Source organism: Herbaspirillum lusitanum (assembly GCF_046025995.1).
Taxonomy (GTDB): domain Bacteria; phylum Pseudomonadota; class Gammaproteobacteria; order Burkholderiales; family Burkholderiaceae_D; genus Herbaspirillum; species Herbaspirillum lusitanum_A.
On sequence record NZ_JAQQFM010000012.1, the window covers coordinates 1 to 114,028 of the forward strand.

The following is a 114,028-nucleotide window of genomic DNA, read 5'->3' on the forward strand; positions in this document are numbered from 1 at the left end:
CAACCCCTGCAAAACCACCACCTTCCCACCCTGCTTTTGCTCGCCACTCCGCTTCGTTTTTCACTCCGCTTTCTGCGTTGCGTCAGCAGGGGGCGGACTATAGCAACCACATCAACACCGCGCAAGTACTTTTTGCAAAATAGTTTAATTATTTTATCAATCAACTCCCCCACCTCCACACACAACTCCACGGCAAACCCCATCAAAGCCACGCCCACTCTGCCTCACAGATGAATTCAACACCAACAAACCCAACAACCAAAACAAAAAGCCCATCCCTGCCGGGATGGGCTTTTTGCACTTCGCAGATGAAGCAACTACGTTGTTTCACTAAAGCTACTGAGCAAATTCAACTACAGATTAAGCAGACTTGACGATCAGTTCACTCTTCACGTCCTTCACGCCGTCGATACCCGCTGCGACCTGCAATGCATGCTGGCCCGCCTCAGCAGTCGGCACATTACCCTTGAGCGTTACGACACCTTGCTTGGTGACAACCTTGATCTTCAATGCCGATACCTGGTTGTCTTCAACGAAGGCAGATTTGACCTTGGCGGTGATGACCGAGTCATCTACATAAGCGCCAGCCTTCTGTGCGGTCTTGGAACTGGTGCCGCCGGTGGCCGCAGTATCAGCGGCGTGAGCCATCGGCGCAAATACGGTGGCAGAGATGAATGCAGCGCTAGCCAGCTTGGTAATCATTTTGGTTTTTTCCATGATGATCTCCTTTACATATATAGAAGGTGGTGACAGCACCGGATCGGCGCTCCCTGCCCTTTTATTCGCAAGGCCCGTGCCAGCAAGGGTAATCCTCTTTGTTTTCAAAGACTTAGAGTATCAATAGGCAAAATGCTTGGCCCGGCTCAGGGAAAATATGGCCCAAATAGGCGAAATCCGTCGCCCCTCGGCGACACCTTCCCTGTGCGAATCCATAAACCCTTGATTTATAAGAACTTAATCTTGTCGCTCTATGACGACAGGATCCTCATCGCCTCTGAACATGCGGGGATCCAGTCCGTTCTTCTGCAGCAGACGATAGAACTCGGTGCGATTGCGATCGGCCAGGCGTGCAGCGTCCGATACATTGCCGTCAGTCAACTTAAGGATGCGGATCAGATAGTCACGTTCGAACTTTTGCTTGGCATCGGCGTAACGCAGCATATCCAGAGCCGGCACCCGCAAGGCGCGCTGCACCAGGGATGCGGGAATCAGCGGCGCGGTCGACAAGGCGCATACCTGTTCCACCACGTTATAGAGCTGCCGCACATTACCGGGCCAGTCGGCCATGCTGAGCAACTCCAGCGCGTCCGGCGCAAAGCCGTTCAGACGCTTGCCGTAGCGCGTCGCAATCGCTTGCAGAAAATGATTGGCCAGCAATGAAATGTCTTCGCGGCGCTCAGCCAGCGGCGGCAGGTTCAGCGTGACCACATTGAGGCGGTAATACAGATCTTCGCGAAACGAGCCTTCGGCCATCGCCGCTTCCAGGTCGCGGTGGGTCGCCGAAATCACCCGCACGTCCACCGCCTGCGCATGATTGGCGCCAACCTGGCGCACGGTGCGCTCCTGCAGCACGCGCAGCAGTTTCACCTGCAACGGTAAAGGCATGTCGCCGATTTCATCGAGGAACAAGCTGCCGCCATCCGCCGCCTGAAACAGGCCATCGCGCTGCTCGACGGCGCCGGTGAAAGCGCCTTTGACGTGGCCAAACAGCTCGGACTCCAATAACTGCTCGGGAATCGCGCCGCAATTGACCGCAATGAAAGGCGCCTGCGCGCGCGGGCTGGCACGGTGAATCGCGCGCGCCAGCAATTCCTTGCCGGTGCCGCTGTCGCCGCGCAGCAGGATGCTGGCGTCCGAGGCGGCGACCAGCTTGGCCTCGGCCAGCAACTCGGCCACCTTTTGACTGCGGCTGATCAGATCGGCACGCCAGGCTTCGTCTTCGCCCAGCAGCGGCGGCGCGCTCAGATTCAGGGCCTGAGCGATCTTGTCCAGAAAGAGTGTGCTGTCGTAGGGCTTGGTGAGATAGGCGAACGCGCCGCGCGTGGTAGCTTCAACCGCATCGGGGATGGTGCCGTGGGCGGTCAGCAGGATCACCGGCAAGGTGGCGTGACGCAGGCGGATCTGATCAAACAGCGCCAGCCCGTCCTGCCCCGGCAAGCGCACATCGGTGATCACCAGCGCCGGCAGTGCGATGTCCATCTGCGCCAGCGCGGCTTCAGCGCTGCCGACCGTCGCCACGCGGTAACCATTGGCCTGCAGGCGCAGGCTCAGCAGCCGCAACAGGTCGGGATCGTCGTCTACCAGTAATAATTGCGGCGCATTGCTCATCGTCATGCTCTCCGCAGAAGTTGATGATGTCTTTATTCGGTAATCATTTGCCCGGTGTCAGCGGCATGCTGCGCTCAATGTTTTTCAGCGCTTCCAGCTTCTCGCTCAACTGATCCAGCTTGCGCTGGTTCTCGCGCGCCTGCTGCCCGGAACGCTCTGCGTTGTCGGCCTGCCGCCGGATTTCGGCTAGATTGAAGGCCAGCAAATTCGCCAGCGGCTTGACGCTGTCAGCCTGCGCACCCGTGTCGGCCAGGACATTCGACAGCAGCGTTTGCGCTCGCGCCAGATCAGCCATATCGCGGGTCAGGCACAGGGCCATGGCCTTTTGCACCGACACCAGGGCGCCGGGTGTGCGGCCATTCAGACTCTGCAGTTCGCGCCCAAGTTCCGGCGGCGACATTTTGCGCAGTGCCTGATGGTAGGCCAGCAAGTCATCGATGCTGCTTCCGGTGTGCACCAGCTTGACGGTGGAGGTCGGCGCCGTCGTCACTTCTTCCTGCGGCGTAGCGCATGCGGCCAGCAGCAGACACAAGACCAGCGGCACGGCTTGAATCAGTTTATTTCTCATGCGGCAACTCTATTCTGAAATGCGCGCCACGATCATGTGGCACCAGTTGAATCCGGCCATCGTGGGCCTGCACGTATTCGCGCACCACCGACAGGCCGATGCCATTGCCGCGGCGAGCGCCGGACGGTTGATTCAGTCCCTGATAGAAGGGCTCGAAAATCCGCGCCGAATCGGTATGCGCCACACCCGGCCCCTGATCGATGCAATCGATGCGCACCACGCCCGAACCTTCCGAGATCACGAACAGTATCAGACCATCAACGGGGCTGAAGCGCACGGCATTCGACAACAGATTGGCCAGCGCGATCGCCATTTTTTCCGGATCCAGCGCCAGGGTGCGCGTGACGCCTTCAATCTCCACCTTCAGATTGCGCGCCAGCCATTGCAGGCGCTGGTCGGCCACTACCTTGTGCAGCAAAGCCCGCACATCGACCGGCACCGGGTGAATACGCTGGGCGTCGAAGGAGACTTCGTTGTAGCGCAACAGGTCTTCAATCTGGGTCTGCAGCGACAAAGTGTTCTGACGCAGGATGCGGGCTATCTCGCGCTGATTATCGGAGAGCTTGCCGGCGACTTCGTCGTCGAGCAAGGCCGCACCTTCGCACAAGGCGGCCAGCGGCGTTTTCAGTTCATGCGAGACATGACGCAGAAAGCGCGACTTCTCCGCCTCCAGCTCGGCCAGACGCTGACGCAGCCAATCGAGCTGCTGACCGAGGCGGCAGATGTCGGCCGGGCCGCGCACTTCGATGGGCTGGTCGAAGCGATTTTCCCCGAGCCGGCTGATGGCATGCTCCAGCCGCGCCAGCGGACGCGACAGCCAGAGCCCGAACCAGAACGCCAGCAACACCGCCAGCAGAATCGAGCCGATCACCTGAAAGGTCAGCATCTGGCGTTGCTGCTCCAGCGTGACGGACAAGGCATTGTTGCGATGCTCGACTTCGCGCCGGCTTTCCTGCGCCAGCTTTTCATTGAGGGCCGGCAGATGGGCGAAGGCCTGGAACAGCTCGCCCTGCTGCGCCTTGAGCTTGCGATCGTCGGAATCGATGATGCCGGCTGCGGTATCGGCATAGGTCTTCCATTCGCTGAACAGATCGGGCGCAGCTTCCGGCAGGGCCTGCGACAACTCATCCAGCGCACGGCGCGCCTGATCGCGCGCTTCTATATAGCGATCACGAAAAGCCGCATCCTCCAGCACCAGATACTGGCGCGCGCTGCGTTCCATGGCGACGCTGCGCTCGGCCAGACGTTGTGCCTCTTCGGTCAGTTGCACCGCCTGGCGCGCGGTCTCGCGGCTGTGGGTGGCCATGCGATCCAGCGTAAACAAGGCGTGCACCGAGGTGCCGCTGAGCAGCGCGGCAATCAGCAGAAATGCCGCCAGCAATAATTGACGGAAAGAAAGGCCTTGAAAGGCGGGCTTGCGGACGGGCCGTTCCGCCGCATGGGGGAGCTGCTCGATGGCGTTCAGCATGGTTTGAATCTCATTTTCGAACCGCCATTGTAATCAAGATGAGCTGGTCGGAGAAAGTCGACAGACGATATCAGACTGATAACAATTTCAAGAAAACAGAAACGACAAAGGCCGGAGACGCTTGCCCCTGGCATGTCTCCGGCCTTTGCTGCGCACCCGCAGCGGATCAGGTTTACTTGATCTGCCGCAGTTTTTGCGCGGTCCACGCCATTTGCGACGATTACGCTTCCGCTCCGAGGAAATCCAGCAACGTCAGCGCCACTACCTTGGTGGCCTTGCGCAAATCGTCCAGCGCAACATTTTCATCGGCCTGCTTGGCATTCGACTCCATCAGCGTGCGCGGTCCGGCGCCGAACAGGGCAACCGGAATCCCGTACTCGCCGTACAGACGCGCATCGGTGTACAGCGCCGAGCCATTGGTGCTCAATTGCTCGCCCATCACGCTTTGGGCATTGCGCAGCAGACTGTCGACCAGCTTTTCGTGGCCCGGCAGCGGACGCAGCGCGCGCGCCAGCAACAGGCGACGAATCTCGACCGTGATGCCTGGCAGACCCGCCACCGCATCCTGGATAAGCCGGCGTACGCCGGCTTCGACCGCCACCGGATCTTCTTCCGGAATCATGCGGCGATCCATCTTCAGCACCACCTTGCCCGGCACCACATTGGTGTTGGTGCCGCCGTCGATGCGGCCGACGATCATGGTCGGATGGCTAATGCCGGGAATCTCCGAACAAATATTCTTCAAACCCGGCACGGCGGCGTAGATCGCTTGCAGGATTGCGGTGGCCGCTTGCAGGGCATCATGTCCGGTTTCAGGCATGGAACCATGCGTGGCCTTGCCGTTGACCGTGACTTCGAATTGCAGGCAGGCGTTGTGCGCCGTCACCACGTTGTAGCTGAAGCCGGGGCCGAGCAGGAAATCCGGCTTGGTCAGCTTTTGCTCCAGCAGCCAGCCCGGGCCAAGCAGACCGCCGAACTCTTCGTCATAGGTGAAGTGCAGTTCCAGCGCGCCCTTCAATTTGATGCCCAGCGACTCCAGCGCGCGCACCGCATAGATATAGGTCGCGAAATCGCTTTTGGAGACCGCTGTCGCGCGGCCATACATGCGGCCATCCACCACTTCGCCGCCGTAGGGATCCTTGCTCCAGCCTTCGCCCGGCGGCACCACGTCGCCGTGGGCATTGAGGGCGATGGTCGGGCCGGCTTCCGAATACGGGCGGCGCACGATCAGGTTGGTGATGCTCTGCATGCCGTAATCGCTGACCAGTTGCTGCGGCACCGGATGCTTCTCGGCCTGCCAGCCCCAGGCCTGCATCAGCTCGGCCACCGCATCGGCGTGCGGCGCATTATTGCCGGGCGGCGTGTCGGTAGGAATACGGACGATCTGCTGCAGAAAATCAATTTCTTCATCGAAGTGCTGATCGATCCAACTGCACACGCGATCCGACAACTGCTGATTAGACATGCTTACGACTCCCAGGCATTACGTGAATGAATGAACAAGCGGCCGGCGAGGCCGGCGCAGACCGCCATCATAGCGCACCGCTCGCCCGGCGCCACCGCCGCTTGCAATCGATTGCAGCGGGCGCCGGAGCGGCAACGGTACCGGCAAAACTCGCCGCCACAGCAATGGAAGGCGTTCCCGGCTATCATTGGCGGCTAACCACCGGCTTGCCTCGACCTTCAGGGCCGTCCAGACTGATTGCTCTTACAGCCATTGTCCGGCACATAAATCACCCGCGCCTCCGCCATTCATGTCCACCACATCTGACCGCCCCAGCGAACCCGCCCCCCATCACATTGTCATTGCGGGCGAAGGCCTGCCGCCGGATCAACGCGGGCGCGCCATCCTGACCCTGCTGATCGCCGTCGGACTGGCCACGCTGGATACCGCCATCGCCAACACCGCCCTGCCGGCCATGGCGCTCGATCTGAATACCACGCCGGCCTCCTCGGTCTGGATCGTCACCGCCTACCAGCTGGCGATGATGGTGTCGCTGCTGCCGCTGGCGGCACTGGGCGAAATCGTCGGCTACCGCCGCATCTATATCTGGGGTCTGGTGCTGTTCACCGCCGCGTCGCTGCTGTGCGCGGTGGCCTGGTCGCTGCCCTCGCTGGTGGTGGCGCGCTTTCTGCAAGGCTTGGGCGGAGCCGGCATCATGAGCGTCAACACGGCGCTGATCCGCTTCATCTATCCGACCCGCTCGCTCGGGCGCGGGGTTGGCCTCAATACCCTGATCGTGGCGATTGCCTTCACCGTCGGCCCGTCGGTGGCCTCGGCCATTCTGGCAATCGCGCCTTGGCCCTGGCTGTTTGCGGTGAACGTGCCGCTGGGTGTGCTGGCGATTGCACTGGCGATCCCGGCGCTGCCGCATACGCCGCTGTCGAGCCACCATTTCGATCTGCGCAGCGCGCTGCTCAATGCCGCCGCCTTCGGCATGCTGATTCTGGCGATCGGTGAAGGCGCGCATCAGGCCGAAACCAGCGTGGTGCTGGCCGAGCTGCTGTCGGCATTGGTCTGCGGCCTGTTCCTGCTGCGGCGTCAGGCTTCGCATCCGGCGCCGATGCTGCCGGTCGATCTGTTTCGCCACCCCATGTTCACCCTGTCCACCATCACTGCGGTCTGCTCGTTCGCGGCGCAAGGTCTGGCCTTCGTCTCGCTGCCGTTTTTCTTCCACCACGATCTGGGACGCACGCAGGTGGAAATCGGCCTGTTGATGACGCCCTGGCCGGTGGCGGTGGCGATCATGGCGCCGATCGCAGGACGGCTGTCGGACCGCTACCCGGTCGGCATTCTGGGCGGCGTCGGTCTGGCCATGCTGTGTTTCGGCCTGTTCTCGATGACCTTCATGCCGGAGCGGCCGGATGCCTGGGAAATCAGCTGGCGCATGCTGATCTGCGGCATGGGCTTCGGTTTCTTCCAGTCGCCCAATCTGAAAGCGCTGATGACCAGCGCGCCGCCGGAACGCAGCGGCGGCGCCAGCGGCATCGTCGCCACCGCGCGTCTGCTCGGCCAGAGTATTGGCGCGGCGCTGGTGGCCTTGTGTTTCAATTTGTCAGAGTTGCACGGTTCGCGGTTCGCGCTCGGCGCAGGCGCCGCCTTCGCCGGCGTTGCCTGTCTGGCCAGCTTCTTGCGACTGCTGACTAAAAATCCTTACGCACCGGCGCCCGGAAAATAAGATCCGGATGGCGAGCAGTGCCCAAAACGGCGTTCCCTGTGAACGCCGTTTTCAATTCCGGCCAACCTGCTCCGCTGCTCGCCTGACGCTCCGAAGATTGACGCATGACATCTTTTTGTCGCACGAGCCCGGCAAAAAATTTCCCCTCATCAAGATGTGTGGGGTACATGCAAATTTAGTTCAAGACGGCGCCCCCGCAAGCAGCCGAAATTAAAAACATTCTGCTAGGATGAAGCTGCACGCGCTAAGACGTGCGCACTGCCAAAAAAGTTAATCGGGGTTTTCATGTTTCGGCACCGTAAGCACGCCATCATTAACGGCCGTTCCGGCAATATCGGAAATACGCAATGCTGAAATCCATTACAACAGAGCAATTGCGGCTCGGCATGTATGTCCACTCCATCCCTGGCTCGTGGATCAATCACCCGTTCTGGCGCAACTCCTTCCTGCTGGAAAAACCCGAAGACCTGCAAGCCCTGTTCGCCGCCAAAATCAGCGAACTGCTGATCGACACCAGCAAAGGCCTCGACGTCCTGAGCGAAGAAGAGTTGGCGGAAGCGGAGCAAGTCGAAGAAGCGCAAGACGAGGGCGACCCGCAGCTCATCGCCGCTGCCGCAGCCATCACAGCCGCGCCGGCGCGCGTCACTCGCGTGAGCACCGACGTTGAACGCCTGCGCGCGCAGAAGATCATTTCATCCTCGCGCGATACCGTGATGTCGATGTTTGCAGAAGCGCGCATGGGCAAAGCGATCGACATCAAGGATGCGATCGGCCTGGTGACCGAAATCACGTCCTCGGTCTCGCGCAACGCCGACGCTCTGATCAGCCTGGCGCGCTTGAAGAACGCCGACGATTACACCTACATGCACTCGGTCGCCGTCTGCGCGCTGATGATTTCGCTGTCCAACCAGCTCGGCCTGTCGGCCGACGCCACGCGCCAGGCCGGTATGGCCGGCTTGTTGCACGACGTCGGCAAGATGGCGGTGCCGCTGGATATTCTGAACAAACCCGCCAAACTGACCGAAGAGGAATTCGCATCGGTGCGTTCGCATACCGTCGCCGGCCACGCCATGTTGCGCGGCATTGATGGCATCGGCAGCGACGCGCTCGACGTTGCCCTGCATCATCACGAAAAGATAGACGGCAGCGGTTATCCGTTCAACCTCAAGGGCGATCAGATTTCACTGGTGGCAAAAATGGGGGCGGTGTGCGACGTCTATGACGCTGTGACCTCGAATCGCCCATATAAGGCAGGCTGGGATCCGGCGCGTTCGATCAAGCACATGGCCGGCAATCAGGGCCATTTCGACCCCATGGTGCTGGAAGCCTTCGTCAAGGCGATCGGGATTTATCCCACCGGCTCCTGTGTGCTGATGCATTCGGGCAAGCTGGCGCTGGTGGTGGATCAGCGCATGAACAATCTGCTCACGCCCAAGGTAAAGGTGTTTTATTCAACGCAGAATCACGCCTATCTGAAGCCGGAGATCATCGACCTCGGTCACGCCAGCGACAAGATCATCGCCTATGCCGATCCCGGCAAATGGGGCAATCTGCAATTACCCAACGCCGATCTGTAAGCCTCTCGGCTGTTCACGCGCGTTGCGCTGGGCCCTCAGTACTGCATTCTCAGTCACGCGTCGAAAACGCCGCCGTCTCCGCCAGCTCATTGAGCAGCGCCACGGTGGCGCAGCTCGACACCGCGTAAGGATTGAGTTCGCCGGTCTCGGAATACTTCAGCAGCAGCGAGCGGTTGACCTTGTCCAGCCGGATCTTGCCCATGGTCCATGAAGGATACTGGCGCACGTCGATCTGCTCGTAAGCCAGCAGAATCAGATCCCGATGGCGAGCGTCTTTCTGCAGCGTCGCATACAGGCGATTGACCTGATCGCGACCGCCTTCCAGCGCCTGCACGAAAATGCTCTCGCTGTAGCACAGCACGCCGGTGATCCCCTGCTCCGGATTGTGCTTGCGCGCACTGGCCAGAATGGCGTCGACCAACTCGTGCTTCAAGGGTTGGAGAGAACGGCTTGCATAGATCAGACGCACCAGCATGCTTAACCCCGCTTGGAAATGAGCGCGAGAAATTCGCGCCGCAGATTGGCGTCGCGCAAGAAAGAACCGCGCATGACGCTGTTGATCATTTTAGACTCGGTATCCTTCACGCCGCGCCAGTGCATGCAGAAGTGATCGGCTTCCATCACGATCGCCAGGCCGTCCGGCTGCAGCTTCTTCATCAGCAGATCGGCCGCTTGCGAGACTGCCTCTTCCTGAATCTGCGGACGGCTCATCACCCATTCCAGCAGCCGCGCATATTTGGACAAGCCGATCAGATTCGAATGCTCATTGGGCATCACGCCGACCCAGACCTTGCCCATGATAGGGCACAGGTGGTGGGAGCAGGCGCTGCGCACTGTGATCGGGCCCACAATCATCAACTGATTGAGACGCTCGATGTTGGGAAACTCGGTCACCGGCGGCGCCGGCTGGTAGCGGCCGCGGAACACTTCCTGAAAATACATCTTGGCCACGCGCTTGGCAGTGTCCTGGGTATTGTGGTCGCTCTCCACGTCAATCACCAGGCTTTCCAGCACAGCCGCCAGCTTGCTCTGCACTTCCGCCTGCAACTGTTCCAGCTCGCCCTCTTCAATGAAGGCGGCGATATTGTCGTTGGCGTGAAACCGAACCCCGGCCGCCTTGATGCGCGCACGAATGCGGGTGGACACCAGTTGGTCGTGCACGCTTGTTTGTGTTTTTTCTGTTGCCATGTCGGATTGGCATGCCCTGGGCATGCAGCAATGAAATTGCCGCCATTATGCCCGGAAACCATGGCCGCGATGCGTGCGACGGCGTTTGAGCACCGCGCCGGAAGGATGGACGCAGGCCAGGTCGCATGTGAAATTGCATGACCCCCGCATGCGTTACGGCAGCTTGCATGCTGCCCTGAATGGCACTTAACGCGCATTTATTTTTGTTTGCCCGCATTTACAAACTATTAACGGCTGCTTACATCATCCCCAAGCATCATGAACAAACGAGCCGCTACGTCTCAGCCACGGTCCCTTCATGGATCAGAGGCTGCCGCACAGAACGGCGCCAGGCCCCACTCGTGGCGGGCCGCTTATTCCGGGGGGTGTAAAAACATGAAACTAGATTACCGACTGATAGCCGGCCTGTCGCTGGCGGGCCTGATGTGTGCGTGCACCAGCCCGGCGCCGCTGGTGAGCGGGCCGACCAGCGTGCGCTCGGCGTATCCGGTCGCCAATGTGGAAAACAATGGCTCGATCTTTCGCGTCAGCAGCGCGCAGTTGTTCGAAGAGCCGACCACCCACAACGTCGGCGACATTCTGAAAATCCAGATTTCCGAAACCCTCACCGGCAGCAACAAGTCCACCACCACCAACAGCCGCGACAGCAGCATGTCGCAAACCGGGCTGACCGGCGGCAACTCGCTGAGCACCATGCTGTCGTCGCTGTTCAATGCACGCGCCGACTATACCGCCGCCGGCGCCAACTCATTCAAGGGTTCCGGCCAGACGGACAATGCCAACAGCATGTCGGGCACGCTGATGGTGTCCATCATCGAAGTGCTGCCTAACAGCAACCTGGTGGTCGCCGGCGAAAAGCGCATCGGCATGAACGGCAGCGTCAACACGCTGCGCTTCTCCGGCGTGATTCGCAATCGCGACATCCGCAACGGCGTGGTGGAGTCCGCCAACGTCGCCGATGCGCGCCTGGAACAAGTCGGCGGCGGCTCAGTGGCCGATGCCAACTCGCAAAGCTGGATGCAGCAGTTCTTCCGCAATGTGCTGAGCTTCTGGTAATCCGCTACGCGCAGCGTGATTCAGACAGGACGAAACGGCAGCTGCGGCTGCCATTTTTTTGCGGCCTGGCGCAGGTCACACAGGCATCGCACATAAAAAAAACTGGAAATCACTCAGAGAGATTTCCAGTTTTTTCATGTGCTTTCGATTGGGTGATGCCGGCGGTGTGAAGCACGCCTCGGACAAGTGTCCGCGACGGCTTAGAAACCGCTCGCCACGTTCTGCACCGGCCCCGTCTTTTCAACCAGCGGCGCCGGATTTCCCGGCAACAGCGCATCGACCAGCGGCGCCAGTTTTTCCGAAGTGTTGGACCATTTATCCTGCCCCATCGAACCGATGCGATATTGCGCGCTGCCCATGACGCGACCTTCGCGACGCAGCGTCAGCGTGGCATACGTCAGGTAAGGCTGATAGGCATTATTGAAGACCTTGGTATCCCATTTCACATAGCCCATGTACGACAGCGTCACCGGGCAGGCAATCGCCTGCGTGCCGGCGTCGTACACCCGGCTCTGCACGCCGTGGCGCATCAGCTCGCTCTGCAGGCTAGGCACGAAATCGCTGAGCGCAACCGCACCGTTCCACTCGATGCAGATGTCGCGAATGGCAGCCTTGCTGTAGACGATGGGATTTTGCGGCGGGTTGGGTGTCATCGAAGCCACGCCCGAAATGGTCGTGCCGAGGACGTTCGCAGCGTCAATGATAGGACTGGACGACAGCACGAGACAACCCGACAGCGACGTAGCAGCCAACGAAGCAAGAATCAAGGTACGCATGACGACATCCAGATGAAGAACCGGATTTGATCATAGCTGCCGAAGTTCAATTGTTACTTTCCATTTACCTTGATTTACGCTGCGTACGCGGCTGCTTTACAAGGTGTTGCACGGCGATATTTCGATGCGTGCGCCACTGCTTTTTATCGGATGAAGCAGCGCGGATCAGACAGTGGTTACGCCCTCGACGGCCATCACTTCAGGCCTTCGGAAACAGCGTCGCCGAAGCTGGCACAATAGCCGTTCTGTGCATTGAAAGCTCAGCCATTCATCAGGAGGACATCATGTCATTACGAAATTTTCTGCCGGCTGCACTGCTGGCGATCGCCGGCGTCGCCAGCGCGCACGCCGACACCTTGAAATCCGAAACCGAAGTCCGTGCCCTGACCGACAAGGTCATGGCGCAAGCCGGCGCCGGCCGCACCGATGACGCTTACGGGGTGATGGCGCCGTATGCCTTGATCGATGTGCGCGCACTCGACGCTGCGCGCGTCACGGCTCGTTCATCGCGCATGGCAATCGAGGCGCAGGTCGGCAGCTCGGTGGGCTATGAGTTCATTCGTGCGGAAAAAGTCGGCGAGTCGCTGCTCAAGCTCAGCTATATCGAGAAGACGCAGAAGCAGGCCATTCCCTGGCAGTTCATCTTCTACAAGACGCCAACCGGCTGGGGCGTAAGCGCATTCAACAACGGCGATAATGTGGATAGCCTGTTTGATCGCTGAGCAGACCATTGTCAATGCGCCCTGAGGCGCATTCGGATCAAATCAAAACGTCAGATCACCCGCTGCGGACTCAGATCGCCACTCTCGATTTCACTGGCGACGCCGGCAATCTTGTCGGCGATCAGACGGCTGGAACCGCAGGCGGTGGTCCAGCCGTTGGAACCATGCCCGGCGTTCAGATACAGATTGGCGAAACGGGTATGGCCGATCAGCGGCGCGCCGTCCGGCGTCATCGGGCGCAGGCCGGCCCAGTATTCAATACGCGCCAGATCGGCGCCTTGCGGATACAGACTCTTGAGCGACTTGATCGCGGTGGCGCAGTCGCGCGGCGTAACTGTGGTGTCCCAGCTGCCGATCTCGGCGGTGCCGGCGGCGCGGATGTTGTCGCCCATGCGCGTGATCGCCACCTTGTAATACTCATCCATCACACCGCTGCGCGGCGCACTGCCGGCATCGGCCACCGGCACCGTGATCGCGTAACCCTTGACCGGATAGATCGGCAGACTCAGACCGAGCGGCTGCAGCATCGGCACCGAAGCGCTGGCGCAAGCCACCACGTAAGCGTCGGCCTTGAGCGTGCCGCCTGCGGTGCGCAGGCCGGTGATGCTGCCGCCGGCGAATTCGATGGCATCCACCGTGGTCGACATCTTGAATTCCACGCCCTGAGTCTGCAGCCATGCCGCCAGCGCCCGCGCAAACAGCGGGCAGTTGCCGGTTTCGTCCATCGGCAACAGCAGCCCGCCTTTCAGCTCGCCGCGCGCGGCATGCAGACCGGGATCGAAGGCCACGCAGCCATCCGCATCCAGCAGCTCGAAAGCGACGCCGGCCTCGGCCAGCACCTTGGTCGACAGACTGGCATTGTCCAGCCCTTCCTGGGTGCGAAACAGTTGCAGATTGCCGCCGGTGGTCTGTTCGTACTGAATGTTCAGACGTTCGCGGATCTGCTTGAGCTGAGTATGGCTATAACGCGCGAGGCGGCCCATGCGCGCCTTGTTGACGGCGTAACGCTCGGGCGTGCATTGCGCCAGGAATTGCTTGAGCCAGCCCCATTGATGACTGTCCATGCGGGGCGTGAAACGCAGCGCCGACTCGATGCCGAACCAGCTCTGCAGCGACCACTTGAGCGACTTGCCCGGCATGCCGGGCGCCGCCCACGGGGTGGCGTAAGAAGGGCAGACATGGCCGGCGTTGCCGACGCTGGTTTCGGCCGCGACTTGCGGCTGGCGCTCGACCACGGTGACTTCATAGCCCTTTTGTTGCAGGAAATAAGCAGTGGTCACGCCGACAATGCCGGCGCCGAGAACGATGATGCGCATGGATGAAATGGGTTCGCTGAAAGAGGAAGGATCGTAGCCGATCCGAATACGGTCGGACCAAGGCCGACCGATAATAATTTATAAAGTAAGTTACAAAGTCAGCCCGCCGTCGGCATGCCAGACCTGCCCGGTCACGTACGAAGCCGCCGGGCTCAGCAGGAAGGCGATGACGGCGGCGATTTCCTGCGGCTGGCCGAGCCGGCGCAGCGGGATGCGATCCAGCGCAGCCTGCCAGGCCGCCGGGTCGATGGCCGATTTGGCCGGGTCGGATTTTTGTACATAGCCAGGCGCCACGGCATTGACGGTGCCGCCGGTGGCCGCCAGTTGCACCGCCAGCGATTTGACCAGCGCCTCGATGCCGGCCTTGGCCGCAGCCGAGGCCGGGAAGCCCGAATCGCCCAGCTTGTAGACGTGCGCCACGAAAGAACTGACCGCCACCACGCGCGCCGCCGGCGCATTCGACAAAGCCTCCTTGCAGGCGCTGACCAGATGGAAGAAGCCGCCCAGCAGCGCATCGATGGAACGCGACCAGTCGGCCGCCGTCAGTTCGCCGATGCGTTTGCGGTCGGCAAAACCGGCGTTGGCCACTACCGCATCCAGCCGGCCGTAGGCGTCCAGCGCCGTATCGCGCAGCAGAATCGCGGTGCCGGGCGCGGCCATGTCGCCATACGCCAGCACGCAACGGGCGCCGCGTTCACGGCAGCGCCGGGCGGTGTCTTGCAGTTCAGGGGAATCGCTGCGCGCATGCAAGACCAGCGCCGCGCCCTGCCCGGCCAGCGTCAGCGCGGTGGCGGCGCCGATGCCGCGCGCCGCGCCGGTAATCAGCACGGCGCGCGGCTGAGCCTGTGCGTCGGGATTGGCGTGGGCGTCCGGGTTGGAATGGGAGTCAGCGGCAGATACGTTTGAGTTCATTGAGAGAGGCCTGAAGAAACGGACAAAACGGGACAAAGCGAGACGAAGCAGAGGAAAGCGTACGGCAAAATCGCCGCACACAAGGAAGGCGCAGGCGATGCAAGATTGATACCGGGCCTCGTTGCCACAGCGAATTACCTCAGATCACGCCGCTCCATGCCATTCGGGCCGGCCGCTATTTTAACCAATCGCAGGCCGGACGTACGTTCCCACACGACGGGAACGAGCAGTAAGCGAAAGCCGCATCGGATCGCGCCACCGGCCGGCAACATCCTTGGCGTGCACGCTGCGCGTACATCTTTCATGGCGGGCCGCAGGCGTCTCCATTACAATTGCCGAAGTTTTTTGGACCACCGGAATTCCAGCGGCCATCCTCGGCAACCATCGACGATGCGCAGCGGCCCGGCCTCCACGCTGCGCGCCGCGACCTCTGGCACAGTTCATGCACTCGCAGAACACTCAGTCTTTCTCACGCGCAACGCACCCGAACACCAACTGAACACCCCGGCCCCGCTATGGAGTGGAGCCGGCTCTATTTGCATTGAAGGAAACCTCAGATGTATCAATGGGACTTTGGCTCGCTCTGGCAATTCAGGAGCATCATCGCGGTCGGTTTCGGCTACACCATCGCCTACACCATCGCCTGTATCGCGCTCGGCCTGCTGATCGGGCTGCTGGTGGGACTGGGCCGGCTGTCGACCAATCCCCTGATCTCGGGCCCGCTGCGCGCCTACGTCGAAGTGTTTCGCTGCACCCCGGTGCTGGTGCAACTGGTGTGGTTCTACTATGCGCTGCCAGTATTGGTCGGCATCGAAATGTCGGCCGGCACGGCGGCCATGCTGTCGCTCTCGCTGTACGGCGGCGCCTTCTATTCCGAAATCATACGCGGCGGCATCGTCTCGATCGAAGTCGGCCAGTCGGAAGCCGGCTGGGCGCTCGGCATGACGCGCTTCCAGCTGATGAAGCGCATCATCCTGCCGCAAGCCTTCAAGCGCATGACGCCGCCGCTGGTCAATCAATCCATCATGCAGTTGAAGAACACTTCGCTGCTGTCGGTGCTGGCGGTGCCGGATCTGCTGTATCAGGGCCAGATCATTGCGCACGAAACCTATCGTCCGCTGGAAATCTACACGCTGGTCGCAGTGATCTACTTCCTTATTCTGCTGCCGGCCACCATCCTCGCCAAGCGTCTGGAAAACTACCTCGCGGCACAGCAGGGAGCATGATGATGAGCACCAACAACGCGACTCAAACCAACGACAGCAAGGCCATGATCCAGATCAGCAATCTGAAAAAAGCATTCGGCGACCACGTGGTGCTGAAAGACATCTCGATGCAGATCGGCAAGGGCAGCGTGGTGGCGATGATCGGGCCGTCCGGCTCGGGCAAGTCGACCCTGCTGCGCTGCCTGAATCTGCTGACCGTGCCGGATCGCGGCTCGGTGCGCATCGGCGAGCGTCATTTCGAGTTCGACGGCAAGACCTCCAAGCTGCCCAAGGACCGCGAGCTGGCCGGTTTCCGTGCGCGCACCGGCATGGTGTTCCAGCACTTCAATCTGTTCCCGCACATGACCGCGCTGGAAAACGTGATGGAAGGCATGCTGACCGTGCTGCGCACGCCGAAGGCCGAAGCGCGCAGCAAGGCGCAGGCGCTGCTGCAAAAGGTGGGGCTGGAAGATCGCGCGGAAATCTATCCGCAACGCCTGTCCGGCGGCCAGAAGCAACGTGTGGCGATTGCCCGCGCGCTGGCCATGCAACCCGACGTGATGCTGTTCGACGAAGCCACTTCGGCGCTCGACCCAGAGCTGGTGGGCGAAGTGCTGAATGTGATCCGCAGTCTGGCCAAGGATGGCATGACCATGATTCTGGTGACGCACGAAATCGCCTTTGCGCGCGAAGTCGCGGATCAGGTGATCTTCATGCGCGACGGCGTGGTGGTCGAAGCCGGCCCGCCATCGCAGGTCATCGACGCACCGCAACAAGCGGCGACCCAGGCTTTCCTGGCGCGCTTCAACGCCTGACAGATGGCATGCTCCCGGCCTGGGCCTGCTCAGACCGGGAGCATACTGCCGCAGAATAGATGCCGCTGTATTGGCGCCAGGCTCTGAAACAGCTTCTCAATATCTCGATCTCAAGCACCTGAGCATGGCGGCATTTTCCTTCCTCCCCACCCTTTCTTCCCTGCCCTGGCTGCGCTGGCCGGCCATGATCCTGCTGGCATTGGCCGTCGTCGCGCTGGCAGCCTGGGGCGCGCTGGCGCTCTGGTTTCAGTTGCCGGCGCCGGTCTGGATGCGCGGTGTCGTGATCGCTGCGTGGTCGCTGCTGGCACTGGCCGCCCTGGGAACGATGTTGAAACTGCCGGCGACCGGCGCAGTGAGCTGGAGTCCGCCCGCCTTTGCCTTGTGCGTCATTACGCTGCTGGCCTGGTGGAGCGCCGTCTTGCCTTCGCACCAGCGCGTCTGGGCCGATGATGTGCAGCGCATGCTGGAGTCGAAGGTGCAAGGCAATCAGGTCACGCTGAACAATGTGCGCAATTTCAGCTGGCGCAGCGAGAGCGACTACGACGTCCGCTGGGAGACGCGCCAATACGACCTGGATCATCTGGTCTCGGCCGATCTGCTGCTGTCTTACTGGATGGGCCCCGCGATCGCGCATACCCTGGTGTCGTTCGGCTTCGACGACGGCCGGCGTCTGGTGTTTTCGCTGGAGATCCGCAAGGAAAAGGGAGAACGCTTCTCCGCCCTCGGCGGCTTCTTCCGACAGTTCGAGCAAGTGATCGTGGCGGCCGACGAGAGCGATATCATCCGCACCCGCACCAACGCGCGCGGCGAGGATGTCTATCTGTACCGCCTGCAATTGAAACCCGATCAGTTGCGCAAAGTCTTTCTCGGATATCTGGGCAAGGCCGCGCAGCTGCACGCCGAACCCAGTTTCTACAACACCCTTACCAGCAATTGCACCACCATCGTGTTCGAGCTGGCGCGTCTGCTATCGCCTGCTTTGCCGACCGATTACCGCTTGCTGTTGTCGGGCTATTTCGCCGACTACGCCTATGATCACGGCGGCCTGACGCCGGGCTACTCCTTCGCCGCGCTCAAGACGGCCGGCCACATCACCGCACGCGCCCGCGCCGCCGGACCGGACGACGATTACGCGAAAGCAATCAGAAAAGGCGTGCCCGGCATGACGCCCGGCGAAACGGACTGAGGCGGCACGGCCCCGTCACCACGCAGCTTGATGCGGAAGTCAGATTCTTCCGTGCAGGGCCATTCCCAGGCGGCCCATTCTTGAGGTCGCGTAGGCAATCATTACCAGCACCGCCATCTCAAGAAGAAACAGAGGCAAGCCGCTCATGTAGGGATTCAGTCTTTGCTCGACAAAATAATTGAGACCAACGATAGGCAAACTGATTTGCGCCAGACGGCCAAGGTCCGGGCGCTGTGGCGCGCGGCGTGAAACCTGAATGACAAAATAGGTGCCGGCCACTGCCGCCAGAAACGATGTGGCTATATTGACGACGCCGCTGCCCAGATAGCCGGCGTTCAGGCCTATCGTCGGGCTCAGCAGCGTGGCGACAAACCAGGCCACAAAAGACACTGCCAGAAAAATCCGGCGGGCAGGCGTGTCGAACAATCCTTTGCACGCGACCCCAACCTGGAAGAAGAGAATGCCTGTGAGGGTGTATTTGATCTGAGTGAGCCCATATTCACTGTAACCAAAAAGATCAATGCTCAAGAAAACCAGGATGAAAACGATCATCGAAGCGCGTCTGACCATGTTCAGGATTGCACAGGTACATATTTCAAATACATACACAAAGAACAGGGCATACAGAAACCAGAGCGGCGTGCTGTCGAATGTGCTGGTGGTGTCTGCCTTTCCGGTAAATGTGCCATAGAACCGGTGCGTGAAATCTGAAGCGGAAATCTTGCCTCTCGCAAGCCTGGCCGCATAGGGAATGCCGCTTATCGCACCGAACAACCAGGCCGGCACGATGAGTCGCTTGAATTTGCGCCAGCCCTGATCCAGCCAACTGGTCCGGCCCGCCGTGTGCGTCATGCCGGCGATGACGAAGAATGCCGGCATGTGGAAGGAGTAGATAAGGTGATAGATGGATTTATCTACGCCTTTTGTGTGCCCTGCGATCATCAGAATCAGACAAATGCTCTTTGCAACATCGAGATGCTTGCTTCGGCTATTCATGATTTTCCATTGTTGATGCGCTACTGATTTGCGGTCGATCAGCGAACGGCTACTCGATCGATGTGCGGGAAGCTTTTCTTGGGACGGAATGAAGCACGCAGGCGCGATGTGCAAGACATCCATCGCGCCGGCTGGATTGTTAATTATTTTTCTGCAATGCAATATCCGACCCCGCGGTGCAGGCTGGTGCCCGGGGTCATTACACCAAAGTCAGATGGAAGTACGAAGATACGTTCTCAGCGCCTGTCTGCAGGGCCGATCTGGTTTCGCAAAGAGGAGTTGCCGTTTAACAATGAATCCTCACGAGAACATGTGAGGATGTGGATTTTTTGCTTTTGATAGGAAGAATATGGCGCGTCGCAATGTTGCTGATTGTTGCACGAAAACCTGGGTCCGTACCAAGTTTGAGGGCCCCTCGTGTCGCAAGGCCTGGCGGCCTGGGCGACGCAATGTCCGATGACAGGCCCGCCGTCGTCGAAGCTGATCATTTTTTGCCGTCTGCAACTCCTTTCCATGGCCTTCTTCGCTCTGCGCACGGACGTTTGTGCTCGTCCTGTGCAAGAAGCCGATTCAGACTAAAATAATCCGCATCCGACCGCAGGCAATCAGCACAACAAGAAAATGCGGACAGCCATTCAACAGAGCCAGGAGACGACATGCCCGCACCACATAGAACCGACACCCACCGAATTAGCTGCGGCCGCTGCGCCGCACTTTCATCCCGCTGCGGGAGCGCCGCATGAACGCGCCCCTGCCCCTGCGCTCTGTGCGCCAGCCCGGTACGCCTTCGGTGTGCCGGCTCGATACCCTGGCCGGCCCCGGCCGCTATCTTGAGTTCCGACTGGAGCCGGGCAAGAGCCTGCTGCAGGCGCTGTCCGACCCCTTGCTGGAGGCCGGCATCATCGGCGGCACCGTGAAGCTGGACGGCATGCTGTTGTCGCCGCACCATTTCGTGATGCCGGCGCAAGCCACCGACGGCGAACACGCTGCCTATTACAGCGAACAATTCTCCATAGAAACCGGCGCCCGCTGCGAGATCGCACGCGCCACCTTCGGCCGCCGCGACGGCGTGCCTTTCGTACATTGCCATGCGGTGTGGCGTTTGTCGGACGGCAGTCTGCAGGGCGGCCACATCCTCAACGATCAGGCCATCGTCGGCGAAGCCACGATTGCGCAAGCCTGGGGGCTGGGCAATGCCACCATGCAGGCAGAATTCGATGAAGAGACCCGCTTCACGCTGTTTCGTCCGATCAGCGATGGCGAACAACCGACGCAAGCCGCCTCCACGCGCATCGCCATCGCGCGTCTGAAACCGAATCAGGATCTGTTGCAAGGCATAGAGGAAGCCTGCCGCGAAAACGGTTTCAGCAACGCCATCGTGCGCGGCAGCGTGGGCAGCATCATCGGCGCCGAATTCGAAGAAGGCCACCAGGTCACCAACATGGAAACCGAAATCATGGTGCAGCACGGCTTCGTGAAAAGCGGCGCCGATGGCTTGCGCGCCCAGCTCGACATCGCGCTGGCGGATCGCTACGGCACGGTCAGCAGCGGACGTCTGAAGCGCGGTCACAATCCGGTGCTGATCTGCTTCGAGCTGGTGCTGGAAGAAGTGGATGCGGGGCATCCCGAACTGCGCTGAGCCAGCGTCCCGGCACATTCGGCACACATAATTCACGTAGATCAGACCATCAGGCCGGCATGCATTGCCGGCCTGATGGTTTTACGCACCGGCTTCCCGGCATACACAAATGCAGGCGCGCTCACCGGCAAACTCAGGACAAGTGATGCACCTGCTGCAAGCCATACACCGGCGCCGCCAGTCCTTCCATGCGCGCCTTGAGCTGCAAGGCCAGATACAGCGAATAGTGGCGCGACTGATGCAGGTTGCCGCCGTGGAACCACAGCGCCGGCTGCTGCGTCGGCTTCCACATGTTGCGCTGTTCGCCTTCCCACGGGCCCGGATCCTTGACGGTGTCCGATCCCAGTCCCCATACCTTGCCGACCTTGTCCGCCACTTCGCGTGAAATCAAATCGGCGGCCCAGCCGTTCATCGATCCATAGCCGGTGGCGTAGACGATCAGGTCGGCCGGCAACTCGCTGCCGTCGGACAGCAGCACCGAATGCTCTTTGATCTCCTTCACATCGACGCCGCTCTTGAGCTTGATCTTGCAGTCAGCGATCAGTTCGGAGGCGCCGACGTCAATGTAATAGCCGGAACCGCGCCGCAGATATTTCATGAACAGGCCGGAGCCGTCGTCGCCGAAATCGAGCATGAAGCCGGCCTTCTCCAGCCGCGCGTAAAACTCCGCATCGCGCTCGCGGATCTTGTCGAACACCTGAATCTGGAATTGCGGCAAGACCTTGTAGGGAATCGAGGCGAAGGTCAGATCGGCCTTGGTGGTGGTCATGCCGGCCGCCACCGCGCGCTCCGAATACAGATCGCCCAGCGCCAGTTCCATCAGCGAATCCGATTTGACGATATGGGTCGATGAACGCTGCACCATGGTCACGTCCACGCCGGCTTCCCATAGCGCGGCGCAGATGTCGTGCGAAGAGTTGTTGGCGCCGATCACCACCACCTTCTTGCCGCGATAGGCGTCCGGCCCGGGATGCCGCGACGAGTGATGCTGTTCGCCCTTGAAGACCTCCATGCCCTTGAACTTCGGCAGATTCGGCTTGCCTGACATGCCGGTGGCCAGCACCAGTTGCTTTGGCCGCAGGATAATCTGCTGGCCGCCGCGCTCGACCACTACGCGCCATTCGCCGGCGGCTTCGTCATACGCCGCAGACTTGCAATCGGTCGAACCCCAGAAGTTGAGCTCCATGGTTTTGGCATACATCTCCAGCCAGTCGCCGACCTTGTCCTTGGGAGTAAACACCGGCCAGTTTTCCGGGAAGGGAATGTAGGGCATATGGTCGTACCAGACCGGGTCGTGCAGGCACAAGGTCTTGTAACGCTTGCGCCAGCTGTCGCCGGGCTTTTCATTTCGCTCGATGATGATGGTCGGCACCTTGAGCTGACGCAGTCGTGCGCCGAGCGCGATGCCCCCCTGCCCGCCGCCTATGATCAGACAATAAGGCTGCTCGCTGCGGCCGAGTTCGGCCAGTTCCTGTTCCCGCTCTTCCTTCCAGCTCTTGCGCCCGGTGTGCACGCCATGCACGGCGCCCATCGGCCGCCGCACGCCCTTGTTTTCTTCGTGTCCTTTCAGCTCGGACATGGTGGTGAGCAGCGTCCAGATCTTGCCGTCTTTCAGACGGATCAGACCGCTGCCGCGTGCGACGCCGGTTTCTACCGTGATCCATGATTGCGTGACGCCGTCGGCCTCACTGGCCGCTTCGCCGGGCGCCTGGCGCAGTCGTATCTCGCCCAGCGCCGGCAACTGCTGGCGCAACATGTCGGCGATCTGCTGCTGCCCTTCCAGGGTCTTGAGGTTCCAGGTGAACGCGACCAGATCGCGCCAGTAACTGTCCTCCAGAAAGAGTCCGGCAGCGGCTTCGGCCCTGCCGTGTCTGAGATGGCCTTCCAGCGTTTCGAGCATGCCGGCGACGGCCTGATCTGCGTTTGTTATGGACATGATGTCTCCTCTATCAGAAATAGATGGTGCTTGCTTTCAATGGAAAGCGGGTCTGCGCCCGCCTGAGGGATGATGGCCTTGCGGCCGGCTTTTGCGTAAGTGCCGCTAACGTCGGTGCGGCGCCACGATTTTGAATTGGCGTATGCGCCGGTACAGCGTGGCGCGCGACATACCCAGTCGCGCGGCGGCCGGTACCGGCCGCCATTTGCATTCCTCGAGTGCGGCGATGATGCGCTTGCGCTCCAGGGGCTCCGGCAGATCCGCCGGCTCCGGTGCGGACGCTACCGTCTCTTTGGCGCGCGATGCTGCAGCGGCCGCGGTGGTCGGTGGCGCGTTGCCGGATCGGGCTTCTGGCAAATGATGAACGATCCGCCGCGCCGGCATGCGTACCCGTGCATGCAATGAGGCACCGCCATCCAGCAAGCGCAGACTCACCAGTTCGTGATCAGCGCGGGCGCCCAACAGTCGCTCGGCACGCAGATCGAAAACCTGCTCCAGCGGCAACGGCAGATTCTGCAAGGCCGGGATGCAGGTGCGCGCGCAGCGATTGGCGGCGGTGATGTTGCCGACGGCATCGAAGGCAATCAGGATTTCCGGCTGTGCTTCCACGTAATGGCGGTTGCGGTGCGCCAGTAGCACGCAGTCGCCGGCTGTGGCGTTGAGAAAATAGCCATCCTCGATGAGCACCGCGCTCTGACGCACGATCTGGTTCACCAGACGCTGGCTGTCGCGCTCGTCGGGCGAGCGAATGGCCGAGGCATCCAGCACGCCGATCAGACCGCCGTCCGGCGCGAAGATGGGCGAAGCGCTGCAGGTCAGCGTGGTGAAGGCGGCGCGAAAGTGATCGCTCTTGTGCACTGTGATTGGCATCTGATCCTGCAGCACGCTGGCCACCCCGCAGGTGCCTTCCTCGCGCTCCGACCAGCAAGAACCGAGATACAAGCCGGCGCGCTTGAAATCCTTGCGACGATCGTGATCCACGCGGTAATCGATGGTGACGCCGGCGGCATTGGTCAGCATCACGCAATAGTCGGCCTCGCGCACCATCTGATGCAGCATGGAAAGACATTGACCCGAGGCGCGCAGAAAACTTTCATCCTCGTGCTGAATCTGGCGCAGCTCGGGCGCAGTCAACACGCGCGGGCCGCAAGTATTGGCAGGGTCGAGATGATGCTGGTCGAGCGAGCGCCGGTAAGACGACGCCAACCGCTGAAGATAGGCGCCGGACTCCGGCAAACGACCTTCGATCAGATTGCGCACGCGGCGCATGTGATCGACCTGCGGAACGTAGGGCATGACGAACTCCTTAAGGTTCGACCGGTTCGCAGGCGTCGCGCTTGTGTGCATATCACCCGCGAACCGGGTACATGCTCAGTTTTAACACAGGCGTTTTCGGGAGTTACTCTGCGCTGCAGCATGGCGGCTGATTGAGACGGCCGTCTCAGAGCGCATGAAACGATGCCGACGCCGTGCCTCTTGCAGAAAAAACAAGCCCGAAAAAACAAAGCCCCGCGGCTGACATCAGCGCGGGGCTCTGAACATGCAGCATGCAGCAAGCGATGGCCGCAGAAGCAGCCACCGATGCAACGCTGATTACAGCGGAATCTGCGGCGGCACATCTTCCGGCTTCACGCCGGAGAACTTCTGCAGATTGCTCAGCACGGTCGGCTTGATCTTGCCGGCGGTGCGTTCGGCCACGATCCACTTGTTGACGGTCTCGGCCCAGGTCTTGTCATCTTCCTTCGGCAGGCCCAGATTGGTCGACGTCGCTTCCAGCGGCATCGGCACGTACATCTTGCCCAGCGAGGGATTCTTCTTCAGCACGTTGAGCGACAGCAGCCACACCAGCACCTGCGCATCGACGCGGCCGGTCTGCAGCGCCAGCGTGGCGTCGTCAGCCTTTTCCAGACGCACGATGGTGGCGTTCGGGCACACGCGCGAGATCATCTGATCGTGCGAGGAACCGATATCCACGGCGATCTTGACTTCCGGCTTGTTGAGGTCGGCCCAGGTCTTGTATTCCTTCTTGGAGACGATGGTGAAGGCGTTCTGGAACAGCGGCTCGGAGAAGCCGATCACTTCACGCCGCGCCGGTGTCGGGTTCATGCCGAAGAACAGGTCGATCTTGTGCGTCTGCAGATCCAGCACCGAGTTGCCCCAGGTGGTTTCGGTGATGTCCAGCTTGACGTTCAGGCTGGCCGCCAGGCTCTTGGCAAAGTCGATCATGAAGCCGCCCCATTCGCCGCTGGCCAGATCCTTGTTGTAATACGGCGCGGCGCCGCGCACTGCACCGATGCGCAGGGTCTTGGTGCGCTGGATGCGGGCGAAAGTGGCTTCGGTGGAAGCCGGCGCCGGTGCTGCAGCCTGAGCGAACACCGTGCCCGGCAGACAGGAGGCGGCGGCGAGGCCGGCGACGTTGGTGATGAAACTGCGGCGATTTGTCATTGCTGTGGTTCTCCCTGATTCCCTGATTGAAGGATGACGGCGGCGGCTGGCTGCTGTCCCGATATTGAGATGAATATCCGGCTGGCGCCCTGCCGGTCCGACTGCGATTCTCATGCCCGCCGGTATCGCTGCGAGCGGGCAATGCAGGCGATTTTAGCCGATACGCCGCTTCAGGGGCGCAAGTCTTGCAAACGATGTCATCGCCGGAGGATTGCCTGATTCAGACCATGGTCCGGCGCCGCGCGCCCGCCATCTACACCGAGAATTCGATTCCCTGCGCCAGCGGCAGATCGCTGCCGTAGTTGATGGTGTTGGTGGCGCGGCGCATATAGCCCTTCCAGGCATCGGAGCCGGATTCGCGCCCGCCGCCGGTCTCCTTCTCGCCGCCGAAGGCGCCGCCGATTTCCGCCCCGCTAGGACCGATGTTGACGTTGGCGATGCCGCAGTCGCTGCCCAGCGCAGAGACGAACAGTTCGGCCTCGCGCATGTTGCCGGTGAAGATGCTGGACGACAGGCCTTGCGGCACGCCGTTGTTGAGCGCAATCGCCTGTTCCAGCGTTTCATACTTCAGCAGGTAGAGAATCGGCGCGAAGGTTTCGTGTCTGACGATGTCGGTCTGCGCCGGCATTTCCACCAGCGCCGGTCGCACGTAATAGGCATGGGCGCCGGCATCGGTGACGCGTTCGCCACCGGAGACCTTGCCGCCATCCTTGACGGCCGCTTCCAGCGCGCTATGCATGGCATCAAAGGCAGCCTTGTCGATCAGCGGACCGATCATGCTGTCCTTGCTCAGCGGACTGCCGATGCGCACCTGCTGATAGACGTTCTTGAGCGCGGCAATCACCTGATCGTAGACCGAAGCATGCACGATCAGCCGGCGCAGCGTGGTGCAGCGCTGGCCGGCGGTGCCCATCGCAGCGAAAGCCACCGCGCGCACTACCAGATCCAGATCCGCCGAAGGACAGACGATGCCGGCATTGTTGCCACCCAGCTCCAGGATGGTGCGCGCGAAACGTTGCGCGGCGACGCCGGCGATTGCGCGGCCCATGCGCGTGCTGCCGGTGGCGCTGATCAATGGAATGCGCGCATCCGCCACCAGTTGCTCGCCACATTCGCGGCCGCCGATCAGCACCTGATTGAGACCGGCCGGCGCCGCGCCGAAACGCGTGCAGACGCGCTCGAAAATGGCTTGCACCGCCAGCGCGGTGAGCGGCGTTTTCTCGGACGGCTTCCAGATCACGGAGTCGCCGCAGACCAGCGCCAGCGCCGCGTTCCAGGCCCAGACCGCGACCGGAAAGTTGAATGCCGTCACCACCAGGCAAGGTCCCATCGGATGCCAGCTCTCCATCATGCGATGGTGGGGGCGTTCAGATGCGATGTTCAGACCATAGAGCTGGCGCGACAGACCGACCGCGAAATCGCAGATGTCGATCATCTCCTGCACTTCGCCCAGACCTTCCTGCAGGATCTTGCCGCTCTCCAGGCTGACCAGCTGGCCCAGCGCATCCTTGCCGGCGCGCAGCTCTTCACCGAGCAGACGCACCAGTTCGCCGCGACGCGGGGCCGGCACTTTGCGCCACGCGGCAAAAGCGGCCTGGCTGGTGATGACGGCCTGTTCGACCTCGGCGGCCGATGCCACATTGAGGCTGGCGATCTGTTCGCCGCTGACCGGCGTAAAGACTTTCAAAGGCCCGTCCTGCCGAATGACGGCCGCGATGCCGTTGGCGCTCAGGATCTTGTTGATATCGAGGGACATGCTTGCTTCTCCGGTTCTGTAATTTTGCGATTCACATCAGGCGCGGTGCTCTGCATACACCTTGCCGAAACGGTTGCCGAGAAAATCGGGCAGCCTGATCTGCTCCTGACTGACGAAGCCGCTCTTGGGCAATTTCCCGAGCCGGAACAGATCGACCGCGGTGCAGATGCCGGATGCGGTGGTGCTCTGGATCGCGCTTTCGTCATGCCCCTCTTCGTGGATCGCAAAGATCTTGCGCGTGAAGACTTCCTGCACGAACTTGCCGCCGCGCATGCCGCTGACGGTGACGAACACCAGCACCACATCCTGCATGGTGGTCGGAATGCTCTTGCGCAGAATGTCCTTAAGCAGTTCCGGATCGCGCTTGAGCCCGAGGTCGCTCAGCAGAAATTTCATGCGCATCTGATGGCCCGGGTAGCGCACCGACTTGTAATCCAGATTCTGTATCCTGCCGGCCAGAGTTTCGCACAAGGTGCCGAGTCCGCCCGAGGTATTGAAGGCTTCGTACTCCACGCCGTCCAGCGAAAAATGCTCGACGCCTTCGAGCGGATCGACTGCCACTTTCTCGCCGTCGCGCAGCGCTTCGCAGGGATGGCAATACTCATTGACCAGGCCATCCACGCTCCAGGTCAGATTGTATTTGAGCTCATTGGTGGGAAATTCAGGCAAGGCGCCGACCCGCATCTTGACGTCGTGCACCTCGTCGAAGGAAGCTGCCAGATGATGTGCGGCGACGCCGATGAAACCCGGCGCCAGCCCGCATTGCGGCATGAATACGGTGTCGGCATCGGCGGCCAGCGCGGCGATCTCTCTGGTGGCCTGCACGTCTTCGGTCAGATCAAAGTAATGCGTGTGCGCATTGCGCGCGGCCGCCGCCACCTTGGAGGCCATGTGATACGGCAGCGCGTTGATCACGATGTCGGCCGGCTTGAGCAAAGCCTCCAGCGCGGCCGGGTCGGAGGAGTCGACCGTCACGCGTTCGACATTCAGATGCGCCACCGATTTCAGCGCCTGTTGATCGCGGTCGGCGACGGTCACTTCGTAGTCGCCGCTCTCCGACAGCAAGCGCGCAATGGTTTGGCCGATATGACCCGAGCCCAACAGAACGGTCCGCATGGTGCTACTCCTGAATGAGAAAAAGAATGAAGAAAATACGCTTCCATTCTAGGAGGCATTCAAGACAGATTAAATTGGCAAATAGTCAGAAAGCTCGGCATTGTCATGCATATTGATGTCATCAAGATACATTATGTATTGCCATCCATCATTTAACGTCCCGAAGATGAAAAAACCAATCTGCCGCGCTGCCTATTTTGAGCGTGGCGCATCGCCGCGATCGATCTTGCGCGCCAGCACCACCGAGGTAGTGGTCTTGATGACGCCGTCCATCTCGCCGATTTCATCCAGAATCCTGTCCAGCTGTTCCGGCGTGGTCACGCGCAACCACGCAACATAATCGAACTCGCCGCTGACGGCGCACAGCTGCTGCACCTCCGGCATCTTGTTGAAGCGACGCACCACATCCTTGCCGGCCTTGGGCTGCAGCGTGATGCCGACGTAGGCCTGCAGACTGGGATCGAGCACATCATGACCCAGCTTCAGGGTGTAGCCGCCGATCACGCCATTCTTTTCCAGCCGCTCGATGCGGGCGATCACGGTGGTGCGCGCCAGCCCCAGGCGGCGCGCCATTTCGGCGACGGATTCGCGCGCATTCATCTGCAACAGGGAAATGAGCTGACGATCGGTGTCGTCCAGAAGGTCCATGCGGATCATGCGATATCTCCCGAGGTGGATGATGAATGCCGGTCGTGATAAGTGCAGCCGCCAGGAAGGCGACAGAATGTCGATAATCTATACCAATATGTCGGCATTACAAACGATACGCCGCCCGGATACTGACTTTAGTCATCCCGCTCAACAGAATTACAGACGGCTGCCCATCTTCTCTACGTGAATTCGGTAGAATCGCTCAAACAATTTTCAGATCGCTTTGAATCATTTGATCCAGCACAGCGGCGATTCATCGCTGTGCTGAATCGCCGAATCGAACCCCCATCCATTCAACGATCCGGCGATGCGCGCACCATCTGAATTGAACTGACTCAATCTGCTTTCCCGAGGACTTTCATGCTTGGCATCCTGATGCTCGATACGGTTTTCCCGCGACCGGTCGGCGACATAGGCAACCCGCTGTCGTTTCCCTTCGCGACGCGTTATCTGAAGGTGGACAAAGCCTCGCCGGAAAAAGTGATCTTTGATCGCGCCAATGGCCTGGTCGACAGTTTCATCGCAGGTGCGCGCCAGCTCGAGGCGGAGGGCTGCAAGGCCATCGTCACCAGTTGCGGCTTTCTGGCCCTGCAACATCATCAGATCGCCGCCGCCGTCCGCATCCCTTTCGCCAGCTCCAGTCTGTGCTGGCTACCCACCTTGTACAACGCCTTCGGCGGCGCCGCGCATGTCGGCATCCTGACGGCCTCGGCCAGGAGCCTGAGCGCCGAACATCTGCGCAATCTGGGCGGCGATCCGGCCACCCCGGCAGCCGGTATGCCTGAAGATTCCGAGTTCGCCCGCGTCATCATCGGCAACACGCCGCAGGGCGACATGCAGGCAGTGCGCGCAGAAATCATCGCCACCGCCGAAAGCTTTGTGACGCAGCAGCCCCAACTGCGGGCACTGATCCTGGAGTGCACCAACATGTCGCCCTACGCGGCCGACATTGCGCAGCGCACCGGGCGGCCGGTGTTCGATCTGGTCGGCCTCGCCAAACAGATGATGCGCCTGAACTGAAGCAGCACTGAATCAACCAAGACACCTGACAGGAAAAACACCGTGGCCTCTAATTTTGTTTCCGCCGATGCGATCCGCACCCTCTTCTCGCACGCCATGTCCGACATGTACAAAGCCGAGGTGCCGCAATACGGCACGCTGCTGGAGATCGTCGCCCGCATCAACGCGGCGGTGCTGCAGGAAGAGCCGGCGCTGGCCGAACAACTCAGGGCCTCGGACCAGCTGAGCCGGCTGGATCTGGAACGGCATGGCGCGATCCGCGTCGGCACCGCGCAGGAATTGTTCACCATTCGCCGCCTGTTTGCGGTAATGGGCATGCAGCCCGTCGGCTATTACGATCTGACGGTGGCCGGCGTGCCGGTGCACTCCACCGCCTTCCGCCCGGTCACCGACGACGCGCTGCGCCGCAATCCCTTCCGCGTGTTCACTTCGCTGCTGCGGCTGGAGCTGATTCAGGATGACAGTCTGCGCGCGGCGGCGGAACAGGCGCTGAGCCGCCGCGCCATCTTCACTCCGGCCTGTCTGGAACTGATCGCCAAATGGGAGCAGCAAGGCGGGCTGGAACAGGACGATGCGCAGCGCTTTGTCGATGCCGCGCTGGAAACCTTCCGCTGGCACCGGCAGGCCACCGTCAGCGGCGAGCTGTACAAGAGCCTGCGCGCGGCGCATCCGCTGATCGGCGATATCGTCAGCTTCAAGGGGCCGCACATCAATCACCTGACGCCGCGCACGCTGGATATCGACCGCGTGCAGCAGGCCATGCCGGATCACGGCATCAAGCCGAAGGCGGTCATCGAAGGCCCGGCGCGCCGCCAATGTCCTATCCTGCTGCGCCAGACCAGCTTTCTGGCGCTCAATGAAGCGGTGGCGTTTCCGGCGGCCGACGGCCGGTTCAGCGAAGGCACGCACACCGCGCGTTTCGGCGAAATCGAACAGCGCGGCATTGCGCTGACGCCGGCCGGCCGCCGGCTTTACGACGAAATTCTCGATCGCGTGCGCCAGGAAGTGCAGCCGGCCGGGGACGGGTCCAACAAGAAGGAATATCTGGCGGCGCTGGATCGCCACTTCCTGGAGTTCCCCGACTCCTATGCCGAACTGCGCAGCCGCTCGCTGGCGTTTTTCCGCTACGGTGCGCGCCCCGATGCTGCGCCCACCAATATTGCGCTGCTGCCCGAGAATGCAGATGCGCTGGAGCAAGCCGGCCTGCTGTCGTTCGAGCCCATCATCTATGAAGATTTCCTGCCGGTCAGCGCGGCCGGCATCTTCCAGTCCAATCTGGGCGACGAGAACAAGCAGGCCGCTCTGGCGCAATCCAATCGCCAGGCCTTTGAAGCGGCGCTGGGCGCGGGCGTGCTCGACGAACTGCAACTGTATGCGCAGGCGCAGCACGCCTCGCTGCTGGAAGCGCTGGCAAGGCTTAAAGGCCATGGTTGAACGCACAGCCAGCGATTTCGTCGGGACGGCTGACGATCCGTCAGTTTTCCACGATGGAATCGACCTTATGCGTGTTTCTTTCGCCAGGCCCGGCTGATACGCTGCACCAAGGCCCGGATCTTGCATTCATCCTCACCACCCACCACTCCGACAAAGGGAAAAAAGATGCGCTTTACTCGCCGACAATTTCTGACCACCGCCCTGGCAGGCGGCGCCACGCTGGCGCTTCCGGCTGCGACATTTGCGCAGGAAACCGAATCCACCATGGCGCGCGTCAAGCGCACCGGCCGTCTGCGTCTGGGCGCGATCAACGGCGCCACGCCTTACTTCAACAAGGATCTGGCCTCGGGTGAATGGAAAGGCTTCTGTGCCGACTTCGGCCGCGATCTGGCCAAGTACATGAAGGTCGAAGTGGAATGGGTCGAAACCACCTGGGGCAATGCCGTGCTGGACGTGCAGACCAACAAGATCGATGCGCAGTTTGCGATGGCGCCGACGCCTCAGCGCCGCGAAGTGGTGGACTTCACCAATCCGCTGTACAACAACATCAACACCGTGGTGGCGCGCAAGGGTCTGGAATTCACGCGCTGGGAAGAACTGAACAAGCCTGAGATCAAGATCGCGGTGGATGTCGGTTCCTCGCACGATCAGGTGGTTACACGCATTCTGCCCAAGGCCACCATCCTGCGTTTCGAAACCTCGGCGGCCGCCACCATGGCGCTCCAATCCGGCCGGGTCGATTGCCAGGTGCTGGTGGTGCTGTTGTCGACCGCGCTGCTGGTCAAGCTGCCCAACCTCGGCCACATCGTGTTCCCGACCCCGGATGAAGTGGCGCCGACCAACGTCGGCGTGCGCAAGCAGGCGGATCAGACATTCACCAACACGGTCAATGCCTGGCTGGAAGAAAGCCGCAAGGCAGGCCGCATCCGCGAAGCTATCGTGTCCAACATGGAGACGCTGGCCAAGGTGCCGCCAAGCGCCTTCCCTCCGCAACTGAAGTTCTAAGAACTGATTGATCCTGCTGCGAGGAGATGATCCGGAAACTAGCCTTGCATCATGGATCGCCATAGTCTGCCGTCAAAAACAGACCGCCATCCGGCGGTCTGTTTTTTCGTCGGCATAGCGCCACGCGCGCTCCTTACAATTTATCGACTGGGGTAAATCGGGGTAAGGAGGATGTCACAAAATGCATGCAGGTTTTACTCTCTGATCCAGTGCCCGCCGGCAAGAGTCCATGATGCTCCGACCGCGCGCACCGTTCTGCCAACGCATATGGATCGGGGACCCTCATGCACAAGCTCTTTTCTGCGCCTGCCGCAGCATCTTTTTCCATCGCCCGTCTGGGCGCCATGCTGGTCGCGGCACTCGGTGCGATGTCCATGACCGGCTGCGCCAATTTCACCGAGGTGCGCGCCGAGAGCAACGACATGCTGATGGTGTCGGTCACCGGCGTGAGCTATACGATGTCGATTCCGGCACTGACTACTGCCGCACGCGAGAAGGCATTCACTTACTGTGAAAACCAGCAGATGAAGGCCGACCTGCGACAACTGGTGCGCGGCTGGCATCCGATGCAGGTGGAGCTGTATTTCCGTTGCCAACCCAAGGATCACAGCTTGTCCGCTTCGCTCATCTGAACTGAGGCAGCAGGGCACAATCCGGCCGCACCAATGAAAATGCCGCCCAGCTGAAAACTGAACGGCATAGTCTTTGGCTTGTGGCCTGTTACAGCTCGCCGAACGGCCTCATATTGTGCGGCTGGCCGGCGTCATCCAGACCTTCGGCCAGCATGGACTGCGTCACTCCCAGACTGGCGACGGCGTGGGCCACATCCAGCAACTGTTCATCCGGATCGCCGTCCAGCACCTGCAGCGATTGCGCCAGCAGGCGCTGATCGTCGCGCGCACGCAATTGCACGGTGAGTTGCCAGTCGCCGGTCTCATCGTCCTCGCTGGCGAGTGCAAACACGGCCATCGCATCTGCCGCTGCAGCCTGCGCTGCAGCCAGCCCCTGTTCCAGCTCGGACAGCATCTGCAAGGTGCGATACTCGGCATTGCCGGTCTGCTTGCCGCCGAAGAACAAGTCCTGATACATGAAGTGCACCTGGCAGGCATCGGGCGCGCTGCTGCCGCTCAGGCAACGTTGCAGCAAGGGTGCATTCTTTTCGCTCCATGCGCGGAAGCGCTCGGCGCGCTGTTCGAAATAGGCGTCGGCCTTGGCTTCGTCGGTCGGCACCACATAAAACGTATCGTCCAGCTCCTTGAGCGAGAAGCCGAGCAGGAAGCGCAATTCCAGCGCATCGTCGGCCGCCGCGAAATCCGATGCCGGCCAGCCGCGCATGCTGCGTTCGATGGCCGGCACGCTGAGCACTTTCTTGTCGGTCAGCGAGGTGTAGGCATCACGGTTCATGGCTTCCACTTCGCTGTAGCTGAGCGCCTCGATTTCATCCGGATGATAGGCGTGCGCCACCAGCACCACCCTGGCCCTGGCGCTTTCCAGCCCGGATTGCTGCAGGCTGTCTTTCAGGGCTTCGAAGTCGTCGCCGTTCTGAAATACCGCCGCCTGCTGCAGGCCGCCTTTGGTACGCACCAGCAGCGGAATCATGAAGGTATTGATTTCCTGCAGACGCTCGCCGCGCCGCATCACCAGGATCTGCGCCGCATCTTCGATGGCCTGACGCAGAAAACTCCAGGCGCCGCGATCTTCAAAGCGCACCTGTTCCAGCGCCTCGTACAAGGATTCGTCATCGCGCGCGCGCAGGCATTTGCGGATCAGGCGATCCAGATCCTGCTGGCCGATGCGTTCGCCGTCCTGATCGACCGGCGCGTTGCCGCTCTTGACGGCGCCGGCCATGGCCACCGCCAGTGCCGACAATTGACGCACCAGCTCTTCGCCCTCATCCAGCTCGACCGAGGCAGAATGCGCGCTGTTCTGCTGACGGCCGCGCGGGCCCTGCGGTGCGCTCTTGGGTGCGCTCTTCTGTGGCCCCTGCTTCTGCGGCGCCGACTGCGCAGCTCTCGCGGCCGGTTTTGGTGCTGCTTTCTGCCCGCCCTTGGCGGCATTCGCTGGCGGCTTGCCGCCTTGCTTGGGCGCAGCGCCCGGACGATTCGGTTTGGACATGCTGGTTCTTTCTATCAGGATTCAATGCAGCGGCAGTTCGGTCTTGTCGGCGGCGGATTTGCCGCCCGGCAGCGTCGCCAGCAACATGCCGGCCAGCGCAATGGCAAAGGCCGCGCCCTGCAGCAGGCTCAGACTCTCACCCAGCACCAGCACGCCGGTCAGTGCCGCGCTGACCGGCAGCATCACGGTGAACACACCGGCGCGGCCGGCCGGCACCACCTTGAGGCCGGTCATCCACAGCCACACGGTCCATACGCTGGCGGCCAGTGCATAAAAAATGAGCAGCCACCAGATGCCGGCATCCACCGCCGCGAAGTCGAACTGCAGCGCAGTGTACAGGCCCATCGGCGTCATCAGCAGCAGGCCCCACAGATTGATGATGGAGCTGATGCGCTTGGGGGTGAGCACCGACGTCAGTTTCTTGCCGATCACGGCGTACGAGGCTTCGCACAGCACCGCGCCGAATACCAGCAGATTGCCGAGCCAGGCGTATTCACCCGCAGTGGCACTCGCCGCCACCTCAGCGTGCGGATTCTTGGCCAGCGACAGCAGGCCGATGCCGAGCGCGCCGCAAGCCACCGCGCCCCACACGCGCAGCGTGATTTTCTCTTTCAGGATCAGCCAGCTCAGCACGGCCACCACCGCCGGAATCGCCGACATGATGACGCCGGCCGAGACCGCATTGGTCATGCTGACGCCGGTGATCATGCACAGCGTGAACAAAAAATTGCCGAGGAAGGATTCGAGAAACACCAGGCGCCGCGTCTGCGGCGACATCGGCAATTCATCGGCCGGCTTCTTGAGCCAGCGCAGCATGGCCAGCGCGCCGATGCCGAAACGCAGCCAGGCCAGCAGAAATATCGGCAAGACAATCGCCAGCGGCTTGCTCAGGGCGACATAGGCGCCCACCATCGCCATGCTGAGCATCAGGCAAAGGTAGCCCATGGGCCGGCTGGGGGTATAGCTCATAGAGAATTCGTTTTCATCCGGTGCAGACACAGACGCGTTCCGCAAAGGGCGAGGGAAGATTTCTCCGCCGCCCTTCGTGGAACGCGTCACTCGGATGCGGCAAGCCTGGGATAGCCCGCGCATCAATTTCAGCCCGCATTGTAAACCGAATGAAAATGGCCGCCGCAACACGCAAGGATGATGCGCCGCGGCGTACGGTGTTACATCAGGTCCTGCCACAAGGCCCGCTCGGCGCCGGCCGGATCGTCCTGCATGCGGCTGCCGCTGCTGTTGAGCAGCATGGTGGCGCGGCCCCCGGTCTGCGCGCTCACACGATACTGCGGCCACGCCGGCAATTGCCGGTGACGCGGCCGGCCGCTGCGGATGAATTCGATCCAGGTAGCATGCATCAGATCGGCCAGCGGCGGCACCGGCGGCGCTTTGCCGTACAGCATTTCAAGGAAGGGCTCGCTGAAATTGCGCCAGGTGAACGGCAGCTCGCCGGCATGCACCGCATAGCCGGAGAACGGCCCCTGCTTCGCCGTTTCGTCGAAACGATACATATAGGTGACGCCGCCGGCCTGAGCGTGAGCGTCCGCCATGCGCACCGTGGGTATCCAGTATTCCTCGGCGGTCAGCAGGCGTACGCGGCGCTCGAAACCGCTTTGCTGCGGGAAAGCCTTGCGATAGCGCTCGGCCGCGACGGTAATGGCCGGCACATCGAGCTGAGCCATCTCGCGCGAAGTGATCGCCGCATTGTTGGCGGCCTCGGCGGCCGGATCCTTGCGATATCCCGCCACCAGCGCCGGCGGGAAAAACAGCAAGGCCTCGTCATGATTGCTGCCGATCAGCAGGCGCACATCGCGCGAGGCGCCCTGCGCCACCATCTCTTGCGGCGAGCGCGGCAGGAACACGCCATCCACCACCGAGCGATAGGCAAAATTATGCGGATAACGCGCCACGGTGGCGGTCTGCGCCTTGAGCAAGGTGTCGGCATTCACGCCCAGCAGCAGATCGGCTGCGCTCACGCCCGGCTGCCCGGCCTGCAGCGTTTCCAGCAGCAGGCGCGCCACTTCGCCGGCGCCGGCCAAGGTATGAGTAGTCAGGCCGCCGCCGCTCTGGATGATGGATTGATTGAACAGACCGGCCGCCGCCGGTGCGGCCAGCAAGGCCGACACATTCTTGCCGCCGGCCGACTCGCCGGCCAGCGTCACGCGCGCCGGATCGCCGCCGAAGGCTGCGATATTGTCGTGCACCCATTGCAGACCCATGGTCTGATCGCGCAACGCATTGTTGCCGCTGCCCTTGTATTTTTCCCCCAGCACTTCGCCCAGCTCCAGAAAGCCGAAGGCGCCGAGACGATAGCCGATGGTCACGCACACCACGCCATTGCGCGCAAAGCTGGCGCCGTCATAGATAGGCTGACTGGTGGCGCCGTAGATATTGCTGCCGCCGTAGACCCAGACGAAGACCGGATGCGGGCCCGGCGTTTCCGGCGCCCACACGTTGAGATACAAGCAGTCTTCGCTCAGCGCAGCATCGCCGATGAAATGGCGGCCGCTACCGGCCTGCACCCGATCCGGCTGCATCGGCGCCGGGCCGAAGGCAAAGGCATTGCGCACGCCGCTCGCTACCGGCAAGGCTTGCGGCGGCATGAAACGCAGCGCACCGACCGGCGGCTGAGCAAAGGGAATGCCCTTGAAACTCAGTACACCCTGCTCGGCGGCGCCGCGCACGGCGCCGGAAGGCGCGGCGATGGTGACGGCACGGCGTTGCTGCAGCGGCGCCGCTTTGCCGGTATCGGCCGCGAGCGCACTGAGCGGCAGCGCCGACAAGGCGGCGCCGGCCTGTGCGCCGTGCAGCAGAAACGATCTGCGATTGAGTTTCATGAAATTCCTTTGTTGTTCTGGGTGAAATGATGCCGACGCATCCGATTGCCGGAGAGCGTAGCGCTAAGGAAGCTCAGCACATGCAAAATGCGTGCGCGAAAAAAGGGGCACGCGAACGTGCCCCAAAGAGGTCTTGATTCAGACCGCCAAATGATCTTTCCTGCGGTGCGAAGCTGTCGCACAGCGCAATAGGCCAGGTGCACCAGGTGCGCTGCCCGCGCTCAGTTGCCTTGCGGACTGCGACCGACGCCGCGTCCCAGGGACTTGGCGGTCTGGCCGGCAATGCCGTATTCGGTGTTGGGCACATCCTTGATGATCACGCGCACTTCCGCGCGATCCATGCCGAGCGTGCTGACGGCCGCCTCGGTCAATCCGGCGATCAAGCGTTCCTTCTGTTCGTCGGTGCGGCCTGCGATGAAAAAAACCTGAATGATGGACATACTGCTTCCCCTGGATGGGATCGCGGCATCGGCGTCTCGCGCCGGCGCGATCTGTCTTGGTCATGATGCTTAATGCTGGTGTTGCGACGGCCCGCGGCCTAGGACTGTGCCTCTGCACGTGCGGCGGCCACCGATTTCCCGGCCACGCCGAACTGCCTGGCCGGCACCTCGGTCAGCCACACGCGGATGGAATCGACGGGGGCATCAATGGCTTGCGCCGTCGCTGCAGTAAGTGCGCTGATCAGATTTTCCTTTTGCTGATCGCTGTAACCTTCGACCACGAACATCTCGATATTGGGCATGACAACTCCGGAACTGATTATTTGAAACCCAGTCCGCGTTGCACATTGCGTGGGGCCTGAGAACGGTTGTGGATAAGGCAATACCTTGCCGGTGCTGGCACCGGCGCTTGTCCTCGAAATAGTATGCGGCCAGGTCGAATAGATCAAATTCATGCAATGCATGTTATTGATAAATAGCGTGAATGATGCTGAATTGCCGGGCTGCGTCCGGGCAGCCGGCCACAGGCGCCCGGCCGGCACATGCTCAGAACCATCGGCCCGGGAGCGACTCCATCTGATTCATCCATTTGCTGCGGCATCGCGCCGCCTACCCCATGCTGCTATCTTCCCGTTCCTTGCACATCGCCGTGCGCTTGCTGCCGGCCTTGCTGATCTGCAGCTCGCCTGCGGGCGCACAAGACAAAGCGCCCTTGCAAGCACCCTTCCATCTGCGGACGCAGGCCGGCCCGCTGCAAACAGAACAGCGCGGCGCCAAATCCTGCGCGCCGGCGCCGGCGGCCGTCACGCGCTTGTCCATCACGTCCAAATACGGCGACGACGGCCCGCAACGCGACACCATCGATCCAGACGCTGACGCCGCCGCCCGCAATGAGATGCAGGACATCCGCGCCTTCAGCCGCCAGGTGGTGAAAGCCGCCAATGAATACACCCGCAGCGGCAACCCGGCCGCCGCACGCTGCACGCTGTCGCTGCTGGCCGACTGGCGCCGTGCCGGCGCACTCAGGCAGATGGATAACGCCAATGCCGAATTCGAACGCGTCAGCACGCTGGCCGGACTCAGCCTGGCGCTGCTGCAGGTCTCGCCTGCAGTCGGCCGCGAACCCGATTACGCGCCGACCGTCGCCTGGATGCGTGAACTGGCGCAGGCCGGCACCCGCTACTTCGACGGCAGCAGCAAGCTCAAGGGATCGCGCAACAACCATCGCGACTGGGCGGCGCTGGCGGCGGCGAGCGTGGCCACGCTCAGCGGCGACCGCGCCCTGCTGGACTGGAGCGCCAGGGCCTACCAGGCCGAAGTCTGCAGCGCCGGCGCCGAAGGCGGCCTGCCGCTGGAACTGGAACGCGGACAAAAGGCGCGCGACTATCACCTGTTTGCACTGAGCGCCCTGGCGCCGCTGGCCGCCATCCTGCAAAGCAATGGCGTCGATGCCGGCGCCGAATGCAAAGGCGCGCTGCATCGCATCGTCGGCTTTACTCTGAAAGCGCTGGACGATCCCTCGCAGATGGCCGCGCTGGCGGGCAAACCGCAGGAAGCATTCAAGGGGAAAAAGGATGGAGATGGCATGCCGGGGCCGAATCAGCTGGCATTTCTGGAGGCGTATGTGAAGCAGTATCCGGAGCAGGGACCGGCGGTGGGCCGCTGGCTGCGACTGCGGCCGTTTGCCTCCACCAATCTCGGCGGGAATCAGACCTTGTTGTATGGCGGGGGACGCTAAAAGAGCGCCTGGGCCGATGAGCTAAGCAATGCGCCTGTGCCGGGAACTCATCTCGCCGCACAGGCGCAGCAAAAACAGCAGGCAAGAGATCCGGCTTACCAGGCCGCCAGAATGCCGCCCTTGAACTCGGTCTCAATGAACTTCTTCACTTCATCCGACTGATAGGCGGCCACCAGTTTCGGCAACCACGGCTGATCCTTGTCCTTGATGCGTACGGCAATCAGGCAAGCGTAAGGACTGTCGCCGTCTTCCACCACCAGGCTGTCGCGCGCCGGATTAAGGCCAGCCTTGGAAGCGTAGTCGGCGTTGACGGCCGACGCATCCAGATCATCCAGCGTGCGCGGCAATTGCGCAGCGTCGATCTCGATGAACTTGAGCTTGCGCGGATTTTCAACGATGTCGATCGGCGTGGCATTGATGCCGCTCAGGGGATCGATGCCGGTGCGCAGCTTGATCAGGCCATGCTTTTGCAACAGCAGCAAGGTGCGGCTTTCATTGGCCGGATCGTTGGGAATGCCGATCTTGGCGCCGGCCGGAATCTCCGCCAGCTTGCGATATTTTTTGGAGTAGATCGCCATCGGCCCGATCATGGTGGTGCCGGTGCCGTAAAGCTTGTAGCCGCGCGCCTTGATCTGGGCATTCAGAAACGGCCGGTGCTGAAAACTGTTGGCGTCCAGCTCGCCGGCATCGAGCGCGGCGTCGGGCTGGATGTAATCGTTGAACTCGATGATCTGCACCTTGTAGCCGGGATTATTCTTTTCGAAGAGGCGCTTGGCGACCTCAAAAATCTGGGCGTGCGGGCCGCTGGTGACGCCGACCTTGAGGATCTTGTCAGCAGCGTGTGCGGCGCTGCTTGCCATGCCGGCGATGCCGGCAAACAGCAGCGCGGCGAGCGGCAGAATCTTGAAATACGACTTGAGATGAACCCTGAAACCAGACATGCGATCCCCTTATAAAAGGGAATAATTTATAGATGCAGACCCGGCAACGGAACGAATCCTTTCTTGTTTGAATATTCGGTTTGTGATTGAGCGCGCGGGACAGCGACTATCTCGCGCGCACCATGCATACGCCGCGCAACCAGGCCTGGCTACGCGGAGCAGACAGCTTCTATTGATAGGACATCGTGAACGTCACCGAGCCGTTTGCCGAACCTGGGCTGACGTTTTTCTCGGTCTGGATGTAGCGCGCACCGAAGCGCACATCAAAAGTATTGTCGTTGGCCTGCGCCAGATACATCTGATTGCGATTGCCGGCGATGGCGCTGTCGGGGCCGAAGGAAACCGTCTTGTTGTCGTACATCAGCTGTATGCCCAGACCGCGGGCGCGCGAGCTGCTGCTCAACGGCAGCACATCGCTGGTATTGCCGGCATTGGTGGGGTCGGAAAACGTCACGTGGACCTTGGCCCTGACGCCGGCGCAAGCGACGTTGAGATCGAAAGGCACCGGATTGCTGGTCTTGCCCACTGCATTGAATTCACGCTGACTGAAGCGCCCCAGCGATACCGAAGCCGGTGCTCTGACGCTGCAGGTTTGCGGCACCAGTTGCGCGGTGTTGTTGGTGGCGATGTTGCCTACCTCAAGCCGGCTTCCCCGTTCATCGGTCACATGGAGGCGAACCAGCATGCCGCTGGCGAACTGCCTGGCGCTGATGATCGGTGCGGTCTTCACAAGTTCGATTCTGATATCGCCGTCCAGACCTTGTGTGGAACTGGTCCAACCCAGACGGCTGGAACCTGAATTGTTTCTGTACCAACCACCGGCGCTCCGACTCGAAATACGAAATCCGAAACCGGCGCCATTGATCTCATGCACTCCGCTGCCATCGCCCTGATAGGTGATGTTGGGATAGTCCATCGCAATGGTCCAGGTGATGGTTGAATTGGCCTGGCATTCGATGCCGTAGCGGGTGTCGCCCTGGCGCGACAATGGCTGCACCGTGAAACTGGCGAAGGTTTGCCCTACCGCGAGATTTGCCGGCATGCTGATCTTGTCGGGCAAGGTAAATCTGGCTTTGTCCACGCCCAGGGCCTGCTGCCAGCAAGAAGCGTGTGCATGCTGCTGGCCGGCGCACAAGATGATCAGAAGAAATAGCGAACGGATGATATTTAACATGACGAAATATTCCTCAACATAAGCGTGAATCCATCCGCGTGATACCAGCTTGCCGACGGCGAGTTCTTTACTGCGAAGCGTCGCTACTGTTGACGTTGGGATGCAAAGCCTTCTGACGCCACGGACTTTCACGGCGAAGGCAAACACATCTGGCCAAGGCGATTGAATTGATCAGATTCCGGCCGCTGCATGCGGGCAGCAGGAATCTGATCGCGGGACGAAAAACACTCCCGGAAAGGAGTGCCCGTTTAGGAATGGACCTGCAGATGGAAGTTCCGGCGGGCGCCGTATCTGATCAATTTTGGTGAAAAATTGAGATTCTCTTAAAAGTGAGCCTGGGTGATCCAGGCCCACACCTGTCGATTACAGATATTTGATTTCGATAGTGGCGGAGCCATCCAGCGGGACTTCCTGTGTCAGCGGCAAATTTTCCGGCTTGTTCAACACGGTTTCGATACCGATCCTGGCGACCAGTTGTTTGATGGCCAGCGGTGTCTTGGTGCCTGGCGCTGCAAACGAAAACATGTTGCCGTCGTTTTCGACGTAGGTCACTTTGTCGCCCCAGCCATTGCCTTCCTGGTACAAATTGGTCACCGGTTTCGCATCAGCAGTTGTTTCCGGCAACATCGAGATGGCGTAGCCGCCTACGTTTTTACCTGCGACTGTGCCCAGACCGTAGTTGTAGCGCTCGCCTGAACGCAGGCTTTCGGTGATGCCGGTCACTTTCGACGCGGCGCGATTGTCGGCAGCGACCAGTGCAATCTTGGCTGCGGCATCGCAGGATACGGTGATGGTGACGTCTTTCTTTTCAAGCTTGGTGTAGGCACCGGCCGTCAGCCGAGAAGCCGGGATGACGCCGTAGTCCACCACGCCACCGCCGGAAAAAGTTGGCTTGCAGGCGGCTGGCTTGATAACACCTTTGACTTGCAGTTCAGCGGTATCGGCTGCATGTGCCAGATTGGCAACCATTGCGACGGCGATCAGGGCGGAGGCGGCAATGAGGTTTTTCATGATGTCTTCCCAAAAAAGTAAGCAGAGGTCGGTGCATCACGTTTGGCGATAATGCCTGATGCAGTGACGTCATTGTGCTTTTTTGTTCTCGACGCTTATATGAGAAAAGTCTCAAAAACTTTTGTGGTTTTAGAACCTTGATTGAGATACTCGGAAGCATCTTTACTGATTTGGGGCATAGATTCCGCTTACTTTCTTGATCCTTTTCCACGCCGACGCCGAGACCTTCCCGTTGGCAGCACCAGGCCCTCTTCATGTTTGAACACGGTTTTCGTATTTCGCCATGTAAAGGGCCAAGGCTTGAACTTTCGCTCAACTCTTTGAGCCCGGTTTACAGCCTCTGCCTCTGGCAATTCCAGGGTTCAGCGGCCCGCCGTGGAAATTGAACCGGGCCGCTTCATGCCCGCAACAACTCCGGCATGGACAAATCTGCACGACGTGAACGGGGCGCCGGCACCGCAGCAATCAGCGAGCGTGTATAGGCATGCTGAGGTGCATGCCAGATGCTGTTGTGGTCACCCGATTCGACGATGCGGCCATCATGCATCACCAGCACCTGGTCGGCGATATAGCGCACCACCGAGAGATCGTGCGAGATGAACAGGTAAGACAGACCGAACTCATGCTTGAGATCCACCAGCAGATTGAGAATCTGGGCCTGCACCGAAACATCGAGCGCGGAGACCGGTTCGTCGCAAATCACCAGCGCCGGCTTGAGCACCAGCGCGCGGGCGATGCCGATGCGCTGACGCTGACCGCCGGAAAACTGATGCGGATAGCTGTTCAGCGCGCGCTGCGGCAGGCCGACCAGATCGACGATCTGCTCGATGCGGCGACGCCGCTCGCGCTTGTCGCGCACCTCGTGAATCTGCAAGGCGGCGTCGAGTATCTCCGCCACGCTGAGCCGCGGATTGAGCGAGGCGTAAGGATCCTGAAAAATCATTTGCACGCGCCGCCGGTAATGCCGCAGACGCTCGCCCTTGAGGCGCGCGATATCGTCGCCGTCGAGCATAATGTTGCCGGCGCTGGCATCCACCAGACGCACGATGGCTTTGGAGAGCGTGGACTTGCCGCAACCCGACTCGCCGACCAGGCCCACCGTTTCACCGGGCTCGATATCGAAAGACACGCCCTTGACCGCATTGACGGCGCCATTGCGCGTGGCGTAATCCACCTTCAGATCGCGCAGCGACAGCACGGCTGACGAGGGCTGCGTCTGATCATTGGCGGCGGCCGGCGCCGATACCGGCGACGGCGCCAGAGTGCGTGGCGTCAACGAAAAAATCTCGGCGCCGTGCGCATCTTTTTCCACCCGGATTTCCGGCAGACGGCCATCGCGATAGTGGTAGGCCTGTTCCATCTGCAGCGAGGCGCCGAGCAGACCCTGGGTATAGGCATGCTGAGGATGGGCGAATAGACGCGCGGTATCGCCCTCCTCCACCTTGCGGCCACCGACCATCACCGCCACGCGGTCGGCCCATTGCTCGACCACGCCGAGGTCGTGCGTGATCAGCAGCATCGCCATCGATAGCTCGCGCCGCAACTGATCCAGCAATTCCAGAATCTGCGCCTGTATCGTCACGTCCAGCGCGGTGGTCGGCTCGTCCGCCACCAGCAGACGCGGATGGCAGGACACCGCCATCGCAATCATCACGCGCTGGCGCTGGCCGCCCGAGAGATTGTGCGGATAGTCGTTGAAACGGCGCTGCGGCTCGGGAATGCGCACCAGTTCCAGCAGTTCGATGGCGCGCGCGCGTGCCGCCTGCGGCGACAGATGCTGATGCAGGCGCACCGCTTCCACCACTTGCTGGCCGATGCTCAGCACCGGATTGAGCGAAGTCATGGGCTCCTGAAAGATCATCGATATGGCGTTGCCGCGCAGCGCGCAGATCTCGGTTTCCGGCAGCGCCAGGATGTCGCGCCCTTCAAACAAGATGCTGCCGCTGGCGCGCGCGCTACCCGGCAGCAGACGCAGCAGCGACAAGGCGGTGGTCGACTTGCCGCAACCGGATTCTCCCACCAGCGCCAGGGTTTCACCGGCGCCGATGCTGAGGTTCAGATCCTTGACGGCGTCGTGGCCGGGGAAGGACACGTTGAGATTGCGGATATCCAGAAGCTGGCTCATGGGTCTGCCTTATGTGTTGCCGCTCGGTTGCACTCAGTTACGCTCAGGCCGTCACGCCGAAGCGGTAAGCTGCGCCGGCGTGCTGCTCCGGCAGGCGCGCGCCGCCGCTGAACAATTTCTCCCGCAACGTCCCGGGCGCGTAGTCGTGCTTGTACGAACCACGCGTCTGCAATTCGGGAATCACCAGATCGATGAAGTCTGCAAAACTCTCCGGCGTAACGGTGCGCGTGAGGTTGAAGCCGTCGATGTCGGTTTCGCGTATCCAGGCTTCCAGTTCGTCCGCCACCTGCTGCGGCGAGCCGACGATGGTGGCGTAGCGGCCGCCCAGCTCCAGTTGCTGCAGCAGCTTGCGCTTGGTCCAGCTGAGCTCGGGATTGGTGACGGTCTTGGTCAGCGATTCGATGGCATTGTTCTTGGCCGGACGAATCGGCTCGTCCAGACCGTACTCCGAAAAGTCGATGCCGGTGCCGCTGGAGAAATGCGCAAGTCCGGCTTCGGGGCTGGCATAGCGCGCGTACTCCTGATATTTCTCGTGCGCTTCTTTTTCGGTGGCGGCGGTGACCACGGTCAGGCCCATGAAAATCTTGACGTCATCGGGCGCGCGTCCTTCGCGCACTGCGCCTGCGCGGATGCCGGCGACCAGCTTGCGCACCGCTTCCTTGGTGTGCCCGGAAACGAACACGCACTCCGCATGGCGCGCGCCGAACGCCTGGCCGCGCCCCGATGAGCCGGCCTGATACAGCACCGGCGTGCGTTGCAGCGAAGGCTCGCTGAGATGAATCGCCTCGACCTTGTAGTAGTCGCCGCTGTGATGAATCTTGTGCACCTTGTCGGGCCGGGCGTAGACGCGGTTCTGACGGTCGCGCACAACGGCGTCCTCTTCCCAGCTGCCTTCCCACAGTTTGTAGACCACCTCCATGAATTCGTCGGCACGGTCGTAGCGCTGGTCGTGCTCCAGCTGTTCGGACAGGCCCATGGCGCGGGCGGCGCTGTCCAGATAGCCGGTGACGATATTCCAGCCGACCCGGCCCTTGGTCAGATGGTCCAGCGTAGACATGCGGCGCGCGAACAGGAACGGCGCTTCGTAGGTCAGATTGGCGGTGATGCCGAAGCCCAGATGCTCGGTCACGTGGCCCATCGCCGAGATCAGCAGCAGCGGGTCGTTGACCGGCAGCTGTATCGATTCGCGCAGGGTGAGATCGACCGAGTTCTGATAGACATCGTAGACGCCGACGATGTCGGCCAGGAACAGGCCGTCGAACTTGCCGCGCTCCAGCAGCTTGGCCAGATCGGTCCAGTAGGCGATGTCGGTGTAATCCTGCGAGCGGTCGCGCGGATGCGTCCACAGGCCGTGGTTGATGTGGTTCACGCAATTCATGTTGAAGGCGTTGAGGCGGATTTCCTTCTTCTTTTCTGTGCTGTGGGTAATTGAGGTGCTCATGCGGCGACATCCGTAGTCAGGTATTCGGGTTCCAGCTTTACGTCGAGCGCTTCGTTGAAGCGCGCGAAGAAGGCGCACAGCGCGGCGCGCAGGGTCAGTTCGACCACTTGCGATTCGGAAAAATGTTCACGCAGGCGCGCCACCAGACTGTCGCCCACGCGCTGCCGCGTGACCGCCAGCGCGTAATCGCGCACCAGCAGTTCGACCGGACCGAGGCCGGGCACGTCAGCGTCGAGGATGCGCTCCACGGTTTCCGCCGGCACATGCTGCGCCGCCAGCTTGGGCGCATGGTGCGAGACACAGTAGCTGCATTCATTGGCCCTGGAGGCGGTGACCAGCACGATCTCCAGATGCAGCCTGGAGATATTGCCCTCGGCCGCGAATTGCAGCAGCAGACCGTAGAGATGTTCGATCGAGGCCGGCCGATGCGCCAGCACCCCGAGCATGTTGCCGAAGGCGCCGTATTCGCTTTCGACCTTCTCGAAAATTGCGCGCGCCTTGGGCGCGTCGGCGGGAATCTGATGTGCCAGCAGAGTGGATACGCGTGCCATGTTGTGTCCTTTATTGAAGTCGATTGCGGTGGCAGTAAAACCGCCGCTTATTTGCGGTCGCGCGGGTCGAGCACGTCGGCCAGCCCGTCGCCCAGCAGATTGAGCGCCAGCACCGTGACCACGATGGCGATGCCGGGGATGGTGGCGATGCTCCAGTCGGTGCGGATCACCTCGCGCCCGGCGCCGACCATGTTGCCCCAGCTCGAGGCATTGGGATCGCCCAGGCCGAGGAAGGCCAGACTGGATTCGGTGAGGATGGCGGTGGCCACCATCAGCGAGGTCGAGACCAGAATCGGCGTCAGGGTATTGGGCAGGATGTCGCGCAGCATGATGCGCGTATCGGAAGCGCCCAGCGCCGCGCTGGCCTGCACCATCTCGCCGTGGCGCAGCTTGAGCACCTCGGCCCGCACCAGCCGCGCCAGACTGGGCCAGGCGGTGACGCCGATGGCCAGTGAAATGGTCAGCAGCGAAGGCTGGGCCACGGCGACGATGGCCAGCGCGAACAGGAAGGAAGGAATGGTCTGGAAGAATTCGGTCACCCGCATCAGCAGCGCGTCGGCGCGGCCGCCGTAGTAGCCGGCCAGCAAGCCGCCACTCACGCCCAGCGCCAGCGACAGCAGGGTCGACACCACCGCGATCAGCAGCGAGACGCGGGCGCCGTGAAAAATCCCGCTCAGCAGATCGCGGCCCAGCATGTCGGTGCCGAGGGGAAAAGCCGGATCGGCGCCGACGTGCAGAAAAGGTTCTGCCACCATGTCCAGCGGATCGCCCGGGAACAGCCAGCCAGCCGAGGCCGCCATCATCAGCACCAGCGCCAGCAGCACGGCGCCGGTCAGCGCTGAAGGCGAGCGCAGCAAACGCGCCGGCCAGCCGCGCTGACGCGGCCCGGCGATGCGGCTGGCCGGCGCCGCAGTCTTGGCCGCGTTCACTGCCGACGGAAAGATCACCGATGAGGCCGTCACCGAATCGATATCGACCGTACTGAAAGCAATCGGTAAAGGCGACAGGGAAGACAGCAAAGGCAAGGAAGATGGAGCGCGCTGGTTCATGAAAATAGTCCTTGAAGTCGGGTCAGTCAGAGATCAGGCCAGACGAATGCGCGGATCGAGCCGGGTGTAGATGAAATCCACCAGCCAGTTGACCAGGATCACCACCACCGAGCTGCACAGCAGAATGCCCAGCAAGAGATTGAAGTCGCGCTGAAACAGCGCCTCGAAGGCCAGACGGCCGAGGCCGGGCCAGGAGAACACGGTCTCCACCAGCACTGCGCCGCCGATGATGGAACTGACCTGCACGCCCAGCATGGTGACCAGCGGCAGCAAGGCATTGCGCAGCACGTGGGCGAACAGCACGCGCGGCGGCCGCGCGCCCTTGGCGACCGCGGTGCGCACGAAATCCTGACGCCGCACCTCGATCATGGTGGCGCGCATCAGACGCGTGTAGACCGCCATGTAGAACAGGCCCAGCGTCACCGCCGGCAACACCAGATGGCGCGTGATATCCAGCACGTGGGCCCAGCCGGTGTAGCCGGCCTCGACGCTGAACATGCCGCCCACCGGCAGCCAGTCCAGCCAGACCGAGAACACCACCACCAGCATCAGGCCGATCCAGAACAGCGGCGTGGCGAAGAACAGCAGCGCCAGCGTCGAGATCAGCACATCGGTCAGCTTGCCGGAGCGATACGCCGCCAGTGCGCCCAGCGTGGCGCCGGCCACCACTGCAAAGGCGATGCTGGCGCCCATCAGCAGCAAGGTCGGCAGCACCCGTTCGGCGATCAGTTGCAGCACCGGCATGCCGTGCCGGAAGGAATAGCCGAGATCGAAGTGCAGCAGATTCAACAGATATTTGCCGAACTGCACCGGCAGCGGCTGATCCAGCCCGAACTGCTGGCGCAGCGCCGCCATGTATTCCGGCGTGGCGGCGCCGGCTTCACCGGCCAGCACCTGGGCGGCGTCGCCCGGCGCCAGCCGCAGCAGGAAGAAATTGATCACGGCCACGCCCAGCACTACGCCGGCCAGCTGCAGCAGGCGATACAGCAGACGGCGGGCGGTGTCTGAAGCAGACGAAGCGGCGGGAGTGCTGCTCATGATTGATCCGTGATCAGAGAAGTCATTTCGAGGCGTCGGCCACCTTGGGCGCGCTGTCGAACCATGCGTTCTTGAGCGAGCTGTAGATCTGATCGACGCCGCTCACGGTGTCTTTCAGATTGGCCGCCTGCACCGTGAAGAAATGCAGTTCCAGCAAGGGAATCGAGGGCAGATCGGTCTGCACGCGCTGCTGGAATTTCTTGAACAGCGCCACCCGTTCGGTCTGGCTGGCGGAAGCCTGGGCCTGCTCGATCAGCTTGTCGGCCTCGGCGCTGCGATAACCGGAAGCATTGGTCCACGGGATGTTCTTGCCGATCGAGTTGCTCCAGTAAGCGCGCGTCACGCCCACCAAGGGATCGGCGAAACCGGCGAACCAGACCACCGACAGATCGTAGTCGCGCTCACCGTAGACGCGGCGCGTGAAGGTCGGCGTGTCCTGTGCGCGCACATTGACTTCGATGCCGACGCGCTTGAGCGCCTGGCGGATGTATTCGCTGCTGCGCTTGTAGTCGTCGCCGTAAGGCAGATAGTCGATATTGATGCGCAGCCGCACACCGTCGGCGCCGCGCTTGAGGCCGGCTTCATCCAGCAGCGCTTCGGCCTTCTTGGGATCGTAGCCATATTTCGGCACGTCTTCCGAGTGGAATTGCTTGAGGGTGGATACCACCGGGCTCACCGCCGGCTTGCCGAAGCCGTACCAGACCACCTTGTTGAAGGCATTCAGATCGATGGCATGCGCCAGCGCCTGACGCACGCGCACATCCTTGAAGTAAGGCTTGTCGACGTTGACGTCGAGGAACAGCCAGGGCGAGATCCAGTCGTAGCCGCGCGTTTCCAGTTTCAGATTGGGCAGTTTGGCGAGGCGCTCAGCATCCTTCAGCGGCACCGGCGAGAACGGCGCGTACTGCACTTCGCCCTTCTCCAGCGCAGCGGCGCGAGCGCCGGCGTCAGGCACGATCTTGAACACGATCCTGTCAAGGTAGGGCTTGCTTACACCTTTGCTCTTGTCCCAGTAATCGGGGTTGCGTTCCAGCGTGATGTAGTTGCCCTTGCTCCACTCCTTGAACACAAACGGGCCGGTGCCGACCGGCTTGTTGTTGTAGGGATTGTTGAGGATGTCGGTGCCTTCGTACAGATGCTTGGGCAGCACCTGCGCACCATTGCTGTTGAGCGAGCTCAGCACCGCCAGCGAGGGCTCGCTGAAATGAATCACCACAGTATTGTCGTCCGGCGTGTCGACGCTGGTGACGGTGTTGAAGATGATCTGATTGCGCGGGTGGATTTTCTTCCAGACGTTTTCCAGCGTCCACTTGACGTCGGCCGAGCTGAACGGTTTGCCGTCATGCCACTTCACGCCACGGCGCAGATGGAAGGTCAGGGTCTTGCTGTCCTTGGAGACCTCCCAGCTTTCCGCCAGCGCCGGACGCAGCTTGAAGTCGTTGTCGTACTCGACCAGGCCGTCGAACACATTGGCGCTAAAGAAACCGGTCGGCGACGCGGTGTTGAGCGCCGACGTCAGGATCACCGGCTCCGGCTGCAGAATGGCGGTCAGGGTGCCGCCGCGCGTCTGTGCCTGCGCCAGCTGGGCGCTCAGGCCGAGCGCGGTCAGCAGCCCCAAAGTCAGGCCCAGATTCAGCAATTTGCGGGTGCGGGCATGGAGGTGATGGATCTTGCTTGTATTCATGTTGTTCTGTTTCACACTGTTGGCGATATTCATTTGGCGGCGCGGGCAGGATTGGCGGACTGATCCAGCCAGGCGTTCTTGAGCGAACCCTGCGACTGGTCACCGTCCTGCGTGATGCCCTTCAGGCGCGGCGAATGCACGGTGAAGAAATGCAGCTCGATCAGCGGCAGCGTCGGCAGATCGGTCTGCGTGATCTGCTGGAATTTCTTGAACAGCGCCACCCGTTCGGCTTGGGTAGCCGCGCCCTGCGCCTGCTCGATCAGTTGATCGACTTCATCGTTCTTGTAGCCGGAGCTGTTGGTCCAGGGCACGTTCTTGCCGATCCAGCCGGACCAGTACATGCGCGTCAGGCCGATCTGCGGATCGGGAAAGGAGGCGTTCCAGGTGATCGCGGTATCGAAGTCGCGGTCGCCGTAGACGCGCTTGGTGAAGGCGGCGGTGTCCTGACTGCGGATGTTGACCTCGATGCCGACGCGCTTGAGCGATTGCTTCAGATACTCGGCGGTGCGGCGATAGTCCTCGCCGTAGGGCAGATAGTCGTTGCTGATACTGAAGCGCACGCCGTCGGCGCCGCGTTTGAAGCCGGCCTCATCCAGCAGCGCTTCGGCCTTCCTGGGATCGTAGGGATAACGCGGCACGCTGCCGTCGAAGAACTGGGTGAGCGTGGTCGGCACGATGCTGACCGCCGGTTTGCCGTAGCCGTACCAGACCACTTTGTTCAGGCCCTCCAGATTGGCGGCGTGCGCGATGGCGCGGCGCACGCGCACATCCTTCAGGTACTTGTTGCTCAGGTTGTAGTCCAGATACAGCACCGGCGAGGACCATTGATAGCCGTTGGTCTCGACCTTGACCTTGCCGGACTCGGCCAGACGCTGCGCTTCCTTGGGCGGCACCGGGCTGAACACGGCGTACTGCGCGTCGCCGTTCTCCAGCGTGGCGGCGCGGGCCCCGGCATCCGGCACCACCTTGAAGATGATCTTGTCGAGGTAAGGCTTGCCCTTCTCCCAGTAATTCGGATTGCGTTCCAGCGTGATGTAGTTGCCCTTGCTCCATTCCTTGAAGACAAAGGGGCCGGTGCCGACCGGCTTGTTATTGTTCGGATTGTTGAGGACGTCGGTGCCTTCATACAAATGCTTGGGCAGCACCGGCGCACCCCAGGAATTGAGCGTCGACAGCAACGCCAGCGAGGGCTTGGTGAAGCGGAAGATGGCGGTATTGGCGTCCGGCGTGTCGACCTGGGTCAGGTTGACCAGAATCGCCTTGTTGCGCGGGTGGATGGTCTTCCATACATTCTCCACCGACCATTTGACGTCAGCCGAGGTGAAGGGCTTGCCGTCATGCCATTTGACGCCCTGGCGCAGATGGAAGGTGATCGCCAGTCCGTCCTTCGAAACCTCCCAGCGCTCGGCCAGCTGACCATGCGGCTTGAGTTCGTTGTCGTAGGACAGCAAACCGTCGTAGACATTGGTGGCGATCAGCGAGGTCGGTTGCGCGGTATTGACGGCGCCGGTCAGCGTGACCGGTTCCGGCTGCACGATGGCGACCAGCGTGCCGCCGGCGGTCTGCGCCGAAGCGCCCAGCGGCGCCAGTGCCGCACCGGCCAGTGTGGCGGCCACCGAAAGCTGAATCCAATGCCGGCGCGTGGCGCGGCGGTGCTCGAAATGCGACATCTGTCTGTTCCCCTGAATGGTCTTTGAATGTGTTTTTAAATGCCTTGCAGCTATGCCGGTCTACGGCAAAGATACGGCTGCCGAACGGCATCGATGAGTCGCGGCGAACGTCCATTGCCATGTCGCCGGAAGTGACGCGGCCGCCTTCAGCGGCGGCGCATTCGACATCGGCCGGCGCTGCAGATCAAGCGTTCGGCCGATGCGACAGCAATTGAAAGATCAGATGGCGCCATGACGCGGCGGCTTCTTGCCGTTGAGGTAGTAATTGCCGACCGCAAAATATTTCCAGCGCACCGGATCGTGCAGCGTGTGCGTGCGGGCATTGCGCCAGTGGCGATCCAGATTGTGTTCGGCCAGCGTCGATTGCGAACCCGCCAGTTCGAACAGCTTGCTGCCGGCGGCCAGCGAAATGTCGGTGCTCAGCACGCGCGCTTCGGCCACGGCGATGGAGGCGGCGGCCACCGTTTCGTCGGTCGGATCGGCAGCCGCCAGATCGACCTTGCGCGCAGCGCGCTCCAGCAGCGCTTCGGCGGCGTGCAGCTGTATGCTGAGATTGCCGACTTCATGAATCGTCAGCGGATCTTCACTGGCTTTCTCGACGCCGGCATCCACCCAGGGCCGCGAGTGGGTCTTGACGAACACGATGAGGTCGTCATAGGCCGCGCGCGCGATGCCGAGATCGATGGCGGCGTGCATCAGTTGCGCCTGCGGACCAACCGTGGTCGGGCGCGCGAAGGACGCCTGAAAACCCAGTACGGCGTCGACCGGCACCTGCACGTTGTCGAACAGCGCGGTGCCGCTGCCGGTGGTGCGCTGGCCAAACCCGGTCCAGTCGTCGACGATGCTCAGACCCGGCGCGTGACGCGGCACAATGGCGAGCTGCTGCACGCCATCGTCGTCGATCACCGAAGTCGGCACCCAGTCCGCATACAGCGCGCCGGTGGCGTAGAACTTGCGGCCGTTGATGCGATAGCCGACGCCATCCGGATCGCGCGTCAGGCGCGTCTTGCGTTCGTTGGAATTGCGCGTGCCGAGTTCGGCCAGCGCATTGCCGAGGCGATCGCCCTGCAGCACGCGTTCGAAGAAGAAACGTTTTTGCTGTTCACTGCCATTGACGCGCAGGATTTCCACCGCATAGAAGTGATTCTGCGGAATCTGCCCGATCGAACCGTCGGCGGCCGCGATGATGGCGAACACTTGCGCCAGCGTGACGTTGGACGCGCCGGCGCCGCCGTATTGTTTCGGCACCGTGATGCCCCACAGGCCGGAGCGCACATAGCGGTCCAGCTCATCCCACGGCAGGCGGCGCGTGCGATCGCGGTCCGAGGCTTGCTGCACCAGCTCGGCGGCCAGTTTGTGTGCAGCTTGCAGGGCTTCGGCATCGTCGCGGATGCGGGTGACCACGCGTTGCGTGTTGGGCCCCGATACCGGGCGTGCGGCTTCGGAAATGCTTGCGGTCTGTGTCATGTCGATCTGCTTTTCTTTATGAAGTGCGGGGATTGCCGGAGGGAGCGAAGGCTGCCGCTCAGCTCCAGGCATGGCGCGGCGGCGGCACATCGTTGAGGTAATAGTTGCCGACCGCATGCACCTTCCAGCGCACCGGATCATGCAGGGTATGCACCCGCGCATTGCGCCAGTGGCGATCCAGATTGTGTTCGGCCAGCGTGGCTTGCGAGCCGGCCAGTTCGAACAGTTTTTCACTGGCGCGCAAGGCCAGTTCGGTGCTCAGCACCTTGGCTTCGGCAACGTCGATCGAGGCCTTGGCCATTTGCGCGAAATCGATCTTTTCCGGTTGCTGATCGAGCGTGCGCGCCGCGCGTTCCAGCAAGGCATCGGCCGCGTGCAGACGGATCTTGAGATCGCCCACTTCGCGAATGGTGAGCGGGTCGTCGCCGGCGCGTTCGACGCCGCTGTCCACCCATGGCCGCGAGCGGCGCGAGACAAAGGCGATGGTGTCTTCCACCGCCGCATGCGCGATGCCGGCGTCGATGGCGGCTTGTATCAGCTGCGCCACCGGGCCGATGTTGTTGGCCTGTTGCAGAAAACCCTGCATGTGCACCACCTGCGCCGCAGGCACACGCACCTTGTCGAAAATCACGGTGCCGCTGGCGGTGGTGCGCTGACCGAAGCTGGACCAGTCGTCCACCACGCTCAGGCCGGCAGCCTGGCGCTGGTTGATCACGAACAGATTCTTGCCGTCCTGATCCAGCGCACGCGTCGGTACCCAGTGCGCGTACAAGGCGCCGGTGGAATAGAAGCGCGTGCCGGTCAGCAGATAGCTGCCGTCGCCGGCGCCGGTGTCGAGTTCCGCGCGTGTACGCACATCGAGCACGTGCTTGCTGGTGCGCTCGGGCCCGGCATTGCCGAAGCGCGCGCCCTGCAGGGCCTCATTGAAGAAGAATTGCTTTTGCTCGTGGCTGGCGGCATTGCGCAGCACGTTCAGAATGCCGAAGTGGTTTTGCGGAATCTGGCCGATGGAAGGATCGGCGGCGGAGATCAGACGAAACACTTCGGCCACCGTCACCCATGAGGCGCCGATGCCGCCGTATTCCCTGGGCACGGTGATGGCCCACAGGCCGGTCTCGGAGAAGCGCTGGATTTCCTGGTGCGGCAAACGGCGTTCGCGGTCGCGCTGCGCGGCTTCCCGGCTGAGTTCCTGCGCCAGTTCGGCGGCGACCTGCAAGGCTTCCTGCTCGCTGTGAATGCGGCGTGCGCGTTTCGGCAGAGCAATGCTGCCCTGATCCTGAGGTGCAAATGCTGAAGCTGCGGCTTCGATGACGGCTGACATGCGGTGACCCTTCCAATCGTATATAGCCATTGGCGATGAAAACCGGCCGGCTTATGTGGAGGATCATTAAAACAAAGTACGCCGCGATGCTGAACGAAGCATTTCGTATTACTTAGTTGGGAATTTTCATGCTGAGAATTGCGCGCATCGATATGCGTTCAGCGAGCAAGCTGAAGACAAGGCGGACAAATGCGGAGAGAAAATAAAAAAGCCTGCCGCAGAAGATGTGCGGCAGGCTTGCGTTGCGCGGGGGTACCTGGAGTTGCGCGTTGTGCCGAATCAGACCCTCAGTCCGCACACAAGGCGGCAGCATTGGCGCGCGCGACCTTCTGATCCAGGCCGGCGCCAAGCAGTGCGCAGGCCAATGCCAGGAAAGCCAGAATCGCGCCCAGCAGCGGAATGCCGCTGAGGCCGAAGTTCAGGCTCAGCACTGCGCCGCCGCCGAATGCGCCGAGCGCGTTGCCGAGGTTGAAGGCGCCGATGTTCATGGTCGAGGCCAGAATCGGCGCTGAGGCAGCCTTGTTCATCACATTCATCTGCAAGGCCGGCACGGCGGCAAACGCCGCCATGCCCCACAGGAAGACGGTGACGATGGCCGCCACCGGATAGTGGCTGGTGTACATGAACACCAGCAGCACCACGCCCAGCGCTGAGAAAATCGTGCGCAGCGCCGCCATCACGCTACGGTCGGCCAGCTTGCCGCCCAGCAGATTGCCGAGCGCCAGGCCGACGCCGATCAGCAGCAGCACGCCGGCCACGCCGCGCGGCGAGATGCCGCTGAGGTCGCGCAGGATAGGTGCGATGAAGGTAAACACGGCGAAGGTGCTGGCCGAGAAAATCACGGTGGTGGCAAACGCCAGCCACACCGGCAGGCTGCGCCACAGAGCGGCGCTGTCTTCCTTGGCGCCGTCGGAGGTCTTGATCGCCTTGGGCAGCCAGTACAGGATGGCGGCCAGCGACATCACGCCGATCAGGGTGACGCCGAAGAAGGTGGCGCGCCAGCCGAAGTTCTGACCGAGCAAGGTGCCGGCCGGGACGCCAATCACGTTGGCCAGCGTCAGGCCGGTGAACATCAGCGCGATCGCGCTGGCCTGTTTCTCCTTGGCGACCAGGCTGGTGGCCACCACTGCGCCGAGCCCGAAGAAGGAGCCGTGGGCGAAGGAAGTCACCACCCGGCTCAGCATCAGCAAGCTGTAGTTGGAGGACAGCGCACACATCAGATTGCCGATGATGAAGATCACCATCAGCAGCGACAGTGCGCGCTTGGGCGCAATGCGGCTGGTGACGGAGGCCAGGATGGGCGCGCCGATGGTCACGCCCAGCGCATAGCCGCTGACCAGATAGCCGGCCGCCGGCAGGCTGACCTGCAGATCGGCCGCCATCTCGGGCAGCAGGCCCATGATCACGAATTCGGTGGTGCCGATGGCGAAAGCGCAGAGCGCCAGGGCAAAGAGAGGGATGGGCATGGGTTCTCCGGGAAAGATTGAGGCTGCTCGTTGTTTGCCGCAACGCAGCAAAACACCTGCCCGAACGGTAACCCAAAAGCCGGTTTCTTGCAGATCGGGACCGTTTTTTGCACATGCACAAACCCGCCAGGATCCCGCGCCCGGGCCCGATACCGGGGCCTTTACGTTAAACTTGCCCGGCCTTTAGAAAAAAAACGAATAACCATTCTCAAGAGAGACACATGTTCCAGACTTCCCGCGCCCCCGATTTCAAAACCGTCCTGATCGCCAGCGGCGTGGTGCTGACGCTGGCCATGGGCGTGCGGCATGGACTGGGCTTCTGGCTGCAACCGATTTCTCAGGCCCACGGCTGGACCCGCGAGACCTTTTCGCTGGCGCTGGCAATGCAGAATCTGATGTGGGGCCTGATCGGGCCGTTCGCCGGCATGGCCTGCGACCGCTTCGGCACCGCGCGCGTGATCGTGCTGGGGGCGCTGCTGTATGCCGGCGGCCTGCTGTGGATGGCGCTGGTGGATCAGCCGACGCTGTTCATCATCGGCTCCGGTGTGCTGATCGGCGGCGCGCTGGCCTGTACCGCCTTCGGTGCGGTGAGCGGCATCGTCGGCCGCAGCGCGCCGCCGGAGAAACGCTCCTGGGCATTCGGCATTTCTTCCGCCGCCGGCTCCTTCGGCCAGTTCATGATGATGCCGGTGGAGCAGCAACTGATTTCGCTGACCGGCTGGCAACCCGCGTTCTTCTGGCTGGCGGCGCTGGTGCTGCTGGCGATGATTCCGATGGCCCTGCGCCTGAAGGAGCCGCCGCGCGTGGCGCTGGCCAATGAACAAAGCATCTGGGAAGCCACGCGCGAGGCTTTCAGCCATCGACCGTTTCAGTTTCTGGTGGCCGGCTATTTCGTGTGCGGCTTTCAGGTGGTGTTCATCGGCGCGCACCTGCCGTCTTATCTGAAGGACAAGGGCATCGCCAATCCCAGCGTAGCGGTGATCGCACTGGCGCTGATCGGCCTGTTCAATATCTTCGGCTCTTATTACGCCGGCAAGCTGGGCGGCAGATTGCCGAAACGCTACTTGCTGTCGGGCATCTATTTCGGCCGCACCATCGCCATCGCGCTGTTCCTGCTGGCGCCGCTGTCGCCCTGGTCGGTGTATCTGTTTGCGGCAGCGCTGGGCTTTTTGTGGTTGTCCACGGTGCCGCTGACCAATGGCATCGTGGCCAGCATCTTCGGCCTGAAGTATTTGTCGATGCTGTCGGGCTTCGTGTTTTTCTCGCATCAGGTCGGCAGTTTCCTGGGCGTGTGGCTGGGCGGCTACTTGTTTACCCGCCAGGGCAGCTACGACACGGTGTGGATGATCACGCTGGCGCTCGGCCTGTTTGCGGCGCTGGTCAATCTGCCGATCAATGAACAGGCCATCCGGCGCGCGCCGGCAGCGGCCTGAGCCCCGATCCCCTCACGCCCATGAACGTTTCGTCCGAATCGCCTTCCAAACCGGGCCTCTCCCGGCCTCGGCCTCGGCGTCTGCTGCTGGGCGTAGCGGGAGGCGCGGTGCTGGCGCTGGTGTTCATGGCTTACCTGCAACCCTCTTTCATGGTGGATCTGGCGAACCGGATTTACCTGTGTTTTTGAACAGTATTCCCGGAGTACAATGCAGTGATGGACGAACCTTCGATCTCTCTTACCGATCTGGAACAGGCGATCAATTACTGGCGCCTGCAACGCCCCGCCACCGGCGAGGAATGCGCGCTGTCGCCTGAAGTCAATGCACTGGCCGACCTGTATGCGCTGATGATCTACCATCGCGCACATGAAGTGCCGGCGGCGCAGATGGAAACCCAGGCCCGGCAATTGTTCGACTCCTGGAAAAGCACGCGCGGCTGAGTTCGCCGCCGTTTGCCTGCTCCCTATATCCCGCCGATCTTTCTGCTTCCGGCCCGGCTGCCGGCGCACGCCTGGCGCAAGCGCGCTATGCTAGCGCCTGTATTATTCAGCGCCGCCTTTCATCGCGCCGGTGGCTGAACGTTTGAGCTGTTTTGCGATCTTCTATATACGCCATCAGAAAGAAGAGCATCATGCGCAAAGATCCGGACCAGGGTGCCGGCGGAAGCAGCAAATCTTCGTCTCCCCGTTCACGTTCCAAAACCTCCCCCGCCAGAAACGCCAGCAAGCCCAAGCCACGTGTGGCATTGGTTTTGCAGGGCGGCGGCGCGCTCGGCGCCTATCAGGCCGGGGTCTATCAGGCCCTGCATGAGAACGGCCTGACGCCGGACTGGGTGGTCGGCACCTCCATCGGCGCCATCAACGCCGCCATCATCGCCGGCAATCCGCGCGAAACCCGCATCGAGAAGCTGCGCTCCTTCTGGGAAGGCGTGGCGCATCCCGATCTGTTCGACCTGCAGCAACTGCCCGACGCCACGCGCCAGCTCAGTACGCTGATGACGACCATGGATACCTTCGTGCGCGGCGTGCCCGGCTTCTTTCGCCCGCGCCCCTTCAGTCCGTTTGCGCTGGGCCTGCCGGTGCCGGCTGAAGAAGCCAGTTTTTACAGCACCGCCGAATTGCAGCAGACGCTGGAGAATCACGTCGACTTCGATTATCTGAACGGCGGCTCCGGCATCCGCCTGACGGTCAGCGCAGTCAAGGTGACCTGCGGTACGCTGTCCAAGTTCGACACAAAAAATGAACGCCTGCGGGTCGATCACGTGATGGCCAGCGGCGCCCTGCCGCCGGCCTTCGCGCCGGTGCGGGTGGACGGCGAGCTGTACTGGGACGGCGGCCTGTATTCGAACACGCCGCTGGAAGCCGTGCTCAACGACGAGGCGCGGCTCGATACGCTGTGCATGATGGTCGATCTGTGGCACGCCGACGGCCCCGAGCCGACCACTTATGAGGCGGTGCAGACGCGTCAGAAGGATGTGACCTTCGCCTCGCGTTCGCAGCGCCATATCGAAGCCTATCTGAAGCAATACCAACTGCGCCGGGCCGCGCGCGATCTGTACAAGCGTCTGCCGCCGGCGCTGCTCAACGCCGCCGATCGCAAGATGATGGCCGAGCTGGGCGCCGACACTACCATGCATATCGTGCGGCTGCCCTACGCCGGACGCGACTGGAACATGGCGTCCAAGGATGCCAATTTCTCGCACGGCTCAATTGAATGGCGCTGGAGCCAGGGTTATCAGGATGGACTGCGCGGCATCGAGGTCAGCCACGGCTGCCCCTTCGAGCAATCCGACGCAGGGGTAGTCGTGCATGAATTGCCGCCACATATACAGGTTTGAGAGAAATCAATGCATCGCCAAAAGAGTTCATGCACGATATTCGCTCATCGCCAAAAGATCGCACCAAATTGATTTTCAGAGGGGTACGATCATGGTGAAAAAAAGCGCACGAGCGGTCGGCAAATAAGTTTGTGCATCGCACAAAATACGCTTGACCTCACCAAACAAGTGCGTAAAATATGGATTTGTTGCGGCGCACAAATCCTGTGTTGAAGTCCGAAGCCGCCTACTACTTCTGAATGTTTCACCATACTGAGGAGATAAAGATGTTTTCGTACCAAGACCAATTTTCCGCTGCGACCAAGTCCCACTTCCAGGCTCAACTGGATCTGATCAACACACTGACCACCAAGGCTTTTGAAGGCGTGGAAAAGATCGTTGAACTGAACCTGAGCGCCACCAAGGCATCGCTGGAAGAATCCTCCGCCGCCTTCAAGCAACTGGCCGGCGCCAAGGATCCGCAGGAAGCGCTGTCGCTGAGCGCAGCACAAGCCCAGCCGAATGCAGAGAAAGTCGCTGCCTACGGCCGTCATCTGGCTGGCATCGTTTCCGGCACCCAGGCTGAATTCACCAAAGCCGCAGAAGCACAGATCGCCGACACCAGCCGCAAACTGAGCGCACTGGTTGACGAAGTGAGCAAGAACGCGCCTCCGGGCACCGAAAACATGGTGTCCCTGCTGAAGGCCACCATCAGCAATGCCAACGCCGGTTACGAACAACTGTCGAAGAGCACCAAGCAAGCCGTCGAAACGCTGGAAGCGAATCTGAACAACGCCGCCAAGCAATTCACGCAAGCGGCTGAAAAGACGACCGGCCGCGCCAAGAAGTAAATCGGCGCACTCCCGCCCATCAGCGGGAGCAGCTGGAAGCAGATAGAAATACACAGAAGCACACGGCCTGCAGTTCGGGCCGGACAAATTAAAAAGGCCGCCTGAATCTTCAGACGGCCTTTTGTTTTTCATCCTTCAGCCTCGTCATGCCTCAGCCTCGGTCTGGCTCAGACGGCTGCGCTTGCGTTCAGGCGCTCTGCGCCAGCATGTCCAGCGCCAGCGCTTCAGCCACGCGGATGCCGTCGATCGAGGCCGACATGATGCCGCCGGCATAACCCGCACCCTCGCCCGCCGGATACAAACCCCGCGTATTCAGACTCTGCAGATCCTCGTCGTTGCGACGGATGCGCACCGGCGAGGAGGTGCGCGTTTCAACCCCGGTCAGCACCGCGTCGTTCATGGCGTAGCCGCGAATCTGCTTCTCGAACATCGGCAGCGCTTCGCGGATGGCGTCGATGGCGTAATCCGGCAAGGACGGATTCAGATCGCCCAGCCTGACGCCCGGTTTGTACGAGGGCGTCACGCTGCCCAGCGCCGTGGAAGGCCGGTTGGCAATGAAGTCGCCCACCAGTTGCGCCGGCGCGTCGTAGTTGCCGCCGCCCAGTTCGTAGGCGCGGCTTTCCCATTGACGCTGGAAGGCGATGCCGGCCAAGGGATGGCCGGGGTAGTCGGCCGGCGAAATGCCGACCACGATGCCGCTGTTGGCGTTGCGCTCATTGCGCGAATACTGGCTCATGCCGTTGGTGACCACGCGGCCCGGCTCGGACGTCGCCGCCACCACGGTGCCGCCGGGACACATGCAGAAACTGTAGACCGAACGGCCGTTGTTGGCGTGATGCACCAGCTTGTAATCGGCCGCGCCCAGAATCGGATGGCCGGCGGCCGGGCCGAAGCGGCACTGATCGATCATCGATTGCGGGTGCTCGGCGCGGAAGCCGATCGAGAACGGCTTGGCTTCCATGTATACGCCGCGCTCGTACAGCATTTCGAAGGTGTCGCGCGCGCTGTGGCCGATGGCCAGCACCACATGGCTGGTTTCGATGTGCTCGCCGCCGGCCAGCACCACGCCGCGCACGCGGCCGTCTTCGATCAGAATGTCGTCGACCTTTTGCTGAAAGCGGAATTCGCCGCCCAGCGCGGTGATCTTGTCGCGCATCAGTTGCACCATCTTCACCAGACGGAAGGTGCCGATGTGCGGCTTGCTGACGTACATGATTTCCGGCGGCGCATCGGCCGCCACGAATTCGGTCAGCACTTTGCGGCCGTAATGCTTGGGATCCTTGACCTGGCTGTACAGCTTGCCGTCGGAGAAAGTGCCGGCGCCGCCTTCGCCGAACTGCACATTCGATTCGGGCTGCAGCTCGCGCTGGCGCCACAGGCCCCAGGTGTCCTTGGTCCGTTCGCGCACCATCTTGCCGCGCTCCAGGATGATGGGGTTGAAGCCCATCTCGGCCAGAATCAGGCCGGCGAAAATGCCGCAGGGCCCGGTGCCGATCACCACCGGGCGGCTCTTGAGATTGCTCGGCGCGCGGCCGACGAAGTGGTAGCTGGTGTCGGGCGTGGGGCCGATGTTCTTGGCGTTCTGATGGCGCGCCAGCAGCGCCGCCTCGTCGGCGACTTCGACATCCACCGTGTAATTGAGCGTGACCGCCGATTTCTTGCGGGCATCGTAGCTGCGCCGGAACAGCGTGAAATTGAGCAAATCCCCGGCGGCAATGCCCAGACGATCGATGATCGCTGCCGGCAGTTCGGCTTCGGCGTGATTCAGGGGAAGTTGGATTTCGGTAATTCGCAGCATGCGCAGGCTTTCAGCTTTCAGTAGTACTCGGGTGCTAGCAATTCAGAGATCGGAGAGCTTCGTGATGCTCTCATTGCAGGCGAACGGCAACGCCGCCGCATCGGCAGACAGCCAGGCCGGCGGATCCCGGTTGCCCCGAGACTTGCACTGGCGGCGGCGGGTGGCCGCTTGCTGGCTGCGCGAAGGCGCTATTTTACTCTACCGACCCGGTGGCCAGGCACGCCGCCAGCGACTTGCGGGCCGCAGCCGCGACGGCCGTCAAACCTGTATCCATTCAGAGACTGCCTTTATTGAACCGGTTTCTCATGTCCGTTTTGAGACTTTTCTCATATAAATGCGAGACCTGAAAAAGCACAATGACGTCACTGCATCAGACAAACCAGTCAGGCCAGACAGCCGAATGCGATGCACTGAATTCAACTTACTTTTTTAGGAAAACATCATGAAAAACCTCATCGCCGCTTCCACCCTGTTTGCTGTTGCTCTGGTCTCCAACCTGGCGCACGCCGCCGATACCGCCGAACTGAAAGTCAAAGGCGTGATCAAGCCGGTGGCCTGCACCCCGACCTTCGCCGCCGGCGGCGTGGTCGACTACGGCACCATCCAGGCCAGCACCTTGCCGGCCGGCCAGTTCAAGACACTGGACAAGAAACAGATCGACCTCAACATCAAATGCGATTCGCCGACCAAGATGGCGATCAAGCTGGCTGACAATCGCGCCGCTTCCAAGGTCGCCGGCATCGTGGCGGGCGTGTCGAGCAGCTCCGAAGAACGCTTCAACTTCGGCCTGGGCACCGTGGCAGGCAAGAATGTCGGCGGCTATGCGCTGAGCATGGACAACGCGGCCACCACCGGCGACAGCCAGGCCGTCAGCGGCATCTACTCCGCCAACAGCGGCAGCAGCTGGAGCGCCAACAACGGCGGTCTGGATAACGCCGGCAACTACTTCTCGTTCGCCCAGGGCGGCGCGACTTCGCCGGCCGCCATCAAGACCCTGGCTGCCAAGATCAATGTACAAGCCGTGCTGAACAAGCCGGAAAACCTGCCGCTGACGCAAGACGTGCCGCTGGATGGTTCGGCTACGCTGGAAGTGGTGTATCTGTAAGTCCAGTTTCAGGGCCTGAAAAGGTCTCTGCAAACAGCGCGCCATGGCAAAAAGCCCGGCCCGGTTTTCTCCGGAACCGGGCTTTGTGCTTAGCGCGGCCCCTGAGTTCATTCCGCCCTGCCCCCTTTTTTCTACTCCCAAGATCAAAATGAAACATCGCACGTCTTCGTTGAACGGATTTCTGCTGTCCCTGCTGTTAGGGATCTCCAGCTTATTCGCGGCCGTCGAGGCTGCTGCGCAAACCCGCTGCACCAACCAGGACGGGCCCATCAGCATCAGCCTGCCGTCCAGCATCACCGTGCCGCGCGATACGCCGGTCGGCACGCGCATCTCACAATGGACGTCCTCTTCCGTCAGCAACTACATCTGCAGAAACGTTCCCGCCAATCGCTGGGTCGGGGCCGGGGTCGGATCCACGCTCGCCAATACCGGCCAGACCTTCACCATCGATGGCAGCAGTTATCCGGTGTACCGGACCAGTCTCGCGGGCGTCGGCATGATCGCGGCGAAGACCAATTCGGCCAGGGCCATCCCGGCTTCGCCCACCATGCTCCTGAGCTTCGGTGAACAGAGCAGCGGCAACAATGTCACCACCGGCTCCATGCCGGCGCGGCTGCGGGTGGCGCTGGTAAAAATTGCCGCAATCGAAGGGGGCCTCGTCAATGGCGGCCGCTTCGGCACGGCGGGCGCAGGGCAAGAGCGCGTGCCGGACGCCGATGACGATAATTTCGATTTCAGCCAGGCCCAGGTCGCGATCAATTTCAGCAGTGTGAATATCATCGTGGGCACCTGCGCCACGCCGGATGTCAGCGTCAATCTCGGCAGCTACAAATCCAGCGAATTTACCGGTGTGGGCAGCAGCACCAGGAACAGGGACTTCAGCGTCAGCATGAGAAATTGCTCGACCAGTATCCAGCGCATGACAATCAGGCTGGACCCGACCACCAGCATTCTCAACAAGGATCAGAGCGTGATCGCGCTGGACGGCAAATCGGGCGCAAAAGGCATCGGTATCAAGCTGATGGGGAACGATGGCAAGGCCATCAAGCTCAACGAGGTGCTGAACGTGCCGGCTTACAAGGCCGGCGCCGGCGGCAATGTCGATTTCCCCATGCAGGCCGCGTTTTACCAGACCGAAAAGACGGTATCGCCGGGCAAAGCCTCCAGCTCGGTGATGTTCACCATGAGCTATCAATAAGTGGAACCGGGGGAGTCTGAATGCCGGCGGCTCCGCCTCCCCCGCTGAAGAAGATCAGAAATTGCTGGCGTGCTCGTCCATGTAGTTCATTCGCACTGCGCGCCGCGAACAGGCTTCCCAGCCGGCAACCAGCACCAGCAAGGCCGAGGTCAGGCCGCTGACCATCAAGAGATCGGTCAGATAAGAGAGCGGCGCCAGCACCGCCAATAAGACCAGGCCACCGATGTGCGACAGCGGAAAGCGGCGATACACCACCTGCTTGTAGATACCGTTGCCGAGCAGATAAATGGCCGGGCCGAGCAGCAGCACGGCGGCGCTCAGACTGGCGATGCGCTGGTCGGGATGGGCGATCACCAGTTCGTTGCCGACCGCGCACAGGATGATGCCGGCCACGATGATCACGTGCACATAATGAAAATACGCGCCGATGCGGCCGGGGTCGTCGGAGCGCACGATGGCTGCGCTGCCGTCCTTGCTGCTGGTGTCGAAGTACATCCACCACATCGCCAGCGCGCCGACAAAGCTGACCAGAAACGCGATCAGCACCGGCCACTCCCAGGCATGCTCATGCGCCAGCGTGGCGCCGGTCACCAGCAGGGTTTCACCGAGCGCCACGATCACGAACAATTGACAGCGCTCGGCCAGATGGCCGCCTTCGATGGTCCACTCGTCGGTGCGTGAACGCCCCAGGCCGGGCAGATAAAAACCGATCATGGGCGAAAGGTATTCGCACAGCACGGCGACCACCCACAGCATCAGGCGCTGTTCCGGCAGCAAACCGCCGGCAATCCAGAACGCCGCTGAAATGATCAGCCAGCCCAGCATGCGCGTGAAATTCGGCGTCAGCGCATGCCTGCGCCCCAGACTGATGAGGACGAACACGGTGCGGCCGACCTGGATCGCGGCATAACTCAGGGCGAAGATCAGGCCGCGCGCACCGAAGGCATCGGGAATCGCCGCCGCCATCAGCAGGCCGGCCAGCATGATGGCGAATAGCAGCGAGCGGATCGGCAGGGTTTCCGGATTGAACCAGTTGGTGACCCAGGAGGTGTATTGCCAGGCCAGCCAGACCGCGAACCACAGCACCAGGGTTTCGATAGCGCCGTTCAGACTGAGATCGGCCAACAGGCGATGCGACAGCTGGGTCACCGCAAATACATAGATCAGATCGAAGAACAGCTCGGCGTAGGAAACCCGGGCTTCATGACCGTTGCGCGCGCGCAGCAAGGATGGTCTGGACGTTTTTTTCATTGTTCTCTCCCGGAAATGCAGCCCGTGGCGACGGACTTTGTTCAAGTGGCGTTGGCTGGCGTGGCGTGGAATGTTTCTGGCGCGCCTGAAATTGCAACAAGAAATCCGTTTCAGGCTTTTGTCAGCAATATCCTCGCATGACGCACATCGCACTCACAAGCCGTTCCAGGGCATGACTTGATCTCCGAACTCAAATTGCAGCGATTTTGCAACGCGTGTTCTTTCATACAAATGAAACACAAAATTACAGATCGCCTCCAAAACTTGGCTTAGATTCAAATCGAATTCAGCGCAGATGCCTGCTGACTTTTAGCAGCGCCGGCAAACCGGCACGCCTTGAATCCAGATCCAGACCGCGAGAACAGCAAGAACGCCGGAAAAGAATCAGCCAGACGAAGTAGTCATTCATCCACTGTAGTCGGAGCTCATCATGAAAAAAACATCAGACACATCGCCCATGCCATCAGCAAGATGGGTACTCGCCAGCATCGCTGCCACACTCGCCCTGAGCGCTGCCTTTGTGGCGCCGGCCGCCCAGGCGCAGGTGCGCGGCAACGTCACCGTGCAGATCGGCACGCCGCCGCCGCCACCGCGCTATGAAGCGCCGCCGCCGGTACGCGCCGGCTACGCCTGGGCGCCCGGCTACTGGGCCTGGGACGGCCATCGTCATGTCTGGGTCGGCGGTCACTGGGAGCGCGTGCGTCGCGGCTATCGCCACTACGAGCCGGCGCACTGGCAGCAAGGCCCGCGCGGTGGCTGGCACTTCCAGCCGGGACATTGGCAGCGTTGAGTCCTGCGAATAGCTCTGCTTAATACAAAAGGGCCGGTGCGATGCACTGGCCCTTTCCTTTTATGGACGCGGCAGTCGTCAATACAAGGTGCTGCGCACGCGCTCCGGCAAGGCGCTGTCATAAGCGGCGCCATCTATGCTCTCCTGGCTGGTCGCCGACAGAATCTGGCCGGGGCTGGGCAAACGCCCCCTGGCGACATGCTGCCCGGCATCCCACAGGCCGGCGCGAACCACTGCACGCGAGCATTGGAAAAACACCGCCTCCACCGCCACGATCAGCAACAGCTTGGGCAGCTTGCCATCGACCGCATAGTTTTCCAGCAGCTGCGGGTCGGTGCTGATGCGGGCGCGGCCGTTGACGCGCAAGGTTTCGCCCTGGCCGGGAATCAGGAACAGCAAAGCCAGACGCGGATCGCGCACCAGATTGCGCAGGCTGTCGATGCGGTTGTTGCCGCGGCGGTCAGGAATGACCAGCGTCTTTTCGTCAAGCACGTCGACAAAGCCGGCCGGATCGCCGCGCGGCGAACAATCCAGGCCTTCCGGGCCAGCCGTGGCCAGCGCCAGAAACGGCGCAGCTTCTATCCAGCGGCGATAGTGCGGATGCAGATAGTCCAGTTCCTTGAGCAACGAAGCTTCGCCGGGCTGGCCGAAGAGGGCTTCCAGCTGGGCGCTGCTGGTGATGTCGAATTGCGGATCGGCAAATGGGGCGGAATTGCTCATGCGGGTCTCCGGATGGCGATGTTGAAAATCAGAGCTTGCTGAAGATCTTTAGCAAAAACTTATACCTCGGCGATATCGTCTGTCGCTCCGCCGACCGTGCCGCCCGCCTTCCAGGCAAAGCGCGCCGGGTCCACCGCCGCCAGCAGATCGCGCGGCAGCGGCAGCGGCTCATGCTCCAGCATGCAGGCCAGCGTCTCGGCCATCAGCGGCGCCCACATCAGTCCGCGCGAGGCATACGCCAGCAGGCTGTACAGACCCGGCAAGCGCGGCGCTTGCTGCAGCCTGGTGGCGCTGGAGCTCCATGCCGCCTGCATGTCGGGCAAGGCGCCGACCAGCGGCAGACGATCCGGCGCCACGCAACGGAAACCGACGCGACCCGGCAGCGTGTCGGTATCAATATGTTGCAGCGGATAAACGGCGTCGACGGTCGGCAGCATCTGACGCAGGCGCTGCAGATTCTCTTCATGGCTAAGTCTGCGCAAGTGACGCGCGGCAAGCAGGCTGCGGCGATCCGGCTCGCCCTGGTCGAACTTGTCATAGCTGGCGCCGAGACTGACGGTGCCGTTCCAGGGCCGGGTCAGATAGCCGTCGCCGCAGAGCGCAAACGGCAGCGCGGGAAAACCTTCCGCCGGCAGATGGCTGACCTGTCCGCGTATGCGTTGCAAGGGCAAGGCCGCCGTCTGTTCGATATGCAAGGCATCGACGCCGTTGGCGATGATCACCACCGGCGCCGCTGCGATCAGTTTGCCGGCGGCATCGTGTGCCTGCCATTCGCCGTCCCGATGGTTCAGCGAGGCGATGCTCTGCCCATAGCGGCTGCGCACGTGCGCGCCGGCCTTGTGCAACAAAGCGCCGCATACCGAGGGAGGATGTATCCAGCCGCCTTGCGGGAACAGCCAGCCCGAGGGCGCCGCCGTTTTCAGCAAGGCGCTGGTCTGGTCTGCATCGAGCCACTGCGCGAAATCCTGCGGGTAGTTCCAGAATTGCGCGGCCTGCCCAAAGGCATCGGCTTGTTCGGCATCGCGCGCCAGTTGCAGTACGCCGCAAGTTTCACCGGCAATACCTTGTGAGCCGTCTGCCGCGTGCAGCGGCGAAATACCGCCGGCGCTGCGCCATAGCTGGATCGCGAACAGATAAGCGGCCCGCGTCAGGCGCGACAAGGCGCTGTCGTCGCGCGACAGCGCCGGCATGTAGATGCCCGCCAGATTGCCCGAGGCTTCTTGCGCCGGCGCTGCATGCTGCTCGACCAGATCGATCTGCCAGCCGCGCGCAGCCAGACGCTCGCAAGCGGCGGCGCCTGCCAGACCGGCGCCGATGACGATTGCCCGGCGTGCGGTCTCGGCCTGGCGCGGCACCGGCGTGGCGGATGGGGCGATATGTGAAGGCGGACGCGGCCAGGCCGGGGCGAAGCGCCAGCCGGCGGTATCCGTGCCGCTGTGCTGCCCGACAAAGCCGGCCTGTTTCATGCCCTTGGCGAACTCGGCCTGCGGCTGCCACACCACGGCGTACGCATCGGTCCAGGCCAGACGCGCGAGTCGTTTGCAGGCCGGTGGATTCCAATCCGGCCTTGTACCCGCGCGCAGATAGAACACGTCGACACCGGCCTGTAGTTGCGCCAGATTTTCCAGCACCTCGCCAAACACCAGATTCAGCATGATGCGGCCTTGCTGCAACAGCAGACGATGCGTGCCCGGCAACAGCGGCGGCCAGACCTGGCGCAATTCGCTCGCCAGTTCACTCTGCGCCTGCCAGCCGGCATGCAGCTCTTCCAGATCGGCCGCGCTGGGCGGATGGGCGATCAGCGCGATGTAGTGCAGGCGCAGCGGTTTTTCGTCTGAAGTAGCAGCTTCAGCCGCCGAGAGAAACTGCGCGCACAGTTGCAGAAATTGCAGACCCGCGCCGAAGCAGATATCCAGCACCACCGGCGCGGCTTGCCGCTGCAGGCGAGCAAGCACCTCGGCCTCGTGTAGCGCATGCGCGGCGCGCAAAGCACCGGTGTCGGAAACCAGGGGATCGCGCCGCATGATCTGCAAATGCTCGGGACTGGCGGGAATGATGGCTAGTGCGGGCATGGTCGCGGCGGTGTGCACGGATGGTGGGAAGGCGCCATTGTAAACAGCTTGAGCCTGAACATACCCGAGTCACTCCGGCCTGCTTGCGCCGGATCAACATAGCGCGTGGGTGTGCTGCACAAAAAACAGGCAATCGATCTGCCCGGCTGACCGGCGCACTGCCATCAAGCGAGGACAGCGGAGCGGAGCGGAGCGGCGCCGAGCTGTCCTGCGGCGCAACAATTTCTTGACATCCACATCGCCCGGCCATAGTCTGTATACAGAACACACATGCCATTCTTCCGCCCGACCGTCCGGACCAGCAAGCGAAATCTCTGACCTCCATGTACAAAATCGACGCCCCGACCCAGCTTATCGAGCAGGTATATGACGCCATCCTCAATGCGATCTGCTCAGGCGCGCTGCCGCCCAATGAAAAGATCACGCAGGAAGGACTGGCCGAAACGCTGGGGGTGTCGCGCCAGCCTATCCTGCAGGCCTTTCAACTGCTGAAGCGGCAGGGCTTCATCGAAGAAAGCGGACGCAAGGGCGTGATGGTCACCGCCATCGATCCGCTGCGGCTGCTGCAGCTGTATCAGGTGCGCTCGGTGATGGATGGCCTGGCGGCACGAGAAACTGCGGTGCGCTGGGCCCAGCAGGCCAGGCAGGCAAAAGAGGACGCTGCCGACGACGCCGGACTTGGTCCTGCGCAAGGCCGGGCGCTGATCGTTGAGGGGCGCGCCACCGCCAATGCGGATGACCTGAATCACCGCATCCTGGCCGACATGAATTTCCACCAGTTCATCTATCGCGCCTCCGGCAATCCGGTGATCGCAGAAACCACGGCGATTCACTGGCACCACATCCGGCGCGCGATGGGCGCGATCCTGTCCAACGATGTGCGCTCGCACGTCGCGGTGTGGGATGAGCACGAGGCGATTCTCGACGCCATCATCGCCGGCAAGGCGGCGCTGGCCGACAAGCTGGCGCGCGAGCATGCCGAGAGCGCAGCCGACCACCTGGCCAAGGTGCTGATGCAGCAGCAATATGCATCCAAGCGCCGGCAGGCCTGAATCGGCTGACGCTGACAGATCAGGCTGAAGCAGAGCGCGTCCTCAGGGCGCCGCCCTGCCCCAGTGATTGCATTCACCACCACACTCCCGCCATGCTGCGCTTTTTGCCGACATCGGGCCATGCTCAAACCCGATTGCCGCTGCCATTCATTCACTCACCATGCTTGCCATCTTCAACGTCGTCTTCCCGATCTTCGCGCTGATCTTTCTCGGCTATCTGTGCCGCAAGCGTCACATCCTCAGCGCCGGCGCCGCCAGCGAACTGAACCGCTTCGTCATCTATCTGGGCCTGCCGGCGCTGCTGTTCGATTCGATGTCGCGCCTGACGCCGGCGGACTTCGCCAACCTGCGCTTCATCGGTGTGTTCGCGGCCGGCATCGTCGCCGTTTTCCTGCTGACCACCTGGATCCGGATACGCCAGAAAGCGGCGGCGGCGGATGTCATCATCGACAGCCTCGGCACCTCTTACGCCAACGTCGGCTTCATCGGCATTCCGCTGTGCTTTCTGGCCTTCGGCCATGACGGCTTGCCGCCGGCGGTGATTGCGATGGTGATGACCGCCTGCCTGCTGTTCGCGGCCGCGATCATCCTGCTGGAAACCAGCCTCAACGCACAAAGCACGCTGCGCGGCACCGTCCTCAAGGTCGGCAAGTCGCTGGTGCGCAATCCCATCATGATCGCGCCGGTGGCCGGCATGGCGGTGGCGCTGAGCGGCATCAGCCTGCCCGGCGGCGTGCAGCAATTGTTCAAGATTCTGGGGGGCGCCGCCAGCCCGTGTGCGCTGGTCTCGCTGGGCCTGTTTCTGGCACAGCCGGTGAAGCACGGCGAAGGCAGTTCGGTCAGTTTGCTGGTGGGTTTCAAGCTCTTGCTGCAACCTTTGCTGACGGCGATTCTGGCGTATTGGGTGTTTCCGCTGCCCAAGGTCTGGGCCGACAGCGCCTTGCTGTTGAGCGCGATGCCGATCGGCACCGGCCCCTTCATGCTGGCCGAACTCTATCAGCGCGAAGTGGCCTCGATGTCGCGCGCGATCCTGATCTCGACCACCTTGTCGCTGCCGACCATCGCCATCATTCTGGCGTGGATCGGGCACCGGTGAGTGCACCTGACGGAAAGTGGTCATGAAAAACGGCAGCCTGGGCTGCCGTTTTTGTAGACGCTCATTCCATGCGCGGACTTATCAGACTGCCAGACGCTCCTGCCGCAGGATTTCCTCAAAGCGCTCGGGCGGCACCGGCGGGCTGAACAGATAACCCTGAATTTCATCGCAGCCGTAGTGGCGCAGATAGTCCAGCTGCTCATCGGTTTCCACCCCTTCCGCAATCACCTTCAGCTTCAGGTGGCGCGCCAGCGAAATGATGGAGGCGGTGATCGCCGCATCGTCGGCGTCGCTGGTGATGTCGCGCACGAAGGATTTGTCGATCTTCAGCACGTCGATCGGGAAGCGCTTCAGATAGGCCAGCGAGGAATAACCGGTGCCGAAGTCGTCGATGGACAGGTTCACGCCCAGCGTCTTGAGCTCGCGCAGAATGCCGATGGCGTGTTCGACGTCGGTCATCATCAGGCTCTCGGTCAGCTCCAGCTCCAGCGAGGTGGCGGCCAGCCCGGTGTCCTGCAAGGCATCCGCCACCGACGACACCAGATCCTTCTGCAGGAACTGGCGCACCGACAGATTGACCGACACGCTCAGATCGCTATAACCGGCGAGTTGCCACACGCGGCACTGCGCGCAGGCGGTGCGCAACACCCAGGCGCCGATCGGCAGGATCAGGCCGGTCTCTTCGGCCAGCCCGACGAAGCGCGCCGGCGACACCATGCCCAGCTGCGGATGCTGCCAGCGAATCAGCGCTTCCATGCCGACCACGCGGCCGCTTTGCAGATCGACCTTGGGCTGGTAGTGCAACAGGAACTCGTTATTGTCGAGCGCGTTGCGCAGATCGCCTTCGATGCGCAGACGTTCCAGCGCCTGCTCGTTCATGGCCGGCGTGTAAAACTGGAAGTTGTTGCGGCCGGTCTGCTTGGCGCGGTACATCGCGATGTCGGCATGCTTGACCAGCGTTTCGCCGTCCAGCCCATCGGCCGGATAGCAGGAGATGCCGAGGCTGCAGGTCATGAACAGGGTATGGCCTTCAATCGTCACCGGCGCCGCCACCGCATCCATGATGCGTTGCAGGCTGCGGGTATCGAGCAAGGTCTCTTCCTGCTCCGGCAGAATCATGATGAATTCGTCGCCGCCCAGACGCGCCACCGTATCGGCCTGGCGCACCGCTGCGCGCAGACGGCCGGCGATGGTCTTGAGCAGCACGTCGCCAGCCTTGTGGCCGAGCGTGTCGTTGACGAACTTGAAGCGATCCAGATCGACGAACACCACCCACATCGAATGCTGCTGACGCGTGGCCGAACTGATCGCCTGATCCAGATTGTTGCGCAGCATGTGGCGGTTGATCAGGCCGGTCAGGGTATCGCGGCTGGCCTGGAATTCCAGTTCGGCCTCATAGCGCTTCATGGAGGTGATGTCGTACAGCGCCGCCACGAAATGCGTAACCTGATCGCCCTCGCCGCGCACCGGGGCGATATAGAAATCGCTCCACAGCTCGGAACCGTCCTTGTGATAATTGCGCAGGATCACATTGTGTTCGCGCTTCTCGCGCATGGCCTGCCACACCGCCTCCAGGCCGGCCGGATCGCTGTCGCGCCCTTCCAGAATGCGGATGTTGCCGCCGATGATTTCGCTTGCCGAATAACCGGTGATGCGCTGGAACGCCGGGTTCACGTATTCGATGGTGTGCTCCGGCTCCGACGCGCTCATGATCATGATGGCGTTGGCGCTGGCCTCGATCGCCTGATGACGCAGCTGCAGCGCCTTTTCGGCTTCCTTGCGCGCCAGAATGTCTTCGCTCAGCAGACGGTTGGTGTGACGCAGTTCCGCAGTCTTTTCTTCCACCACACGCTGCACCCGGCGCGAGCGCATCGAGAGCGAGCGCAGATACGCGGCGGCTAACATGCTCGACAACAAACCCGCCGCCAGAATCAGCAGCGAACCGTAATGATCGCTGAACAGCGCGCGTGGCGGCGATGAAATCACCATGTGCCAGGTCTGGCCGGCGATATCGAAACTGGTCGCCATATCGCCCGGTTGCCGGAACAACAAGCTCAACGGAAACTGGCCGCCGTACTTTTCACCCATGCTGGCGTGCGGCCCCTCGTGCCGGAATATCAGATTGACCGGATCGGTAGATGCGCCCACATAGACGGTCAGTCCCATATCACGCGTGTTGAGCAGATTGGCGCCTTCCAGTATTTTCTGCACCAATTCAGTCGCCTGAAACACGGCCGAGGTATCGCCGATCACGGCTTCACGGCGCAGGCGCGCATCGGTCAGCGGAGCGCCGTGGCGATATACCGGCAGCAGTACCAATAGGCCGCGCTCGTGCGGCGCGGCCTGTGCCAGACGAATCGCGGTAGTCGAGGCCGGGCGCCCGGTTTCAATCGCCAGATTCAGGGCTTCCGTCACCAGCGGATTACCGAGCTGATCCAGACCCAGCGCAGCGCTATTGCCTTTCATCGGCTCGACGTAATCGACCACCAGATAGCGAGGCCGCAACGGCGCCGGCGCGATCTTGCCGTCGACGTAGGCGGAGACGGTGAAATCGGGGAGGTCCTTGCGGCGCTCGGCTTCGAATGCGGCGCGCTCGGCGTCGGAAATGAAGCGCTGAAAGCCGAACGCGCGGATGTAGGGATATTTGGCCAGCAGCGGTTCGGTGAAGGTATGGAAATGCTCGCGACTGGTATTTTCGACCGTCGCGAAAAAATGATTGATCACCGTCAGGACCTGTACTGCCTCTTCCAGCCCCCGCTGTACGGTGATCGCCCTCAGTGCCGCCCTGCGCTCGAAATCAAGATTGACTGCGTCATCTTCCAGCCTGCTGGTCGCGACAAAAACCAGAGCGGTTGCGCATAATCCCAAGATCAGCGTAAGTGATGCGGACAACGTGGCCCCCAACTTATTGATCACTCGCTGCATGCCTAGATCTATGGTTCGTTTTATAAACTGAACTTGATATTAAGCGTGGCTCTGCAAATCTATTACGTCGATAAGATGTATTTTTTCCGACATTGGCGAGTGTGAATCCTGTGAGTCCGCAGGTCGTGCATCACTTCAGTGCACGCATCGCCTGATGCACTGATATTGACCTGCGGAAACTTGCACATACACCGAGTCCGGTGCGTGTTCAACATCCTGCGCGGCTGGCAATTTGCCGGCGAACAATGTTCACCAGGAATAGTTGTCGGACACCGGTTTTTTATTTTGCTCCTGCTCGATGGCCTGCGCCTGCATGAAGGCGGCGAAAGAACGTTCGATTGTTGCCTGTTCAATATCGCGGGTGATGAAGACGATGCGCGTTCGCCGGTCTTCGGAAGGCCAGGCCGGCAGACTGACGGTGGGATGAAAGATGTGCTGCACACCGTGGATGACCACCGGCTTGTCTTCACCGATCAGGTTGACGATGCCCTTGATGCGCAGGATGTTCGGGCCCTTGAAGCCCACCAGCAGACTCAGCCATTCATCGAAGAGTTGGGGATCGATGGGCTGTTCGAAGCTGAAGCAGAAGGCGCGGATGTGATCGTCGTGACGATTGACGTCATGGTGATGATGTTCTTCATGCGCATGCTGGTGACCGTGCTCGTGGTGTTCATGATGCGCGTGATCATGTGCTTCATGGTCATCGCTGAAAGCTTGTTCATTGAGCCAGCGCTCAACGTCGGGCGTCTTTTCGCCCGATTTGAACAGGCCTGCATTCAGCAATTCGAGCGGCGCGATCTTGCCTTGTTCGGGCAACAATTGCGGCGCACCGGGATTCAGCGTTTTCAGGCGCTGCTGCAACAGTTGCAATTGTGCGGGGTCGGCCAGATCGCTCTTGGTCAGCAGCAGACGATCAGCAACGGCTGCCTGTTGCACGGCTTCCAGATGCTGATCCAGCGTGCTCATGCCATTGACCGCATCGACGGTGGTGATCACGCCATCCAGGCGATAGCGCGAAGCGATGAATTCGTCGGTCATCAGCGTGTGCAGAATCGGCACCGGTGAAGCCAGACCGGTGGTTTCGATCACCACGCGATTGAACTTGCGCTGGCCGCCTTCGGCAAAACGCCAGGTGATGTCCTTCAGGGTCTTTTTGAGATCGCCGCGAATGGTGCAGCACAGGCAGCCGCTGCTCATCTCGACCACCACATCATCCTGACTGTGCGCCACCAGCAAATGGTCGAGCCCGATTTCACCGAACTCGTTGATGATCACCAGCGTGTCCTTCAACTCCGGTTGCGCCACCAGATAATTGAGCAAGGTGGTTTTGCCGCTGCCGAGAAAACCGGTCAGCAAGGAAACGGGGATGAGAGATGCGGGAGCAGTCGAAGTCATGGAAAAGTCGCGGAAAGTGTTCGTGGCATGCATGCCGTGCGAAATCAAAATGCGGCGCCGGATTGCTGCCCAAGCGCCGCATTCTGAAGAACTATCCGTATGCTACATCAGGCGGCACATTCATGCCGCAATGCTGCGGCCTCAGTCGCCCGCGAATGCTGCACGACTAGCGGCTCCACTGCGTCTGCACCTGTGCAAACCAGGTCACCACATTGCGCCAGTGCAGCTCGCCATACAGGCGAATGAAGCGTGCCGTTTCCTGCTCCTCTTTCTGCTGCAGAATCTGCAGGCGGGCCGCCACATAGGCCGGCGTCAGCGCGATGCCGCAATCCTGCTCTATGCAATGGCGCCAGGCCTGGTAGCTGCGCGGAATCGGGTCGCTCATCGGGGCGCTCATGTCAGCGCATCCTCATTGGCATTTTCATCTTCCTCCAGCTCGGTCCGATTCCAGTTCGGGAAAGGATCGGACAGCGTCAGCCAATGGCGCATGCCCTTGCGCGTCTCGGTAAAGTTGAGCTGAGCCGCGCGGAAGGCGCGCTCGATCACCTCGCGCTGCATGCCGCGACCGATGAACACCACTTCATTGATGCGATCACCGTAGGGCTCTTCCCAGTTGTCGTCGATTGCGGCGCGTTGCGGCGTGCCCAGGGGCGGCATGTGATCCGGTACTGCGGCCCACCATTGCCCGACCGGCTCCAGCGTGGCGGTGTTTCCCGCGCGTGAATAGGAGACCGCCCATTGCGGTCGGCTGGCCAGCCAGACATAGCCTTTGGCGCGCAGCAGGCCCGGCAACGGCTGCTCAAGGAAGGCTGCGAAACGCTCCGGATGCAACGGCTCGCGGCTGCGCAGGACGAAGCTGCTGATGCCGTATTGCTCGGTTTCCGGATGATGCAGGCCGGCCAGTTCCTGCGCCCAGCCGGACATGGCGCTGGCACGTTCGAGATCAAACTTGCCGGTGCCCAGCAACTTGTTCAGAGGCACATTGCCGCGCTCGGCGTAGAGCATTTCGGCTTCCGGATTGAGTGCCTTGATGATAGCGGTGACGGCGTCGCGCTGCTCGCGCGTGACGACATCGGTCTTGCTGACCACCACTACGTCGGCGAATTCGATCTGCTCGGTGAGCAAGGCGGCCAGGGTGCGTTCATCGCCTTCACCGGCAATTTCTCCGCGCTGCGCCAGCAAGTCTTCACTGTTGAAATCGCGCAGCAGATTCAGGGCATCGACCACCGTGACCATGGTGTCTATGCGTGCGATCTGATTCAGCGACCGGCCCTTTTCATCGGCGAAGTCAAAGGTCGCGGCCACCGGCATCGGTTCGCCGATGCCGGTCGATTCGATCAGCAGATAGTCAAAACGCCCTTCCGCCGCCAGCTTGCGCACCTCGGTCAGCAGGTCTTCGCGCAAGGTGCAGCAAATGCAGCCGTTGCTCATCTCGACCATTTTTTCCTCGGTGCGCGAGATCGCGGCGCCATTGTTCTCGGCATGTTTTTCGACCAGCGAAGCATCGATATTGACTTCGCTCATGTCATTGACAATTACCGCCACGCGCAAGCCTTCGCGATTGGCCAGAATGTGATTGAGCAAGGTGGTCTTTCCCGCGCCCAGAAATCCGGACAAGACGGTAACGGGCAGACGGCGATCTGCAGATTTCATGATTTTCTCCCGAGGCTGGTGCGCAAGCCGACGCGCTTGCGACTGGCTGACAATGCAATTGATGCAGACGATTTATGCAACTCGGTTGCAATAATAGGCGGGAATGTTTTTATTTGCAACCGAGTTGCACTTTTACCCGTTCGCAAATTGCCTGATACCGCCTGAGCATCGAAAGGAACCGGCACAAAAAAACGAGCCGCATGGGCTCGTTTTGTCATTGCTCTTGCAGCAGTCAGTTGCCGCCGATCGTCTCTGCGCGCTCACTCATTGTCATGCGCGGCAGGCGGCACTTTCTCGACCGTTTCGGCCTTGTCCAGCGCCGGAATCAGATGGCCCAGCTTGCGTGCCTTGGTGCCGAGATAAGCGATGTTGAAAGGATTGCGATTGACGATCAGCGGAATCCGTTCGGCGATCTCGATGCCGCTTTCCTTGAGCGCGTTGACCTTGCGCGGGTTGTTGGTCATCAGGCGCAGACTGGTGATATGCAGATGCTCCAGCATCGGCAGGCAAATCGTGTAGCGGCGCAGATCGGCGGCGAAGCCGAGGCGTTCATTGGCTTCCACGGTATCGGCGCCATGATCCTGCAGATGATAGGCGCGCACCTTGTTCAACAGACCAATGCCGCGGCCTTCCTGGCGCAGATAGAACAGTACGCCGCGGCCTTCCTTGGCGATCTTTTTCAGGGCCGCTTCCAGTTGCGCACCGCAGTCGCAACGCTGGCTGAACAACGCATCGCCGGTCAGACATTCCGAATGCACGCGGCTCAGGACCGGCTCGCCGTTGCCGATGTCGCCCAGGGTCAGCGCCAGATGTTCCTTGCCGGAAATCTGATCATAGAAGGCATGCAATTCAAAGGTCGCCCAAGGCATGGGCAATTTGCACGAGCTGACGAATTCCAGTTTTTCTTCTGGCACGGCAACTGCGTCGGATGGTGTGGGTGACAACATGAAAGGTCCTGCCTGGATTCTGTGGAACGGCGTATCTTACATTGCCGCCGGTTTTCTTTCAGCCTCGCGGCTGCCTGGTTCAAGGACGCTGAACAATGCGCACAATGCTTTTGAAGCAAGCTCTGCAATACTTGGCAGACTTGCACTACGGCTCATTTTTCTGCGATTGCGCACGAGGAACATAGGGTATATGCGGCACATGCCAGCCGTTTTCAAGTTCAGCGTCTGCCCGGAATGGAGACAAAAAAACAGCCGATCATGATCGGCTGTTTTCATTTCGACGGCGCCTGCAGCGGCAGGTCACCGCTTTCTTTCGTCAGACCAGGCCGTGCGCCTGCTGATCGGCGTGGTAGCTGGAGCGCACCATGGCGCCGACCGCCGCATGCACAAAGCCCATCTTGTAGGCTTCTTCTTCATACATCTTGAAGATGTCGGGGTGCACATAACGGCGCACCGGCAGGTGATCGCCGCTCGGCATCAGATACTGGCCGATGGTCAGCATGTCGACGCCGTGGGCGCGCATGTCGCGCATCACTTGCAGCACCTCTTCATCGGTCTCGCCCAGGCCGACCATGATGCCGGACTTGGTCGGCGTTGCAGGATGCAGTTCCTTGAAGCGCTTGAGCAAGTTCAGCGAATATTCATAGTCGGAACCGGGACGCGCTTCCTTGTACAGGCGCGGTGCGGTTTCGAGGTTGTGGTTCATCACATCCGGCGGCGCCATCTTGAGGATTTCCAGCGCGCGGTCCATGCGACCACGGAAGTCCGGCGTCAGAATTTCGATGCGGGTATCGGGCGACAGCTCGCGCACACGGCGGATGCATTCGGCGAAATGGCCGGCGCCGCCGTCGCGCAAGTCGTCGCGGTCGACGCTGGTGATCACCACGTAGCTCAGCTTGAGCTGGGCAATGGTGCGGGCCAGGTTTTCCGGCTCGTTCACGTCCAGCGGATCGGGACGGCCGTGGCCGACGTCGCAGAACGGGCAACGGCGGGTGCACTTGTCGCCCATGATCATGAAGGTGGCGGTGCCCTTGCCGAAGCATTCGCCGATGTTGGGGCAGGACGCTTCTTCGCACACCGTCACCAGATTGTTGGCGCGCAGGATGTCCTTGATTTCATAGAAGCGGGTGGTCGGCGAACCGGCCTTGACGCGGATCCAGTCCGGCTTCTTCAGCTTTTCGGCCGAGACGATCTTGATCGGGATCCAGGCAGTCTTGCCGGCGCCCTTCTGCTTGTCGGTCGGATTGCGCTGTGGCTGCGACTGGAGATTGGCGGGAACGGCTGCTTGGGTGATTTCGGTTGTCATGATGTCGGTATTCTAGGGCCGCGGCTCAGGCAGACGGCGCGGCAAAGTGCTCGATCAATTGGTTGGCAAGCAGCGTCTGCACCTCGCCCAGGCTGGCCTTGACCCCCAGGGTGTTCATGTCGACCGTGGCCAGACCTGCGTAGCCACATGGATTGATCCATGAAAACGGCGCCAGATCCATGTCGACGTTGAGCGATACCCCATGATAGGTGCAACCGTTGCCGCGGATTTTCAAGCCCAATGCCGCGATCTTGGCGCCCTGCCATGGCCCGTCGGTGACATAAATGCCCGGCGCGCCCTGCTTGCGTTCACCGGCGAGATTATACGCCTCCAGCGTACGGATCACCGCCTGCTCGATGTTGTACACGAATTCTCGGGCGAACAGACGCGCGCCCGGACGGGCCCGGCGCAAGTCCATCAGCAGATAGATCACCACCTGGCCGGGGCCGTGAAAGGTGACCTCGCCGCCGCGATCGGTCTGCACCACGGGAATGGCATGGGGATTAATGACATGCGAGGGATCGGCGCCCAGACCCAGCGTATACACGGGCGGGTGCTCGACGATCCACAGTTGATCCGGCGTGTCGGCGCTGCGCTGGTCGGTATAACTGCGCATGGCGTCGAAGGTGGTCTGATAAGGCTCGATGCCGCGCCGGACGATGTGCGGGGCGAGTAAGTCTGTTGCAATCTGCATGGCCGCCAGTGTAGCGAAAATCCGTCACTCGCGTCCTGTCATGCGCTGCAATGTCATTTGCGCAGTGCACGGATGCGCCAAATAGTTGCCCTAAAGAATTTAATGCCAGCGTATCAAGCCGCTGGGCAGCAAGCGGCGGATGGAAACCCTGGGTGCGCCCGAAGCACACGGCAATTGGCAATCTTGCGCGTTCACTTCAGCTGCGAGCTGATATTCCATTTCAGTTGCTTGCACCATCATCGCGGTGCCCGGCGCAGACCTGGCCCGGCCACTCCTCCGCAAGCCAGATGTCAGACGTGTAAACCAGCGCCGCAAAGCGCCGGGCAAATACCGCAGCTCGAATTCGGCATCTTCATTGACCGCCTCCATCACCGCCAAGCCGCTGCCGTGAAATTCGAAGTCCTGCCCCGGCCGTAGCCAGAAGTCGCCGCCGCCCTGCTCCACCGTCAGCCACACCAGACCGCTGCGCACCCGTATAAAAACCGGTCGCTGCAGCTTGAGTGCACGCGTCTCGCCGGCCTTCAGGCAGAACTTTGCGGGGATGCGTGTCGCCCGCGCCTGAACACCTCGTCTTGTGAATAAATTTTGCATGATTGTGCTCCTTGACGAATGGAGGCCGTATAACTCCTTGACCCGGCCTCTTCCATCTCGGCTCCAAACTTGGTGAATGAAAGATCCTTGATGGGATTTCATTCTAGGGAGCGGCGCAGACAATCCAAAACGATATATATTGAGCCCTCTTGCTAATTTAATTCACAATATGACTGACCTCAGAAAGCTTCCCAACCTGGCTGCACTGCGCGCTTTCGATGCCGCTGCGAGGCACGAATCCTTCTCGCTCGCGGCGGAAGAGATTCACGTCACGCCGGGGGCAATCAGCCATCAGATCCGCGCGCTGGAAGAAGAACTCGGCCTGCAATTATTCGTGCGTCACGGCAAGCGCATCAGCGTGACCGACACCGGCCAGCGCTTTGCCGCCACCATTCGTAAGTCCCTGTCGGAGATCGCAACGGCCGCCGAACATCTGCGCAATCTGAGCCGGCAGCAACGTCTGGTGATTTCAGCCACGCCTTCGTTCGCCTCGCGCTGGCTGGCGCCGCGCCTGTGGAAGTTCATTGACCAACATCCCGAAATCGAAGTGGTGCTGCAATCGGGCAGCCACCTGAGCGACCTGCGGCTGGATTCAGTGGACGTCGGCCTGCGTTTCGGGCGCGGCACCTATCCGGGTCTGAGCGTGGAAAAGCTGAGCGAGGATTATTACTACCCGGTGGCCTCGCCCGCCTACCGCAATGCGCGCGGCGAGCAAGCGAGCGAGCCCGCCGATCTCATTGATTGCAACTTGCTGCGCATGGATCAACGCGAATCCTGGCAACCCTGGCTGAAGCTGGCCGGCCTTGAACTGGCTGAGCCGCGCGGCGGTCTGGTGATCGAAGATTCCTCATTGACGTTGCGCGCTGCGGTCGACGGCGCCGGCGTGGCGCTGACGCGGCATATCATCGCCTCGCAAGAGATCGGCGCCGGCGAACTGGTGCGCCTGTTTGATCTTGCGCTGCTGTGCGAAGAATCCTATTACCTGGTGACGCTGCCGGAAGCCGATGGCAAGCCTGCAGTCGCCGCCTTTAAAGAATGGATATTTGCCGAGATGAAACTGTTCCGGGAACGCAGCAACTGGCCGGGAGCAGATGCGGCACGCGACCGCCCCGAGTGATGCCTGCCGCCGCGGCAGGCATCGCAGAAAATGAAAAACCCGGCACATGCAGAAGCAAGGCCGGGTTTTTCTTCAAGAAGGCTGGCGCAATATCGTGCTCAGCGCAGCATCTTCACAGCACGAATTTCACATGCTCATGCGAGGACAGCGCACGGTAGAGATTGTCCAGCTGCTCACGGCTGGTGGCGCGCACGGTGACCGTCAGCGACAGATACTTGCCCTGCGTGGAAGGCCGCATTTCAACCTTGCCGGAATGAAATTCGGGATCGTGTTCGATCACCAGCGCGACGATGCTTTCGGCGAAGGCGTCATGCATGACGCCGACCACCTTGATCGGAAAGTCGCTCGGGTATTCAATCAGGGATTCTTCGGTAGGTATTGGCATGGCAAGGTGCTGGCGCGCAGCAAGCAAGTTTCAATCTCACGAGATGGAGACGAAGCGCCCGGCTTCAAGCGCGCACGGTCAAAGGAAAAGGGATGGACTATTTTACGCCATGCGCGCCGCCCTGAACGGACAACAGGCGACGCACCGTGCATGCGCCGCCTGCTGCTCTCATGCCGTCCGGAAGATTATCCGGCCTTGGCCACCTGATACGCGGCGTAGATCTTGGCAAACACCGGACCCGGCTTGCCGCTGCCGATGGTCTTACCGTCCACGGTCACCACCGGCAGCACTTCCTTGCTGGCCGAAGACAACAGCAATTCGTCGGCGCCGAACACTTCTTCACGCGTAATGCGGCGCGCTTCCAGCGTGATGCCATGCTGCGCGCACAATTCTTCCATCAGACCGTAGCGTATGCCTTCCAGAATCAGGTTGTCTTTCGGCGGCGCCGCAATCTTGCCGTCCTTCACCACCCACACATTGGAGGAGGATGCTTCGGACAGGAACTCATCGCGGAATTGAATGGTTTCGGTCACTTCGTTTTCCGCCGCGTATTGCGCCGCCAGCACATTGCCCAGCAGCGAAGTCGCCTTGATCTGGCAATTCAGCCAGCGACGATCTTCCATGGTCACGCAGGCCACGCCCTTTTCACGCACGGCGGCCGACGGCAGCACCATCGGATTGGTCATGATGAACACGGTCGGCGTCACTTCCTTGGGGAAGGCGTGGGCGCGCTTGGCAACGCCGCGTGTGACCTGAATGTAAATCATCTGATCGTCCAGATCGTTGGCCTGCACCACGCGGTCGATCAGCGCCAGCCATTCGGCTTCGTCATGCGGATTCGGAATACTGATGGTGCCCAGGCTGCGGAACAGACGCACCAGATGCTGCTTGCCGCGGAAGGGCTTGCGCTGATACATGGGAATCACTTCATACACGCCATCGCCAAAAATGAAGCCGCGATCCAGTACCGGAATCTTGGCTTCGGACAGCGGCGTCAGTTCGCCATTGAGGTAGACGACAGGATCATTCATGGTGCGCTTTCGAGGAAGGGTTACAGTAAGGAAGCAAATCGCGGGCTGGCAAAGCCGGCTGCGCATCGACATCAGGATGCAGCAGCGACCATGAATTGTTGCATAGCCGCGCGAACACGGTTATGCAAAATAGGTATGCCGGCGCGGCCGCCGGCATGGTTTGCGCTTACGCTAAAAGCAGTGCTTCAGACCGGCCCCGCCCGCAAGCCAGATACCTCGACCCTGAATCCCTCTTCATAGCACAAGGCAGAGGCGCCGCTGCTGCGCGAGAAATGCCAGCGCTGGCGATGGAAGCGCACCAGCGTTTCGCGATGCGCGATGCTGACCACCGTCACGCCCGGCAATTGCTGGGGCAGCAGAGTGTAAAGCGCCTCTTCGGTCTCGCCATCCATGGCGCTGCTGGCTTCATCGAGGAACAGGATATCGGGCCGGTTCAGGAACACACGCACAAAGGCCAGGCGCTGCTGTTCACCGGGCGACAGATGCTGGCTCCAGTTGGCGGTTTCCGCCAGCGCCTGCTTGAGATGCGGCAGGCGGCACAGCTCCAGACAGGAGGCAATCTGCTCATCGCTGAACGCGCCTTCCGCCGCCGGGTACGACAAGGCGGCGCGCAACGTGCCGATCGGCAGATAGCTGCGTTGCGGCAGGAACATCACACCGGCATCGGCCGGCAGCGCGATGCGGCCCTCGCCATACGGCCAGATGTCGGCAATCGCGCGCACCAGCGTCGACTTGCCGCAACCGGACGGCCCGCTGATCAGAATGTGCTGGCCGCGCTCGATGCGCGCATTGAAATCCTTGAGCAACGCACGGCCATCCGGCAAGTTCAGATTCAGATGTTCGATTTGCAGTCCCTGCTGCGCTGCTGCGTCTGGCGATTGATGGTGCACCGGTTTCTGCACCCGCACCCGGATATTGGTGGGCAGGTTCTGCATTCTCTGCACGTCTGCATTGAAGCCCGCCAGCCGGTTGATACTCGCTTTCCAGCTGGCCAGCGTGGTGAAGGAATTGATGAACCAGGACAGCGCGTCCTGCACCTGTCCGAAAGCATTGCTGATCTGCATCAGCACACCCAGCGTAATGGCGCCGGAAAAGTAACGCGGTGCGCTCACCAGCAACGGAAAAATATTCGCCGCCTGCCCGTAGAAATTGATGCCGATATTGAGCTTCTTGGTCACGCGCATGATATTCCACCAGTTGTCGCGGATGTCATCCATGCGCGCCTGCAACTGCATCTTTTCCTGCGCTTCGCCGCGATACAGCGCCACCGCTTCTGCGTGCTCACGCACCCGGATCAGACCGAAACGAAAGTTCGCTTCGAAGCGTTCCTGATTGAAATTCAGGCCGACCAGCGGCTTGCCTATCCACCACACCATGCCGGAACCGACGAGCGCATACGCCACTGCGCACCACACCATGTAGCCCGGTATCTGCCAGCTCTGATGGAACAGCGAGAAGCCTATCGGGCCGCTGATGGCCCACAGAATATGCACGAAAGACGCCAGCGTCACGGCGCTGGAAATGAAGCCCAGCACCAGCGCCAGCGTATCGCCGGTGAGTGAATGCAGGTCTTCGGCGATGCGTTGATCGGGGTTGTCGGAGAGGCGCCCTTCCCGGCCCTGCTCGATGCGGTAATAGGCGCGATGCGCCAGCCATTTATCCATGTACCGATCGGTCAACCAATAACGCCAGCGTATCTGCAGGGCCTGCGTCAGATAGACGCTGTAGATCGCTACCGCGACGTAGATGAATGCGAGATAAGTGAACTGCCACAGCAAGGATTTGAACAGATCGAAGTTGCGGCTTTGCAGGACGTCATACAGCTGGCGATTCCAGTCGTTGAGGCGCACATTGATGTAGACCATGCCCAGATTGAGCGCGATGATCGCCAGCAACAGCGCGCGCGCACGCCACTTCTGGTCGGAGATCCAGTACGGCTTGATCAGCGCCCAGATGGCGGGCCAGTTGGTGCGAACAGCGGATGGCGATGGCTTCTTGTTCATGGGCGCGAGAGGCTGAGATAGGCGATTTTTTCAGCTTGCGCCGCCAGACTTAAGCCATCCTTAAGAGCGCTTCATGTCATTCGCGGAGGAGGTTCCCGAGCATGTCGAAGTCAAGCGCATGCGCGCGCGATGCGCCCGGCAACTTGCCTTGCCGGTCTCAGATTTCTTCCAGCATGTCATCCACGAAACGTTGCAGTCGCTGCTGACGCTTGCTCGCCAAAGCCGCGCCGGCGCTGGTCTTGAAGCCGTCGGACAAAGTCAGCAGCTTGGTGAAGAAATGATCCAGCGCGAAACGCCTGTCGTCGAGTTCACGCGACCTGGCCAGGGGATCGGCCGGGTCGTACAGCGCCGACCCCATGCGTCCCGCTGTGTAAAAGCAGCGTGCTGCGCCGACCATGCCGATGGCATCGAGTCGATCGGCATCCTGCAGGATTCTGGCCTCCAGCGTTTCTGCGTTGACGGCTGCAGAAAAGCTGTGCGCGGCGATCGCATGCGCGGTCGCCTCCACCTTGGATTGCGACCAATCCAGCTCGCGCAAAATGCCAGCGGCGCGCTCGCCGGAAAGACGCGAAGCCTGCGCCCGCAGAGGCGAATTCTTCTCCACCTGTACGCAGTCATGCAGCAGCGTCGCCGCCAGCAGAACATCGAGCGCCCCGCCCTCCTGCGCTTGTATTGCGCAGACGTTTTTCCAGACGCGCTGAAGATGGCTGAGGTCGTGCGAGCCGTCGGATTTTACGGGCGCGACATGGGCCTCGGCCGTCGAAAATGCGAACGGTAACAAGATGGCGGCCAACTCCGCCTGAGGAGAAAAAAGTGCTGATGCGATTGCGTTATGGGCGGTCATTATGGGCGGTCATGAATCAAGAAAATACAGAAAGATTGGAGCAGCAGAAACATGGCAATCCGAACACGCATTGCTGCGCGCAAAGATCGTCATGATCAAGGTGTGAAAGATGCGTTGTGACCGGGTCGGCAACACTCGGTTCCATCGTCTTTGAGCCCACCGTTCAATTGTGCACTCGCATTGCGTGTGATGCCGTTTTCTGGTTCGGCTCTCGATCTCCCCGCATTGAAAACCGTCATTGCGCGCAGCTAAAAGTCGCTTGATTAAATAAGAGGCAAAGCAAGCCGTGCATGCTTAAAAATTGCCAAAAATCCACTTTAAAACAAGTCTGACAACAGTCTTTGTCTTACATTTTTTACAGCGTTTATCCGTTGTTCAAAAAATTGATGTTGAATCGCCGCGTTTCAATGGATTTCCGCCGATTCCGGGTTTCTGCTCCGAAAGTCCCGCCAAGTTAAAATGTCGGTCTTGCTTTTTGCCCGCATGAATTGCCTGCCTGAGAATCCAAGCCGCGCTTTCCGCTCCCGAGCACTTAAAAAAGCGCTGCTGCTCAGCCCCGCTCTCTTCCTTTCTCATGCACCCGGGCATGGCGCTTCTGGAGTTTGCATGTTCGCCTGGTTTGAAAAACTGATTCACCCTTATCCCGATCACCACCCTGTGCCGCCGCCGCGCGGCTTCATGCAATTCATCTGGTTCTGTACTTATGGGGTGCGCCGCTACATTGCGTCGATGACGCTGATGACCGCCATCATCGGCGTGTTTGAAGCGCTGCTGTTCGCCATGATGGGCCGCATCGTCGACTGGCTGGGCAGCGTGCAGCCGGCACAGTTGTGGACGCATCAGCGCGAGCATCTGATGTGGCTGGGCCTGATCCTGCTGGTCAGCCCGCTGTTGGTGGCCTTGCAGACGCTGGTCAAGCATCAGACCCTGGCCGGTAATTTCCCGATGCTGCTGCGCTGGAATTTCCACCGCCTGATGCTGAGCCAGAGCATGAGCTTCTATCAGAACGAATTCGCCGGCCGCGTCGCCACCAAGGTGATGCAGACGGCGCTGGCGGTGCGCGACTTCTGCATGATCACCGGCGACATTCTGGTGTTCGTGGTGATCTATTTCGTCACGCTGATCGCGGTGGTGGGCAGCTTCGATCTGTGGATGCTGCTGCCCTTCATCGGCTGGTTGCTGGCTTACTCGGTGGCGCTGCGCTACTTCGTGCCGCGCTTGTCGAAGGTGGCGCGCAGCCAGGCCGATGCGCGTTCGCTGATGACCGGGCGCATTACCGACGCCTATACCAATATCGCCACCGTCAAACTGTTCTCGCATGCCGGCCGCGAAGCCGGCTATGCACGCAGCGCGATGCGCGAATTTCTACTGACGGTGAACAACCAGATGCGCCTGGTCAGCGGCTTCGAAATCGTCAACCATTCGCTCAACATGCTGCTCATCATCAGCACCGCCGGCGTCGCGCTGTATTTGTGGACGCAAGGCCAGCTGGGCATCGGTGCGGTGGCGGCTGCAACCGCCATGGCGCTGCGCCTGAACGGCATCGCGCACTGGGTGATGTGGGAAATGGCCGCGCTGTTCGAACACGTCGGCACGGTGCAGGACGGCATCAACACGCTGTCGCGCGCGCATGATGTGAAAGACCGCGACGACGCCGTGCCGCTGCAGGTGAAGCAGGGCGAGCTGGTGTTCGAAGAGGTGGATTTCAGCTATGGCGGCGCCGCCGTGCGGCCGGTGATCGACAAGCTCAGGCTGACCATTCGTCCCGGTGAAAAGATCGGTCTGGTGGGGCGTTCGGGCGCCGGCAAGTCGACCATCGTCAATCTGCTGCTGCGTTTTTACGATATCGAACACGGCCGCATCCTGATCGACGGCCAGGACATCGCCCACGTCACGCAAGACAGCCTGCGCGCGCAGATCGGCATGGTCACGCAGGACACCTCGTTGCTGCATCGCTCGGTGCGCGACAACATCCTCTACGGCCGTCCGGATGCGGTCGATGCCGATATGATCTCCGCGGCGGAGAGAGCCGAAGCGCATGACTTCATCCAGACGCTGGCCGATGCCAAGGATAGACGCGGTTACGATGCCCATGTCGGCGAGCGCGGCGTGAAGCTGTCGGGCGGTCAGCGGCAGCGGATTGCGATTGCGCGCGTGATGCTGAAAGATGCGCCGATCCTGCTGCTGGATGAAGCCACCAGCGCGCTCGACTCGGAAGTGGAAGCGGCCATTCAGACCAGCCTGTACAAGCTGATGCAAGGCAAGACGGTGGTCGCCATCGCCCATCGCCTGTCAACCATCGCCGCGATGGACAGGCTGATCGTGCTGGATCAGGGCCGCATCGCGGAGCAAGGCAGCCACAGCGAACTGCTGGCGCTCAATGGTCTGTATGCGCGCCTGTGGGCGCATCAGAGCGGCGGCTTTCTGGGTGAGGAAGACTGAAATTGCCAGCCGCGGGCCTGAGTGCACATCAATTGTTTATATGATTTATTTTTCAGGCTGAATGCATAAGGGGCGCACCTCGGTGCGCCCCTTTTCTTTGGCCGGCGGAAAAAATCCGGCCGGCGTTTCTCCACTTGTTCTGCTTACTCCAGCGTGAACGACGCCGCTTTCACGTCCTTGGAGTCCAGCCCCACCTGCACCTGGAATTCACCCGGCTCGGCCACGTGTTCCAGCCTGGCGTTGTAGAACTTCAGCGCTTTGGCGTCAATCACGAAGCGCACTTCCTGCTGCTCGCCGGCCTTCAGCATGACTTTGCGGAAGTCCTTCAACTCCTTGACCGGACGCACCACCGACGCGGCCACGTCGCGGATGTAGAGCTGCACCACGGTGGCGCCGTCGCGCTGGCCGGTGTTCTTCACGGTGACGCTGGCCTCAACCTTGCCGTCGGCCTTCATCGTGGACTGCGACAGCGTCACGCCGGACAGGCTGAAGCCGGTGTAGCTCAGACCATAGCCAAAGGGATACAGCGGGCCGTTCGGTTCTTCGTAGTACTGCGAGGTGTAATTGCCGGGCTTGCCTTCGGTGAAGGGACGACCGAGACGCGCATGGTTGTAATAGCTGGGGATCTGGCCGACCGAACGCGGGAAGGTGATCGGCAATTTGCCCGAAGGATTGACGTCGCCGAACAGAATATCGGCGATGGCATGACCGCCTTCAGTGCCGGTGTACCAGGTTTCCAGAATCGCGGAGGCGTTCTCGCGCGCCCAGTTGAGGTCCAGCGGACGGCCATTCATCAACACCAGCACCAGCGGCTTGCCGGTGGCCTTGAGCGCCTTGAGCAAGGCCACCTGGCTGTCCGGCAGAGTCAGTTGCGTGCGGCTCGAGGATTCGTGCGACATGCCGCGCGATTCACCCACCGCCGCCACCACCACGTCGGCCTTGCGCGCCGCCCTGACCGCCTCGGCGATCATCGCTTGCGGGCTGCGTTTGTCCTGCACCACTTCCGGCGCATCCCAGTTCATGAAGTTGAGGTAATCGACGATGTGCTTGTCGTCGGTGATGTTGGCGCCGCGTGCGTAGACCAGCTTGGCCTTGTCGCCCACAGCATCCTGCAGGCCCTGCTTCAGGGTGATGGTCTGCTTGTCGACGCCGGCGCCGGACCAGCTGCCCAGCATGTCGATGTGCGAATCCGCCAGCGGGCCCACCAGCGCGATGCTGCCGGCCTTTTTCAGCGGCAGCGTGGCGTTGCGGTTTTCCAGCAGCACCATGGACTGTGCCGCCACCTGGCGCGCAGCGGCGCGATGCAGACGACTCTCGGCGTTGACCTCGGCCGGATCGCCATCGGCGCGGCCGATGCGCAGATAAGGATCGTGGAACAGGCCCATGTCGTACTTGGCGTCGAGGATTTCGCGCACGGCATTATCCAGATCCTGCTGGGCCACCTTGCCGGACTTCAGCAGCCCCGGCAACTGGCCGAGATACACCTGATCGGCCATGCTCATGTCGGTGCCGGCCTTGATCGCCAGTTGCGCCGCTTCGGTTTCGTCATGCGCCACGCCGTGATTGACCAGCTCGGTGATGGCGCCGTGATCGCTCACCGTCAGGCCCTTGAAACCCCAGTCCTTGCGCAGCAGATCCTGCAGCAGCCAGGTGTTGGAGGTGGCCGGCGTGCCATTGATGGAATTGAGCGCGACCATCACGGCACCGGCGCCGGCATCCACCGCGGCGCGATAAGGCGGCAGGTAGTCGTTGTACATGCGCATCGGATCCATGTTGACCACGTTGTAGTCGCGTCCGCCCTCGACTGCGCCATACAGCGCGAAGTGCTTGACGCTGGCCATCACGCGGTCGGCGGCAATCGGTTTCTGCTCGCCCTGCAGCGCACGCACCGAGACTTCGGCGATGCGCGACACCAGATACGGATCTTCGCCGAAGCCTTCCGAAGTACGACCCCAGCGCGGATCGCGGCTGATGTCGACCATCGGTGCGAAGGTCATGTCGAGACCGTCGGCCGCCGCTTCATTGGCCGAGGTGCGCATGGCGGTGGCGACTGCATCGAGATCCCAGGCCGAGGCCAGACCGAGGCCGATCGGGAAGGTGGTGCGATGGCCGTGGATCACGTCGTAGGCGAAGAAGATCGGGATCTTCAGGCGCGAGCGCATGGCGCCGTCCTGCAGCGGACGATTGTCCTTGCGCGTGACCGAATTGAAGGTGCCGCCGACGCGGCCGGCAGCGATTTCATCGGCCAGCTTCTTGGCCGGCATCTCGGGACCGATGCTGACCAGCCGCAACTGGCCGATTTTTTCATCCAGCGTCATCTGCTTCATCAGATCGTTGACGAAAGCGGCCTTGTCCTTGAGCAGCGCCGGATTGGCCTGAGCCTGTGCGTCGGGCGCGAAACTGGTCAGCAGACCGGCGATGAGCAGCACGGAAGCCAGGGCGGTAAAGCGCTGATGGTGAGGCGTTCGGGCGACAACGGACGACGTGGCGGAGTATTTCATGGGCACAGATGCATTCCTCTCATTGCAAAACTTGGCAGACGGCGTGCTCCTTGCGGGAGCACGTCGCAGCATGGAAACGGTGTTCGGATACGGCTCGCGGGAAATTTGGCCGGGTCACGGGCGGCGCCGGACCGGGCAAATACGCGGCAAACCATGGCGCGGGGTCTCGTTATTGCTCACTTGTTGCTGATTTACTTCTTCTATGACGCGCCAACGGCATGGACGGTTCGCTATATTATTCTGTTTTGCTTTTTTGCAGGGCACAAGCTCAGACTTTGATGCCGCAAAGCAATGTGCAACGATGTGCGCCTTACAACGTCAGAGTGCCTGTATCCCTTCATGGAGAAATTTGTGACTTTCAATGTGTTCAAGCTTTTCCCGCGCAAGACCCTTCCCTTCCTTTCGGCATCGCTGCTGGCGGCCGGCAGCCTGCTGAGCACGCAGGCGCATGCCTTTTCGCTGGAAGACGTGGCGGCCAGGGCCAAGGCGCTGGTGGATCAGCCCTATGTCACTCCGGTCAGCAATCTGCCGCCGGCCTTCAGCAGCATGCAGTTTGCCGATTACATGAAGATCCAGCCGCGCAGCGAGAAATTCGAATGGCGCAACCAGAAGACGCCGTTCAAGCTGGGCTTCTATCATCAGGGCATGCAGTTCAATACGCCGGTGCAGATCAATGAGATCGTGGGCCCGGCGGTGGATCAGATCAAATACGGTCCGGACCGCTTCGACTTCGGCGATCTCTCCTTCGATCGCAGCGTGACCTCGACGCTGGGCTATGCCGGCTTCCGCGTGCTGTATCCGATCAACAAGCCCGGCAAGGACGACGAGATCATGAGTCTGCTCGGCGCCAGCTATTTCCGCGTGATCGGCAAGGATCAGATCTACGGCCTGTCGGCGCGCGGACTGGCCATCGACACCGCGCTGCAGAGCGGCGAGGAATTCCCGCACTTCACCGAATTCTGGGTGCAGCGCCCCAACCCGCGCGACAAGCAACTGACTTTCTACGCCCTGCTCAATTCGCCGCGCGCCACCGGCGCCTACAAGTTCGTGCTGACGCCGGGCCAGGACGCGCTGCTGGATGTGCAGGCGCGCGTGTTCCTGCGCGGCGAAGTCGGCCGCCTCGGCATCGCGCCGCTGACCAGCATGTTCCTGTTCGGCCCCAATCAGCAATCGAGCAAGCGCAACTTCCGTCCGGCGATCCACGACTCCAACGGTCTGGCGATCCACACCGGCAGCGGCGAATGGCTGTGGCGGCCGCTCAACGATCCGCAGAACGTTGAAGTCAGCAGCTTCCAGGTCAACAATCCCAAGGGCTTCGGCCTGCTGCAACGCGGCCGCGAGTTTTCCAATTTCGAGGATCTGAAGGACCGCTACGATCTGCGCCCGAGCGCCTGGATCGAACCCAAGGGCGACTGGGGCAAGGGCGCGGTGCAGCTGGTTGAAATCCCGACCGCCGATGAGACCAACGACAATATCGTGGCCTATTGGCTGCCGGCCGAATTGCCGGCCAAGGGCGTGCCGCTGCAATTCGATTACCGCATTCACTGGACCACCGATGAAGCGGCGCTGCTGAAAAATGAGGTGGCATGGGTCAAGCAGACCTTGCATACCGACGGCGAACTGACGCAGGCCAATCTGATCCGCCACTTCGATGGTTCGACCGCATTTCTGGTCGACTTCACCGGACCGGTGCTGAGCAAATTGCCGGCCGATGCCAGACTGCGTCCGCAGATCAGCGTGGATGCCAATGCCGAAGTACTGGACACGCAACTGCAGCCGAATCCGGCCACCGGCGGCTGGCGCCTGACGCTGCGCATCAAGGTCAAGAACGTGGCGCAGCCGGTTGAGATGCGCGCCGCCTTGCTCAACGGCGACCGCACGCTGACCGAGACCTGGGCCTATCAATTGCCGCCGCGTTCGGATATTCAACGCTCGTTCTGACAGGGTGCAGTCTGACCATGAAAAAGGCGCACCTCGGTGCGCCTTTTTCCTTTATTCAATATTCGCTCAACGCCTGCATCACGACTCCACGGCATCTCCGCGCAGACGCGTGATGACGCCGTCCAGCGCATCCAGATCGGCGAAGTTGATGATCAGCTGGCCCTTGTTCTTGGCCCCGGTCTTGATCGCCACCTGGGTCGCCAGCAGGTCGGACAATTCTTCTTCCAGACGCGTGATGTCGCGCGACTTTTCCTTGCCGTCGCGCGGCTTGCTGGCGGCTTGTTCGGCCGTGGTGCGCGTCACCAGTTTCTCGGCGTCGCGCACCGACATGCGCTTGGCGACGATCTGATTGGCCAGCTGAATCTGCGTCGCTGAATCGACCACCAGCAAGGCGCGGGCGTGGCCCATGTCGATGTCGCCGGCCATCAGCATGGTCTGCACCGGCTTGGCCAGATTCAGCAGACGCAGCAGATTAGACACCGCACTGCGCGAACGGCCCACGGCCACCGCCGCCTGCTCGTGCGTGAAGCTGAAGTCGGTGATCAGGCGATGAATGCCCTGCGCTTCTTCCAGCGGATTCAGGTCTTCGCGCTGCATGTTTTCGATCAGCGCCATGGCGGCGGTGGTCTGATCGTCGACGTTCTTCACCAGCACCGGCACTTCGCTCAGGCCGGCGATCTTGGCCGCGCGGAAGCGGCGTTCGCCGGCGATGATTTCGTACACGTCCTTGCCGTTCTTCTGGCCGATGGCGCGGATCAGAATCGGCTGCAGCAGCCCCTGTTCCTTGATCGATGCGGCCAGTTCATTGAGCGCGCCTTCGTCCATGCGGCTGCGCGGCTGGTATTTGCCGGCCTGCAGTTCGGTGACCGGCATCACGGTCGGCAGGCCGGGGCTCGCCTGCGCTTCTTCGGTGATGTCGGAAGAGCCGCCGAGCAATGCATCGAGACCGCGTCCCAGACCTTTGGATTTTTTGGTTGCCATATGTGTTGCCATGAAAATTACCTGAAAAAAGAGACGCCGCCGAAGGACCTTGCCCTCGCTTACAGCGTCTTGATGCGCTCCACCATTTCCGCGCCGAACGCGATGTAGGCTTGCGCACCCTTGGATGCGGGATCGAAGGTCACGCCCGGCAGACCGTAGGACGGCGCTTCCGCCAGACGCACGTTGCGCGGGATGACGGTCTTGAAGACCTTGTCGCCGAAGTGCTGTTCCAGCTGCTCGGAAACCTGCTGCGACAGCGTCATGCGCGGGTCGAACATCACGCGCAGCAGACCGATCACCTTGAGGTCGGGATTGAGCTTGGCGTGCACTTTTTTGATGGTGTTGACCAGGTCGGACAGACCTTCCAGCGCGTAGTACTCGCACTGCATCGGAATGATCACGCCATGCGCCGCGCACAGGCCGTTGAGGGTCAGCATCGACAGCGCCGGCGGGCAATCGACCAGGATGAAATCGTAGTCGTCGGCGACGGCGGCGAAGGCGTTCTTGAGGCGCGATTCGCGCTCTTCAAGCTCCACCATTTCGACTTCTGCGCCGGCCAGTTCGCGATTGGCCGGCAGCACGTCGAAGCGCCCTGCTTCCGAGGTCTTGCGCACGCTTTTGATGTCGGCCATGCCGAGCAGCACTTCGTAGATCGAACCTTCCAGCGTCGACTTGTTGATGCCGGCGCCCATGGTGGCATTACCCTGGGGATCGAGGTCGACCAGCAAAACACGTTGCTCGAGTTGCGCCAGACCGGCGGCGAGATTGACTGCTGTGGTGGTTTTACCGACGCCGCCCTTTTGATTGGCGACGCAAAAAATTTTAGCCATAGTCTTTTTATTGAGTAGTCAATTTGATGCCGAAGCCGATCAGGAATACACCGGCCGCGCGCGAGGCCAGCGTGGCGATGGTGCGATTGCGCGACAGACGGCGCGCGGCGGCGTTACCCGCCAGTACCAGCAGCGTGCCGTAGAACAGGGTGCAGCAGCAGATCACGGCGCCCATCGTGACGAAAGTCAGCGCGCCTTGCTGCGTGGCCGGATCGATGAACAGCGGGAAAAACGCCATGTAGAACACGATTGCTTTCGGGTTGATCAGCGTCACCAGAAAGCCGCGCCGGAAATCCGCCGCGTTGGAAAAGGGTACGACTGTACCACCGCCTTCGCCTCTTGCAAACAGCAGGCGCAGGCCGAGGTAAGCCAGATAGGCCGCGCCCAGATATTGCATGCCTTTGAACAGCAGCGGATTGGCGTGCAACAGTGCCGCCACGCCGATCGCCGCCAGAAACATCAGCACGATATCGCCCAGCATCAAACCGGCCATCGCCGTAAATCCACCGCGCAGACCATGCTTGGCCGAACAGGTCAGCACACAGAAGGTACCGGGCCCGGGCAGCAGCAGAAACACCATGGTGGCGGCGATCAGTTGCCAGATATCGGTGACGCCGATGGAATGAAAGAGGGCCTGCATGATGTCTCCTGTGCCCTTCCAAGGGCATCCGTTGATGCTTGTATGTGTGTGCGGTTTCTTGTTGCCGCTGCCGCTTATTCCGGCGCCTGCACTGTCTTCACCAGCCGCGAGGTGTCGAAGCCCTGCTTGGTGGCGTTGTTCACCGCATTCTCGTATTGCTCAGGCGAGATGGTCGGCGTCCGCGACAGAATCCACAGGTAATCGCGCGAGGGCGTGCCGACCGTCACCAGCGTGTAATTGGGGTCGAGCTCCATGATCCAGTAATCGCCCCAGACCATCGGAAACCACGACAGCCAGGCGGGAGCGAAGCGCACCTGCAGCTTGGCGTTGTTACTGCCGGCGACCACTTTGGCCAAGCCCTGGGCCTCGTCTGCGCCCTTGCCGGTGGTGCAGCGATTGACGACGTCGATATCGCCGTCATCACGCGCCCGGTATTCAGCGGTGGTGCCGGAGATGCATTGCTTCTGGAAGGTGTTGGGGAATTTGGCAATCTCGTACCATTTGCCGACATAACGCTTGAGATCGACGCTGGGCACGGTTTTGACTTCCTGGGCCTGCACTGCCGGCGCTGCCGCGAGAAACAGGCCCAGCACGCCGCTCAGGGCTGCCGTCAGCAGCAAAGGCTGCACGGCCTTGCGGGCAACTTGAGTAATTTTAGAAAGTTTTGATATTGTTTGTGAGTTCATCTGGCAATTCTTTCTATAAAGCAATTCTGTTTATAAAAATCAAATGCCGCTCCGCATCCAGCCCCGGCACTTGCAAGGCCTGAATCTTGCTGACCTGCCAGCCGGACGGGAGCCGGTCGATTTCCGCTTGCGGCAGCACACCCTTGAGCGCGAGGAAATGTCCGCCCTGCTGCAACAGGTGGTTCGACCAGTCGATGAAGTCTTTGAGTTCCGCAAAGGCGCGCGAAGTGATCACGTCGAACTGTTGCTCATGCGGCAACTCTTCGACGCGGGCATGGATCACGCTGACATTGCTCAGACTCAGCTCGGCCTTCACCTGCGTCAGGAACGCCGTCTTCTTTTGCACCGTGTCGACCAGCGTGATCTGCATCTGCGGCTCGGCTTCGGCTGCCCAGATGGCCAGCACGATGCCGGGTAAACCGCCGCCGGCGCCGACGTCCAGTACGCGCTGCGCGCCGGCAAATGCCGCGACCGCCGCCAGCGAATCCAGCAGGTGATGCGTCATCATCTGGGCCGGATCGCGCAAGGCGGTCAGGTTGTAGACCTTGTTCCATTTGGCCAGCAAGGCCTGATACGCCAGCAGTTTCTGTTGCTGCGCCGGACTCAGTTGCAGGCCCAGCGCCTTGGCGCCCTGTTCCAGCACCTGCGCCATTTGTTCAGGAGTCTGCGTTGTTGCCATCTGCATCTTAAGCCGCCTGTCCGGTTGAAGTCTCGCTGCCTGGAGCGCCGGCTTCGGCTGCGGTCTGCAATTTCAGACCGCCCTTCTTCAGGTGCACCAGCAACAACGACAAGGCGGCAGGCGTCACGCCGGAGATGCGCGAGGCCTGGCCCAGGGTTTCCGGCTTGTGCTTGTTCAGTTTCTGGCGGACTTCGATGGACAGCGCCTGCACTTCCATGTAATCCAGCTCCAGCGGCAGCTTCAGATTTTCATTGTGTTCGTGACGACCGACTTCGCGCGCCTGCCGGTCGATATAGCCGGCGTATTTGATCTGGATTTCGACCTGTTCGCGCACAGCGTCGTCTTCCACACCGGGACCGGCCAGCGCCTGACCTTCGGCGCCGCTCAGGCTCATCAGCAATTCATAGTTCACATTCGGACGACGCAGCAGATCGACCAGATTGTATTCACGCTCGATGGAGCGGCCGAGCACACGTTCGGCTTCGGCTTCCGGCACGATGCGCGGATTGACCCAGGTTGACTTCAGGCGCTCCAGCTCGCGCGCCACGGCTTCGCGCTTGCGCTCGAACACTTCCCACTGGGCGTCGCCGACACAACCCAGCTTGCGGCCGATTTCGGTCAGGCGCAGATCGGCATTGTCTTCGCGCAGGCTGAGGCGATATTCGGCGCGGCTGGTGAACATGCGATAAGGCTCTTGCACGCCCTGCGTCACCAGATCATCCACCAGCACACCGAGGTAGGCCTCATCGCGGCGCGGGGTCCAGGCTTCGCGGCCCTGCGTCTGCAAGGCTGCATTCAGTCCGGCCAGCATGCCCTGGGCTGCGGCTTCTTCGTAGCCGGTGGTGCCGTTGATCTGGCCGGCGAAGAACAGACCTTGGACCTGGCGCGTTTCCAGCGAAGCCTTGAGGCCGCGCGGGTCGAAATAATCGTATTCGATGGCATAACCGGGACGCAGGATGTGGGCGTTTTCCATGCCGCGCATCGACCGCACCAGCGCCAGCTGCACGTCGAAGGGCAGGCTGGTGGAAATGCCGTTGGGGTAAAACTCGTTCGTCGTCAGGCCTTCCGGCTCCAGATAGATCTGGTGTGAGTCCTTGCCGGCGAAGCGATGAATCTTGTCTTCAATCGACGGGCAGTAGCGCGGGCCGACGCCTTCGATCACGCCGGTGTACATCGGGCTGCGATCCAGACCGGCGCGGATGATGTCGTGGGTCTGGGCGTTGGTATGAGTAATCCAGCAAGGCATTTGTCTGGGATGCATGGCGGCATTGCCCATCACCGAGAACACCGGAATCGGATCAAAGTCGCCCGGCTGTTCTTCCAGCGCGGCGAGGTTGATGCTACGACCGTCGATGCGCGGCGGCGTGCCGGTTTTCAGACGGCCTTGCGGCAGCTTCAATTCTTTCAGACGCGCCGACAAGGACACTGCCGGTGGATCGCCGGCGCGACCGCCGGCGTAATTGCTGAGGCCGACGTGGATTTTGCCGTCCAGGAAAGTACCTGCAGTCAGCACCACCGCCCTGCCCTGAAAACGGATACCGGCCTGGGTCACGGCGCCGGTCACGCGGTCGCCCTCGACCATCAGATCGTCGACCGCCTGCTGAAACAGCCACAGATTAGGCTGATTTTCCAGACGTGAACGGATCGCCTGCTTGTACAGAATGCGGTCGGCCTGGGCGCGGGTCGCGCGCACGGCCGGGCCTTTGGATGAATTGAGAATGCGAAACTGGATGCCTGCTTCGTCCGTGGCAATCGCCATCGCGCCGCCCATGGCGTCCACTTCCTTGACCAGATGCCCTTTGCCAATGCCGCCAATCGATGGATTGCAGGACATCTGGCCCAAGGTTTCGATATTGTGGGTCAGCAGCAAAGTCTTCTGCCCCATGCGCGCAGAAGCCAGCGCAGCTTCAGTGCCGGCATGGCCGCCGCCAACAACGATGACATCAAATTCGGTAGGAAATAGCATGGTGCGCCTCGGTGGGGAGCGTGAACAGAGGCGAGATTATAAAGTCTTTTCGAGACAGGTATGAATGCACCCCGCGTTTACTGCCTGGTATCGCCGCTGACGAGGCCAATCAGCGTCGCATATCTGCACAAGATGAGCTTGGCGCAGGAGGTTGAAATCGCCTTGTCGCGATACAAAACAGCTATCGCCTCGTCATGCCAATATCCTCGACAGAGCCCTCCTCGCTGTTTCACGTGAAACAGTAAGCGAGAATTCGGTGCAAAAAGTAGCGCTGAAATTGCCACGCTGACACACATAAAAAAAGCGAAACATTTCTGCCTCGCTTTTTAAATCAGACTGAATCAATCATTCTGAGCTGTTTCACGTGAAACATATCGGTCTCGTTTTAACGCAAGAAGGCATCGTAACCACTCTTCAAAATCAAAGCCGTCACGACAAACAGGAACAGCTTGCGTACAAATGCGCTGCCGTGTTTTATCGCAAGCTTGGTGCCCACCAGCGAACCCGCGATATTAAAGATCGCCATCATGAAACCCAGCTGCCAGATCACGTGCCCGCTGTAGCTGAACCAGCATAAGGCCGCCAGATTGGTCGCGATGTTGACAACCTTGGACACGGCGGAAGCCGACAGGAAGTCGTAGCCGAACACGCGCACGAACAGGAAAACCAAGAAACTGCCGGTGCCCGGGCCGAAGACGCCGTCATAGAACCCTACGCCCCCGCCTATCAACATGGCATACAACATCTCACGCCGGCCGCTCAGTGTAGGCGCGTGCGTCTGGCCGAAGTCCTTCTTCTTCAAGGTGTAAACCGCCACCGCTATCAATACAAAAGGCAGCGCCTTACGGATCAGCTCGGTCGGGATGTGGGTGACAACATAGGCCCCAAGAAAGGACAAGGCAAATGCCGTGATCGCTGCCGGCGTCGCAGCACTCCACTGTATCGCCACGCGACGGGCGAAATTGATGGCTGCAGCACTGGTGCCCATCACGCCGGCGACCTTGTTGGTGCCCAGCAGCGTCGCGGGTGCCGTATTCGGGAAGACTGAAAACAAGGTCGGAATCAGCACCAGCCCTCCTCCGCCCACCACTGCATCAATCAATCCGGCGACGAATGCGCCGGCACATAAGATCAGATAGTCAGGCATGGATCACCACCTGCTTGAAAACCACTGCTACTTGCATGCACTACTTTCGAGGAAATAAGGAAATCGGGATAGACAGTCGCTCATCAAAAACGGCATATCCACAAGGCGCGCCATTTTACCGCGTCGGCCTGAAGACGATCCGTAACAGATTCAGGCAAAAGAATGCGTATCTGTTCTTTTCGGATTTTTAAAAAATGACGGCCAAGGAAAATGCCTGCGAAGAATTTGAAATAAAAAATGACTTTTCTTCCCTATACCCAGGCCTACCCCAAAAACATCGCAAATTTTTTAGGAAATTCTCTATTCAAATCGGAGAAATCCGTAGTCCACAAAAAATTACCGCCGGGAATCATCTTTCGATGAATGCCGGCGGTAACGGTAAAACCCAGTTCTTTAACTTTTAAGGAGATCAACAACTCCTACATATCGCGATCAGGTCAAGGATCAGTGACCCGCACTACTGCTCTTTGGTCCACCGCGTTTGGCCAGCGCCAGAATTTCACCGACGATGCCGCGACGGAAGGCCAGCACGCAAACGATGAAGATGAAGCCGGTCACGATGGTGACCGAATCACCCAGGGTGCTGAACCACTCGATGTGCGTCACGCTGGCCAGCCAGTTACCGATATCGCCGAGCTTGTTTTCCAGCATGATGATGATCACGGCGCCGACGATAGGACCGATGATGGTGCCCAGGCCGCCGACCAAGGTCATCAGCACCACCAGCCCGGACATGCTCCAGTGCACATCGGTCAGGGTTTCGAAGCCCAGCACCAGCGTCTTGGTGGCGCCGGCCAGACCGGTCAGCGCTGCGGACAGCACAAAGGCCAGCAGTTTGTAACGGTCAACGTCATAGCCGAGCGAGATGGCGCGTGGTTCGTTTTCCTTGATCGCCTTGAGCACCTGGCCGAACGGCGAATTGATGGTGCGCACGATCAGCGAGAAACCGATGATGGCAATCGCCAGCACCACGTAGTACAGCGTCATGTCGCTGGACAGATCGATCACGCCCAGCAGCTTGCCGCGCGGTACGCCTTGCAGCCCATCTTCGCCACCGGTGAACGGCGCCTGCAGGGCAACGAAGAACAGCATCTGTGCCAGCGCCAGCGTGATCATGGTGAAGTAAATCCCCTGCCGGCGAATCGCCAGCAAGCCCATGATCAGGCCGATGAAGGCGCCCACTGCGGTGCCCGCGATCAGTCCCAGTTCGGTCGGCAGACCCCAGACCTTCAACGCGTGACCGGCAACATAACCGGCTGAGCCGAAGAAGGCAGCGTGACCGAAGGACAGCAGACCGGTGTAGCCGATCAGCAGATTGAAGGCGCAGGCAAACAATGCAAAGCACAGCATCTTCATCAGGAACACCGGATACAGCCCGAAGGGTGCGGCCAGCGCAAGAATTAATAAAACGACAATTCCGATTTTCTTGTTCATGCAGCGTCTCCGGTCTTATTTCTCTTTGCCGAACAAGCCGGCCGGGCGAATCATCAGAACGATCGCCATAATGATGAACACCACGGTGGCCGACAATTCCGGGTAGAACACCCGGGTCAGGCCTTCAACCACGCCGAGGCCGAGGCCGGTAACGATGGAGCCGAGGATGGAGCCCATGCCGCCGATCACCACCACCGCGAACACCACGATGATCAGATTGGAACCCATCAGCGGCGAGACCTGGATCACCGGTGCCGCCAGCACGCCGGCAAAGGCGGCCAGCGCAACGCCGAAGCCATAGGTCAAGGTCACCATCAGCGGCACGTTGATGCCGAAGGCTTCCACCAGTTTCGGGTTCTCGGTGCCGGCGCGCAGGTAGGCGCCAAGGCGGGTCTTTTCGATCACGAACCAGGTCGAGAAGCACACCACGATCGAAGCCACCACGACCCAGGCGCGATAATTCGGCAGCACCATGAAGCCCAGATTGGTGGCACCCTGCAAGGCGTCAGGCACCGAATAAGGCTGGCCTGAGACGCCGTAGATCGAGCGGAAGATGCCCTCCACCATCAGAGTGATGCCGAAGGTCAGCAGCAGGCCATACAGGTGATCCAGCTTGTACAGCCAGCGCAGCATGGTCTTCTCGATAATGATGCCGAACAGGCCGACCAGAATCGGCGCCAGGATCAGCATCACCCAGTAATTCAGATTGAAATAGGTCAGCCCTAACCATGCGGCGAACGCGCCCAGCATGTACAAGGTGCCGTGCGCGAAGTTGATCACATTGAGCAGGCCGAAGATGACCGCCAGCCCGAGCGACAGCATCGCGTAGAAAGAGCCGTTGACCAGTCCCAGCAGGAGCTGGCTCAGGAAGGCTTGCAAGGGTATGCCGAAAATTTCCATAAAACTCGTTCATCCAGAAAGAGTGAGCGGGTAGCGAACAGCTATGCAGCTAAACAGCCATGGCGCAAAAGCAGAGAATGAATTGCCTGTAATTTCTTTAAAGCAACTATAGAAGTACGCAAAACCTGGATCGTGAAGCCGGCCGTGACGCCGTCTGAATTCAATCCAAAGATCGCTCAGAACAACATCACGGCCGTCAGTCCATCAAACCATCAGCGCCGGCTTATTTCCAGGCTGCGCACTTGGATTCAGCCTTGGTGGTCCAGGCCTGTTCGGCCGGGATGGTTTCCACCAGCTTGTAGTAATCCCATGGGTACTTGGAATCGGCCTGCGCCTTGACCTGATACAGATACATGTCGTGCATCACGCGGCCGTCGGCACGCAGATAACCGTTCTTCTGGTACATGTCGTTGAACTTGGTCTTGCGCAGCTGCGCCATGACCTTGTCCGAGTCATCGCTACCGATGGCCTTCACCGCCATCAGATATTGCATGGCCGAGGAGTAATCGGCAGCTTGCAGGCTGGATGGCATTTTCTTGCGGATTTCGAAGAAGCGCTTGGACCACTTGCGGGTTTCTTCATTGGCGTCCCAATACCAGCTGTCGGTCAGATACAGACCTTGGGTCAGCTTCGGCGTCAGCGAGTGAATGTCGTTGATGAACACCAGCAGACCGGCCAGCTTGGCGGTCTTGGTGATGCCGAATTCATTGGCGGCCTTGACCGAGTTGATGAAGTCGCCGCCGGCATTGGCCAGACCGATGATCTGGGCCTTGGACGATTGCGCCTGCAGCAGGAAGGACGAGAAGTCGGATGCGCCCAGCGGGTGGCGCACGGCGCCCACCACGGTGCCGCCCGATGCCTTGACCACGGTGCTGGTGTCCGCTTCCAGAGAATGACCGAAGGCATAGTCGGCCGTCAGGAAGAACCAGTTCTTGCCGCCCTGCTTCACCACCGCCGAACCCGTACCCTTGGCCAGCGCCACGGTGTCGTAAGCGTAGTGCACGGTGTACGGCGAGCATTCTTCATTGGTCAGACGGGCCGAACCGGCGCCGACCTGGATGTAGACCTTTTTCTTTTCCGCAGCGATCTTGGCAGTCGCCAGCGCTGTGCCGGAATTGGTACCACCGATCAGCACATCCACGCCCTGCTGATCAAACCATTCGCGCGCCTTGCTGGCGGCGACGTCGGCCTTGTTCTGGTGATCCGCGACCAGCAGTTCGATCTTCTTGCCGTTGATGGCGCCGCCCATGTCGGCGATTGCCATCTTGATGGCTTCCGCGCCGCCCTGACCGTCGATGTCGGAGTACACGCCCGAAATGTCGGTGATGAAACCGATCTTGATCACGTCGCCGGAGATCTGTGCCGATGCCGGTGTCGCAAACGAAAATGCTGCAGCCGCGGTAGTGACGGCCAATGCCATTGTCTTAAGTTTCATGTTCATCTCCTCTGTTATGAAGCCCGCTTGAATGATTGATCTGTAGACCTGCGAGACTGCTGTGGACGCGCGCGAGGATCACTCGCTTGCATCAATTCCTGCTGCTGATTTGGATATTATTTTTTCTGGAAAAGGCCGGCGACGATGCGTGCCGGCCTGTCTGCATTCACAGCCTTCAGCCTGAAAAATCAGACGCCCAGCAATTCGTTGAGCGTCTGCATCTTGGCTTCCAGCTGCGAAGCTTCGAAGGCTTCCACGATCTGGCCATGTTCCATCACATAGAAACGATCGGCCAGCGGCGCCGCGAAACGGAAGTTCTGTTCCACCATCACGATGGTGTAACCGTTCGCCTTCAAGGCCAGAATCATGCGCGCCAGGGCTTGCACGATCACCGGCGCAAGACCTTCCGAAATCTCGTCTAGCAGCAGCAGACGGGCGCCGGTACGCAGGATGCGCGCCACTGCCAGCATCTGCTGTTCGCCGCCGGACAAACGCGTGCCCTGGCTGTTGCGGCGCTCTTTCAGATTCGGGAACATGTCGTAGATCTCGTCGATCGACATGCCCTTTTCGGTCTTCGATACGAACGGCGGCAGCATCAGATTTTCTTCCGCCGACAGCGAAGAAAAGATGCCGCGTTCTTCCGGGCAGTAGCCGACACCGTGATGCGCGATCTTGTGGGTTGGCTGACTGATGGTCTCGACGCCATTGATCTTGATCGATCCCTTGCGGGTGCCGGTCAGACCCATGATGGAACGCAGCGTGGTGGTGCGGCCGGCGCCATTGCGGCCCAGCAGCGTCACCACTTCGCCCTGATGCACGTTCAGGTTGACGTTGTGCAGAATGTGCGACTCGCCGTACCAAGCCTGCAGATCGCTGATCTGCAGCGCCAGCGGCTTGTTGCTGGTGGAAGTGATACTGACTTGCGGACGGGTAGCGGTGCTCATGCGTGCGCTCCTTCCAGTTCGCCGCTGACGGTGCCCATATAGGCTTCCATCACTTGCGGATTGCGCGAGACTTCGGCGTAGTTGCCTTCGGCCAGCACCGCGCCGCGCTGCAGCACACTGATGCGATCGCAGATGCCCGAGATCACGCTCATGTTGTGCTCCACCATCAGGATGGTGCGACCGGCCGAGACCTTCTTGATCAGCGCCGTCACCCGATCCACGTCTTCGTGGCCCATGCCCTGAGTCGGCTCATCGAGCAGCATCAGCTCAGGCTCCATCGCCAGCGTGGTGGCGATTTCCAGCGCACGCTTGCGGCCATAAGGCAGATCGACGGTGGTGGTGTGGGCAAAGCTGGTCAGATCGACTTCATCGAGCAATTCCATGGCACGGGTATCCAGCTGATGCAGGCTGTTGCCGTTCTTCCAGAAATGAAAGGACGTACCCAACTTGCGCTGCAAGCCGATGCGCACGTTTTCCAGCACGCTCATGTGCGGAAACACTGCAGAAATCTGAAAGGAACGAATGATGCCCTGGCGCGCGATCTGCGCCGGCGCCTCAGCCGTGATGTCTTTGCCGTTGAATATGATCTGCCCCGAGCTTGGCACCAGGAACTTGGTCAACAAGTTGAAGCAAGTCGTTTTGCCGGCGCCGTTAGGTCCGATCAATGCATGAATGTGACCGCGCTCTATCTTCAGATTGACCGCGCTCACTGCTGTAAAACCCTTGAATTCCTTCGTCAGGTTTTTTGTCTCCAGAATGACGTCTGTCATTGTCTCGCCTCATCTTCTCCATTAATACCACCCGCCGTTTTCCGGTCATCGTGGCAGCCTTGCAGCAATCCGCGCACATTTTTAATGTGCGCCGATCACCCTTTATATTTCGTATGGCGGTGCGATAAGCTTTTTTTATATTTGGCGCATAGTAGCCGAGTCGTACCATTACTACAATACGTATAAACACCGTATTGGTTCGACCTCGACTTTTTTCGTTTTAATGCGCGGAAAGCAGATGGGACGCGACTTTCTCGGCGATCATGACGGTCGGCGAGTTGGTATTACCGGATGTGATCGTAGGCATCACGGATGCGTCTACCACCCGCAATCCGGCGATACCGCGTACCCGGCAATGCGAGTCCACCACCGCCATCGCGTCGTCCGTGCGCCCCATGCGGCAAGTGCCCACAGGATGGAAAATGGTGGTGCCGACTTCACCGGCGGCGCGGTACAAATCTTCTTCGGTCTGATAATGCAGACCCGGTTTGAATTCCTCAGGCGAATACTTTTTCAGGGCCGGCGCTGCTGCAATGCGGCGCGTCAGTTTCAGCGAATCGGCCGCCACTTTCAGGTCCTCCGGCGTGCTCAGATAATTGGTGGTGATCTTCGGCGCCAACGCATGATCAAGCGAAGCCAGCCGTACATGGCCGCGCGATGTCGGTCGCAGATTGCAGACGCTGGCGGTGAAGGCCGGGAAGGCATGCAAGGGATCGCCGAATTTTTCCAGCGACAAAGGCTGCACGTGATATTCAAGATTGGCGCTGCTCTGCGAGGGATCGGATTTTGCGAATGCGCCCAGTTGCGAGGGCGCCATCGACATCGGTCCGCTTTGCATCAGCATGTATTCCAGACCGATCATCATCTTGCCGAACAGATTGCCGGCCATCATGTTCAACGTCTTCGCACCCTTGATCTTGAAGGCCATGCGGATCTGCAGATGATCCTGCAAATTTTCACCGACGCCCGGCAAATCTTTCACCACCGGAATCTGATGCTGCTGCAATAAACCGGCAGCGCCGACACCCGACATTTGCAAGATATGCGGTGAGCCGATGGCGCCCGCGCAGAGGATGGTTTCACGCGTCGATTCAGCGTACCACTCGCCATTGCCGCCGGTGAATTCCACGCCGCAACAGACCGGCCCGTCGGGTCCTTCCCTGAAGCGCAGCTTCTTCACGTGCGATCCGGTCATGATGTCCAGATTGCCTTTTTTCATCGCCGGTCTGAGAAAAGCCTTGGATGCATTCCAGCGTATGCCGCGTTTTTGATTGACGTCGAAATAGCCGCAACCTTCGTTGTCGCCGCGATTGAAATCATTGGTCTTGGGAATGCCGGTCTGCTCCGCCGCATCGCGGAAGGCTTCCAGAATTTCCCATTTCAGGCGCTGTTTTTCAACCCGCCATTCGCCGCCGCTGCCATGGAATTCATCGTTGCCGCCATAGTAGTCTTCGCTCTTGCGGAACAGGGGAAGCACCTGATTCCAGCGCCAGCTGTCGTCGCCGGTGAGCGCAGCCCATTCGTCGTAATCGCGCGCCTGACCGCGCATGTAAATCATGCCATTGATCGATGAACATCCGCCCAGCACCTTGCCGCGCGGATAGATCAGACTGCGACCGTTCAGGCCGGGATCGGCCTCAGTCTTGAACAGCCAGTCGGTACGCGGATTGTTGATGCAATACAGGTAACCGACCGGAATATGGATCCACAGATAATCGTCGCGGGCGCCTGCTTCCAGCAATAGCACCCGCACTCCGCGCTCCTTGCTCAGACGATTGGCCAGCACGCAACCGGCAGTGCCGCCGCCGATGATGATGTAATCGTATTGACCTGCTGATTCCATGCTGTCTCCGTTTTATTTTTGGATGTGTTCTTGTTTCTTATTTTTATCAGACCATGCGTGTGGTCCCGGCAAAAGCTCAACGCCAACGCGCCGCCGGGACCACCCATGTTCAATTCAAACGTGTTGCTTCAAGCGCGGAGCATACTCACTTCGCAACCGGCATGGTGAATTCGGCGCCCTTGCCTATCGTCGCCGACCAGCGCTGCATGATGGATTTGTAGCGGGTGTAAAAGCGTATGCCTTCTTCACCATAGGCATGCGTATCGCCGAACAGCGAACGCTTCCAGCCGCCGAAAGAATGCCAGGCCATCGGCACCGGAATCGGTACATTGATGCCGACCATGCCGACCTGAATGCGACGTGAAAACTCATGCGCAGTATTGCCGTCGGCGGTGAACAGGGACACGCCGTTGCCATATTCGTGAGCATTGATCAGCTTCACGGCGGCGGCGAAATCCGGCACCCGCACCACGCACAAGACGGGCCCGAAAATTTCTTCCTTGTAGATCTTCATCTCGGGCGTGACATCGTCGAACAAACTGCCGCCGATGAAGAATCCGTTTTCATGGCCGGGCACCTTGAGGCCGCGTCCATCCACCAGCAATTTGGCGCCGGCCTCGACGCCGCTATCGATGTAGCCTTCGACCTTGGCCTTGTGCGCAGCAGTCACCAGCGGGCCCATTTCGGCATCGTCTTCCATGCCGTTCTTGACCTTCAATGCCTTGACGCGCGGGATCAGCGCTTCCACCAGTTTATCGGCCACGCTGCCGACTGCGACCGCCACTGAAATCGCCATGCAGCGTTCACCGGCCGAGCCATACGCGGCGCCGATCAGAGCATCCACCGCCTGATCCAGATTGGCATCAGGCATCACCACCAGATGATTCTTGGCGCCGCCCAGCGCTTGTGCCCGCAACGGGAAAGTACCGGCGCGCTTTGTCGCTTCGCTGTAGATATATTCGGCAATCGGCGTCGAACCGACGAAGGAAATCGCCTGCACTTCAGGATGCTGCAGCAGCGCATCGACCGCCACCTTGTCGCCCTGCACCACGTTGAAAACGCCATCCGGCAATCCGGCTTGCCTGAACAGATCGGCCAGCATCAGCGAAGGCGAAGGGTCGCGTTCCGACGGTTTCAGAATGAAGCTGTTGCCGGTTGCAATCGCCACCGGCGCCATCCACAAGGGCACCATCACCGGGAAATTGAATGGCGTGATGCCGGCCGTGACGCCCAGCGGCTGACGCAGATTCCAGTTGTCGATGCCGCCGCCGATGTTGTCGGTAAATTGCGTCTTCAACAGTTGCGGAATGCCGCAGGCGAATTCGACGATTTCCAGACCGCGCGTGACTTCACCCTTGGCGTCGGAAAACACCTTGCCGTGTTCACGCGTGATGGCGGCCGCCAGCGCATCGTGATTCTGCTCGATCAGCTCCTTGAACTTGAACATTACCCGCGCACGTTTGAGCGGCGCCGTTTCAGCCCAGGCAGGCGCCGCTGCACTGGCCGCAGCTACCGCAGCATTCACTTCCTCCACCGAGCCCAAAGCCACCTGCCCGCTGACTTCGCCGGTGGCGGGATTGAAGACATCCTGGCGCCGTCCGCTGGCGGAAGGCGACACGCTGCCGTTGATGAAATGCTCGACCTGACTGTTAGCGCTGCTCATAAGAAATCCTTTGGTGGAAATGTAAGCTTTTGATGTAAGCCCTTGATTGAATACCGTCTCCGCATCATCAACATCCAGGTATCGCCTTCATGCTTTCAGATTTTCTGAAATCGTCTGCAGGCATGACGGCAAAGCGGCCGGCTTCATTGACTCCGAAGAATATCGCCCCTCTTGCACCGAATCCAATGAGTTATTATCAATAGCAATATAAGACAAATTAATAATTTAAAAACCTGAAAATTTTGCTGCACTTGCAGCATTTCCTGTTTTTAGGAGACGTTGTTAATGGATATCACGCAATTGCGTGCATTTATCGCTGTGGCGCGCGAAGCTAACCTTACCCGCGCCGCCGAGCAATTGCATGTGACCCAACCCGCCGTCAGCCTGCAGATCAAATCCTTGCAGGCACAGCTCAATCTGCAATTGTTCACCCGCACCGCAAGCGGCATGCGGCTGACCGAAGCCGGCGTCAAATTGCTGCCCTTGGCCGAACGCGTGATCAATGACATGCAAGACTTTCGCCGTCAGGCTGCCACCTTGACTCTCAGCAGCGGCAATCTGAGCGGTTCGCTGGCCATCGGCACTATCCTCGATCCTGAATTCACCCGGCTTGGCGCCTTTCTCAAGTTGCTGGTCGAACGCCATCCGCAACTGACCACGCAATTGCAGCATCACATTTCGGGTTCGGTATTGCAGGCGATCAAACAGGGACAGCTGGATGTCGGCTTTTTCCTCGGCGCCGCAGGCAAGGGTTTTTATTCGATCAAGCTGACTTCCTTCACTTACAACGTGATTGCGCCTGCCGGCTGGAAAAATCGCGTCAATGGCAAGGGATGGAAGGAGCTGGCACGCCTGCCCTGGATCTGGACCCCGGAAGAATCCGCACATCACCGCCTGTTATCCAAGGTTTTTGCACAGCACAAGGTGCAGCCGAATACCGTCGCGCTGGTCGATCAGGAGTCTTCCATGCTCGATCTGGTGAAATCGGGGGTCGGTCTGTCGCTGGCGCGCGAGTCGATTGCACTCGGTCAGGCACATGCGCATGGCCTGGTGATCGCTGACGCGGTCGAGCTGTCGACCGAGCTGTCCTTCATCACTCTGGAGAAACGACGCCATGAAGAGGCCATTGCAGCCGTATTCGGGCTATTGCAGACCATGTGGCAGGACTGAAAACAGCACAAACGCCTATTTTTAGCGGATGTCCGTGGTTCATTCGCTGTCTTTGCTGAACCGGTTTTTGCTTTTTATTGTTTTTCTAATATCTCTTCTGATGTTTTTTCCTCTTTTCCTCCGCATTTCTCTTTTCTGTTTTTTAAATTAAAAGTTTATATATATACATAGTAGTAATAGTTAACGTTTGCGTATTTTGTGGATAACTCGGTTTACAGCAATAAAATCAAGAACCTGCAGCATGGATAAAGTCTGTGTAAACCCTTGTATATTCAAAGAACAAAGTGTGGACAGAAAAACGGCTTGTGAAGAATTCATGAGCTATCCCCATTGAACCCAATAGATATGCAAAGACTTATCCACAGGCGATTTTAAAAAATGGCTTTTATTGCTTTTGATTCATCTGTTGTGCTCGCTTTCAGTGAAAAGCCAGAACACGGCATTGCATTCATCTGGATGATGATTTGAAGACTTGGCATTGGCGTCTTGCCATTTTTAAAACATTTCGCTGAATACGTTTTTGTGTCTTCAGGCCAAGCATGGTTGTCGGATACATCTCTTACCCTATTTCCAGCAGTCTTTTCTTCCATGAACAGCACTCCACCCCCGCTTTCGTATTCGATTCTCCTGCAACCCTCAGGGCTCTCGTTTTCAATGAATAAAAAACAGTCGATTTTGCAGGCAGCGCTGTTGAATCAGATTCGCTTACCCAGTTCCTGCCGGAATGGCACCTGCAGGACGTGCATGTGCAAGTTGGTGGGGGGGAGTGTCAGTTATCAGATTGAATGGCCTGGCGTCACCAGAGAAGAGCAGCTTGAGGGATGGATACTGCCTTGCGTTGCCGTCGCTGAATCGGATCTGGTGCTGGAAGCAGCCGATGCCGTCCATTTGAAATAGGTCTTGATGTGTTTCGGCTGGTTTCTGAAAGAACGATGTTTTTCAGGATTTCGGAGGGCAAAGAGGCATTTCGGGTTTTTATGTATTTAATTTAAATTGATATATATACATAGTAGCTAATAGTTAACGCAGGCCCTTTTCTGTGGATAACCCGGTTTACCGTAAACAAATCATCAGCTTGCGAAATGGATAAACGCTTGGCAAAGCCTGTATTAAAAAAGAACAGTAATTGGATAAAAAATGGGCGGTGAATAACCAGGCCGGTTTTCCACAATCTGCGCGCGGCTTATCCCAAGCTTTATCCACAAGCCGGCCATTGCCTGAATGCACCGGCCTGCACCAGCGTGCCTGGTAAAAAAATGGCGTTCGGTCTGCAACCGGACGCCATCACTGCCTGAGCCCTGCCGATCCGAGCGGCTTATTTGGCGCTGGTCTTGCCCGGCGCCGGCGCCACCGGTTGTTTCTTCACTTCATCCAGCAAATTGGCGCAATCAGCCTGTTGATCGCGATCGACATTGATCAGCGGCAGGATCGCCGCCACCGGCGCCATCACACCCAGAAGTACCGCGCCGCCTGCGCGCAAGGCCAGCACCGTCTTGTCCACCCCGACATCGGGATTCTTGAAGCTGCCCGAGACATACAGCGGCGAGCGCAATGAAATGATGCGCAAGCCCTTGCTCTTGGGGCGGATGGTCAGGCCCAGCTGTTCCTCCTTCATGTCGATCCGGCCTTCGACATTGATCAAGGCATCGTCGGTATCCAGAATGAAGGTGCGGATATCCATCACCCCGTTCTTGATCGGAAAGTCGCCGGCCAGGCAGTGCAGCTTCACCTGTTTGTCGCCGAACAGTTTGGAGACCACGATGTTGCCGACGTTGAGACCCATCTGTTCCAGCAGCAATTTACTGATCGCGCCCTGATTCACCAGCGTTTTCAATTCGCCGTTGGACGAACCCAGCATGGCGCCGACCGAATTGCCGGTGGCCGACAGAGCGGCATCGCCATTGATTTCACCGAAGCTGGTCTTCGAGGCGTCAAGCTCCGGATACAGCTTTTCGATCTTGATGCGGCGCGCCGACAGCTTGAGTTGCGACTTCATCGGCTTGTCGCGGCCGTCCAGCTTGATGTCCGAACGCAGATTGCCGCCCGCGATGCCGAAATTGAGCGGCGTCAGCGACAGGACGCGGTCGTCCAGTTTCAGATGGGCGTCGAGGTCGCTGATCGGCAAATCCTTTTGCTTGAGGATCTTGCGTGCCGTCAGTTTGACGTCGGCATCCAGCGCGCCCCAGCTGGTCGTGTCGAATTCCTTGACCGGCAACACCTTGTCGCTCGGCTGGCGCTCGGCGGCGCCGCGTTGTTCCTTGCTGGCGTTGGAGTCGGCTCCGATCAGCGGCGCCAGATCGTCAAAGCGCAGCAGATTCGAGACGATTTCACCACTCAGCATGGGACGCGGTTTCTTTGCCTCGTATTTGAGCGTACCGCCGACATCGCTGGCGCCGACCTTGCCGCTGAACTTTTCATAAGTCCAGGTGCTTTGGTTGGCGCCGATCTGCCCGATCAGATGACCTTCGGTCGCGAACGGCGGTGTTTCCGGCAACAAGACCCCGGTCAGGGGAAACAGATGCGCCATGCTTGCGCCCGACAAGCTGAGGCGCAGATCCACCGCCGCCAGTTCGGCCGGCTTGGTCAGCGTGCCGCGCACGCCGATCGAGGTCTTGCCCACATGCAGGTCGGCCTGCAGCGGATAAGGCTGGTTCTGATCCTGCAGACTCAGCACTCCCCCGGCCTTGCCGCCGCCGCTGACCGGCGCCTTGTTGAACGTGCCCTTCAGATTCCAGGCCAGTCCATAAACCTTTTCGCGCGCCGGATCGAGCGTGTCGATCTCAGCCTTGATATCGGCTTTCTGAATCGCATCGGTCAGCTGCAGCGTGCCCTTGCGCAGGATCAGGCGGCCCAGCTTGAGATTCCAGCTCGACGGCTGATCCGAGGATTTGAAGGTCCAGTTGTTTTGCGCATCCTTGTCGCGCAGCAGTGCAACATCGGGACTGTCGATATCCAGTGTCGGCACCGAAATATCGTGCGCCAGCAGCGGCAAGGGATTGAGCGTGAAAGTGATTTGTTTGACGCTGGCCATATTGCCGGATGGCTTGAAGGCGTCCGGATTTCCGAGCGTGATGTCTTGCGCATTGAGCCGCGGCCACGGCACCCAGCGCGACCAGCCGCTCAGCGGCGGCGTGGTTTGATCCGGTTTTTGCCAGCTCAGCGCCAGGTTGCCGTTGATCGCGAATTCGCGGCCGATGGCTTCGCTGACGCGGTGGTTGATCCACGGCCTGGCGCGATTCCAGTCGAAAGTGAGGATGAAAATGACGATGGCGGCAACGACCAGCACAAAGCCGGCCAGCACCCAGAGGATAATTTTTGGCGTACGCGACATGAATCGGTCCCGGTAAATGAATCAACGCGCGCCAGATGGTCTCGGTCTCCCCGAACGCCTCACCGCCGGGCTGGGCCGGCGGCTGTGAATACAGGCAATGAAGTCGTGGATGTTGGTCTGTTCTAGCGCTTCATGTTGATACGACCGAATTCATCGTGAGTCGTTGCACTTAAATGTGCGCGCAACCATTTATGTGCCGGATTACGCGCATCGCGCTCATGCCACAGCATGTCGACATGCTCTTCCGGCGTCTGGAACGGCAATTCTTTCACCACCAGCACCTCGGTCAT

General features: G+C 60.7%; 100 protein-coding genes (1 of these 100 cut by a window edge). 29 read left to right on the forward strand and 71 right to left on the reverse strand.

Annotation, left to right across the window (positions count from 1 at the left end):
- Nucleotides 1-360: 360 nt before the first annotated feature.
- From PQR62_RS22445 to PQR62_RS22465, 5 genes are all read right to left on the reverse strand, one after another.
- Nucleotides 361-717: a BON domain-containing protein gene (locus PQR62_RS22445; RefSeq protein ID WP_408160273.1), complete on the reverse strand. Its 357-nt coding sequence runs from the start codon at nt 715-717 to the stop codon at nt 361-363.
- 237 nt (nt 718-954) lie between these two features.
- On the reverse strand, nt 955-2,334 hold the full coding sequence (locus PQR62_RS22450) for a sigma 54-interacting transcriptional regulator (RefSeq protein WP_408160274.1): 1,380 nt from the start codon (nt 2,332-2,334) through the stop codon (nt 955-957).
- Nucleotides 2,335-2,371: 37 nt separating this feature from the next.
- Nucleotides 2,372-2,896, reverse strand: a complete 525-nt coding sequence (locus PQR62_RS22455) for a hypothetical protein (protein WP_408160275.1) — start codon at nt 2,894-2,896, stop codon at nt 2,372-2,374.
- Nucleotides 2,886-4,364, reverse strand: coding sequence for a sensor histidine kinase (locus PQR62_RS22460; protein WP_408160276.1), 1,479 nt, complete (start codon nt 4,362-4,364; stop codon nt 2,886-2,888). The genes PQR62_RS22455 and PQR62_RS22460 overlap by 11 nt, the downstream gene beginning before the upstream one ends.
- A 220-nt stretch (nt 4,365-4,584) precedes the next feature.
- Nucleotides 4,585-5,829, reverse strand: coding sequence for a M20/M25/M40 family metallo-hydrolase (locus PQR62_RS22465; protein WP_408160277.1), 1,245 nt, complete (start codon nt 5,827-5,829; stop codon nt 4,585-4,587).
- Between the two features lie 289 nt (nt 5,830-6,118).
- Here PQR62_RS22465 and PQR62_RS22470 point away from each other — a divergent pair, with 289 nt between their 5' ends.
- Nucleotides 6,119-7,543, forward strand: coding sequence for an MFS transporter (locus tag PQR62_RS22470; protein ID WP_408160278.1), 1,425 nt, complete (start codon nt 6,119-6,121; stop codon nt 7,541-7,543).
- Nucleotides 7,544-7,890: 347 nt separating this feature from the next.
- Nucleotides 7,891-9,120 carry a cyclic di-GMP phosphodiesterase gene (locus tag PQR62_RS22475; protein ID WP_408160279.1) on the forward strand — a complete coding sequence of 410 codons (1,230 nt, stop codon included), beginning with the start codon at nt 7,891-7,893 and terminating at the stop codon, nt 9,118-9,120.
- Between the two features lie 49 nt (nt 9,121-9,169).
- On the opposite strand, the gene PQR62_RS22480 is transcribed toward PQR62_RS22475, so the two are convergent.
- On the reverse strand, nt 9,170-9,595 hold the full coding sequence (locus tag PQR62_RS22480) for a BLUF domain-containing protein (protein WP_408160280.1): 426 nt from the start codon (nt 9,593-9,595) through the stop codon (nt 9,170-9,172).
- 2 nt (nt 9,596-9,597) lie between these two features.
- Nucleotides 9,598-10,308 carry a GTP cyclohydrolase I gene (gene folE / locus PQR62_RS22485; RefSeq protein ID WP_408160281.1) on the reverse strand — a complete coding sequence of 237 codons (711 nt, stop codon included), beginning with the start codon at nt 10,306-10,308 and terminating at the stop codon, nt 9,598-9,600.
- A gap of 375 nt (nt 10,309-10,683) precedes the next feature.
- On the opposite strand from folE, the gene PQR62_RS22490 reads away from it, so the two are divergent.
- The gene (locus tag PQR62_RS22490; protein WP_408160282.1) at nt 10,684-11,364 is read left to right on the forward strand and encodes a flagellar basal body L-ring protein FlgH; all 681 of its coding nucleotides are present in this window, start codon (nt 10,684-10,686) and stop codon (nt 11,362-11,364) included.
- Nucleotides 11,365-11,564: 200 nt separating this feature from the next.
- Here PQR62_RS22490 and PQR62_RS22495 read toward each other — a convergent pair whose 3' ends face one another.
- The gene (locus PQR62_RS22495) at nt 11,565-12,140 is read right to left on the reverse strand and encodes a cell division protein FtsI (protein WP_408160283.1); all 576 of its coding nucleotides are present in this window, start codon (nt 12,138-12,140) and stop codon (nt 11,565-11,567) included.
- 284 nt (nt 12,141-12,424) lie between these two features.
- Here PQR62_RS22495 and PQR62_RS22500 point away from each other — a divergent pair, with 284 nt between their 5' ends.
- On the forward strand, nt 12,425-12,862 hold the full coding sequence (locus PQR62_RS22500; RefSeq protein ID WP_408160284.1) for a hypothetical protein: 438 nt from the start codon (nt 12,425-12,427) through the stop codon (nt 12,860-12,862).
- 50 nt (nt 12,863-12,912) lie between these two features.
- Here the strand turns inward: PQR62_RS22500 and PQR62_RS22505 are convergent, their stop codons facing one another.
- Nucleotides 12,913-14,178 carry a D-amino acid dehydrogenase gene (locus PQR62_RS22505; RefSeq protein ID WP_408160285.1) on the reverse strand — a complete coding sequence of 422 codons (1,266 nt, stop codon included), beginning with the start codon at nt 14,176-14,178 and terminating at the stop codon, nt 12,913-12,915.
- Between the two features lie 90 nt (nt 14,179-14,268).
- Nucleotides 14,269-15,090, reverse strand: coding sequence for an SDR family NAD(P)-dependent oxidoreductase (locus PQR62_RS22510; protein WP_408160286.1), 822 nt, complete (start codon nt 15,088-15,090; stop codon nt 14,269-14,271).
- Nucleotides 15,091-15,647: 557 nt separating this feature from the next.
- Between PQR62_RS22510 and PQR62_RS22515 the strand changes: the two genes are divergently transcribed.
- From PQR62_RS22515 to PQR62_RS22525, 3 genes are all read left to right on the forward strand, one after another.
- Nucleotides 15,648-16,316 (forward strand): amino acid ABC transporter permease, encoded by a 669-nt coding sequence (locus PQR62_RS22515; RefSeq protein WP_408160287.1) that lies wholly within the window; start codon nt 15,648-15,650, stop codon nt 16,314-16,316.
- Nucleotides 16,313-17,110, forward strand: a complete 798-nt coding sequence (locus PQR62_RS22520; protein WP_408160288.1) for an amino acid ABC transporter ATP-binding protein — start codon at nt 16,313-16,315, stop codon at nt 17,108-17,110. Before PQR62_RS22515 ends, PQR62_RS22520 begins: the two co-directional genes overlap by 4 nt.
- A 124-nt stretch (nt 17,111-17,234) precedes the next feature.
- Nucleotides 17,235-18,296 carry an Lnb N-terminal periplasmic domain-containing protein gene (locus PQR62_RS22525; protein ID WP_408160289.1) on the forward strand — a complete coding sequence of 354 codons (1,062 nt, stop codon included), beginning with the start codon at nt 17,235-17,237 and terminating at the stop codon, nt 18,294-18,296.
- A gap of 39 nt (nt 18,297-18,335) precedes the next feature.
- Here PQR62_RS22525 and PQR62_RS22530 read toward each other — a convergent pair whose 3' ends face one another.
- Entirely contained in the window at nt 18,336-19,415 is a 1,080-nt protein-coding gene (locus PQR62_RS22530) for an acyltransferase family protein (RefSeq protein ID WP_408160290.1), read from the reverse strand.
- Nucleotides 19,416-20,031: 616 nt separating this feature from the next.
- On the opposite strand from PQR62_RS22530, the gene PQR62_RS22535 reads away from it, so the two are divergent.
- Nucleotides 20,032-20,931, forward strand: coding sequence for a PCC domain-containing protein (locus PQR62_RS22535; protein ID WP_408160291.1), 900 nt, complete (start codon nt 20,032-20,034; stop codon nt 20,929-20,931).
- A 133-nt stretch (nt 20,932-21,064) separates the two neighbouring features.
- Here the strand turns inward: PQR62_RS22535 and PQR62_RS22540 are convergent, their stop codons facing one another.
- From PQR62_RS22540 to PQR62_RS22565, 6 genes are all read right to left on the reverse strand, one after another.
- The gene (locus PQR62_RS22540) at nt 21,065-22,867 is read right to left on the reverse strand and encodes an NAD(P)/FAD-dependent oxidoreductase (RefSeq protein ID WP_408160292.1); all 1,803 of its coding nucleotides are present in this window, start codon (nt 22,865-22,867) and stop codon (nt 21,065-21,067) included.
- A gap of 105 nt (nt 22,868-22,972) precedes the next feature.
- A complete protein-coding gene (locus PQR62_RS22545) occupies nt 22,973-24,163 on the reverse strand; it encodes a sigma-54-dependent Fis family transcriptional regulator (protein ID WP_408160294.1) in 1,191 nt (396 codons plus the stop codon).
- 297 nt (nt 24,164-24,460) lie between these two features.
- Nucleotides 24,461-25,312, reverse strand: coding sequence for a transporter substrate-binding domain-containing protein (locus PQR62_RS22550; protein WP_408160295.1), 852 nt, complete (start codon nt 25,310-25,312; stop codon nt 24,461-24,463).
- Nucleotides 25,313-25,565: 253 nt separating this feature from the next.
- Nucleotides 25,566-27,068: an L-piperidine-6-carboxylate dehydrogenase gene (gene amaB, locus PQR62_RS22555; RefSeq protein WP_408160296.1), complete on the reverse strand. Its 1,503-nt coding sequence runs from the start codon at nt 27,066-27,068 to the stop codon at nt 25,566-25,568.
- A 36-nt stretch (nt 27,069-27,104) separates the two neighbouring features.
- Nucleotides 27,105-28,184: a saccharopine dehydrogenase family protein gene (locus PQR62_RS22560; RefSeq protein ID WP_408160297.1), complete on the reverse strand. Its 1,080-nt coding sequence runs from the start codon at nt 28,182-28,184 to the stop codon at nt 27,105-27,107.
- Nucleotides 28,185-28,376: 192 nt separating this feature from the next.
- Nucleotides 28,377-28,841, reverse strand: a complete 465-nt coding sequence (locus PQR62_RS22565) for an Lrp/AsnC family transcriptional regulator (protein ID WP_408160298.1) — start codon at nt 28,839-28,841, stop codon at nt 28,377-28,379.
- Between the two features lie 354 nt (nt 28,842-29,195).
- On the opposite strand from PQR62_RS22565, the gene PQR62_RS22570 reads away from it, so the two are divergent.
- The 4 genes from PQR62_RS22570 (at nt 29,196) to PQR62_RS22585 (ending at nt 32,926) form a co-directional block, all read left to right on the forward strand.
- Nucleotides 29,196-29,855, forward strand: a complete 660-nt coding sequence (locus PQR62_RS22570) for an aspartate/glutamate racemase family protein (RefSeq protein WP_408160299.1) — start codon at nt 29,196-29,198, stop codon at nt 29,853-29,855.
- 42 nt (nt 29,856-29,897) lie between these two features.
- Entirely contained in the window at nt 29,898-31,289 is a 1,392-nt protein-coding gene (gene hglS, locus PQR62_RS22575; protein WP_408160300.1) for a 2-oxoadipate dioxygenase/decarboxylase HglS, read from the forward strand.
- A 165-nt stretch (nt 31,290-31,454) separates the two neighbouring features.
- On the forward strand, nt 31,455-32,294 hold the full coding sequence (locus PQR62_RS22580; protein WP_408160301.1) for a transporter substrate-binding domain-containing protein: 840 nt from the start codon (nt 31,455-31,457) through the stop codon (nt 32,292-32,294).
- 284 nt (nt 32,295-32,578) lie between these two features.
- Nucleotides 32,579-32,926: a hypothetical protein gene (locus PQR62_RS22585; protein ID WP_408160302.1), complete on the forward strand. Its 348-nt coding sequence runs from the start codon at nt 32,579-32,581 to the stop codon at nt 32,924-32,926.
- An 88-nt stretch (nt 32,927-33,014) separates the two neighbouring features.
- Here PQR62_RS22585 and PQR62_RS22590 read toward each other — a convergent pair whose 3' ends face one another.
- From PQR62_RS22590 to PQR62_RS22610, 5 genes are all read right to left on the reverse strand, one after another.
- Complete coding sequence (locus tag PQR62_RS22590; protein WP_408160303.1) at nt 33,015-34,409, reverse strand: DUF2863 family protein; 1,395 nt, start codon at nt 34,407-34,409, stop codon at nt 33,015-33,017.
- A 21-nt stretch (nt 34,410-34,430) separates the two neighbouring features.
- Nucleotides 34,431-35,378, reverse strand: a complete 948-nt coding sequence (locus PQR62_RS22595) for a DMT family transporter (RefSeq protein ID WP_408160304.1) — start codon at nt 35,376-35,378, stop codon at nt 34,431-34,433.
- Nucleotides 35,379-35,578: 200 nt separating this feature from the next.
- Nucleotides 35,579-37,246 carry a carboxylesterase/lipase family protein gene (locus PQR62_RS22600; protein WP_408160305.1) on the reverse strand — a complete coding sequence of 556 codons (1,668 nt, stop codon included), beginning with the start codon at nt 37,244-37,246 and terminating at the stop codon, nt 35,579-35,581.
- 221 nt (nt 37,247-37,467) lie between these two features.
- On the reverse strand, nt 37,468-37,737 hold the full coding sequence (locus tag PQR62_RS22605; protein WP_408160425.1) for a 2-hydroxymuconate tautomerase family protein: 270 nt from the start codon (nt 37,735-37,737) through the stop codon (nt 37,468-37,470).
- Nucleotides 37,738-37,784: 47 nt separating this feature from the next.
- Nucleotides 37,785-37,988, reverse strand: a complete 204-nt coding sequence (locus tag PQR62_RS22610; protein ID WP_408160306.1) for a tautomerase family protein — start codon at nt 37,986-37,988, stop codon at nt 37,785-37,787.
- A 314-nt stretch (nt 37,989-38,302) separates the two neighbouring features.
- Here PQR62_RS22610 and PQR62_RS22615 point away from each other — a divergent pair, with 314 nt between their 5' ends.
- A complete protein-coding gene (locus tag PQR62_RS22615) occupies nt 38,303-39,424 on the forward strand; it encodes an alginate lyase family protein (RefSeq protein WP_408160307.1) in 1,122 nt (373 codons plus the stop codon).
- A gap of 95 nt (nt 39,425-39,519) precedes the next feature.
- On the opposite strand, the gene PQR62_RS22620 is transcribed toward PQR62_RS22615, so the two are convergent.
- The 13 genes from PQR62_RS22620 to PQR62_RS22680 form a co-directional block, all read right to left on the reverse strand.
- The gene (locus PQR62_RS22620) at nt 39,520-40,365 is read right to left on the reverse strand and encodes a MetQ/NlpA family ABC transporter substrate-binding protein (RefSeq protein ID WP_408160308.1); all 846 of its coding nucleotides are present in this window, start codon (nt 40,363-40,365) and stop codon (nt 39,520-39,522) included.
- Between the two features lie 169 nt (nt 40,366-40,534).
- Complete coding sequence (locus PQR62_RS22625; RefSeq protein WP_408160309.1) at nt 40,535-41,539, reverse strand: fimbrial protein; 1,005 nt, start codon at nt 41,537-41,539, stop codon at nt 40,535-40,537.
- A 363-nt stretch (nt 41,540-41,902) separates the two neighbouring features.
- Nucleotides 41,903-42,550 carry a DUF1120 domain-containing protein gene (locus PQR62_RS22630; protein ID WP_408160310.1) on the reverse strand — a complete coding sequence of 216 codons (648 nt, stop codon included), beginning with the start codon at nt 42,548-42,550 and terminating at the stop codon, nt 41,903-41,905.
- Between the two features lie 397 nt (nt 42,551-42,947).
- Entirely contained in the window at nt 42,948-44,675 is a 1,728-nt protein-coding gene (locus PQR62_RS22635; RefSeq protein WP_408160311.1) for an ABC transporter ATP-binding protein, read from the reverse strand.
- Between the two features lie 43 nt (nt 44,676-44,718).
- The gene (locus PQR62_RS22640; protein WP_408160312.1) at nt 44,719-46,116 is read right to left on the reverse strand and encodes an LLM class flavin-dependent oxidoreductase; all 1,398 of its coding nucleotides are present in this window, start codon (nt 46,114-46,116) and stop codon (nt 44,719-44,721) included.
- A complete protein-coding gene (locus tag PQR62_RS22645; protein ID WP_408160313.1) occupies nt 46,113-46,667 on the reverse strand; it encodes a carboxymuconolactone decarboxylase family protein in 555 nt (184 codons plus the stop codon). The genes PQR62_RS22640 and PQR62_RS22645 overlap by 4 nt, the downstream gene beginning before the upstream one ends.
- A gap of 47 nt (nt 46,668-46,714) precedes the next feature.
- On the reverse strand, nt 46,715-47,716 hold the full coding sequence (locus PQR62_RS22650) for an ABC transporter permease (protein WP_408160314.1): 1,002 nt from the start codon (nt 47,714-47,716) through the stop codon (nt 46,715-46,717).
- Between the two features lie 33 nt (nt 47,717-47,749).
- Nucleotides 47,750-48,754 carry an ABC transporter permease gene (locus tag PQR62_RS22655; RefSeq protein ID WP_408160315.1) on the reverse strand — a complete coding sequence of 335 codons (1,005 nt, stop codon included), beginning with the start codon at nt 48,752-48,754 and terminating at the stop codon, nt 47,750-47,752.
- 22 nt (nt 48,755-48,776) lie between these two features.
- Nucleotides 48,777-50,438 (reverse strand): ABC transporter substrate-binding protein, encoded by a 1,662-nt coding sequence (locus PQR62_RS22660; RefSeq protein WP_408160317.1) that lies wholly within the window; start codon nt 50,436-50,438, stop codon nt 48,777-48,779.
- 29 nt (nt 50,439-50,467) lie between these two features.
- Nucleotides 50,468-52,108: an ABC transporter substrate-binding protein gene (locus PQR62_RS22665; RefSeq protein ID WP_408160318.1), complete on the reverse strand. Its 1,641-nt coding sequence runs from the start codon at nt 52,106-52,108 to the stop codon at nt 50,468-50,470.
- 219 nt (nt 52,109-52,327) lie between these two features.
- A complete protein-coding gene (locus PQR62_RS22670; RefSeq protein ID WP_408160319.1) occupies nt 52,328-53,575 on the reverse strand; it encodes an SfnB family sulfur acquisition oxidoreductase in 1,248 nt (415 codons plus the stop codon).
- Between the two features lie 58 nt (nt 53,576-53,633).
- Nucleotides 53,634-54,896: an SfnB family sulfur acquisition oxidoreductase gene (locus tag PQR62_RS22675; RefSeq protein WP_408160320.1), complete on the reverse strand. Its 1,263-nt coding sequence runs from the start codon at nt 54,894-54,896 to the stop codon at nt 53,634-53,636.
- 287 nt (nt 54,897-55,183) lie between these two features.
- Nucleotides 55,184-56,362 carry an MFS transporter gene (locus PQR62_RS22680; protein WP_408160322.1) on the reverse strand — a complete coding sequence of 393 codons (1,179 nt, stop codon included), beginning with the start codon at nt 56,360-56,362 and terminating at the stop codon, nt 55,184-55,186.
- 221 nt (nt 56,363-56,583) lie between these two features.
- Between PQR62_RS22680 and PQR62_RS22685 the strand changes: the two genes are divergently transcribed.
- The 5 genes from PQR62_RS22685 to PQR62_RS22705 all read left to right on the forward strand — a co-directional run bounded on the left by PQR62_RS22685 (nt 56,584) and on the right by PQR62_RS22705 (nt 60,462).
- Complete coding sequence (locus PQR62_RS22685; RefSeq protein WP_408160323.1) at nt 56,584-57,795, forward strand: MFS transporter; 1,212 nt, start codon at nt 56,584-56,586, stop codon at nt 57,793-57,795.
- Between the two features lie 20 nt (nt 57,796-57,815).
- Nucleotides 57,816-57,983, forward strand: coding sequence for a hypothetical protein (locus PQR62_RS22690; RefSeq protein ID WP_408160325.1), 168 nt, complete (start codon nt 57,816-57,818; stop codon nt 57,981-57,983).
- A 27-nt stretch (nt 57,984-58,010) separates the two neighbouring features.
- Nucleotides 58,011-58,235 carry a DUF3717 domain-containing protein gene (locus PQR62_RS22695; protein WP_408160327.1) on the forward strand — a complete coding sequence of 75 codons (225 nt, stop codon included), beginning with the start codon at nt 58,011-58,013 and terminating at the stop codon, nt 58,233-58,235.
- Between the two features lie 191 nt (nt 58,236-58,426).
- Nucleotides 58,427-59,632, forward strand: a complete 1,206-nt coding sequence (locus PQR62_RS22700; protein WP_408160328.1) for a patatin-like phospholipase family protein — start codon at nt 58,427-58,429, stop codon at nt 59,630-59,632.
- A 266-nt stretch (nt 59,633-59,898) separates the two neighbouring features.
- Nucleotides 59,899-60,462: a phasin family protein gene (locus PQR62_RS22705; RefSeq protein ID WP_408160330.1), complete on the forward strand. Its 564-nt coding sequence runs from the start codon at nt 59,899-59,901 to the stop codon at nt 60,460-60,462.
- Between the two features lie 187 nt (nt 60,463-60,649).
- Here PQR62_RS22705 and PQR62_RS22710 read toward each other — a convergent pair whose 3' ends face one another.
- Nucleotides 60,650-62,260, reverse strand: a complete 1,611-nt coding sequence (locus PQR62_RS22710; protein ID WP_408160332.1) for an NAD(P)/FAD-dependent oxidoreductase — start codon at nt 62,258-62,260, stop codon at nt 60,650-60,652.
- A 442-nt stretch (nt 62,261-62,702) separates the two neighbouring features.
- Between PQR62_RS22710 and PQR62_RS22715 the strand changes: the two genes are divergently transcribed.
- Nucleotides 62,703-63,365, forward strand: a complete 663-nt coding sequence (locus PQR62_RS22715; RefSeq protein ID WP_408160334.1) for a DUF1120 domain-containing protein — start codon at nt 62,703-62,705, stop codon at nt 63,363-63,365.
- 148 nt (nt 63,366-63,513) lie between these two features.
- Nucleotides 63,514-64,563 carry a fimbrial protein gene (locus PQR62_RS22720; protein ID WP_408160335.1) on the forward strand — a complete coding sequence of 350 codons (1,050 nt, stop codon included), beginning with the start codon at nt 63,514-63,516 and terminating at the stop codon, nt 64,561-64,563.
- Between the two features lie 54 nt (nt 64,564-64,617).
- Here PQR62_RS22720 and PQR62_RS22725 read toward each other — a convergent pair whose 3' ends face one another.
- The gene (locus PQR62_RS22725) at nt 64,618-65,814 is read right to left on the reverse strand and encodes a low temperature requirement protein A (protein ID WP_408160337.1); all 1,197 of its coding nucleotides are present in this window, start codon (nt 65,812-65,814) and stop codon (nt 64,618-64,620) included.
- Nucleotides 65,815-66,244: 430 nt separating this feature from the next.
- On the opposite strand from PQR62_RS22725, the gene PQR62_RS22730 reads away from it, so the two are divergent.
- Nucleotides 66,245-66,604, forward strand: coding sequence for a YXWGXW repeat-containing protein (locus PQR62_RS22730; RefSeq protein ID WP_408160339.1), 360 nt, complete (start codon nt 66,245-66,247; stop codon nt 66,602-66,604).
- Nucleotides 66,605-66,682: 78 nt separating this feature from the next.
- Here PQR62_RS22730 and PQR62_RS22735 read toward each other — a convergent pair whose 3' ends face one another.
- Both PQR62_RS22735 and mnmC1 read right to left on the reverse strand, forming a co-directional pair.
- Nucleotides 66,683-67,324 carry a pyridoxamine 5'-phosphate oxidase family protein gene (locus tag PQR62_RS22735; RefSeq protein WP_408160341.1) on the reverse strand — a complete coding sequence of 214 codons (642 nt, stop codon included), beginning with the start codon at nt 67,322-67,324 and terminating at the stop codon, nt 66,683-66,685.
- 59 nt (nt 67,325-67,383) lie between these two features.
- Nucleotides 67,384-69,396 carry an FAD-dependent 5-carboxymethylaminomethyl-2-thiouridine(34) oxidoreductase MnmC1 gene (gene mnmC1, locus PQR62_RS22740; protein WP_408160343.1) on the reverse strand — a complete coding sequence of 671 codons (2,013 nt, stop codon included), beginning with the start codon at nt 69,394-69,396 and terminating at the stop codon, nt 67,384-67,386.
- A 323-nt stretch (nt 69,397-69,719) separates the two neighbouring features.
- Between mnmC1 and PQR62_RS22745 the strand changes: the two genes are divergently transcribed.
- Together PQR62_RS22745 and PQR62_RS22750 are read left to right on the forward strand one after the other, a co-directional pair.
- Nucleotides 69,720-70,448 carry a GntR family transcriptional regulator gene (locus PQR62_RS22745; protein WP_408160345.1) on the forward strand — a complete coding sequence of 243 codons (729 nt, stop codon included), beginning with the start codon at nt 69,720-69,722 and terminating at the stop codon, nt 70,446-70,448.
- A 160-nt stretch (nt 70,449-70,608) separates the two neighbouring features.
- The gene (locus PQR62_RS22750) at nt 70,609-71,544 is read left to right on the forward strand and encodes an AEC family transporter (RefSeq protein WP_408160346.1); all 936 of its coding nucleotides are present in this window, start codon (nt 70,609-70,611) and stop codon (nt 71,542-71,544) included.
- Between the two features lie 81 nt (nt 71,545-71,625).
- Here PQR62_RS22750 and PQR62_RS22755 read toward each other — a convergent pair whose 3' ends face one another.
- The 10 genes from PQR62_RS22755 to PQR62_RS22800 all read right to left on the reverse strand — a co-directional run bounded on the left by PQR62_RS22755 (nt 71,626) and on the right by PQR62_RS22800 (nt 81,157).
- Complete coding sequence (locus tag PQR62_RS22755) at nt 71,626-74,469, reverse strand: bifunctional diguanylate cyclase/phosphodiesterase (RefSeq protein ID WP_408160347.1); 2,844 nt, start codon at nt 74,467-74,469, stop codon at nt 71,626-71,628.
- 249 nt (nt 74,470-74,718) lie between these two features.
- Nucleotides 74,719-75,864, reverse strand: coding sequence for a CobW family GTP-binding protein (locus PQR62_RS22760; protein WP_408160348.1), 1,146 nt, complete (start codon nt 75,862-75,864; stop codon nt 74,719-74,721).
- Between the two features lie 166 nt (nt 75,865-76,030).
- Nucleotides 76,031-76,261: a hypothetical protein gene (locus PQR62_RS22765; RefSeq protein WP_408160349.1), complete on the reverse strand. Its 231-nt coding sequence runs from the start codon at nt 76,259-76,261 to the stop codon at nt 76,031-76,033.
- Complete coding sequence (locus PQR62_RS22770) at nt 76,258-77,517, reverse strand: GTP-binding protein (RefSeq protein ID WP_408160350.1); 1,260 nt, start codon at nt 77,515-77,517, stop codon at nt 76,258-76,260. Before PQR62_RS22770 ends, PQR62_RS22765 begins: the two co-directional genes overlap by 4 nt.
- On the reverse strand, nt 77,514-77,735 hold the full coding sequence (locus PQR62_RS22775; protein ID WP_408160351.1) for a hypothetical protein: 222 nt from the start codon (nt 77,733-77,735) through the stop codon (nt 77,514-77,516). Before PQR62_RS22775 ends, PQR62_RS22770 begins: the two co-directional genes overlap by 4 nt.
- Before the next feature lie 42 nt (nt 77,736-77,777).
- The gene (gene ribA, locus PQR62_RS22780; RefSeq protein WP_408160353.1) at nt 77,778-78,464 is read right to left on the reverse strand and encodes a GTP cyclohydrolase II; all 687 of its coding nucleotides are present in this window, start codon (nt 78,462-78,464) and stop codon (nt 77,778-77,780) included.
- Nucleotides 78,465-78,500: 36 nt separating this feature from the next.
- The gene (locus PQR62_RS22785) at nt 78,501-78,740 is read right to left on the reverse strand and encodes a hypothetical protein (protein ID WP_408160354.1); all 240 of its coding nucleotides are present in this window, start codon (nt 78,738-78,740) and stop codon (nt 78,501-78,503) included.
- 40 nt (nt 78,741-78,780) lie between these two features.
- Entirely contained in the window at nt 78,781-79,770 is a 990-nt protein-coding gene (gene lipA, locus PQR62_RS22790; RefSeq protein ID WP_408160355.1) for a lipoyl synthase, read from the reverse strand.
- A 25-nt stretch (nt 79,771-79,795) separates the two neighbouring features.
- Nucleotides 79,796-80,464, reverse strand: a complete 669-nt coding sequence (gene lipB, locus PQR62_RS22795; protein ID WP_408160356.1) for a lipoyl(octanoyl) transferase LipB — start codon at nt 80,462-80,464, stop codon at nt 79,796-79,798.
- Between the two features lie 99 nt (nt 80,465-80,563).
- Nucleotides 80,564-81,157: a DUF2917 domain-containing protein gene (locus PQR62_RS22800; protein WP_408160357.1), complete on the reverse strand. Its 594-nt coding sequence runs from the start codon at nt 81,155-81,157 to the stop codon at nt 80,564-80,566.
- A gap of 67 nt (nt 81,158-81,224) precedes the next feature.
- Between PQR62_RS22800 and gcvA the strand changes: the two genes are divergently transcribed.
- Nucleotides 81,225-82,172, forward strand: coding sequence for a transcriptional regulator GcvA (gcvA, locus tag PQR62_RS22805; RefSeq protein ID WP_408160358.1), 948 nt, complete (start codon nt 81,225-81,227; stop codon nt 82,170-82,172).
- Nucleotides 82,173-82,284: 112 nt separating this feature from the next.
- Here gcvA and PQR62_RS22810 read toward each other — a convergent pair whose 3' ends face one another.
- From PQR62_RS22810 to PQR62_RS22825, 4 genes are all read right to left on the reverse strand, one after another.
- Nucleotides 82,285-82,557, reverse strand: coding sequence for an HP0495 family protein (locus PQR62_RS22810; RefSeq protein WP_408160359.1), 273 nt, complete (start codon nt 82,555-82,557; stop codon nt 82,285-82,287).
- 185 nt (nt 82,558-82,742) lie between these two features.
- Nucleotides 82,743-83,588 carry a D-amino acid aminotransferase gene (locus tag PQR62_RS22815; protein ID WP_408160360.1) on the reverse strand — a complete coding sequence of 282 codons (846 nt, stop codon included), beginning with the start codon at nt 83,586-83,588 and terminating at the stop codon, nt 82,743-82,745.
- A 185-nt stretch (nt 83,589-83,773) separates the two neighbouring features.
- Nucleotides 83,774-85,591 (reverse strand): ABC transporter ATP-binding protein/permease, encoded by a 1,818-nt coding sequence (locus tag PQR62_RS22820; RefSeq protein WP_408160361.1) that lies wholly within the window; start codon nt 85,589-85,591, stop codon nt 83,774-83,776.
- Nucleotides 85,592-85,748: 157 nt separating this feature from the next.
- Nucleotides 85,749-86,435 (reverse strand): HD domain-containing protein, encoded by a 687-nt coding sequence (locus tag PQR62_RS22825; protein ID WP_408160362.1) that lies wholly within the window; start codon nt 86,433-86,435, stop codon nt 85,749-85,751.
- 606 nt (nt 86,436-87,041) lie between these two features.
- Here PQR62_RS22825 and PQR62_RS22830 point away from each other — a divergent pair.
- A complete protein-coding gene (locus PQR62_RS22830; protein WP_408160363.1) occupies nt 87,042-88,877 on the forward strand; it encodes an ABC transporter ATP-binding protein in 1,836 nt (611 codons plus the stop codon).
- A 143-nt stretch (nt 88,878-89,020) separates the two neighbouring features.
- Here the strand turns inward: PQR62_RS22830 and bglX are convergent, their stop codons facing one another.
- Entirely contained in the window at nt 89,021-91,378 is a 2,358-nt protein-coding gene (bglX, locus tag PQR62_RS22835; protein WP_408160364.1) for a beta-glucosidase BglX, read from the reverse strand.
- 339 nt (nt 91,379-91,717) lie between these two features.
- Here bglX and PQR62_RS22840 point away from each other — a divergent pair, with 339 nt between their 5' ends.
- On the forward strand, nt 91,718-93,319 hold the full coding sequence (locus PQR62_RS22840; protein WP_408160365.1) for a glucan biosynthesis protein G: 1,602 nt from the start codon (nt 91,718-91,720) through the stop codon (nt 93,317-93,319).
- Between the two features lie 78 nt (nt 93,320-93,397).
- Here PQR62_RS22840 and PQR62_RS22845 read toward each other — a convergent pair whose 3' ends face one another.
- From PQR62_RS22845 to PQR62_RS22875, 7 genes are all read right to left on the reverse strand, one after another.
- Nucleotides 93,398-94,300 (reverse strand): ParB/RepB/Spo0J family partition protein, encoded by a 903-nt coding sequence (locus tag PQR62_RS22845; protein WP_408160366.1) that lies wholly within the window; start codon nt 94,298-94,300, stop codon nt 93,398-93,400.
- A gap of 59 nt (nt 94,301-94,359) precedes the next feature.
- Nucleotides 94,360-95,130 (reverse strand): ParA family protein, encoded by a 771-nt coding sequence (locus PQR62_RS22850; RefSeq protein ID WP_408160367.1) that lies wholly within the window; start codon nt 95,128-95,130, stop codon nt 94,360-94,362.
- A gap of 7 nt (nt 95,131-95,137) precedes the next feature.
- A complete protein-coding gene (gene leuE / locus PQR62_RS22855) occupies nt 95,138-95,770 on the reverse strand; it encodes a leucine efflux protein LeuE (RefSeq protein WP_408160368.1) in 633 nt (210 codons plus the stop codon).
- A gap of 74 nt (nt 95,771-95,844) precedes the next feature.
- A complete protein-coding gene (locus tag PQR62_RS22860) occupies nt 95,845-96,399 on the reverse strand; it encodes a lipocalin family protein (protein ID WP_408160369.1) in 555 nt (184 codons plus the stop codon).
- Between the two features lie 70 nt (nt 96,400-96,469).
- Nucleotides 96,470-97,135 carry a 16S rRNA (guanine(527)-N(7))-methyltransferase RsmG gene (rsmG, locus tag PQR62_RS22865; RefSeq protein ID WP_408160426.1) on the reverse strand — a complete coding sequence of 222 codons (666 nt, stop codon included), beginning with the start codon at nt 97,133-97,135 and terminating at the stop codon, nt 96,470-96,472.
- A 7-nt stretch (nt 97,136-97,142) separates the two neighbouring features.
- Nucleotides 97,143-99,101: a tRNA uridine-5-carboxymethylaminomethyl(34) synthesis enzyme MnmG gene (gene mnmG, locus PQR62_RS22870; RefSeq protein ID WP_408160371.1), complete on the reverse strand. Its 1,959-nt coding sequence runs from the start codon at nt 99,099-99,101 to the stop codon at nt 97,143-97,145.
- A 385-nt stretch (nt 99,102-99,486) separates the two neighbouring features.
- Nucleotides 99,487-100,248: a sulfite exporter TauE/SafE family protein gene (locus tag PQR62_RS22875; protein WP_408160372.1), complete on the reverse strand. Its 762-nt coding sequence runs from the start codon at nt 100,246-100,248 to the stop codon at nt 99,487-99,489.
- A gap of 194 nt (nt 100,249-100,442) precedes the next feature.
- On the opposite strand from PQR62_RS22875, the gene PQR62_RS22880 reads away from it, so the two are divergent.
- The gene (locus PQR62_RS22880) at nt 100,443-100,652 is read left to right on the forward strand and encodes a hypothetical protein (RefSeq protein ID WP_408160373.1); all 210 of its coding nucleotides are present in this window, start codon (nt 100,443-100,445) and stop codon (nt 100,650-100,652) included.
- A gap of 40 nt (nt 100,653-100,692) precedes the next feature.
- Here the strand turns inward: PQR62_RS22880 and PQR62_RS22885 are convergent, their stop codons facing one another.
- From PQR62_RS22885 to PQR62_RS22915, 7 genes are all read right to left on the reverse strand, one after another.
- A complete protein-coding gene (locus tag PQR62_RS22885) occupies nt 100,693-101,682 on the reverse strand; it encodes a branched-chain amino acid ABC transporter permease (protein ID WP_408160374.1) in 990 nt (329 codons plus the stop codon).
- A gap of 15 nt (nt 101,683-101,697) precedes the next feature.
- Nucleotides 101,698-102,582 (reverse strand): branched-chain amino acid ABC transporter permease, encoded by an 885-nt coding sequence (locus PQR62_RS22890; protein WP_408160375.1) that lies wholly within the window; start codon nt 102,580-102,582, stop codon nt 101,698-101,700.
- A 223-nt stretch (nt 102,583-102,805) separates the two neighbouring features.
- Entirely contained in the window at nt 102,806-104,017 is a 1,212-nt protein-coding gene (locus PQR62_RS22895; protein WP_408160376.1) for an ABC transporter substrate-binding protein, read from the reverse strand.
- A gap of 188 nt (nt 104,018-104,205) precedes the next feature.
- Nucleotides 104,206-104,961 carry an ABC transporter ATP-binding protein gene (locus PQR62_RS22900; protein ID WP_408160377.1) on the reverse strand — a complete coding sequence of 252 codons (756 nt, stop codon included), beginning with the start codon at nt 104,959-104,961 and terminating at the stop codon, nt 104,206-104,208.
- The gene (locus PQR62_RS22905) at nt 104,958-105,731 is read right to left on the reverse strand and encodes an ABC transporter ATP-binding protein (RefSeq protein WP_408160378.1); all 774 of its coding nucleotides are present in this window, start codon (nt 105,729-105,731) and stop codon (nt 104,958-104,960) included. The genes PQR62_RS22900 and PQR62_RS22905 overlap by 4 nt, the downstream gene beginning before the upstream one ends.
- A gap of 220 nt (nt 105,732-105,951) precedes the next feature.
- On the reverse strand, nt 105,952-107,574 hold the full coding sequence (locus tag PQR62_RS22910; RefSeq protein WP_408160379.1) for a GMC family oxidoreductase: 1,623 nt from the start codon (nt 107,572-107,574) through the stop codon (nt 105,952-105,954).
- A gap of 145 nt (nt 107,575-107,719) precedes the next feature.
- A complete protein-coding gene (locus PQR62_RS22915) occupies nt 107,720-109,237 on the reverse strand; it encodes a CoA-acylating methylmalonate-semialdehyde dehydrogenase (RefSeq protein WP_408160380.1) in 1,518 nt (505 codons plus the stop codon).
- A 285-nt stretch (nt 109,238-109,522) separates the two neighbouring features.
- Here PQR62_RS22915 and PQR62_RS22920 point away from each other — a divergent pair, with 285 nt between their 5' ends.
- Entirely contained in the window at nt 109,523-110,407 is an 885-nt protein-coding gene (locus PQR62_RS22920; protein ID WP_408160381.1) for a LysR family transcriptional regulator, read from the forward strand.
- 371 nt (nt 110,408-110,778) lie between these two features.
- On the opposite strand, the gene PQR62_RS22925 is transcribed toward PQR62_RS22920, so the two are convergent.
- Nucleotides 110,779-110,997, reverse strand: coding sequence for a hypothetical protein (locus PQR62_RS22925; RefSeq protein WP_408160382.1), 219 nt, complete (start codon nt 110,995-110,997; stop codon nt 110,779-110,781).
- On the opposite strand from PQR62_RS22925, the gene PQR62_RS22930 reads away from it, so the two are divergent.
- Nucleotides 110,996-111,304: a 2Fe-2S iron-sulfur cluster-binding protein gene (locus PQR62_RS22930; RefSeq protein ID WP_408160383.1), complete on the forward strand. Its 309-nt coding sequence runs from the start codon at nt 110,996-110,998 to the stop codon at nt 111,302-111,304. The two genes, PQR62_RS22925 and PQR62_RS22930, sit on opposite strands and share 2 nt — an antisense overlap.
- Before the next feature lie 418 nt (nt 111,305-111,722).
- On the opposite strand, the gene PQR62_RS22935 is transcribed toward PQR62_RS22930, so the two are convergent.
- Complete coding sequence (locus tag PQR62_RS22935) at nt 111,723-113,738, reverse strand: AsmA family protein (RefSeq protein ID WP_408160384.1); 2,016 nt, start codon at nt 113,736-113,738, stop codon at nt 111,723-111,725.
- Nucleotides 113,739-113,860: 122 nt separating this feature from the next.
- Nucleotides 113,861-114,028 carry the final stretch of a LysR family transcriptional regulator gene (locus PQR62_RS22940; protein WP_408160385.1) on the reverse strand. It continues 792 nt past the right edge of the window, so only the last 168 of its 960 coding nucleotides appear in the window; the start codon falls outside the window, past its right edge; the stop codon is at nt 113,861-113,863.

Excerpts from the sequence above, each read along its gene's own strand:
- PQR62_RS22445 (WP_408160273.1), bottom strand. The coding sequence starts at position 717 with ATGGAAAAAACCAAAATGATTACCAAGCTGGCTAGCGCTGCATTCATC.
- PQR62_RS22450 (WP_408160274.1), bottom strand. The coding sequence starts at position 2,334 with ATGACGATGAGCAATGCGCCGCAATTATTACTGGTAGACGACGATCCC.
- PQR62_RS22455 (WP_408160275.1), bottom strand. The coding sequence starts at position 2,896 with ATGAGAAATAAACTGATTCAAGCCGTGCCGCTGGTCTTGTGTCTGCTG.
- PQR62_RS22460 (WP_408160276.1), bottom strand. The coding sequence starts at position 4,364 with ATGCTGAACGCCATCGAGCAGCTCCCCCATGCGGCGGAACGGCCCGTC.
- PQR62_RS22465 (WP_408160277.1), bottom strand. The coding sequence starts at position 5,829 with ATGTCTAATCAGCAGTTGTCGGATCGCGTGTGCAGTTGGATCGATCAG.
- PQR62_RS22470 (WP_408160278.1), top strand. The coding sequence starts at position 6,119 with ATGTCCACCACATCTGACCGCCCCAGCGAACCCGCCCCCCATCACATT.
- PQR62_RS22475 (WP_408160279.1), top strand. The coding sequence starts at position 7,891 with ATGCTGAAATCCATTACAACAGAGCAATTGCGGCTCGGCATGTATGTC.
- PQR62_RS22480 (WP_408160280.1), bottom strand. The coding sequence starts at position 9,595 with ATGCTGGTGCGTCTGATCTATGCAAGCCGTTCTCTCCAACCCTTGAAG.
- folE (WP_408160281.1), bottom strand. The coding sequence starts at position 10,308 with ATGGCAACAGAAAAAACACAAACAAGCGTGCACGACCAACTGGTGTCC.
- PQR62_RS22490 (WP_408160282.1), top strand. The coding sequence starts at position 10,684 with ATGAAACTAGATTACCGACTGATAGCCGGCCTGTCGCTGGCGGGCCTG.
- PQR62_RS22495 (WP_408160283.1), bottom strand. The coding sequence starts at position 12,140 with ATGCGTACCTTGATTCTTGCTTCGTTGGCTGCTACGTCGCTGTCGGGT.
- PQR62_RS22500 (WP_408160284.1), top strand. The coding sequence starts at position 12,425 with ATGTCATTACGAAATTTTCTGCCGGCTGCACTGCTGGCGATCGCCGGC.
- PQR62_RS22505 (WP_408160285.1), bottom strand. The coding sequence starts at position 14,178 with ATGCGCATCATCGTTCTCGGCGCCGGCATTGTCGGCGTGACCACTGCT.
- PQR62_RS22510 (WP_408160286.1), bottom strand. The coding sequence starts at position 15,090 with ATGAACTCAAACGTATCTGCCGCTGACTCCCATTCCAACCCGGACGCC.
- PQR62_RS22515 (WP_408160287.1), top strand. The coding sequence starts at position 15,648 with ATGTATCAATGGGACTTTGGCTCGCTCTGGCAATTCAGGAGCATCATC.
- PQR62_RS22520 (WP_408160288.1), top strand. The coding sequence starts at position 16,313 with ATGATGATGAGCACCAACAACGCGACTCAAACCAACGACAGCAAGGCC.
- PQR62_RS22525 (WP_408160289.1), top strand. The coding sequence starts at position 17,235 with ATGGCGGCATTTTCCTTCCTCCCCACCCTTTCTTCCCTGCCCTGGCTG.
- PQR62_RS22530 (WP_408160290.1), bottom strand. The coding sequence starts at position 19,415 with ATGGATGTCTTGCACATCGCGCCTGCGTGCTTCATTCCGTCCCAAGAA.
- PQR62_RS22535 (WP_408160291.1), top strand. The coding sequence starts at position 20,032 with ATGAACGCGCCCCTGCCCCTGCGCTCTGTGCGCCAGCCCGGTACGCCT.
- PQR62_RS22540 (WP_408160292.1), bottom strand. The coding sequence starts at position 22,867 with ATGTCCATAACAAACGCAGATCAGGCCGTCGCCGGCATGCTCGAAACG.
- PQR62_RS22545 (WP_408160294.1), bottom strand. The coding sequence starts at position 24,163 with ATGCCCTACGTTCCGCAGGTCGATCACATGCGCCGCGTGCGCAATCTG.
- PQR62_RS22550 (WP_408160295.1), bottom strand. The coding sequence starts at position 25,312 with ATGACAAATCGCCGCAGTTTCATCACCAACGTCGCCGGCCTCGCCGCC.
- amaB (WP_408160296.1), bottom strand. The coding sequence starts at position 27,068 with ATGTCCCTCGATATCAACAAGATCCTGAGCGCCAACGGCATCGCGGCC.
- PQR62_RS22560 (WP_408160297.1), bottom strand. The coding sequence starts at position 28,184 with ATGCGGACCGTTCTGTTGGGCTCGGGTCATATCGGCCAAACCATTGCG.
- PQR62_RS22565 (WP_408160298.1), bottom strand. The coding sequence starts at position 28,841 with ATGATCCGCATGGACCTTCTGGACGACACCGATCGTCAGCTCATTTCC.
- PQR62_RS22570 (WP_408160299.1), top strand. The coding sequence starts at position 29,196 with ATGCTTGGCATCCTGATGCTCGATACGGTTTTCCCGCGACCGGTCGGC.
- PQR62_RS22580 (WP_408160301.1), top strand. The coding sequence starts at position 31,455 with ATGCGCTTTACTCGCCGACAATTTCTGACCACCGCCCTGGCAGGCGGC.
- PQR62_RS22585 (WP_408160302.1), top strand. The coding sequence starts at position 32,579 with ATGCACAAGCTCTTTTCTGCGCCTGCCGCAGCATCTTTTTCCATCGCC.
- PQR62_RS22590 (WP_408160303.1), bottom strand. The coding sequence starts at position 34,409 with ATGTCCAAACCGAATCGTCCGGGCGCTGCGCCCAAGCAAGGCGGCAAG.
- PQR62_RS22595 (WP_408160304.1), bottom strand. The coding sequence starts at position 35,378 with ATGAGCTATACCCCCAGCCGGCCCATGGGCTACCTTTGCCTGATGCTC.
- PQR62_RS22600 (WP_408160305.1), bottom strand. The coding sequence starts at position 37,246 with ATGAAACTCAATCGCAGATCGTTTCTGCTGCACGGCGCACAGGCCGGC.
- PQR62_RS22610 (WP_408160306.1), bottom strand. The coding sequence starts at position 37,988 with ATGCCCAATATCGAGATGTTCGTGGTCGAAGGTTACAGCGATCAGCAA.
- PQR62_RS22615 (WP_408160307.1), top strand. The coding sequence starts at position 38,303 with ATGCTGCTATCTTCCCGTTCCTTGCACATCGCCGTGCGCTTGCTGCCG.
- PQR62_RS22620 (WP_408160308.1), bottom strand. The coding sequence starts at position 40,365 with ATGTCTGGTTTCAGGGTTCATCTCAAGTCGTATTTCAAGATTCTGCCG.
- PQR62_RS22625 (WP_408160309.1), bottom strand. The coding sequence starts at position 41,539 with ATGTTAAATATCATCCGTTCGCTATTTCTTCTGATCATCTTGTGCGCC.
- PQR62_RS22630 (WP_408160310.1), bottom strand. The coding sequence starts at position 42,550 with ATGAAAAACCTCATTGCCGCCTCCGCCCTGATCGCCGTCGCAATGGTT.
- PQR62_RS22635 (WP_408160311.1), bottom strand. The coding sequence starts at position 44,675 with ATGAGCCAGCTTCTGGATATCCGCAATCTCAACGTGTCCTTCCCCGGC.
- PQR62_RS22640 (WP_408160312.1), bottom strand. The coding sequence starts at position 46,116 with ATGAGCACCTCAATTACCCACAGCACAGAAAAGAAGAAGGAAATCCGC.
- PQR62_RS22645 (WP_408160313.1), bottom strand. The coding sequence starts at position 46,667 with ATGGCACGCGTATCCACTCTGCTGGCACATCAGATTCCCGCCGACGCG.
- PQR62_RS22650 (WP_408160314.1), bottom strand. The coding sequence starts at position 47,716 with ATGAACCAGCGCGCTCCATCTTCCTTGCCTTTGCTGTCTTCCCTGTCG.
- PQR62_RS22655 (WP_408160315.1), bottom strand. The coding sequence starts at position 48,754 with ATGAGCAGCACTCCCGCCGCTTCGTCTGCTTCAGACACCGCCCGCCGT.
- PQR62_RS22660 (WP_408160317.1), bottom strand. The coding sequence starts at position 50,438 with ATGAATACAAGCAAGATCCATCACCTCCATGCCCGCACCCGCAAATTG.
- PQR62_RS22665 (WP_408160318.1), bottom strand. The coding sequence starts at position 52,108 with ATGTCGCATTTCGAGCACCGCCGCGCCACGCGCCGGCATTGGATTCAG.
- PQR62_RS22670 (WP_408160319.1), bottom strand. The coding sequence starts at position 53,575 with ATGACACAGACCGCAAGCATTTCCGAAGCCGCACGCCCGGTATCGGGG.
- PQR62_RS22675 (WP_408160320.1), bottom strand. The coding sequence starts at position 54,896 with ATGTCAGCCGTCATCGAAGCCGCAGCTTCAGCATTTGCACCTCAGGAT.
- PQR62_RS22680 (WP_408160322.1), bottom strand. The coding sequence starts at position 56,362 with ATGCCCATCCCTCTCTTTGCCCTGGCGCTCTGCGCTTTCGCCATCGGC.
- PQR62_RS22685 (WP_408160323.1), top strand. The coding sequence starts at position 56,584 with ATGTTCCAGACTTCCCGCGCCCCCGATTTCAAAACCGTCCTGATCGCC.
- PQR62_RS22690 (WP_408160325.1), top strand. The coding sequence starts at position 57,816 with ATGAACGTTTCGTCCGAATCGCCTTCCAAACCGGGCCTCTCCCGGCCT.
- PQR62_RS22695 (WP_408160327.1), top strand. The coding sequence starts at position 58,011 with ATGGACGAACCTTCGATCTCTCTTACCGATCTGGAACAGGCGATCAAT.
- PQR62_RS22700 (WP_408160328.1), top strand. The coding sequence starts at position 58,427 with ATGCGCAAAGATCCGGACCAGGGTGCCGGCGGAAGCAGCAAATCTTCG.
- PQR62_RS22705 (WP_408160330.1), top strand. The coding sequence starts at position 59,899 with ATGTTTTCGTACCAAGACCAATTTTCCGCTGCGACCAAGTCCCACTTC.
- PQR62_RS22710 (WP_408160332.1), bottom strand. The coding sequence starts at position 62,260 with ATGCTGCGAATTACCGAAATCCAACTTCCCCTGAATCACGCCGAAGCC.
- PQR62_RS22715 (WP_408160334.1), top strand. The coding sequence starts at position 62,703 with ATGAAAAACCTCATCGCCGCTTCCACCCTGTTTGCTGTTGCTCTGGTC.
- PQR62_RS22720 (WP_408160335.1), top strand. The coding sequence starts at position 63,514 with ATGAAACATCGCACGTCTTCGTTGAACGGATTTCTGCTGTCCCTGCTG.
- PQR62_RS22725 (WP_408160337.1), bottom strand. The coding sequence starts at position 65,814 with ATGAAAAAAACGTCCAGACCATCCTTGCTGCGCGCGCGCAACGGTCAT.
- PQR62_RS22730 (WP_408160339.1), top strand. The coding sequence starts at position 66,245 with ATGAAAAAAACATCAGACACATCGCCCATGCCATCAGCAAGATGGGTA.
- PQR62_RS22735 (WP_408160341.1), bottom strand. The coding sequence starts at position 67,324 with ATGAGCAATTCCGCCCCATTTGCCGATCCGCAATTCGACATCACCAGC.
- mnmC1 (WP_408160343.1), bottom strand. The coding sequence starts at position 69,396 with ATGCCCGCACTAGCCATCATTCCCGCCAGTCCCGAGCATTTGCAGATC.
- PQR62_RS22745 (WP_408160345.1), top strand. The coding sequence starts at position 69,720 with ATGTACAAAATCGACGCCCCGACCCAGCTTATCGAGCAGGTATATGAC.
- PQR62_RS22750 (WP_408160346.1), top strand. The coding sequence starts at position 70,609 with ATGCTTGCCATCTTCAACGTCGTCTTCCCGATCTTCGCGCTGATCTTT.
- PQR62_RS22755 (WP_408160347.1), bottom strand. The coding sequence starts at position 74,469 with ATGCAGCGAGTGATCAATAAGTTGGGGGCCACGTTGTCCGCATCACTT.
- PQR62_RS22760 (WP_408160348.1), bottom strand. The coding sequence starts at position 75,864 with ATGACTTCGACTGCTCCCGCATCTCTCATCCCCGTTTCCTTGCTGACC.
- PQR62_RS22765 (WP_408160349.1), bottom strand. The coding sequence starts at position 76,261 with ATGAGCGCCCCGATGAGCGACCCGATTCCGCGCAGCTACCAGGCCTGG.
- PQR62_RS22770 (WP_408160350.1), bottom strand. The coding sequence starts at position 77,517 with ATGAAATCTGCAGATCGCCGTCTGCCCGTTACCGTCTTGTCCGGATTT.
- PQR62_RS22775 (WP_408160351.1), bottom strand. The coding sequence starts at position 77,735 with ATGACAAAACGAGCCCATGCGGCTCGTTTTTTTGTGCCGGTTCCTTTC.
- ribA (WP_408160353.1), bottom strand. The coding sequence starts at position 78,464 with ATGTTGTCACCCACACCATCCGACGCAGTTGCCGTGCCAGAAGAAAAA.
- PQR62_RS22785 (WP_408160354.1), bottom strand. The coding sequence starts at position 78,740 with ATGAAAACAGCCGATCATGATCGGCTGTTTTTTTGTCTCCATTCCGGG.
- lipA (WP_408160355.1), bottom strand. The coding sequence starts at position 79,770 with ATGACAACCGAAATCACCCAAGCAGCCGTTCCCGCCAATCTCCAGTCG.
- lipB (WP_408160356.1), bottom strand. The coding sequence starts at position 80,464 with ATGCAGATTGCAACAGACTTACTCGCCCCGCACATCGTCCGGCGCGGC.
- PQR62_RS22800 (WP_408160357.1), bottom strand. The coding sequence starts at position 81,157 with ATGAAATCCCATCAAGGATCTTTCATTCACCAAGTTTGGAGCCGAGAT.
- gcvA (WP_408160358.1), top strand. The coding sequence starts at position 81,225 with ATGACTGACCTCAGAAAGCTTCCCAACCTGGCTGCACTGCGCGCTTTC.
- PQR62_RS22810 (WP_408160359.1), bottom strand. The coding sequence starts at position 82,557 with ATGCCAATACCTACCGAAGAATCCCTGATTGAATACCCGAGCGACTTT.
- PQR62_RS22815 (WP_408160360.1), bottom strand. The coding sequence starts at position 83,588 with ATGAATGATCCTGTCGTCTACCTCAATGGCGAACTGACGCCGCTGTCC.
- PQR62_RS22820 (WP_408160361.1), bottom strand. The coding sequence starts at position 85,591 with ATGAACAAGAAGCCATCGCCATCCGCTGTTCGCACCAACTGGCCCGCC.
- PQR62_RS22825 (WP_408160362.1), bottom strand. The coding sequence starts at position 86,435 with ATGACCGCCCATAACGCAATCGCATCAGCACTTTTTTCTCCTCAGGCG.
- PQR62_RS22830 (WP_408160363.1), top strand. The coding sequence starts at position 87,042 with ATGTTCGCCTGGTTTGAAAAACTGATTCACCCTTATCCCGATCACCAC.
- bglX (WP_408160364.1), bottom strand. The coding sequence starts at position 91,378 with ATGAAATACTCCGCCACGTCGTCCGTTGTCGCCCGAACGCCTCACCAT.
- PQR62_RS22840 (WP_408160365.1), top strand. The coding sequence starts at position 91,718 with ATGGAGAAATTTGTGACTTTCAATGTGTTCAAGCTTTTCCCGCGCAAG.
- PQR62_RS22845 (WP_408160366.1), bottom strand. The coding sequence starts at position 94,300 with ATGGCAACCAAAAAATCCAAAGGTCTGGGACGCGGTCTCGATGCATTG.
- PQR62_RS22850 (WP_408160367.1), bottom strand. The coding sequence starts at position 95,130 with ATGGCTAAAATTTTTTGCGTCGCCAATCAAAAGGGCGGCGTCGGTAAA.
- leuE (WP_408160368.1), bottom strand. The coding sequence starts at position 95,770 with ATGCAGGCCCTCTTTCATTCCATCGGCGTCACCGATATCTGGCAACTG.
- rsmG (WP_408160426.1), bottom strand. The coding sequence starts at position 97,135 with ATGGCAACAACGCAGACTCCTGAACAAATGGCGCAGGTGCTGGAACAG.
- mnmG (WP_408160371.1), bottom strand. The coding sequence starts at position 99,101 with ATGCTATTTCCTACCGAATTTGATGTCATCGTTGTTGGCGGCGGCCAT.
- PQR62_RS22875 (WP_408160372.1), bottom strand. The coding sequence starts at position 100,248 with ATGCCTGACTATCTGATCTTATGTGCCGGCGCATTCGTCGCCGGATTG.
- PQR62_RS22880 (WP_408160373.1), top strand. The coding sequence starts at position 100,443 with ATGACGGCCAAGGAAAATGCCTGCGAAGAATTTGAAATAAAAAATGAC.
- PQR62_RS22885 (WP_408160374.1), bottom strand. The coding sequence starts at position 101,682 with ATGAACAAGAAAATCGGAATTGTCGTTTTATTAATTCTTGCGCTGGCC.
- PQR62_RS22890 (WP_408160375.1), bottom strand. The coding sequence starts at position 102,582 with ATGGAAATTTTCGGCATACCCTTGCAAGCCTTCCTGAGCCAGCTCCTG.
- PQR62_RS22895 (WP_408160376.1), bottom strand. The coding sequence starts at position 104,017 with ATGAAACTTAAGACAATGGCATTGGCCGTCACTACCGCGGCTGCAGCA.
- PQR62_RS22900 (WP_408160377.1), bottom strand. The coding sequence starts at position 104,961 with ATGAGCACCGCTACCCGTCCGCAAGTCAGTATCACTTCCACCAGCAAC.
- PQR62_RS22905 (WP_408160378.1), bottom strand. The coding sequence starts at position 105,731 with ATGACAGACGTCATTCTGGAGACAAAAAACCTGACGAAGGAATTCAAG.
- PQR62_RS22910 (WP_408160379.1), bottom strand. The coding sequence starts at position 107,574 with ATGGAATCAGCAGGTCAATACGATTACATCATCATCGGCGGCGGCACT.
- PQR62_RS22915 (WP_408160380.1), bottom strand. The coding sequence starts at position 109,237 with ATGAGCAGCGCTAACAGTCAGGTCGAGCATTTCATCAACGGCAGCGTG.
- PQR62_RS22920 (WP_408160381.1), top strand. The coding sequence starts at position 109,523 with ATGGATATCACGCAATTGCGTGCATTTATCGCTGTGGCGCGCGAAGCT.
- PQR62_RS22930 (WP_408160383.1), top strand. The coding sequence starts at position 110,996 with ATGAACAGCACTCCACCCCCGCTTTCGTATTCGATTCTCCTGCAACCC.
- PQR62_RS22925 (WP_408160382.1), bottom strand. The coding sequence starts at position 110,997 with ATGGAAGAAAAGACTGCTGGAAATAGGGTAAGAGATGTATCCGACAAC.
- PQR62_RS22935 (WP_408160384.1), bottom strand. The coding sequence starts at position 113,738 with ATGTCGCGTACGCCAAAAATTATCCTCTGGGTGCTGGCCGGCTTTGTG.